Consider the following 111551-nt stretch of genomic DNA (forward strand, 5'->3'; position numbering starts at 1 on the left):
ATCTATTGGTTCCGGGAGAAGTCTTATTTAATAATACCAACAGCCAGGAGTTAGTTGGAAAAACAGTTTATTTCGACATTGATGGCGAATACTTTTGCTCTAACCATATCACCCGTATAAAAACCAACGAACGTTTGAGTGGCGAGTTTCTGACGCATCTTTTTAATCTATATCAGCGTCGGAAGGTATTTTTCAAAAGCTGTATTAACTGGAACAATCAATCAGGGATTAATACCGATATTCTTCGAGGAATTAGAATTCCTTTGCCTTCCATTAGCGTGCAAAAAACTATTGCGGAACATATAGATGATATTCGCCAGCAAGCGCAATCCCTCCGCCAACAGGCTGAACGCGATTTTGCCGAAGCAAAACAGGAAATTGAGCGGATGATTTTAGGCTAAATACTATTTGTTACAACAAATCTAATACTTGCATAGTTTTTGCATATATGTAACACATAACAGAGTATATAAACTTCGTTTATTGCTTATAAACAATGGGTTATCCACAAATAAATACGTAGCAATGTGGGTAACCCATTCGAAAAAGCAGTAAATTTGTAACAGATTTTCCCAACATCAACTTTACGATATGAACACCCAACACGAAACGGTCGGCCAGAATATCCGGCAGTTTCGCGAGCGGCTGGGCTTTACCCAAGCCAGCGTAGCGGATTATCTGGGCATTGCCCGCGAGCTAATCAGCTATTACGAAACTGGCGCCCGCTCCGTCTCGACCGACCACCTCCAGAAATTAGCCGATCTGTTCGGTATCGACGCTTATGATCTGCTCGAAGCAGATAGCGCTCAGCAACAAATTAACGTAGCGCTGGCTTTCCGGGCCGAAGATCTTACGGCTGAGGATTTAGCGAGTATTGCTCAATTCCGGCGCGTTGTCAGCAATTACTTAAAAATGCAACACGTTTTGGCCGATGAAACGTAAACACAACAGCACGCAGCTACTGCTTGAAAAACGAGCCAGTGAATTCCGGCAGATTCACGGCCTTAATGATCGTGAACCGATTCGTCTGAAAAGTCTGCTGCAGAAGCTGAACGTACAGACGTTGTTTAAACCGCTGGGTGATCAGTTTTGCGGCATGGCGATTAAGTCAGGTCAGCATCGGTTTATGCTGGTCAACAGCAATCAATCGCTGGGACGCCAACATTTCACCATTTGCCACGAACTGTACCATCTGTTTATTCAGGATGAATTTACCTTTCAGGTTTGCGTACCGGGGCAATTTGACTACAAAAATCCTGAAGAATATAAAGCCGATTGGTTTGCCGCGTATTTGCTCATTCCGCGCGACGGTGTACTGTCGCAGATCAACGATTTAGATCAACTTGATTTAAATCAAATCAAGTTGGAGACCATTCTGCAAATTGAGCAGTATTTTTCCTGTTCACGGCAAGCATTACTACGTCGGCTAGAAGATATGGACATGATTGAACGAGCTTATAGCGAATCATTCAAACAGGATGTGAAGCGCTCTGCTACGTTGTTCGGGTTCACAACTGAACTCTATGAACCGGGTAACGCCGGGCAACACATTGGCGATTATGGCGCGAAAGCCAAACAACTATTTGATTCAGAGAGAATCTCAGAAAGTCATTACTATGCCCTTTTAACAGACTTAGGTATTGACATGAATACCTTGCAAGTTTAATGTAATCCATAATGAGTAAGATTATACTGCTTGACGCTGACGTAGTATCTCACTTTATATACGCTGGTGAGATACTGTCCCTGCCCAAAATATTTCAACCCATACCAATTCGAATACTGGACAAAGTCTATGAAGAGCTAGAGCAGTGGCGAGAGAAGAAGATACAGGTAGATAACCTTGTCAATATGAAATTACTGGAAATAATGCCTTTCCCGGACAGCAATCCTGCTATTGTCCGGGAATTTTTGCATATTCAGAAAATGATGTTTAGAGGCAAAGGGGAAAGTGCCTGTATGGCCGTTGCCCAATATACGAAGGACATTTTAGCCAGCAGCAATCTGAAAGACATCAAACGCTATTGCGAGATGCATAAGATTATCTATCTCACTACTATGGATTTTTTATGTCACGCACAAGCAACAGGCTTGTTTGATGAAACCCGTTGCAATACGTTTATACAAGCCGTTCGAAGTAAAGGACAAAAATTGCCTGTCGAAAGAATGAATGCGTTCAATTGTCGTGATTTGTCCGGTATTGATAAATAGCTTTTAACTTACTCACTACGTAGCGATTTGACCGGATTGGTCAGGGCGGCTTTGATACTCTGAAAACTGACCGTAACAAAAGCGATCCCCAGTGCCAGTAAACCGGCTACGGCGAAAATCCACCACGATATGGTAATCTTATAGGCGAAATTCTGCAGCCACTTATTCATCGCATACCACGCAATAGGCGACGCGATCACAATGGCAATCACCACCAGGGTCAGGAAGTCTTTCGAGAGCAACAAAACAATGTTGGAAACCGACGCCCCCAATACTTTCCGAACGCCAATTTCTTTGGTACGTTGCTGTGCCGCAAAAGCTGCCAGACCAAACAAACCCAGACAGGAAATCAGGATCGAAATCGTAGTGAAATAGCTAACAATCCGCGATGTACGGGCTTCTGCTACGTAGTTCTTCTGAAAATCTTCGTTTAGGAACGTGTACGAAAACGGCTCGTCGGGGCGCAGGGCTTTCCACTTCTCTTCCAGAAAGCTCAGTACGTTTGCCATATTGTCGGTGTTGACATGGACAACGATATAGTTATAATCAGGACGGCTGTTGAGCAGGAATGCATACGGATTGATGGTCTGATGCAGCGTTTCAAAATGAAAGTCTTTCAGTACGCCCACAATTTCGTACTGGTTCGTGTTACCCTGCCAATCCATGTTCAGTTTATGCCCGATTGCTTTTGACAGCGGAATCTGAAACGCCCGTAATGTAGCTTCGTTGACAATCAGCCGCCCGTTGGTGTCGCCCGGAAACGCTTTCGTGAACAACCGACCCGCCAACAGTTTGAAACCCATCGTTTGCAGGTAATCGTAATCGACCCAGTCGGTTTCTACGCTCTTACCCGTGGTTGCGCCCAACTCAGGACTATACAGCAGAAAATCGGTAGCATTATTGATTCCCGGATAATACTGCGTACCCGCAGCACTCACAATCTGATTATTCTGAAGAATTTCATTCCGGTAAGCAGTGTAGATCCCATGTGCTTCCCTGCTGCTGAGTGGAATGGCAATCTGCTGGTCCTGCGTGAAACCCAGGGGCGTATTACGCAGAAAACGCATCTGTTCCTGAATAACGAACGTAGCCAGAACTAAGCCCACTGAAATCACAAACTGAAACACAACCAGACCACGACGTAGCGCCACCGCCGACAACGTATTGCTGAACTTTCCTTTCAGCACATGCGCCGGATTAAACAACGACAGGTAGAAAGCCGGGTAACTTCCGGCCAGTAAACCCGTCAGTAACGCCAGTCCAATAAATGTCAGCAGAATGATTGGCTCAAATAGCTCCGATATACGTAGCGCCTTGTCAGTCAACTGATTGAACACCGTTAAAAACAACGCCACCATCCCAACAGCAATCACCAGCGCCAGCAACGACAACACCATCGATTCACCCAGAAACTGCCCAATGAGCGAGCCTCGTTCGGCTCCCATCACTTTCCGAATGCCCACTTCGGCAGCCCGTTTTGCCGAACGCGCCGTCGACAGGTTCATAAAATTGATGCAGGCAATCACTAGTGTAAATAGCGCAATTGATGCCAGAATGTACAGATAGGTTTTGGTATTGGTAGGCGTAACCACCGTACCAATCTCATGAAATAGATGAATATCAGGAACAGAAACCAGAGATAACTTTTTGGCGAATCCTCTGGCCTTTAAATCCTTGCTGGCGTACTTTTCCATGAAGGCCGGAAATTTCTGCTGTAGCTTCGCAGGATCGGTATCGGCACGTAACTTCAGATACGTAACAAACATATTGTTACAGCAGAAATCCAGGGGACCTTCCCGCAGAAAACTCCCAACCCACCCCGCCGACAGAGGCAGAAAAAAGCGAGCGTCGATATGCGACCGGGCACTCTCGTCGCGATACACACCCGTTACCTTGAAATCCTCGCCATTGCCCGACGTACCGCTGATACGTATCAGTTTGTTCAGCGCGGGCGTATTGCCAAACAGTTTGCGGGCGATTTCTTCCGATAACACCACAGAGTGCTGATCGGTCAACGCATTACGTGGGTTCCCTTCCGTGAATTGATAGGTAAAGAGATCAAAAAACGTCGAATCGACCTGGTAGCCTTTTGTCTCATAGAACGATTTAACGGTTTTGCCGCCTTCCCGCACTTGTAGCAGCGATTTATCGTCGATCAGGTTAAGCCACAACCGCGACACCTGTTCTATTTCCGGGAACTCTGACTTGAGGGCCGAAGCGTAGGTTGCCGAAGCGGTCGAGTTCATATCCCGGCTGGCTCCTGCATCTTTATTACCCGTCCCGATGATGGTTTCCTGCGCCATTAGGAATAATCGGCTGGCGTTTTCATGATGCTTGTCAAATGACAGTTCGCTACGTATATAGAGCAGCAACAGCATGCAGCAGGTCATCCCGACCGACAGGCCAAAAATATTGATCGCCGAGAAAGACTTGCTTCTTAGCAGATTTCGGACAGCAATTTTAAGATAGTTGGTTAACATGAGGCCATTTCGTTCATTAGCTACCGCTATCCGGCGCAACTACTATGCCATGCCCTAAAAAAGGGTCTGTAGCTAATTCAGCGCCTATTCAGCCAACAACAGGTGTCCGAAACCGTACAGTGAATGTCCGCTTGCAGCGGTAGACAGGCCAGCCAAATACACACCCGATCAGGCATAAAAAACCGCCACAAAACACAAACGGCTCTATGGCGGGAACGGGTTAGACCGCGGAGAAATTAATGAAAAAACCAGCTGTCAGGTATAGGTTTTACCTCGCCACCGTCTTCGCTATAAGCGTTATTTATTGAGCATGTCGAAAAACTCCTTAGGCGCTATGATTTTCGTCCCTTTATAATTACTCATTGTAAAATCTCTTGTATTGCCAGTCACAATGTAATCGGCCTGGCAAGATTCTGCGAGTTCTAATAACCGATTATCAGCTTCGTCGCTAATTAGGTCTACAGTCATAGTCGGCTTAAATAGCAGCGAGCGGCTTTCGATATCGGCCAGTAGCAGTTGCGCTCTTATCTGAAAATCAGGAAATCGATTGAACTTATCCCGATTTAATACGTCGAGATATTCATTAAAAAGTTTTTCAGAAAGACAAATTTGCAGGCTTGTATCGACAAGAACCCGGTCGACAATGAAATACGGATAGCTTCGCTGAATCAGTGCCGAAACAATCACATTCGTATCAAGAATGAGCCGCATTATTTCGGACAGCATTTACTTCGGCAGAAATCTCATCCATCGACATACCCGATAGCCCGTATCGCTCAGCCAGTTCAATTGATTTTTGAAGATTTTGTCGACTTATTTCCCGGCTAACGATCTCCACAAAGTCGGAAAAAGAAAGCTGGTCATTCTTGATCCCAAACTTTTCATACTCAAGTTCCGATATTTCAATGTTCAATGTCCGCATATTCTCAATCGGTTAGCATTCCGAAGTTACGACTTTTTCGAGAAGTTATTTATTTCCCCTTAAACCGAACTACCGCTTATCTTGGCAACTTTACCAAAATCCATTACTCCATCAATCTCAACGCAAGACCCTATACTACTAATGGAAAAACCAGCTGTCAGGTACGGGTTTTACCTCGCCACCGTCTTCGCTGTAGGCAAGCTTGAGTGTGAAACCCCCACCCGCTTCAATGAAATCGACGGCAAACGGATGTAAACCCGCTTCCAGCGCAATCTGACCGCTTTTCTCAACAGGCGCATGCTGGCCATCGTTATCAACTACCAGTTGGTCGGCGATACGTAGAACACCGCCGTCATCGCAGGTGAAATAGAAATTATATCGGGCTTTTTTCGGCACCTTGATATAGCCATTAATTTTTGCCCCAAACGACGGCCATTTTAACGTATCGCTAAGCTGTACGTTCGATAAAACCTGCCGACGCACTACGTTGCCCGACATAGCTTTTGTGTTCCTGAAGGTCCCTGCATAAAATGCAGCATCCAGACCCGGCTTCGCGTCTGGCACATTAACCGCTTTTTTCCAGCCGCTTTCGGTAAACGTAACGGTATACAATTCACTTTTAGCCCCATTTCTGGCGATGGCTGCAAAACGCACATGTCCGGGCTTCGTAATGGGCAATGCACTGGTAAATACCGGGCTGGCTTGCGTAGGCAGCGTACCATCTACGGTATAATGGACCCGTGCCGTTGGCAACGGATTCTGCACCCGTAACGTAGCACGACCATCGACCAACACCTGCTGGTCAGCGAAACCACTCAAATCGGGCAGTCGATAACGTAGCGCCATTTTATCCCACAAGGCAAAATGATGAATCAATCGTTGCTGATACGTATCAAACAGCGACTTATTGGTCCAGACCCGTTCGGCCAGCGCGCTTAATCGGGGCAAAATCATAAACTCCAGCCGGGCAGCCGATGGGATCATTTCGGTCCAGACGTTAGCCTGTGCCCCTTTTACGTAGTGTGCCAGATCAGCCGGTATGTCGCTTGGCACAACCTGCAACTGATACGTACTGGCCAACGTGCTTTTATTAGGCAGGTAATCGAAATACAATGGATTGGTAGGCGTCATCACCAGATCATGGTGGCGCGTCACGGCTTTCAGGGGCGCATCTTTCACCCAGCCACGCCAGTACATCACACGCATGGTAGTATCGACCTTACCTTCCAGAATTTCGTCCCAGCCAATAGTAATTTTGCCTTTCTGCCGGATAAACGTATTCACCCGATTCACGAAATAACGCTGCAGATCATGCACATCAGAGAGCTTTTCGCGTTTCATCAACTCCTGACAAAGAGCCGATTTTTCCCAACTGCTTTTCTCCACTTCATCAGCACCAATATGTACAAACCGGCTGGGGAATAAGTCGATCACCTCACCTAATACACCTTCTACGAACTGGTAGACCTCTTCTTTACAAACACAGAGGGGCACCGAAAACTGCTTACCCCAACCAGCCGAACTACCGTCTAGCAGCTCGGGATACGCTTTTGTTGCCATCATCATATGCCCCGGCATATCAATTTCGGGCACTACGTCGATATGTCGTTCGGCAGCGTAGGCAATAATGTCGCGCATGTCGGCCTGGGTATAAAAACCGCCGTATTCCTGCTGACCGTTTTTAGTACGTAGATGTTCCGCGGGCAACGCGAAATCCGGGTTTTCTTTCGATTTGGCAATACAGGCGGAGTCCTGATTATTGAATAATCGCCAGGCACCCTCCTCGGTTAATTTGGGGTATTTTTTAATTTCCAGCCGCCACCCCTGATCGTCGGTGAGGTGCAAATGCAGGGTATTAAATTTGTAAAGCGCCAGCAGATCAATAAACTTAAACAGGTAGTTTTTCGAGAAAAAATGCCGCGCTACATCCAGTTCAACGCCCCGCCATTCGTAGGTCGGCGCATCCTGAATCGTTACGTAAGGCAACGCATTATCGCTCCCGGAAAACTCGATGAGTTGACGTAGTGTCTGCAAACCACTGAACATACCTTCTCCCGTTTTGGCTTCCAGTCTGACCCCGTTTTTGTTAATCTTCAGTCGATAAGCCGTATTGGCGAGTTGCTCATTTTTTAGCAATTGTAGCGTGGCCTGACTGGCAGTGGCTTCTTTCAATGACGAATTTTCCAGCAGATTTTTGTTTAGATACCGTAGTTCGTTGGCAAATACCTTCGGGTCGGAACAGTAATACGTAATCGACTGACCGGCAAAACGATACGCTCCAGGTTGGGCGTTTACTTGTTGCGGATAAGGAATCAGATTGAGTTGACCAAAGCCAGTACAGGCCGAAAAAAGAAGAAACGAAAAAAATAGAAGAAGTGCGTACCTTTTCATTAACGGATTGATAGCGAAGACGTACTGTTTGGTTGAGAAAATTGATAATCCATTCAGCGCGAATTCGGGATTAGAACGGCCACAAAGGTACGTAACGGAACAATTCCATGAATTCAGGACTCGGTTGTCCCAGACAGCATCTTGCTGTCTGGGTAAAAAAAGAGAGCCATGCGTTTCCTGCATGACTCTCTTGATTAAGGCTCGGTTATTTATTAAAACTGTACATCCTGAATCTCGGGCGTTACCGAAAAAACCTTCCTGGCGAATGGGCAAAGCGGCATAATTTTCACGTTCTGTTCACGGGCGAACTCAACGGCTTTCATCACCAATTGTTTGCCGATACCTTTACCGCCATAGGCCTCATCCACCTCCGTATGGTCGATGATAAACTTATCGGGCCCAGCCCAGGTATAGCTCATTTCTCCGGCCGTTTTATCACCATCTTTGGCTAGAAAAGTGCCCTTTTTCACATCGTTGTGCTGTACTATTTCCATCGTTTTAGTCTTCTAAATACCCAAATTTACCCTGATTGAAGTCATTGAATGCCTCGACCAATTCCTGGCGGGAGTTCATCACAAACGGGCCATGTGCGGCAATAGGCTCGTTAATTGGCTCGCCACTCAAGACCAGCACAACAGCGTCACTAGTGGCCTGAACGGTGAACGTATCACCATCGTTGGCCATCAAGGCCAGATGATCGGTCGGTACTTGCTCGGTATCATTTACCATAACACTTCCTTCCAGTACCAGCAGCAATGTATTATAATGAGCCGGAAATGAAAAATCGGCCTGAGCACCAGCTTTCAACCTAGCATTATACATGTGGATGGGCGTAAAGGTTGTGGCGGCTCCAAATACGCCTTTGTAGGAACCGGCAATAACCTCAATTTCACCCCCATTATCCGCTACGTAGTACCGACTGATGGTTTCATTTTTAATGGCCTGGTACTTGGGCGTGCTCATTTTATCCCGGGCGGGCAGGTTTACCCACAGCTGAACCATTTGAAATTCACCACCCTGCCTGCTCCACTCCTCTTCGTGATATTCTTTGTGAAGCACACCACTGGCGGCTGTCATCCATTGTACATCTCCTTCGCCGATTACGCCCCCTCCGCCACTGCTATCGTGGTGTGCTACCCGACCTTTATAAGCAATAGTTACCGTTTCAAAACCCCGGTGTGGGTGCACGCCCACGCCCTTGGGCGAACGGGCGGGCGGGAAATTATATTTGGAATTATAATCGAGCATCAGGAATGGGTCCATGCGCTGCATGTCCATCCGATAACCACTCGGAATAAAGTTATGAACCCGGAATCCGTCGCCCACAAAATGGGGTTCTCTCGGACTCGCTACTAATTCTACTGATTTCGTTGCCATAGTCGTCGTATCGATTTGGTGCTACAAACGTACTACAGCGGACTGCCTCCCGCATTGATGTATGATAAGAAGTTAGCGCCTGAAATTTTTCTGTGCCAACTCTTTCCGAACGCGGCTCAGGCTTTCGGGCGTGATGCCCAGATATGACGCAACCAGAATTTGCGGCACCCGAAGCAGCAGATCAGGATAGATCCGGATAAAATCAAGATAGCGCTCTTCTGCCGTAGCGCTCAGCAGTTGCGTAATTCGCTTCTGTAATTGCCGAATGTGGCTATGCAGCAGTTTATTATTAAAATCGAGAAAGGCCCGGTTGCTTTGCGCCAGCTCGTTAATAAACCGTTCGTCGACCAACAGGACCTCGGTGTTTTCCAGCGCCTGGATGAAATAAGACGAAGGCTGGTTGAAGAATAGGCTTTCGCGATCAGTCACAAACCAGTTTTCGGGCGCAAATTGTACGATATGTTCTTTCCCTTTCTTATCGATGGAATACTGACGTAGCAACCCCTGTTCAACAAAAAATGAGTGCGTACAAAATTCGCCCGCCCGTACCAGAAAATCGCCTTTGTTGACAAACCGCATCTGGCAGTGCCCCAGCAGTTCATCGAGCGTATTCTTATCGATATCGATATTGGACGTCAGAAACGTAGTAAAGCGAAAACGATGCATACTTGTAGCCTGAGCGGGCAAAGTTACTCACTACGTAACGATTTAACCGGGTTCATCCATACAGTACGTATCGTTTGTGACAAAATAGTTAGGGAGCCAACCAACAGTACCAGTCCGAAACCTATAGCTAAATTGGTAGGCCCCAGATCAACTGTGTTATACATTCGATCACGAAGAAGTTTACCGCAGAACCAACCCGCTGGCACGCCAAACAATCCAGCCCAGAACAGTAATTGCAGAAACGTCTTCGATACGATCCAGATAATTTCGGAATGACTCGCCCCCACGATTCGACGAAGACTGATTTCTCGGGTACGTACGTCAACCGCGTAGGCCGATATGCCCAAAATACCCAGACAAGCAACCAGCATAACCAGCATACAGAAAAAACGGAAGAAGGCATTGACTTGACCAAAGCCGCCCTGCATATCAGCGGTGATTTTCTGATCATAAATAGACACGTCGGGCAAACGGTCCTGTACGTTCTGTTGCCAGATACGACGGCAAGCATCCGCCACAACGCCCGCCTGGCCGGGCCGCGTTTGTATAGCCAACAATGTAGCTTTCTCGGGCAGGTATCGATATACAGTCGCCTGTGGAGGACCAAGTTGTTCTGCTGGATCGACCACTACACCCGCAATCCGTACCATCGTGGAATCAAGCGTAATGAGCTGACCTACGGCGGTTTCGGGTGTGTGCCCCGGAAGAAGCCGTGCTGTTGCCTCGTTGATCAGAATAAACTGCTCGTTCGTTGCCGACATATCAGACGGGAGGTTCCGGCCCGCCCGCATAGTCAGATTGAAAACAGGAACATAATTGGGATCAATACGTTTAGCGGAAAGGTTTTTTGGAGACGTAGTACCCGCCACTCGTAGGGTACATTGTTCCATAGCCTGATAAACAGGTACCTGATTCGTTAACGACACGTTTTTAACCTGACTCAGTTGTTCAATTTGATGTTTGAGTGTGGCAGCCGGCTCATCTCGTAACGACAGAAGCACTACGTCCGGCGGGATTATACGCTGCAGCCGGTTGCTGGTCTGGCTTTGGGTATCCTGAAGAATCACCACGAATACCATCAACATGGTTGTTACAGCAAACTGAATCACGATCAGGACTCGATAAAATCCAACGTGTCGAAACAACCGCATGGTTTGCAGATTACGTAGCACCTGCACAGGCTGAAAACGCGACAACAGACCCGCCGGTATGGCCCCCGCAACGATTCCCGTCAGCACTACGTATAACAGTAGCCAGCCTATCAGCTGCGCATTGAAGAACGTCGGTTTGCGGAAGGCTTGAGGAAGCCAGCCCGAATTGGCAACATTATACCAGACAATTAATGCTATCCCTAATGCCAGCAATGCAATCAGGGTTGACTCGGTCAGAAATTGCCCGAAAATCTGGTTACGCAAGGCCCCATTGGCTTTACGAATACCGACCTCTTTCGCTCGACTGAGCGATCTGGCCAGCGAAAGACTCGTGTAATTAAACGCAGCTAATACGGTCAGGGCCAGAATCAAAAACAGGTTTGTGTTAATCCCTGACCAGTTCATACCCGCATGAAAATCATTACGTATGGCTGGATTCCACGGCGTTATATCATCAATAGGCTGAGCCCAAAACGTTAACGACTGGCTGTGATTATTCGCTTGAACTTGGTGGTTGAACTTACTTAGAGATAGTCTGAATGAAGCGGCATCAGCAGTTGAACGCAACAGCGCATAGGTAGCGGTAGTTTTGTAATCACTCCACGTAGCAGACGTTACTGGCAGTGCACCCGTCTTTTCCAGACTCCGGGCAGTTTGCAGCGATAAAACGGCTTTAAGCGGTAAATGGGTACGTAGCGGAGGCTCCCGAATAATGCCCGCTACGGTAAAAACCCCCAATCCATCGAGCTGGATAGACCGATTCATTGGATCGTTCCCACCAAACAACTGAAACGCGGTGGATTGACTCAACAGGACAGTATTGGGCGAGCTAAGCGCAGCTTCCGCATTACCCGCCGACAATGTAAAGCCAAACACGTTAAAGAACGACGGCTCTGTAAACGTTACGTCGATGAGCTGCTCACCTTTTTCGCTCAGCACCCGAACCGGTCCGCCCTGTCGAACCTGTACCAGCTTTTCGACAGCGCTCATTTTACGAATGGCAGAAGCAATGGGTTCCGGCGTAGTAGCCCAGCTGGTCTGCCCTTCGGGCGTAGTCGCGTCGGTTATGATTCGATACGTACGGTCGAGGTAGGGATGAAAATGGTCCGTGTCAAAATTATCCTTAATTCCACTAACCAGACCAACGCCTACTGCCATACTAAGGGCCAATCCGGCAATGGTAACAACCGAAAACAATTTGTTACGCCAAAGGCTACGTAGCGTGATTTTGAGGTAGTTGCCGAGCATAGTATTTTCCAGTAAGTTTGTTCGAATCCGACGACACAGCTATGTATAACCCGATGTCAGCCAACGCACTGTTTGCCAACGAAGATATGAGCGTTTATGGGCCAAAAGCACATCAACGTATTATCTCTAAACTTAACTCAGGCCTGGGGCCACTTTATTACCATCAGCATAGCATCAGTTTGGAACCTTTACCTGAAACGATGCTGAATGAAGGCGAAGCGAGTCCAGTTCCTGATCTGATTTTATATGACAATGATAATCGGACGACACCAATTATTATTGAAGTCTGTCATACAGACGTGGCTTCGGCGCGATTTGCGTAAAGTGATTCGCCTGATTGACGAAGACGACTATGGCATCATTGAGGGCTTCGTTTACGATTATATTGCTAAAAAGTGGTTCCGTTACCGTAAAGGCGATGGCGCGCTCCCTATCGAATCGTCCTATTCTGATTTGCTAACCATCGACCTGAATCAGTTTCTGTAAGACATCAATACGTAACAAACGATATAGAAGCCCGATTCAGTAACGTTTCGATTACTCACTACGTAACGATTTAACCGGGTTCATCAACGCGGCTTTAATACTTTGGGAACTCACTGTGAGCAAGGCAATACTCATGGCAAGTGTACCCGCCAGAGCAAACATCCACCACTCGATCTCAATTTTGTAGGCAAACTTCTGAAGCCATTGATTCATAATATACCAGGCAATGGGCGAACTGATGATCAGTGCTATCAAAACCAGCTTTACGAAATCCATCGAAAACAGGCCGAAAATATGAGCCGTAGATGCGCCCAATACTTTACGAACGCCCACTTCTTTGGTCCGGGTTTCAGCCATAAAGGCCACTACGCCATAGAGGCCCAAACAACCGATAAACAGGGCAATGATGGCCAGCAATCGGAAAAGGGCATAGCTCTGCTCTTCCGATTTATAAAAACTGGCCAGCGTTTCATCCATAAATTCATAGCTAAACACGAATTCCGGGAACGTTTCTGTCCAGGCAGTTTGAACCTCGTTGACGATGCGATTGATCGCATCGGTTCCGCCCTGCTGAGTCGACAATTTAAGGCCCAGGGTGTGGTAATTGGAACGCATGGTTGTTAATACACTTGGTTCCACACGGTCACGCAGCGAGAATTGATTGAAATCCTTTACAACGCCCACAATTGGCTTTTTGACGTCGGAACCCGCAACTTCCATCATTTTGCCAATAATCTGCTCCGGCTTTTGGAAGCCCAGTCGTTTCATGAACGTTTCGTTGATGACCAGTTCGCGTATGGTATCGGCCGATTGATACATTCGTCCGGCCAGCAGTTTTATGTCATAAGTACGCGCGTACGACGTATCGCCAGGACGCATTAAAATACCAAAATCATAGGCATTTTCGTCGGTCCCGAACCGAAAACCGGTTGTCCAGTTAAGGGTCGACGACGGGGTTGTCATGCCAAAACTCATGGATTGAATGCCCGGTACGTTGCGAAGTTTTGCTCGTAAGTTTTCGAGTTGACCGGGTTCATTGCCGGGGAGTTTAACGGTTAAAACGGCATCGCTGCTAAAGCCCAGATCGACCGACCGGAAATAATTCATCTGGTAGTAGGCAATGATGGTACCGATAATCAGTAGTTGCGATATAGCAAATTGCCCAATAATCAAACCTCTACGTAGCGTCAGATAACGCCCCGACTGGCTGGCCTGGATTTTTGCTTTCAATGCCACAATAGGCTGATAGCCCGATAACACCAGCGCCGGATAAAATCCCGCCAACATCGTTGTTATCAACCCCAGGAAAAGTAAAAAAGCCAGCACGACCGGGCTAAAAAGCGTTACCGCATCTGGTATCACATTTAATAAACCACCCACATAAGGCAACGATACCTGAGCCAAAAACAACGCCAGCACCACGGCAATGGCCGTTAAAAAGCCCGTTTCGCCCATAAACTGACGTAGCAACTGACTTCTGGTACTGCCCAATACCTTCCGAACACCTACCTCTCTGGCCCGACGAATAGCCTGAGCCGTCGCCAGATTAATGAAGTTAACGCAGGCCGTTCCCAGAATAAACAGTCCAATCAGCACCATAGCCCAGATCATTTCGATGCTGATGCTACGTTGCGCATAATTCGACGTATTGGTTGCGAAATGAATGTCGGTCAGCGGCTGTAGAACGTAACGTAGCGTTTTGGCGGTTTCTGGCGTATGGTATTTCTTGACGAAATTGTCCAACCGATGCTCCATCTGAGCAGCTGGTGTTTCGGCTCCTGCCATAGTAGGGGGCAGCATCATATAAATTTGCGCCCCACCATAACTCGATCCCCAATCATCTACAGGCGACGTATTGCCAAAAGCCACGACAGACGCGTGCGTCAGGAATACACTAAAGGGCAGGCTGCTCGTGGCAGGCGGAGTCTGCACTACGCCCGTTACCACAAAATCCATCTGATTGTCAATCCGAATCACTTGACCCATCGGATTGGCATCGCCGAAGTATTTATGCGCCATTCGGTCGGTCAGCACTACTGTATTTGGATTCAGCAGTGCCGTTTTTGGATTGCCTTTTTCCCAGGTATAATCGAACAGGTTGAAATATTCCGGTTCGGCAAACGTAACAACCCCATCAGGCTCCTGAAACCGTTTCTTTTCCGTATTCCCCTGCCCTCCTACCGACACAACGGCCGAACGTACCCGACTCACCATAGTCAACTGGTGTTTCATATCGGGAAAATCATTTCGAAGAGCGGCCAGCGCCGGGAACGTAATACCCGTATTCGGTTTGCTATCGGGGCTGGTTGCACTAACGCCCAGCATACGATAAATACGGTTAGCATTCGTATTGTGCCGGTCGAAGCTCAATTCATAGCGAACGGCCACGAACAGGAGCAGACAGCACGCCAGCCCCAACGCAAGGCCAAGGATATTAATAACCGAATAACTCCAGTTACGCTTCAACGCGCGAAAAGCCGTAGTGATGTAATTTGTCAGCATAAGACAGGGTAACAAAAGTTATAGGCGGGAATGGGAAAAGTAGACTTTTGCGAATGGCATGAACTCGTTTACTTTTCATACCATTCGCAATTATCATTCAGATCGTAATGACTTGATTGGATTCACTAAAGCGGCTTTGATGCTCTGAAAACTAACCGTTAAGACAGCTACTACGATGGCAAACAATCCTGCCAGGGCAAACATCCACCAGGCTAGCTCGATTTTGTAGGCAAAATTATCGAGCCATTTGCCCATGATGTACCAGGCAATGGGTGAGGCTACTACTAAGGCGATCAATACCAGTTTTACAAAATCGATGGAGAACAAGCGGAAAATGCTACCCACCGATGCGCCCAGCACTTTCCGAATACCCACTTCTTTGGTCCGGGCTTCAGCCATATACGCTACAACGCCGAACAGTCCTAAACAACCAATGGCAACGGCAATACCCGCTAACAACTGAAAGAGCTTGAACATTCGTTCTTCACTGGCGTAGAACCGGGCAATCTCTTCATCGACGAACGTATATTTGAACAAATGATTAGGGAACGTAGTAGCCCAGTCGCGTTCAATACGGCTCATCAATGGGCTAATAGTACCTACCGTATTGGCCTGCTTCGACAATTTCAGATTAGCGATTTGATACGCATCGCTATGACTGCCCAGTATGCAGGCGGATGTTTGCCGATGCAACGAATACGTATTAAAATCCTTGACGACACCAACAATCGGAATACGGGTAGCGCTTCCGCCGAGTGAAATAAGCTGCCCAATAATCTGCTGAGGCTGCTGAAGGTTCATCTTTTTAACAAACGTTTCGTTCACCACCACTTCGCGCATGGTATCAGCCGGGTAATACATCCGACCAGCCAGCAGGGTCAGTCCATAGGTTTTCACATAAGCCGTATCTGCCGGGCGCATTACTGCGCTAAAATCAGCGTCTTTGTCAGCATTACCTATCCGTAAACTGGTGCTCCAGTTGCCATTTGCTGACGGCGAAGACATACTATAACTAAACGATTCAACTTCTGGATAAGCGGCCAGTTTCGCCTTCAGGCTGGCCAGTTGCCCAGGTTTCTTTTCTGGAATGGGAATCGTAACGATGGCATCTTTAGCAAAGCCCAGATCGGCCGAGCGGAAGCGCTCCATCTGATTATAGGCAACAATAGTTCCGATAATCAGTATCTGCGAAATAGCAAATTGAAGTACGATCAAGCCCTGACGTAACGAAAAAGACCTTGTACCACTCGCTTTTAATTTACCCTTCAACGCCAGAACCGGCTGATAACCCGACAGAATCAGCGCGGGATAAAAGCCCGATAGCAGCGTCGTAAACAACGTCAATGCCACCAGAAAACCGATAACCAGCGGATCGGAAAGCCGCAATGAGTCTAGCTTAATGTTCAGCAGATCGGTAATATACGGCATCGATACCTGAGCCAGCCCCAGCGCCAGCAGAACGGCGCAGGCGGTCAACAAAGCGGTTTCACCCAGAAACTGACGAACCAGTTGCCACCTTGAGCTACCCAGCACTTTCCGAACACCTACTTCCTTGGCCCGGCGAATGGCCTGGGCCGTAGCCAGATTGATAAAATTAACGCAGGCCGTAATCAGCAGAAACAAGCCAATCAACGACATGGCCCAGATCATTTCCCGGCCTACTGTCCGATGGCTATAGTTCATCATCCGGGTCGCGAAATGGACGTCCGACAGCGGTTGTAATTCGTAGGTTTCTTCCGCAGCGTCTTCGGGCGATTTGTATTTATTTTTAAAGGCAACCAGCTGCCGGGTAATATCGGCCGCCGAACGCGTAGCTGGTAAACGCATATAAACCTGCGTTCCGCTATAGGTTGAGTTCCAGTCTTCCCAATCCGTATTAGCCCCATATTGCTTCAGCGATGAAAATGAAATCATCAGCCCAAATGGGAAATCGGAGGTTATGGGCGGATCGGCAACCAGACCCGTTACCTGACAATCCATCCGGCTATCGAAACGGAGCGTTTTGCCGATTGGGTTAGCCGAACCGAAATATTTTCTGGCCGTCGATTCGGTCAGCACAACCGAGTTTGGATTCCGTAACGACGTAGTGGGACTTCCCTTGAGCCATTTGTAATCGAAAATAGAGAAGTAAGTAGGGTCAACGAAGGCAATAGCACTGCTGCCCTCCTGTATTCGCTGTTTCTCGCCCTTAACCGTCGACACAACCACATTACCAATGTCCTGTATCATGGTTGCGTTGTTTTTCAGCTCAGGAAAGTCGTTACGCAGAGCGGCAATAAGCGGCATGGGCATACCCATGTTGTAGCCATCCACCGTAGGCGTCTTGTAGTGGCTTATTAATCGAAAAACCCGCTCCGAATTCCGGTGATGCCGATCAAAACTTAATTCATACCGTACTGCCAAAAACAAGAGCAGACAACAAGCCAGACTGAACGTTAAACCGATAATATTCAGTAACGAATAATTCCAGTTACGCTTCAGTGCGCGAAAGGTCGTAATGAAATAGCTTTTTATCATGAGGACGGTTAAACTGGTTAAAGACGATAGAAAAAGCGTTTAGGCTGTTAGGATTGGATTCGACGGAATACATTCCCGAATCGTACGCAACCGTTTATTGATGGTCCGCACCTCTTTACGGTATTTTTCGTATTCGATTGGATCAGCGGCTTTCAAGGTCATATTGTTCAGATAATGCAGAACGACCGCATCGCGTCGGGCACACATCTGATGGTAAATTTCTTCCAGTGATTGGTTGAGCATAGTTGTATAGAGGATAAATGAACGTGGTAGATGAGCTACCGATTAGTTGATAACGACAGTACCGGATTCTCCCAATTTTACTGTAAAGGCCGACTGAATTTGTAAGACACCGTTCTGGTAATAGTTTAATGTATAATCGCCTGGCGTTAATGGGATTTGATACGGAAACAGGCGCTTATCCGTCCCCGCTTTAGCATCCCGTTCAATCGAATAATCGTCGAGTTTACCGACGATTTCCAGCTTTATTTTCCCGGAACAGGTTTCGCAGGTAAACGTGGTGACCACCTGCCCGGCCTCCGCCGATGGAGCAGGCTGTGCTGATGGGCGGGGGTTATTATTCGACGTAATTGTGGTCGACTTGATAACCTTCGCTGATCTTGCCGCCCCCTGCCCACGGCGGGCAATAGGTTCAGGATCAGGGGCCGTAGTTACTTTGCCTACTCCCAACGAATCCAGGACCCTCGTTTTCAGCTCGTCTTTCTCGGTACTGGTCAGGTTCGTTACGTCGAACGTCCGTTGGTAGTTAATCGTCTTGCCATTACGTTCGCCATCAACCTGAATAGACATCGTTTTATCGTCTTCGTTAATGACGGTATTAAGCGAAGACGACGATTGCGCCATCGTTATAAAGCTCGTAACGAGCAGCAAGAAAGTTAGAATAGGTTTCATGAAAGCCAGGCCGGACACTATGTTACGGTATTCAACAGCCGTGCCATGTACTAAAAAGGCCTTTTCTAAAACAGAATCGGCCCTTCTCAAACCAGCGTTGTCCGAAACTGGACACGGTTCGTCCGATTGTGAACGGGATTTTTCAGTCAAAATTGATTTTTCAATGCCAGCGTCGGATAAACCTGTATCTGATTGGCCGGGGTGTTAACATGATAGAACAGATTGATCCGTGAACCTGCCGAAAGAGTTTTATTGAGCTTAATCCAGCACTGCGGGTCGCCGAAAAACGCTATTTTTTTTCCATCCAGCTCTTTCGTAAACTCATTCCCCTGGTTCCGGTTCTCGCTCCACGCAACCAGACTACCAGCTACCATAATTCGGTAATTAAAAAAGCCGCGTCCGAAGTAAAACGTAACTTGTGGGTCATAACTCGGCTTCAAAAAAGCGCTATACCGATAAACCACACTTGTACTAAACCAGGCACCACGCCACTGAAACGGATACGCCACCCCGACTCCAAATGTGTTGTTGATCGAATACCCATAGGCAGGAGGAGCCACGCCCAGACCACCGCTGTAGGTAAGGGCCAGATAGGCTTTGGGTTTCCAGAAACGGATATTCTTCGACACTTGTAAAAAAAGCTGCCCGAGGTTATTATTTTCGCCGGAAAAGTCCGTTTGCATTTTCAGCAGAAATGAGCCGGTCGAGTCGTTGCTTTTGAAATATTCGAACGACAGGGAAGCAAAGTTTCTTCGGTTCAGAGCCGGATCAATTGAATGTCGGAAATCGTAATGAAGCTGAAGCTGTTGGGCCTGACCAGTCAGACAAAGAATAACAAATAATAGGGTTTTCATGGACGACGATTTTTGAACAAATCTTCGTCGGAAGCCAGAAAATAGGCAGAAATAGAACGGAAACGTGGCGGAATTGTCAATAGCGCCAGGAAATCAACAGAACTTTTGCACCATATGGACGAATTAGACCGGCAGTCGTTTATAAAGCTCTTGCATGCAATGGTCATGAAATGTTTCGGCCATCCGCTTGAGGGCCCATTGTCGGAGCCGGAAAGTAAACACCTGAGCCTTGACATTGAAGAGCGAACGGGGTTGGTTATTGGCTGGCGGAGTCTGAAAAATTACGTCGCATTCGCCCTGAATCCTTCATCGGATAAGCAGGAAAACCCATCGATGCCCACCCTCGATACGTTAGCACGCTACGTATTGGAGGCCCCCGCTACGTCGGAAGCGGAACGGAAGAAAACGGGCGAACAGGCTTCCTACTGGTTTCGCTATCGCGAACAGTTGTCTATTGCCCCAAAAGCCAACGTACCACAGGCTATACCGGCCCAAAAACAATCGATAGGATACGTAGTGGCTTTGGTACTGATTGCTTTTATTTTCGGTTTTTTACTGCTCCATCAGTCCAATCTGGAGCAATTCGAGGAAGACTTCAGCCATGTCGATGAGGCAGAACTGGCTCAAAAAGGATGGTTTGTCCAGGATATAAATGCTGCTTTCTGGAAACGAAGAACGGAGCAACCGGGACACCTGACTTTATTTACACTCAAAGGCGACAACTGGCCCAAAACGGGCGAAGCGCCCCGCGTTCAAAACCTGCTGCTCCGTGACATCAAAAACGACTGCTTTCGGACCGAACTTCATCTTAATGCGTTTATGCCGACTGGAAACTGGCAGCAGGCCGGGATTTTGTTACTGGAAGATACACTGTTTACCGGCAAAAGCATCCGGCTCTCACTCGCCTACAATGACTTCTTTGGTGGCCTGAAACACCCCGCCGAAATTCTGATTCAGGGAACTGCTTCTTATGGAAAAGGCGATCGCAACCTGGAAGAATTTATTCATCAACCTCTGTTTCAGCTTGGCTCCGACACCGCCCGACGTATTGCCAGCGCAAACATGAAGAACGTAGCCTTCCGAATTGAGAAACAAGGGCAAAAGTTCCGTTTTTTATATTCGGCCAGTCCCGTCGAGAACTCTTCGTTCAAAGAAATAACTACTTACGAATTCGGCATGAAACCGCGCTACGTTGGTCTGTTTGCCCTCAAAGGCTTTATGGATTCGACGGCCAATATGCCAGTTGCCCTACGCTACTTTCGACTGGAAGGACAGCGTTGTGAATAAATCAATGTTCTCCTTACGCTACCTGCATTCTGTTTGAATTTCATAACTTTATATAATGAAACAGACAGAAACCATTGACGAGTTTTATCAGCGCGTACCCCAGGCTAATGCAGCCGGGCTATCGCTGACGAATGCCGGAGCTGGCCATTTCAACGTTTTTTCCCGGAGTGCCTGCTTTCAGAAAACAGCCTACGTTCGGCGTGATTTCTATAAAGTTTCGCTGATTATTGGTACCGGAACCCTTTACTACGCCAACAAATGGATACAGATCGATAAACCGGCTTTACTGTTTTCGAACCCTGTGATTCCTTATTCCTGGGAGGTTGATTCTGAAAAACAGGAAGGCTGGTTCTGCCTGTTTACCGAAGCGTTTGTCCAGCATCACGAACGGACAGAGACCCTGGCTGAGTCACCCCTGTTTAAAATTGGCGGTAATCCCGTTTTCTTTATCAACGAGAGCCAATTGCAGGAAACGTCGGCTATTTTCCAGAAGATGATGGCCGAAATGGCTTCTGACTATACCTATAAATATGACCTGTTACGTAACTACCTGCATTTACTCATTCACGAGGCCATGAAAATGCGCCCGGCCGAACGCTTCGAAAAATACACGAATGCGTCAACTCGCATTACGTCCTTGTTCATGGAGCTGCTCGAACGCCAGTTCCCGATTGATACGCCCGAACATGCTCTTCGCTTAAAAACGGCGGCCGATTATGCCCAACGTTTATCGCTCCATGTCAACTCACTGAATCGATCCGTAAAAGAAGTTACCGGCAAAACGACAACGGACCATATTGCCGGACGAATCATCCGGGAAGCGAAGGCCCTCTTACAACATACAAACTGGACTATTGCCGACATAGCGTACGGCCTTGGCTTTGACGAACCGGCTTATTTCACCACTTTTTTCAGAAAACAGACAGGTCAATCGCCCCATTCACTACGCAATAGCTTAGTTTGACCGTTCTTTGCTTATCCAGCATAGGTGTATCATAAAATCATCATTCGCAATCACTAACCACCAAAAGAATGGCTAACGAACAGTCTGTTTTTAAATATCAGCTAGAAAAACAAACGCCCAGATTAGGCCCTGGCGGCATTACAAGAGGAGTATCGGTAAAGGAGTTTCCGGTATCGGCAAACATTGCGGGAGTCAGTATGCATCTGGAGCCAGGAGCCATGCGCGAGCTACACTGGCATGCCAATGCAGCCGAGTGGGCTTATGTTATAAAAGGCAATATGCGTACAACAGTAGTCGACCCGGAGGGGAATACAGCTATCGATCTGTTTTACCCCGGCGATGTCTGGTACTTTCCTCGCGGCTATGGCCATGTATTACAATGCGTTGGCGATGAGCCCTGCCATTTCATCCTTATTTTTGATAATGGCGACTTTTCCGAAGACCACACGTTCAGCATTACCGATTTTATCTCCTGCGTTCCACCCGCTATTGCCGCACAAAACCTCGGCATCAGTGTCGACGAAGTCAATAAACTACCCAAAGGCGAAGTGTACTTTGCCCAAAGCGAGGTACCATCCATTCGGTCAGGCATTGCATTACCGAGAAATGGTGTCAATCTCACCTCTACTCACCGTTACCCGTTATCAGCTCAGCAACCTAAACTTGTTCCTGGTGGCGGCACCCAGCGGGTGGTTACCCAGAAAGAGTTTCCTATTTCGACGACCATTACTGGCAGTATTTTTGAAATTGAACCCGGCGGACTGCGGGAAATGCACTGGCATCCTAACGCCGATGAATGGCAGTATTTTATTCAGGGACAGGCTGAAGTAGGCATCTTTTTAGCAGAGCATCATTTCGTAAAAGACGATTATGAAGCCGGTGATGTGGGCTATGTTCCTATGGGCGCGGGGCACTACATCAAAAATACGGGCGATACAAAGTTGATTGTCCTATTAGGTTTTAACAGCGGTCATTATCAGGCAATCGATCTCAGCGCCTGGATAAGCGGAAACCCCAAAGACATTTTGACCAGCAACTTCAGCGTAGATGAAACGATTGTCGATAAATTTCCCAAAGGCGATTCATTCATCATTAAGTAGTTCCTAAAAGCGCTGATTCCTCAACTCACATTGTTTGAATTTTATAACGACCTGTGTGAATTTTATAGCTTATCAACCAACCGACTACCCTACTTTTGCCCTATAAAACAACAGGATATGAACTACAGAAATCTGGGTAAAACAGGAGAAAAGTTATCAGCTATCGGGCTCGGCTGCATGGGTATGAGTTTTGCCTACGGACCTACCGACGACACGGAAAGCATTGCTACGTTACACAAGGCCCTTGACCTGGGTATTAATTTCTGGGATACGGCCGATGTATATGGCAATGGCCTGAACGAGGAGCTTATTTCTAACGTACTGGTTCCTAACCGGGACAAGATCTTTATTGCTACTAAGTTCGGTTTTCGGTTCAAAGAAGGAGCGGGTTCCAGCAATGCCGTTGGTACGTATTTCGACGGCTCACCAGCCTGGATGCGAATAGCCATCGAACAGAGTCTGAAACGGCTAAAAGTGGATACCATCGATCTATACTACGTTCATCGGGTCGATCAGAACGTACCGATCGAAGAAACCATCGGCGCAATGGCCGACCTGGTTAAAGAAGGCAAAGTTCGGTATCTGGGTTTAAGTGAAGCGTCGGCGGCTTCCATCCGCAAAGCGCATGCGGTTCACCCCATAGCGGCTCTCCAAAGCGAATATTCGTTACTAACGCGCGATGTTGAGGGCGAGATTCTGAGTACAGTTCGTGAACTGGGCATTTCGCTGGTCCCCTACTCGCCACTCGCCAGAGGATTAGTTACGAATACACTCGATGTTAGCCAACTGGCCGACAACGATTTTCGTCGGAGCCTCCCGCGTTATAGTGGCGAAAGCTGGGAGAATAACCAGTCGCTGGCAAGTGCCTTTGCTGCGCTGGCCCAGGAGAAGCAGGTTACCCCGGCTCAATTGGCACTTGCCTGGGTTTTGGCGCAGGGCGACGATATCATCCCGATTCCGGGTACCAAGAAGCGGAAATACCTGGAAGATAATGCCGGAGCGGTAGACGTAATACTATCAGCATCTGATCTGAAAGCAATCGACGAGTTAATGGCTCGCTATCCGAACACCGGCGAACGCTACAGCGAAGGAGCCATGAAGCTGGTTAACAAGTAGTTTTTTTGACAGGATTTACAGCCGGGCCGACGTTCGGATGAACAGGATTTTAAATTCAATTTTTACAAAAGAATCCTGTTCATCCGAACGTCGGCCCGGCTGTAAATCCTGTCAAAAAAACTTATTTGTATAGCAAATACTTCTTCCTCATCTGTTTGTATGCCGACAGGCCAGGCTCCCAGCTCTGGCGGATTTCTTTCTCTGATGTTCCCGCAATAATCTGTTTTCTCAAATCTTCCGTACCACTCCGAAAATCGAAATTACCGATCTGGTTGCTCTGACTGGTATCAAAAAAACGTGCCTTATCGGGGTATGCTTTATAGAGCTCCATCAACCACTGCAGATTGAGCTTCCTCGACTTACGGAGCAGATTAACATCGTATTTTCGTAAATCGAGCCCGTAGCAGTCTTTGTCCTGATGCAAAGGCGTTTCGCTCATGCCTTTGATACTGACCGGCCGAAACGAAAACGAATATTTACCTTTCAGCGCAGGCGCGCCTAACACCGTGAACGGCATGTAAGTGCCTCTCCCCTGGCTGATTATGGTTCCTTCAAACCAGCAAACGCTCGGATACAGCATGATCGATTGCTGCGTATTCAAATTGGGCGATGGCAATACCGGCAATGTATAGGCCATGTCGTGGTTGTAGTTAGCGACCTTAATAATCCGAAGCGTACACTTTTTGTTGGCTGGCAAGCCCCAGCCTTCGCCGTTAATCATCTGGGCAAACTCGCCAATGGTCATTCCGTGCGTAATCGGAATTGGGTGAATACCAATTCCTGAATACAAATGCTTCTTCAGAATCGGGCCGTCAACAATATAGCCATTCGGGTTCGGGCGATCCAGAATTAATAACTCCTTATCGTGTTCCGCACAGGCTTCCATGATGTAATTCAACGTATTGATATATGTATAGAAACGGCAGCCCACATCCTGAATATCAAAAATCATCAGATCAATTTGGGCCAACTGCTCCCTGGACGGTTTCTTGTTTTTGCCATACAGCGAAATAACCGGAATACCCGTTTTGGCATCGACGCTATCATCAACTTTCGCTCCGTTACTGGCGTTTCCCCGAAAACCGTGCTCCGGCCCAAAAATGGCAACGATGTTTACGCCTAAACTCTTCAGACTGTCGACACTCGGCTTAGTACCAATTATTGATGTCTGGTTAACGACCATTCCAATCCGTTTCCCTTTCAGGTATGGCAGATAGGCTGCCGTTTGATCGGCTCCTGTTATGATCGTTTTCGTATCAGGAACAGCAGTAATGGCTGGTTGATGGACTAGCTCAGTAGTCTTGATTGGAAAAAGAAAACCAACGAACAAAGGGAGTAGAAAGAGGGGAATGATTTTCATAAGCAGGCAGCTAATCAGCGAAAGTCAGCAAATTGCGGAGAAAAGTTTGCCCATACAAATCATCCCGGACAAGACGACGCTTTCGACCCTCCCTTATTTAGATAATTGCTCCAGCATCGCCTTGCCACCTTTATTGTTCGGATTGAGTTCAAGCGATTTTTTGTACATGGCAATAGCATCGTCTTTCCGGCCACTCCGAAACAACACTTCCCCATAGCTGTCATACACATTCCAGCTTTTCGGAAAAAGATAGACATTCAGTTTAAAGACCCCTAGCGCTTCGTTCAGTTGTCCGCGGCTCATCATCCGATAGGCCCAATCGTTCAGATCATCTTCCGATGCCTGGAACGTTGGGTCTTTCTGTTTTATGTCTTTAAAAACCTCAATAGATTGCTCAAACCCTCGCTGCCGTAATTGCATATGGAGTGTCGTAATCGGATCAGCCGCCGGTATCGCCGGGCTAACGTATCCGGCCAGCTCATCAATAAATTCTTCCGGGAATGCCCCTGCCAGATTCGTCAGTACCACAATCGACAGATCATCGTTGGGGTACACGAAAAAAGCGGACCGGCCACCACCCGTGGCAATAACAGCCGCATGGTTTGGGCGAGGCTTTGTCATCCACCCCAGCGCCCATTGCGTTGGCTGCCCGTTGTTGTAGGTTCCGGCCGTCCAGAGTTTCGCCAGAGCAGCCTTCGTTTTGAGCAGTTTACCTTGTTGCAGAGCAATAAGCCAGCGGGCAATATCATCGGCCGTACTGTTCAGACCCGACGATGTCCGCTTAAAAGCTGGAAACTCCTCATAGGCATTCGTCAGTTTATTATCGCCGACAGGCTTGCCGTCAATTTGATTGACGTAGCGATAGATCTGAACCATGTTCGGCACAACATCCCGCGAATCGCCAAAACTCGTTGCGGATAAGTTCGCCACCCTAAACTGACGCTCATCAAACACCTGAACAAATGGCTTCTCTCGAAATCGATCAATGATCTTCCCCAGCAACACGTAATTTGTCTGGTTATAACTGAACTGTTCACCGATGGGAAATTCCATGGGCAAAGCCATCACCTTGGCCCAGGCCGATTCTTCATTATCCCGCCCCACATAACCTCCAGACTTTGGATCGAGCACCTTCCGCAAAATATCGGGAAGACCCGATACGTGAGTTAATAATTGCCGAACTTTTACCGGCTGCCAGGCAACGGGCAGGTTTTCTACATAGCGGGAAACGGGAGCTTCCAGGTCTACTTTTCCTTCTTCAACCAATTGCATAATAGCCACTCCCGTAAACGCTTTTGTGCAGGAATTGATCGAAAAAACAGTCTGGTTTGTTACGGGAACGGCATGCTGAACATTGGCGACCCCGTACGATTTCAGCAATACAGTTTGTCCGTGCTGAACAACCGCTACCTGAAGTCCGGGAATACGTCGCTCTCGCATTTCTCGCCTAATCAGCGAATCTATCTGAGCCGCCTGCAACTGCGAAACTTGACCATTGGCAATAAAACTGACTAAAACACATACTGATACGATAACAGCCCGGTAGCGTGTCATGAGAACGAAAATCTTTCGGCCACAAACTCCCGCTTTAGAAAAAGGTTACAGACTTCAGCAATAACTTTACCAAACAAGCCGATTACTGCCCAGCCATATCAGCCATTTATTCGGAACGTAGCGATTTCACCGGGTTCATCAGTGCAGCTTTAAGGCTTTGAAAGCTGACGGTCAGTAACGTAACAACTAGCGCACCTATGCCCGAAGCGGCAAAGATCCACCACGACAGTTCGGTACGATATTGGTAATTACGAAGCCAGTCTGATAATACGTAGTACGTAATAGGCGCAGCAATACAGAAGGCAATCACAACCATAATGACAAACTCCGCAGACAACAGTTTCCATACGTTGAAAACCGATGCGCCCAATGCTTTCCGAATGCCAATTTCTTTCATACGTTGCTCAGCCATAAAGGACGCCAGGCCAAACAACCCCAGACAACTGATTAGAATGGCTAAGCTGGTAAATCCACCTGCCAAACGGCCAATCCGCTCTTCAGTGCCAAACTTTCTGGCGTACTGATCATCCACAAATTTGTAACTAAACGGCGAATCGGGGCTATAGCTTTTGAAAACGAGTTCTACTTTCGCCAGGGCTTCCTGAGTAGATAGCTGCGGGGAAAGGCGTAGATTAATCGTATTAACGTTCCGGTAGTTAACGGCAAAAAAGGAAGGATTTACGGGTTTAAACGGATCTTCTTTCACCATGTCCTTGATAACACCAATAACCTTGTATGGGCGACCACTCTGTCGAACGATTTCGCCAATCGGCTGATTGAAACCCATTAGCTTTACGGCGGCTTCGTTTAAAATCATCGACGAACTATCCGTCGTAAAATCCCGTGAAAAATCCCGCCCTTCTTTTACCTGCCAGCCAATGGTTTTGCCGTAGTCGTGCGTGATGTAATTCGACATTACCAATGGCTTACTGCCGGGCTGTTTACGCTTCCATGAAATATCGGTTGTCCCACCAGCCTGTTCGGTTATTGAATTCGATGATTCAGACATCCCGGCCACGGCTCCAGTATTGAGCAAATCCGTACGCAGGGCGGTGTAATGCCCGTACAGTTCAGGTGCGTTCATTCCTATTTCAATCAAGCCACTACGACTATACCCCACCGGACGTTCTTTGGCGTGTTTAATTTGCCGGAATACGATAACGGTGCTAATAATGAGCGTGACCGAAACCGTAAACTGAAAACCAACCAGAACCCTTCTCGGAACAGCGGCAAAACGGCTGGCCCGAAAGGTTCCTTTCAACACTTTCACCGGTTGGAACGAAGACAGATAGAAAGCAGGATAGCTCCCCGCAATGAATCCAGTCAGTAAGCTAAAACCCAGCCCCGCCATCCAGAACCAGGGATTTGACCACAGAATGTCAATTTTCTTTTCGGCTATCTGATTAAAAAATGGCAGAACAAGTTGTACCAACAGAATGGAAAAAAGAAATGCCAGCAGTACCATTAGCAGCGATTCGCAAAAAAACTGACCGATCAGCTGGCTACGTACCGAACCAACTGCCTTCCGAATACCAACCTCTTTGGACCGCTTTTCACTACGTGCCGTACTCAGATTCATGAAGTTGATACACGCCAGCAGCAGAACAATTATACCAATGATACCAAACAACCAGACAAACGTGATCATACCGCCGGTGTTAACACCATCTTTAAAATCAGCATAGAGGTGCCATTTAGTCATCGGATGCAGGAAAAATTCGGGTTTATAACCCGGCGGATTATCCCGCTTCATTCGAATATCCTTGATTTTAGCCGATACCTGATCGAAATCGGCACCCGGTTTGAGTTGGGCGAAAATCTGGTATGAATTGGAATCCCATTCGTTTCGGTCGCGTTTGGCACCGTCATCGTTAGCGGCAAAGAATTTCCAGGGCACCAGAAATGTTACGTCACTGAACGTAGTATTGACCGGAAAATCTTCGTAGACCCCCACCACCTTCACCGTCTGCTTATTGTCCAGCCGGATGAGCTTATTGAGCGTGTTTTCGGAGCCAAACATCGCATCGGCGAGTGATTCAGATAACAGAATCGAATTGACATCGTTGGCCCCAAACGGTGCACCCGACATGATGTTCAGCGACAACATCTTGATAAAGTCAGGCTCGACGTAATTGCCCGTTTTCATCAGTTTTTGCTCGCCAGACGCCAGAATCACACTACGTGTCACCGACAAACCAACCGACTCGAAATCAGCGTATCTAGTGCGCAGCTCATCCGCCAGCGGAATCGGCATCACATCGTAGGATGCCTTTTCGACATCGAATTTTACGAACTGCCAGAGTTTCGCCAGCCGATCGTAGTTGTTAAATTTCCGGTCGAATGACAGTTCATCGTGGATCCACAAGCCGATTAACATCGCAACAGTCATTCCAGCCGCTAATCCAGTGATGTTGATGAACGAATAGGCTTTCTGTTTGGCAAGGTTACGCCAGGCGATTTTGAGATAATTACGTAGCATAGCAGGGCTTAAGAAGAACGGTGTTGAATACGGTTGATGGTTTTCTGATTTGGCCAGAGGACGTAGCAGCTTCAGGGCATTAAGACTGTACTTCCAGTTAGCTTTACGCTCACCCAGAGTCTCGACCCAATATGGATAGAGCTCCAGTAAATCACCCTGCACTTCTTCCCGCCGATCAGGATGCGCGAAGGTTTTCAGCAGCCAGCTAGCCCAGCGAGGTGGCTTGGTTCGAGGAGTTGATCCCATAACAGAAATGACAGTAAGTGGTCGCTTAATTGCTGCTTTCTTCGCTATTCGGAACGTAGCGATTTCACCGGATTCATCAGTGCAGCTTTAATGCTTTGAAAGCTTACAGTGGCCAAAGCAATGCCGATAGCCAGCAATCCGGCCAGCGCAAAAACCCACCAGGAGAGATCTGTTTTATAGGCAAAATCCTGTAGCCACTCATGCATGCCGTACCAGGAAATAGGCGATGCGATCACAATGGCAATGCCGACCAGCTTCAGAAAATCTTTCGATAACAGAACGACTACACTGCCAACAGAGGCTCCCAGTACCTTGCGAACACCAATTTCTTTCGTGCGCTGATGAGTCGTCAACGCAGCCAGCCCAAACAAGCCCAGACAGGCAATGATCACGGCTAAACCAGCGAAGATTGCGACCAGTCGGCCAATCCGCTGTTCAGACTGATAAATGGTATTGAATCGCTCATTTAAGAACGAATACGAGAATGGGTTATCAGTCCGCGCCTTCCACTGCTGTTCAATGCTACGTAGCAGACCTGCTATATCGCCTGTTTGAATCCGTAGTGCCAATTGCCCGGTATCATGGCCATAGAACATGATCAGAGGAGCAATATGCTGGCGCATCGATTCAAAATGAAAATCATTTACCATCCCCACAATTGTGTAGGTACGTTTACTGCCTTCGGTACCATCGCCAGTTATGGCGATTTGTTTACCGATAGGATTCCTGAATCCATACGCCTGGGCAGCCGCTTCGTTGATCAGTACGTTGCTGTTTTCAGAAGGCGTAGCTTTCAAAAAGTTACGTCCCTGAACCAACTTGATGCCCAATGTGGGCAAATAGTCCTCATCGACGTAGTAGCTTTTTGTCCGGTGTGTACTCACCTCCGAACCGTTACGCACTACAACACCGTCAACACTCTGATTAGACGTTCCGGCGGGCAGGAAACCCGCGCGCGAGACCCGAACAACAGAAGCTAGCTTACCCAGCTCATCTTTGAAAGCATTTAGCTTGTCGCCTAATACGTGGGTATCCTGCAAGACCAATATCTGCTCTTTATCGAAGCCCACTTTTTTGTTCTGAATAAACCGCAATTGCTGATTGGCAACGATGGTAGCGATAATCATACTAATCGACACCACAAACTGAGTAATTACCAGCGTACTACGTAGCCAGCCGCTTCGTGAGCCAGACTGTACAGTCCCTTTGAGAACAAGTATGGGCCTGAACGAAGACAGCACAAAAGCAGGATAACTTCCAGCCAGTAAGCCAATCACCAGACAGGCTAGCCCAATTCCCGGCAGCATCCAGCCGCCAACAAGCGTGCGATACGTAAATTGTTTACCCGCCAACTCATTAAAGCTCGGTAACAAGAGTAGAACGAGTCCGAGAGCCAGCCCGAGGGCCAGAAAAGTTACCAGCACAGACTCCGCCAGAAACTGACTAACCAACTGCTGTCGGATAGAGCCAAGCACTTTGCGAATCCCAACCTCTTTTGAACGTCCTACCGATCCGGCCGTTGATAGATTCATGAAGTTAATACAGGCCAACAGCAGAATAAACAGTGCAATCGCGGAGAAAATGTAAAGATATTTGATGTCGCTGTTCGCTTCCAGCTCATCATCCAGATCAGAATGCAGATGAATGTCGGTTATGGGCTGAAAATGGAACGTAAACGTATTTCCTTTTTGCTGGAATTCCGAAAACGTGGTCCCGAAAAAATCCTTGATTTCCGGAGCGATGTATTTCCTGACCAGTGCAGGAACCGCGGCTTCTACCTGCCCAATCGAATACCCCTCCCGAAGTCGTATGTACGTATAAGCGCCACTTGCCAACCATTTTTTGCCCGTTTTGACCGAAGAAAGTGAGGCAAACATATCAGAATGAAAGTGCGTATTCGAAGGCACATTGGCACAGATACCTGTTATTCGAAACAAACCTAAATGCCCCATCTGAAGGGTTTTACCGATAGGGTCGGCCTTGCCGAAGTATTTCCGGGCCACTGTTTCTGTAAGCACCAGTGTATTCGGCTCGATGAGTGCAAGCGCCTTATGACCTTTCAGGAAAGGTATGGTGAGAACGGAGAAGAAGTTTGAATCGACAAAGGCAATCTGTTCTTCCCTGACGATATCCGTGCCGTTTTTTACCATTAAAGCCCCTTCCTTACGTAGCCGAGTAACAGCCTCAACACCCGGACTTTCCTGCTGCAACGCTTGCCCTGCTGGTCCGGCAGCGTAGGCCAGTCGAATATCTTTTTTATCCATTCGCCCATAGATGGTCATCCGGTAGATTCGGTCGGCATTGGCGTAATAACGGTCGTAGCTAAGCTCATCCAGAACAAAGAGTATAATGAGCAGACAGGTTACCAGACCAACGGCCAGGCCAATAACATTGATGGCCGTAAAGCCTTTGTGCAGGACGAGGTTACGCCAGGCGATTTTGAGATAATTACGTAGCATAGCAGGACTTAGAAAGAATGGAGGTTCGGCATTCTGAATCACGTTTTTCGATGTAGCCAGAGGACGTAGCAGCTTCAGGGCATTGAGGTTGTACTTCCAGTTGGCGTTCCGTTCGCCCACCGTTTCAACCCAATACGTATAGAGTTCCAGCAGATCGCCCTGAACTTCTTCACGCCGGTCAGGATGCGCGAAAGTTGCCAGTAACCAGGTAGCAAAGCGAGGTGGTTTCATCGTCACCCTCCTATGAGTTGCAAGGTTTGTGGTGGTAAGGCGCTCCAGAGGGTTTCTCGGATCTGCTTTACCTCCTGCAATGCTTTCCTACCAGCCGCCGTTACGTTGAAAAATCGTTTCCGGCGGCCTCCTCGCTCGGCTGTGGCTCCACCCATTCGCGACGATAGAAACCCTTTGTCCTCCAGCCGTTGCAGGGTGGTGTGAACCGTACTGAAACCGACAGATCGGCCGGTTTTCTGTTCGATTTCCTGAGTAACGCTCACTCCGTATGCGTCTTCGTCCAGAATGGCTACTGTCAGCAAAACCACTTCTTCAAACTCTCCCAAAAAGGCTCTTTTCATACTACCAGGCATTTGATACGATAATGCCGAACAAATCAAATGCCAATATAAAAACAAGCCCTTTCTGAGCAATTTAAGCCAATACTGCTACGTCGGTCAATCGTTGTCTGTCCGATTCTGGACAAGTTATGTCCGCAAAACGGACAATGAATCCACGCACGTTGAAAATAAGTATCTTTGGAAATGGAGTACCAACTCTACGCTATTGATCCGATATTACGGCCATTCATCAAGGTGATCTGCTCGGTAGACAATCGTTCACCGATCATCGTCCCGAATCAGCTACGGGTATTGCCCGATACGTGCGTAGAGCTGTTCATCAACCTCTGTCCCCCCCAGCAAATAGCGATCCCGGACGGTAATACGCCTAGTCTCAGCCGGAGTTTCGTTACGTCCCGGATGAACAGTTTTATGGATGTGTCTACACAGGACAACGTATCGTTCGTATCGGTGTGTTTTGCGAGTGGTCAGGCGTATCAATTCTTTCCGGTGTCGATGCACGACATCAGCAATCAGGTAATCAATCTCCGCGACTTATGGGGTGCCCGTGCCGACGATATGCAGGAATGTGTCGACAAGGCCGCTACGATGCAGGAGCGAATTTCTCTAGTTCAGCAGTATCTTATTCAGCAACTGTATAAATCAGTTGCCTTCGATGCATCTGTTGACTTCTGCCTACGACGAATGCAAGAGACGAACGGGATGCTTTTGCTGGATGAATTGGCCAATCAGGTGGGTATTAGCAATCGGCAGCTGGCGCGCCGTTTTAATCAGTACATTGGCCTATCACCCAAAGAATTTGCCCGGATCACTACGTTTACCAACAGCCTTGTCAATCTGAAAAAGTATCCATCGTTTACGTTGACCGAAATAGCTTACGAAAGTGGATACTACGATCAGGCACATTTTATACGCGCCTGTCGAACTTATTCGGGATTGACACCCAGCCAGTTGATTGGCAATGAACAGGTTTTATTTTGTTTTTAATCGCTGGCTTTTATCTGGGGCACATTACTGTTGAAGTACTTACTGGTTTCCTAAAATGTATTGAGGTCGAATCCCTATTGCAGATCAAGATAACTTGATTCATCCTTATTAGTCAACTCCTTATGGAGCACAAAGGTTACCACTTGGTAATATTGGATCAGACTTAGAAGGCTGGTAGCATAGAACGGTGCGGCATAATCGTCATCGCCAGGAGAAGCAGCGGAATCGCTGCCCTCGTCCAGGAGTTCAGATTCCGGGGTTAGAGGCCCATCCCTAAAGGCTGTGTAGATCTGATCACTCTCGTCGACTAATTCGGCATTCATTTGACGAGAAGGCAAAATTAACTGTACGCAATTTACGGATGGTTTTATGGCGTGGTCTATGCCTATAGAAGCTTGCATAATCTTAATCAATTAAATCTATTTGGAGCAATAGACGAACGCTTTAAAGAAAGGTAACACAAGCTGATTGTACCAAAAATTATGACGGGCGTAGAAGGAAATTCCATCAGCCTTCTAGCCTGCTCAGTCATAGGGTTGTCCTGTGAATGGAGAGTTATATAATTGCTAAATCACAGATTTAACACTGACCAGTCAAGGCCCTCTAAATGTCGAAAAACCTTCCGATTAGGAGAAGGGAACGGCAACATACGTTCTCCTCTCCTATTCGGAAGGTTTTTGCTATATACGCGTTCATCGCTGAACGTAGCAGAACCTACAATCCGTTTACGCAACCGTTACAGTCTGAGCGGGCTTGTTTGTTTCTGGGTTTTTAGGCAGCGTAACTTTCAGAATGCCGTCGGTATAGCTTGCCACGATGGCGTCGACCAGCACTTTGCCGTTCAATTGGAATGGACGTTCGAACGCACTAAGGCTATGTTCCTGATACGTGTACTGGCTTTGGCCAGCCGAGTCTGCCGATTTTTCATCGCCCGGATAGGCAATCGTCAATACGTCGTCTTTAACGGTTAACGTTACGTTCTCTTTAACGAGTCCGGCGGCAAATAACGAGATCACAAAGCTGTCGTCAGTTTCCTGAATATTGACTGGCGGCTGTCCAAATCCACCAGCCTGCCGACGCCAGAAGTTTGCAAATTTACCGCGACCAAAACGGCCCCGACCCATTGGTCCGCAATTATGATTATGTTCTGATTGAAATCCCTGATTGTAATACATGACTGTGTTTTTATGTTTTGTTTACTGTTTTCGTTTCTACTTATTCGGCTTAGCTGATCGGTACCACGCGGGTATATCCTTTCATACTCATCGGTACCCGATACGTTGGGTTGTCAATGGCGATAGCATGATTCGGTTGCCATCTGCCACGGCCCAGATTGCCCGAAAACCGACGGACCAACTGCCAGCCAATTACCCGTATCAACATAAAGGCCACTGCGGCTACCAATATTAATTTTAATAGAAGGGTTACCAGAAATAAGGCCAACCCGGCTGCCAGGGCGACCCCGGCGATTCTCCAAATATGCATGTCGTTAGTTCATTTAATGGTCTAGCGAGCAGCTAGAGCGTTGAGCTGGAGAAAAAATCGTACGCTTCTTTCAGGCTCACCATCGCTGCTACAAAAGGAGAGTCGCAACAAAAGAGCTTTATATTTTAAACCGGACTAACTTTTTTTTGATAACCCAGACAACAAACTGATTATCAGACAAAAAAAACACAGAAAAAAAAATCAGACAGACCTGATAACGTAACAGAACATATTATATTATGGGTTGCTGGGCTTCTACGGCTAGCAGATAAACCGTCATGGATTCACCCGCCGTTTCGATCCAATTGTCATAGTCTGCGATGGCCTGTAATCGCTCTGACTCGGTGATATAACCTGACTGTACCAACTGCGGACCGCGTAGTTCTGCCACCTCCGACCATAACCGACTGCTGGTTGCAAACGTTACGTCGGCCCGGTGTACAATCTCAAACTGATTCTCAACCTGAATAGTGGTAAAGCCGATACGTTTCATGATATCGCCCACATGATCCGCAATGGCATTATCAAAACCGGCATCCTGTCGCCATTGCAGAAAAGCATTATAGAATCGCTGCATCGACGCTGGTGGCGCCGGCTCCCAACTAATTTTCTCATGATTGTAATCCAGAATTGATAGATAACCACCGGGTTTAACCAATCGCTTCATTGTAACCAATGCGGCTTCGGGATCGGCCAGCCATTGCAACGTCCGTGCACAGGTCACCAGGTCGAAGCGCTCGTCGGTAGTGAACGTATAGGCGTCGCCCTGCTGAAAATCAAGCCAGGCTAAATCGCCTATATGCTGCCGGGCCTGCTCGATCAACGTAGCATTTGGGTCAATGCCCAACACCCGGCCACTTTTACCGATTTTTTCGGCAATACTCCGGGTTATAGCCCCCGACCCACAGCCTACATCCAGCACAGACAGGCCCGGACGTAGAAACTTCAGCAAATTTCTGTTCGCATTATCAACAGTTCTTCGCTCAATAACAGGATTAGGAGCAGCAGGCATTTCAGCCCGTTCAGTAGCAGTTTGATCGGCCATTCGTCTATAAAATTGGGCAGCAAATACGTAATTCTGACTGGCTACCCAAAACCAAGTATGGCTTTCGACCGAAATAAACGGTTATGTGCACCACTTCTGATGTCTCGATTATGCTGATTCAACCACCACAAATACCAATTCATCCATCCACCAATTGGGTCCGCGCTGCGAATCACCCATTTTTGATATGTCAAACCAACCGAACAGGTTATCGGGTTTAGTCAGTAAACAACAGACAACAATCAGCTATAGGCTGCGAACACATAAGCATACAGGGATCAGGAGTAGTACACAGATATCGGGCAACCTATGGTTGTCCGATATTTTTTGTGGTTGCTCACCGCTTCACCGGCTGTTTATTCCGGTCGATAGTTCCATTTAACCGCTTCGGGGATCTCGGCGTTTGTATCATGACTAAGAGCGGTGTTTTTTATTCGCTTGTACCTACTTTTGTTCGGTTACTACTGGTTGTGCTGAATGACTTACGAGACATGGGCTTTACTGTTTCAGGGAATGCTTACAGCCATGCTGCTATTCAACGTAGTGCAATGGGCCTGGTACCGCGAACGCGTGTATGCCCTTTACACCGCCTACATAGCCATATGGGTCGTTTATTTCCTGCTCAGGAACCCGTTTAATCCCGTCGATCTCCCCGACACTGTCTGGTATTTTTTCCGTACGCTGGGACCAATGGCGGCCTACTCTGTTTACTTCGAATTCACGACCGCTTTTCTGGAATTACGAACCCGGCAGCCGGCTTTAGTCCGTTTGTTTCGTTACGTTCAGGGTGGCTTGTTGGGATACCTGTTCGTTGAAACTATTTTTTGCTTTGCAACCAATCTGTGGGCCGAACCGATTCACGAAATCGTTCATACCATAGTCCGGATCACCCTGGCGATTTTCTCTCTCTACGTAGTGATTCAGGTTTATAAGCACCGGAGTACGGTTTCACGGTTATTCATCACCGGATCACTACTGCTTATTTTGGGAGCCGTTACGGCCCTGCTGCTCAGTTTATTCTACCTCGACTACACCAGTAACGAAAGCATCTCGTTTTTCAGAGCACCATTAACGTATCTGCACCTTGGCATTTTTCTCGAACTGATCTTTTTTTCGCTGGGACTCGCCTATCGGCATCGGCGCGAATCGATACGTAAAGCCCTGGTCGACAAAGAGCTTGCCCATGAGCGCGAACAGCGACTGCGCGAACTGGCAGAGTCGGAATTGGCGGTTCAACAATTGAAGCAGGAAATGACAGACATGCAGATGCGGGCTCTGCAAAGTCAGATCAGTCCGCATTTTCTGTTCAATAGCCTCAACACGCTTTCGTCGTTGATTGCCGAAGAGCCCGAACGCGCCGAACGCTTTGTGGATGAAATGTCGAACGTGTACCGATACTTGCTCCAGGCCAATGACCGAGAACTCACTACGTTAGATGTCGAAATGAGGTTTATTTACTCTTATTATCACATGCTTCGGACTCGCTACGGACAGGGTATACAATTAGAAGTAACGATTCCGCAGACGCATTATCCGTATTTATTACCCCCATTAACCCTGCAACTCCTGGTCGAAAATGCGGTTAAGCATAATGTTGTTTCCACCGATCGGCCCCTTACGATCCATGTTAGAACGGAAGGCCAAACATCGCTCTGTGTCTGGAACAATATTCAGCCCAAAGTAGGACCTCGTCATCCATCTACCCAAAAAGGTCTGCTGAACATTTCAGAAAAATATCGCTTACTCAATCTGCCACCGATTCAAATCACCGAAACTACCGAATCGTTCGAAGTGGTTATCCAGTTGGCTCCCCCCGCCTGAGGTTTTATCGACACGGAAAACCAACTAACGTATCGCCTGCTTTTGTTATTGATACCTGCCGGAAGCCGTTTTCAAACCGAATAACTACGCGTTTCATCCGTAACTTCAACCAATTCAGTGAATTAAATTTTGGATAACTAGCGGTTGTATTATCATTTTGCAATAGACTCTTTCCAGAATAACCTCAAGTGCGCGTTATGAATGTTTTTTTAGTCGAAGATGAAGAACTGGCGGTTCGTAAACTGTCCAGGCTTCTGCTGGATGTAGACCCAACTATTCAGATTGTTGGCACGGCCGCCAGCGTACGCTCGTCAGTAGAATGGCTCAACGAACATACGCCCGGAAAACCAAACGCGCCCGATCTGATTTTGATGGATATTGAGCTGGCCGATGGGCAAAGCTTTGAAATATTTGAGCAAACAACCGTTCGGGCACCAGTTATTTTCACGACCTCTTACGACGAATATGCGCTACGGGCGTTCAAGGTCAATAGTATCGATTATTTATTGAAACCCATCAAACGACACGAACTGGAAGCTAGCCTGACCAAGTATAGACGTACCGTAGGCCATACTGGCGACGTAGCAGAGCCCAAACTAAGCGACATAGGGATCATGGACATCGATGCGCTGGTTCAGCAACTACGTCAGCAAATTCAGCCCACCGACCATCGACGACGTTTTCTGGTCAAACATCGTCAGCAATGGGTACCGGTTGAGGTTAACGACATTGCTTATTTTTATTCGGAAGAAGGTTCGAGTCTGTTTCAAACGCATAGCAACCAAAAGTTTTCGCTGGATTATACACTGGATGAGTTGGAAAGAATGCTTGATCCAGCTCAGTTTTTCCGTGTTAACCGGCAGTATATTATCCAAATCAATACGGTCCAGCAGATTCACCCTTATTTCAATAACAAACTGAAGCTAGTACTCAAACCAGCCGTAAACGACGACGTACTGGTTAGTCGCGAACGAGCTACCGATTTCAAGAAATGGATGGGTAAATAACTGGCAATACCAGTACTTTATCGTACCAGAAAACCAGTTTTGCTCTGACTAGTCGAGGTATTGCTTATACGTAGATCTATAGCCAGCCAGATAAGCAAAGGGCGTCAGGATCGTAAACAGAATCCGCTGAACAATAAAAGGCGGCTTAGCTATTCTGAAAACGTTCGAGAACCGATTGACCATTAGTGCCGTTTGCAGCACCGGTGGCATTCCATTTTTGTTCACCTTGCCGTCGCTGGCCAACCCACTGGCTGTTTCCAGCAGATGTTCGGTGTTCATTGCTGGCCGAACCTGCCAGTTGACTACCGTTTTATCACCAGACGCATTCCACATGGCATGCACCACATTTCTGGGAATGTGAAGCGTATCGCCCGCCTTCAATACGTTTTGTTGACCATGTATCCGTACAGTCAGCTCACCCGCAAGCACGTCAAAATCTTCGGCCTGATGCGGGTGATAGTGCACGGCGGGTTCTTTAGAATACGGCTGAAACGTTGATTCCATTTCGAGAAGCTGCCCCGCTGTATCAATAGCTGTCTGCAAAAACCGGATCTCCTGCCCGGTTACGTTATTACGGATGAGTTTATTCTTAAAGGCCATTTTAGTACGTAGTGCGCCGGTAAAACTTCGTTTTGGAGCAGTAAGACGATCGATCGTATTATCGTCACTACGTCAAAGCTGGTAAGGAAGTAGCGGGTTATCAATCGGATAGTATCTGAATGCTCAGAAGTAACGGCTGAACTGGCAGTATTGGCAGACGAATACAAGAAACTGATCGACGTAACGTAGCCGAAAATCTCTCCATTTGTGAACGTTATCAATAGAGCCCGATGTTGGTACCGAAGAATGACTGCACAAACTCGAACAACCTCTCTATCAAGCACCTGGACTGTAACGCTGGCCTTTGCCGCCATTTATTTAATCTGGGGCTCAACGTACTTAGCCGCTCTGATTGGTCTGGAGAGTATTCCTCCTTTCCTGATGGCCTCAATGCGGTTTCTCGTTGCCGGAGCCTTATTAGCGAGCTGGTGTATCATTAGAGGAGAACGATTGAATTTAGGGTCAGTTCTTCCCCGTAATGCGCTGGCCGGAAGCCTCATGCTTGGTGGCGGAACGGGTTCCGTGATCTGGGCGGAACAGTACTTACCAACTGGCCTTGCCGCGATTCTGGTGACAACGCTTCCTCTTTGGTTTATCGTACTGGACAGGCCACAATGGTCGGCGTATCGAACGGCCAAGCTACGCCTGGCCGGAATCCTGCTCGGATTCGGTGGCATTCTGTTACTATTCAGCGAAGATCCAGCCGTGTTTGCATCGGGTGCCAAAGCAGCCATGTACTGGCCTAGTATTGCCGTTATTCTCACCGGAACCATCTCCTGGGCCTTAGGTTCGCTTTATTCGCGCTATCGACCAGCCTCCGGCTCAACCATTCTGAATGCAGCCATTCAGCTACTGGCAGCCAGTTTGTTCTGTGCGATTGTCAGTATCGGCTTAGGCGAGTGGCAGGGCTTCAGATTCGATGCCATCACCATTCGATCCTGGACGGCACTCGCTTATATGATTGTGTTTGGGTCAGTTATGACGTACCTGGCCTATTTATGGCTCCTGCAGGTCCGTCCCCCGGCCGTTGTTGGTACGTATGCCTATGTGAATCCAGTCGTGGCGGTCCTGCTGGGCTGGGCCCTGGCGCATGAGCCCGTTACTGGTCGCCAGATTGTATCCCTGGCCATTATCCTGATCGGCGTATTGATCGTTAACCGCCCCTCGTCGCACTAGTACGTTTGCTCCAACTACATAAGTATTTTGCGATAATAAATTAATTCCGAAAAGCGCTTCGTATATTTTCCGGTTAATTCGTTTTGGCTACCTATCAGGAAATACAAGTCTTTTTCTGTCGTTCAATAGGCAACCGGTACTGTTAAATCACTACACCAAACCCCATCAAATACAGACACACTCACGTATGACAGACACAATAAATACGTCTCTTAATCTGCTTCTTGTTGATGAACAGGACAGCGTGATTGGTACGGCCGAAAAATTACCAGCCCATGAAACCGGGGCGCTGCACCGAGCCTTTTCTGTCTTAATTTTTAATAATCAGGGCGACTATTTGCTGCAACAACGCGCTACTGAAAAATATCACTCAGGCGGTTTATGGTCCAATAGCTGCTGTGGCCATCCACACCAACCCGACAATACTGCTACTCAGGCCCAGCAACGTCTGTACGAAGAAATGGGCTTTCGTACGGAGCTAAACCCTTTGTTCAGCTTTCGATACCATGCTGAACTGCCCAACGGCTTAACGGAGCACGAAATTGATCATGTATTTACGGGCTACTATCAAGGCCAGATCCCCTTCAATCCAGCAGAAGTGAGCGCCGTACGCTGGGTTTCGCCGGATGCGCTGGCCGAAGAGATCGCCGAATCACCCGATGCCTTCACCGTCTGGTTTAAGATACTGTTTGATCGAATCCAGGGACAGCGGTTCAACAAGTAAGCGTAATAATACTTAGGCATTCGGAGGCAAAACAGCAGGGTTCAACACCTTAAAAAGGTCATTCGGCTATATTGGTTTTTCAGAATCAGCTACAACCGTCAATTTTAAAGCGAGCTTTTTGAGCGTCTATCGCTACGAGAACAATAAGTAGTCCTGAAAGTAGTTCTGCTTATGGGCCAGCAGATAAATTGTATGGCCTACGTTAGCTCCCATTATCCGTAGTTACCTGTATAAACCAATCAAATTTATGAAAACGCTTACCACATTTGCTGTTTGCCTTTTTGCATCCGGTGTTGCGCTTGCGCAAACCTGGTCAGTAGACAAGTCTCACTCTCGGGTTGGGTTTACCGTTACCCACAACCTGCTGGCAGAAGTAGACGGCAATTTTAAAACGTTCGACGCCAAAATAACCTCCGCTAAACCCGATTTATCGGATGCCGTTTTTGAGCTTACAGCCGATGTAAACAGCATTAACACCGACAACGAACGTCGTGACGGCCATTTGAAAAGCGATAGTTTTTTCGATGCTGCCAAATTTCCAACCTTAACCTTCAAAAGCACGTCGTTCAAGAAAGTAGACGGTAAAAAATATACGGCTACGGGCAACCTTACGATGCACGGCGTTACCAAACCGGTTACGTTAGACGTAACGATGGTCGGACCAGTGAAAATGAAAGGTCAGGGTGGCAAAGAACAAGAAAAGGTAGGTTTTAAAATTGGCACGACCGTGAAACGGTCTGACTTCGGCATTGGCACGATTCCAACGGCTGTTGTTAGCGACGAAGTAGAGGTGAAAGCGAATGGCGAATTCGTCAAGCAGGAAGCCAGTAACTAATCTTCGATATACGTTACTACTAGAAGGGGCGCGGACGAAATCCGCGCCCCTTCTGATTATAGAACCAACCTATGCTTAAGACGCTACGTATCGCCTGGTCACTGACCATAAAAAAATAAGCCATTCCCGTAAGCAATTAGCGAAAAGCGCGTATCATTACGTCATAAATACATAATAAAAATACTACTTTCTAATCCTTTACCCCTATGTATACAGTCCATAAACTAGCCCTGGTGCTACTTGTCAGCTATCAGGCAGTAGCTCAGATGCCGCAGCGTCAGCCAACACCCAACGACACGCTTAAATCGCCCAGAATCCTGGACGATAAACGGGCAGTTATTAGTGTATATGCACCAAAAGCATCGGAAGTTGTTGTGTCGGGCGACTTTCAAAAACAGTACAAACCGCTAAGCCTTACCAAAAATGACCAGGGAGTTTGGTCGGTCGTAACCGATCCGCTAAAGCCCGATTATTATACGTACACACTGACCGTTGATGGGGTCCGCACCATGGACCCGAAGAATCCTATCATCAAGCAGGGCATCAGTAGTCTGGAGAACGTAATGACGATTCCGGGACCAGAAACAGCTTTTGAAGACAATATAACTGTTCCGCACGGCGAGGTTCGGGAAGTATGGTATCAGTCCCAATCGCTAGGTATGATGCGTCGAATGCACGTATACACACCGCCTGGCTACGAGAAAGGAACGACGAAATACCCGGTTTTTTACCTGCTCCACGGTGCTGGCGACGACGATTCAGGCTGGAACTCAATTGGTCGGGCCGGGTTCATCCTCGACAATCTATTAGCGGCCAACAAAGCAAAACCCATGATTGTCGTGATGCCTAATGGAAGTATGCCCATGAATCTGACCCCAGGCAGCAATATGAATCAGGTCATGTCTGACATGCGAACCCGTTTCTCCAATGAACTCCTGAAAGACGTAATGCCCACCGTCGAAAAAACGTATCGTACGCTGACGAATCGCGAAAACAGAGCCATTGCGGGTCTGTCGATGGGCGGCTTCCAAACCCTTGACGTTACGTTAAGCCATCCCGAATTATTCAATTACGTGGGTGTATTCAGTTCTGGCTTCTTCGGCAACACGATCGACGAAGCCGACACTAAATACGCCAAAGCGCTACAAGACCCCTCGTTCAATAAAAACAAAAAGGTATTCTGGATTGAAATTGGCAAGGATGATTTTGTGATGGATGCTAATAAAAAAACCATTGCCCTCCTCGACAAACACAAGATCAAGTACCAATATAAAGAAACGGATGGCGGCCATACCTGGGTCAACTGGCGGCAGTATCTCCACGAATATGCGCCGTTACTATTCCAATAGAGCCACTGTTTGTACTTTTTGGAGGGTGGGTTTTTTACCGTTAAATAACTCACCCTCTAGGAATACTAGTTTTATAGGATCGATTTAGCCATCGGTAGAACTTCTCTGATTATGAGCCCGTAAATTTCGTTTCCAACTAACAACGGAATGGAATGATGAAATTATCTGCTATTCTGGTTGATGACGAACGGGCTAGCCTGGACGCATTACGCGTAAAAATTCAGAAAGTGGCTCCTAATGTGGAGGTTGTACAAACATTTCAGCATCCCCGAGAAGCCTTGCATGAGTTAGGCCGCTATCGGCCCGATGTCTTATTTCTCGACATCGACATGCCGGGAATGAATGGATTTTCGATGCTGCGGGAACTGGGAACACCCGACTTTGAAATCATCTTCTGCACCGCCTATGGGCAGTATGCCATTGATGCCCTACGGGTAAGTGCCCTGGATTTTCTGCTAAAACCAATTCATGAGCACGAACTTCGCCAGGCCATTGATCGATTAATCCAGAAACGGCAGCACCGCGAAACAATAGCTCAGTCGCCCCAGGCCGACTATCAGACAACGTCTTCGAATGCGCTGTTCAATAAAATTGCCGTATCGTCGCTACGGGGTCTGACGTTTGTACCCGTTCAGGATATTATACGGCTCGAAGCGGATAGCAATTATACTACGTTTTACCTGATCGACGGAAAAAAAATAGTAGCGACCAAAACCTTAAAGGACTTCGCCGACATACTCGAACCACTCAATTTTGTTCGCATTCATCGGTCATCACTAATCAATCTGAATCATCTGAGCGAATACATTCGGGGCGAAGGAGGTACGGTCATTATGTGTGATGGTAGCGAGGTAGAGGTATCGCGCCGGGAGAAGCAACATTTTTTCGAACGAATCGGATTAACCTGATTATGACTCGCTTAGCAGCCTAGTAGAGCTGTAGGGGTATTAAAACCGTAATTCGCTAAACCGAAACCGCCGTTTACGCAGAGGCTTTTGTCCAATGCCAAACGGCGGTTTATTTTTCTAGTGTTAACGCGCCCCCTATGCGACCACGCCTGCGACAGCAATTTATAGAATGGCTATACTTATTGGTGGCTGGAATGCTAGGACTATTACTGATTTTCCTCTAACTGCAACAACGTGACCCTAACCGCTTACTCCTCGTAGTTGCCTTACTCGTCAACAACCTCCCGAACAGCCTAAGCTCCTCTTACGACTATTGCCTGGACTGGGCAACGACCATCCGGGATTCTTATCGAAGAGCTGGCCAACATCAACGATCAGGTCTTTATCTGTGCCGATAACTTAAAAATACCTAATCTTGTGAAAGCACAAGTACAACTGTATATCCGCGAATTTGATACGTAGTATTTCTCCATTTTCTGTTCATGAAAACGCCCGGTGGTTGTCTGAAAATTCTGCTCGTTATTTTCCTGGTTACACTTGCAATAGGCTTTGGCAGTTTCTATGGCCGGAAGTTCATTGATCGCTACCAGCGCCCCTGGGCATATAGTACAACCGAACCGCTGCTGATCGGTCGCTGGCACGGTAATTTTCGCGATCCGGATGGCATTGCTAAACAGCTTACCATCGATCTTTTCGAACCAGAATCCGACGATGAGCGATGGAAAAGGGCTTTTCGAAGCGGCAAAAGACGGCGCAGGTCATCGGCCTCCCAACGATCATTTGACGGCAAAGCAACGGTTATTGGCCCGGCTGGCCGCGAAGAATATGAGGTTTGGGGACATGTTGATAAAGAGGACTACCACCGGGTAGAGCTTGACCTGATCGCCGATGAAAAAAAGATGCTGACCAGGCCTAATTTCTATGTAAATGATGTCACAAAAGGCCAATGGAACGCCAATAAAATGAGCTGCCTGCTGACATTTAGTTACCGCCGACCCGATGGCTCAAGCTTCTGGAACAGTGCAGACCCCAGGTACAGCAAAAAAATAAACCTTACCCTCGACCGCCTAAATCGCTAACGCTACGTTAGTCAAAAAATCGGGTAGATACTGCCATTTCTATGTAGTCAACGCCCGGTTGAACCATTCTCTCCCATTGAAAATGGCAGTCGTTATAGGCGTCAGTCCGGCTATAGTGCTTTTACAGAATGTCGGATTTTTACCACTAAAACCTCAGTCCTTGTTCTGAGCTTTGCTCCCTCACACGAACTAATACGTGATGGCCGGTTACGCGTGTCTGTGTAGTCAGGCCTAACCGTTCCCTCAACGCCCGTTTCGTCAATGAGTTCGATTGTCGACTAACGGACTGTCAACAGTAATCTCGTAAATCAGCTATGCCCATGAATACGTCTACCCACAACGAACGAAAAACAATTCGTCTTTACCACCGGCACCAACTCCTTTCACTAGTTATTACGACCTTTATCATCGCCTGTCTGATTGCCTGCAGCAAAGGAGAAGAAACCGATCCAGCCCCAACTACACCCTCCAATCCGACTGATCCAACCACTGTTGGCAACGTAACGCTGGGCAATGGGCAGCCGGGGGTAGTGGGAGTAGCCGGTATTGACGCCTGGGATAAGCTGACGGCCACGGAGAAAGGACGTATCAAAAACTGGAACACCCTTTTCCTCCATCAGTCGGTAGGGCAGGATCTGGAAGAAGGGGCCAAAGCCAACGGCGTTTCGTTCGAGTATTTTGGCGCGAACGATATTGTCGATAAAGGAACTGAAGGAAAAGGACTTCGGGGGGGCATTTTTGTCGATGTGGGCGGTATTCCAAATGGCAACCCGTATGAGAAAATACGGGTGTTTAAAGAAGCTGCGCTACGTAGTAAAAGCACATTGAAAATTGCCGTATTTAAATTCGGCTATGCCGACGTACTCGACAACAACCGCGAACAGGTCAAGAGTGCCTACAAGGCATTTGTGGATGACCTAAAAGCCCAGATTCCCGGCCTTCGATTCGTGCATATAACGCCCCCGCTGGTGTACTCCACCTCGGCCGAAGAAGGGAATGCGGCCAAAGCGAACGTAGGGCAGTGGATGAAAGATACATTCAAAAATACCGACGTGATTTTTGATTTACAGGCCGTAGAAACCAACGAAGGAAGCTGCCAGCAAAACAACGTACCACGTATCTGTCAGGAGAACCGCGCCAGTGCAACAGACCCGTCGGAAGTGAATGGCGTCGATAGTGATGGTCAAGGGCACCTCGGCAAAAAAGCCAGCCAACGTATCAGCAAGGCGCTTTTGTACGCCATTTACCAAGTTGGGAAATAAGTATGCTTTTGCATCTAGCCGCTCATTTTTCCCCCGTGTAAAGCCATGAAAACTTATTTCATACCGACAGTCATTACGGCATTCTTGCTGCTCTTTCCGATTCTTCCGCAATCGTGCAAACAAAAAGAAAGCGACCCCGGTGCTACGTCTGAAGGGCCAAAAGAAATTCGGTATCACCAGCTCATTATCGAATGCACCGAAGCGTCGACTCAGAACAAAGGGGTGGCCATTCTTGATTTCCGGTTTGATACGTATGCCAATGGGGGAATTGTTGGCTACGGAGCTGGTAAATACGTAGCGTTCGCCAACACGATTATTACACCCATCGACGCGGCTATTCGTCAGGCCAATACCGACATTGCGGCCAAAGCTGCTGACGTGAAAACGTTTCCGACCATGACCGATTTTGTAGTTAGTCGACTGACAAAAGTGGCGGGATACGTAGCCACAAAAGAACTGAAGAATGATGCAATCTGGGGTATTCTGGCAAACGAAGAAACTACGATCGCTAGACTGCATATGATTCGAAAAACGTTCGATATAGGTGATTTTCTGGCTGCGTTTGTAGCTACGTCTGCTCACGCTCAGAAAGTTGGACGTCACATTTACGGAGACGGTTCGATTGATTACCACAGTTCATATTTCTACAGTCCTTCACCTCAGCCAGGAAGCCCATTACCCGAATACAAAATGAATTTACCGGAAACGGTAACGGCTCCAATGCCCTCCAATGCGTCGCCCACGCAGCGCAACTCACAGGGCGAAACCGATGCCCAGCGAGCCGCCCGCGAAGAAGCAGCCCGGCAGGCGGCACAAGCCGGACGTACCAACCGGGGCCCGCGCGACATCGCCGATATTTTCAATGGTATTTACGACCGGCTGGGCGACGCCCTGGGTCGGGCGTCAGGCAATGGCGGTTCGTCGGGCGATCCGCATCTGCGCATGCATGACACGGGCGGTACGTACAGTTTCCAGGCTATCGGTGAATTTGTAGCTACAAAAGGAGAGAATCTGGAAGTACAGGCGCGGCAGGAAGACGCCTACAAAACCGGCCGTGCGGCCGTCAATACGGGCGTTGCGGCTAAACTGGGTAACGATGAAATTTGCTTTCTGGTCAATCCGGCAGACATCAAAGTACCCCGCCTTTTTGTTAATAAAAAAGAAACGGCTCTATCCTCACTGGCGCAGGTCGTGCTAAGCAGCGGTAACAAGCTTCAGTTGGCCAGCAGCGAAAAACTGGTTTTCAGCAATGCGCAGAACGAAGGCGTTATCATTTACTGGAACACCCCCTATCTGGATTATTCGGTTCTATTGAGCGATGCCCGGAAAAACAACGTAATAGGGTTGTTGGGGAATTATGACGGTGTGTATGGCAATGACCTCCTGCTACGTAACGGCACCGCTATTGAACCAACTTTTGCTGCTATTCATAGCTCGTTTGCCGACAGTTGGCGAGTCACAAACGCTACGTCGTTGTTTGTTTATGAGTCGGGAAAAAACACCGATTCGTACACCGATCGCTCATTCCCTAAAACGTTTCCCGTTATTGATCCCGATAAATTAGCCTGGGCCGAAGGTGTGTGTACGGCCGCCGGAGTAACGCGTCAGCCCGAACTAGGGCAATGTACGTTCGACGTCGGTATTACGGGCGACACGCGACTGGCCCAATCGGCCTTGTTGAGTCAAAAAGAAGTTCCGGCCAGTCCCGACGTAGCCATATTCAACAACCTGAAAGTCGACCTGAAAGAAGGTCAGTCGAATGACGGCCAGACAAAAAATTTACTCGATCTCGATAACGGTACGTTCTATTCATTCGCCAAAGGTGCATCGGTTGCTTACGATATCGACGTAGTATTCGATTATTACGCCGGGCCGTGGTTTGCCAGTCCGTGTGCGGTAAAAAACTGTGGTGTTTCGTGCGGGGCCTATACCATCTGGCCGCATATCGAGCAGCAGAAATGGCCCTATTTCCCGAATACATTCTTACGCTATACCGCTATTCCAGCCAATCAGTGGATTACATTTACGGGCGCGGCTGATTTACGTCGGGCCTGGACATTCGACGCATCGGCCGATGAAAAAACAGAATTAGTTACGTCCTTGGTCGATCTCAATACGTCGGCTCCGCTTACGCAGTATCTGTGGTCGTTCCGAACGCAGCAAGGCAAAAAAGGTCTGATTCGTTTCACGCAGGCACAGGTTACGACAGGCAGCGGCAACGCTACGTTCACATTCGATATCAAGATTGAACGGTGAGACTATGCCTGAGTGCATAGTCTTGTCTTTTTGTGCAAACTCCTCTTATCTGACGGATTTAAAAAACGATGTAATACGCATTTTTGAGCTCATCGACTCCTATCACCTCCTCGATAAAGCAGTACGTCGGGAATCGAGTTTCAGGAAAATAAAGAGCAGGATTGAAAACGACCAGAGCGATGATCCGCCGTAGCTAAAAAACGGTAAAGGAATACCGATCACGGGCATCAGGCCAATCGTCATGCCAACATTCACCATTACGTGGAAGAAGATAATACCAGCAACGCAGTAGCCATACACGCGGGCAAATTTGCTACGTTGTTTTTCGGCCAGAATCACAATTCGTGCCAGCAGCCCAACAAATAAAGCAAGAACAACAGCGCTACCAATGAAGCCGTGTTCTTCGCCAATTGTACAAAAAATAAAGTCGGTACTTTGCTCGGGTACAAAGTCAAACTTGGTCTGCGTTCCTTCCAGAAAGCCTTTGCCCTGAAGTCGTCCGGAACCAATCGCAATTTTAGCCTGCGTTACGTTCCAGCCTACCCCTAATGGATCAATGGTTGGATCGACAAGTACTTTAATACGATTCCGCTGGTGCTTTTGCAGTACGCTGTTGACAAAAAAATCGACGCCGGTTACGAAAATCATCATTCCGGCTACCAAAACGCCTAACGAGAGCAGATTATTCAGGTTCCGATTATAGCGGGGCATCAACGCAATAAATAGCACCAGCAGTAAAATGATGCCCGCAAAAATATACAGCTTAGGAAAGATTAGCGCCAGAACGAACAAAGCAGCCGCCGTAATACCAATCGCCGGAATCCAGCCGGGCAATCCTTCCCGGTACAGCATGATCGTGAAGGATGCGAATACCAGGGTAGAACCCGTCTCGTTTGATGCCAGAATCAGAATACAGGGTAGTACAATGATACCTGCGATATACATCAGATCCTTCTGCTTTGTCAGGCTAACCCCCGGATTGTCCAGATATTTGGCTAAGGCCAGGGCAGTAGCCATCTTCGCAAACTCGGCAGGCTGAATCTGAAATCCGCCAAACTTAAACCACGAATGCGACCCTTTGATGTTGGCTCCGGCAACCAGCACCAGCAACAACATCAGGATCATAAATGCATAAAACAAATATGCAAACGAGTCGAAAAATTTGTGATTGACAACCAGAATGCAGATAACCAGAATCGCCGTGGTGCCAATCCACATTAGCTGCTTTCCGGCATTCGTGCTCATATCGAATAAACTCGTGTGTTCCTCCGGGCTATATACAGCCGCATACACATTGAGCCATCCTAGAGTTATGCAGCCAAGGTAAAGAATCAGCGTTAACCAATCGATATCCTGAGTAAATGGGTCGTTACGACGGGCCAAGTTAGTTTGTTGTTTATAGGTCTATGATTATGGTTTTGCTACGTTGCGGCATCACAACTCGCGGCAAAACCATCTGTATGATTCACTTAATTCCCGCCCATCCCAACTGTGGCCGTAACTGCCTTGGGCTGGATAGCGGTCATGAGAGGCTTGGGCTGAACCGGCTTCGGATCTTTCTGCGTGGTATCTTTTTTAGCGGGCGAAGGCTTTTTAGGCGTCAACAATGAATTAGCCGGTGGAAGGTAGTTAGACGCCTTAACGATTTCGTCCAGTTTTTTGGCCTCGGTCTTACGCTTAAGGTAGCGTTCGGCCACAAGGGCAGCCACCGAAGCAGCAGCTTTTCCACCCCAGCCAGCGTTCTCGACAAATACGGCTACCGCAATTTTGGGATTATTCATTGGCGCAAACCCGATGAAAATAGAGTGGTCGAACTTGTGACCGTATTTAGCATTCTGCGACGTACCTGTTTTGCCACAGAGATCAATACCGGCAATGTTAGCCAGGGGAGTTACCGTACCATTTGCTACGGCTCCCCGCATACCGTCAATTACAGGCAGGTAATATTTATAGTCGATGCCTGTTTCGTGCCGCACTTTATACTCCTCAGGAACCCCAACGCCAACCTTGCCTAAACCTTTAATGTAATGCGGTGTGATATACCAGCCCCGGTTCGCAATGGTAGCGGCCAGATTGACCAGTTTCAACGGACTGATGAGCAATTCGCCTTCGCCGATACTCAACGAATAAACGTTGGAGAACTTCCAGCGTAACGCTCCCCGATAGGCCTTATCGTAATATTCAGGGGTAGGCAGATTACCTTTCAATTCGCTGGGTAAATCGACACCCAGTCTTGCTCCGATGCCAAATTTCTCCGCCATATCATGCCATTGTCTCAGACCGATGGCCGATGCTTTGAAGGTATTATGTTCGCCGTTGAAATAAAGAAATTTCCGAAATACGTAATAAAAATAAGGGTTGCAGGAGTTCTGCACGGCTCCGCGCAGGTTATTCCCCCCCCGACAGTGGCAACGCATCGGCGAACCCGCGTGTCCATATACGGTGCTGGGCAATAAGGAGCCTTGTTGCTGCGCAATCAGGGCCTGAATCAACTTGAACGTCGATCCGGGGCGGTAGCTGGCCATTACGGGCCGATTAATGAGCGGCTTGTATGGGTTTTTAATCAGAGCCCGGTAGTTCTTTGAAAAATAACGGCTCGACAGCAGATTTGGGTCGTAGGTAGGCGCCGATACCGACACCAGAATTTCGCCCGTCGCGGGTTCTATGGCCAGCACTGCCCCCACTTTATTCTTCATTAAGCTATCGGCATATTGCTGCACATCTACGTCAATGCCTGTAATCAGGTTATCGCCTGCTACGGCTAACGTATCAAATTCTCCGTTTTTCCAGGGCCCTTTGTTTACGCCACGCACATTCTGCATCACGAACTTTACGCCACGCTTACCACGCAATTGCTCTTCGTACTGTTCTTCCAGACCATTATGTCCAATGTAATCGCCTTGTCGATAGTAGGGTATATCCTGATTATCGAGCTGCTTCTTACTGATTTCACTGACATAGCCGAGTGCATTGGCCATGGTATGTGCAGGGTATGTCCGCATGGAACTGATCACCGGCTCAAAGCCCTGATAATCAACCAGCGCATCCTGAATACGAGCAAAATCCTCCTTCGACAGCTGCCGCATAAATAGCGATGGCTTAACCGCCGAGTAGTTTTGCGCCAGTCCCATAATACTGTCGAAATCCGACCGCGTAATATCCATCAGTCGGCAGAACGCAGTCGTATCCGAAATATTTACTTTCTTGGGCGTTACGTACAGGTCGTAAACAGGCGTGTTGTAAACGAGGAGCTGATTGTTCCGGTCATAGATTTGCCCCCGGTAGGGTATTTCAATAACTCGTTTAATGGAATTTTTCGACGCACCCAGTGAGTAGGTATCATCCAAAACCTGCAGATAAAATAAACGAGCCAGATATGTCAACGCCATCAGGCAAAACACACCGATGATGACATACTTACGATTCTCCAACATGAGAATAAAACCTTACTATCAAGCTACTAACTTTATACAAAGTTAGCTTATTAATGATGAATTATGAATGATAAACGACGAATGTTTCATACTATTCTACCAATCATTTATCATTCATAATCAATCCTCAAATCTCACCATCCTTTGGCCGTCGTTTTCAATCGGCAGAGATACATATCGGCCGTAATGTATAACGTAGTGCCATCATCGCCCCAGGCGCAGTTGGCCGTTGCCCCACCAATCCTGACGTGGCCTAAAAAATCGCCAGTGGGCGATAGAACCAATACGCCACCGGGACCAGTAACCCATAAATTACCATCCCGATCCACTTTCATTCCGTCAAAACCACCCTGTAAGTTCTGCTTTTTCAGACCATCAGCCCCAAAGACGACGCGTCCTTTGCCTACTGAGCCATCTGTCTGTACGGGATACGCCATCACCACCGGACGCTCTGGGTCCGACTGCGCTACGTAGAGCGTTTTTTCATCGGGCGATAAGGCAATCCCATTCGGGCGGGTCAGGTCAGGCACCACCAACGTAACGACGCCATTCTGCCCAATCCGATAGACACCAAAACCCTCTGTTTCGCGGGTTGGATCTTTTTCTTTTTTGGGCATACCATAAGGCGGGTCGGTGAAATAATAACTACCGCTCGAATGCGCTACTACGTCGTTAGGGCTGTTAAACCGTTTTCCGTTATAGTTATCGGCCAGAGTGCGCTTTCCACCAATCCCATTCAAAGGCATTGCCGTTACCCGTCGGTCGCCATGTTCACAGGCAATCAACTGTCCTTTCCGGTCAATAGTCAGTCCGTTTGATCCGGGTTCGTCACCATACGTACCGGTTCCGGTATAACCCGATGGTTTCAGGAACGTAGTAACGCCCTCTTTTTCGGTCCATTTAAAAATGGTGTTCTGTGGTACGTCGGAAAAAAGTAGAAAATTGCCATCCGGGTGATTTTTAACCCACACGGGGCCTTCTGTCCAGACGAACCCACTGGACAACACGTCGATTGTAGCCTCTTTTGGAATAAGTTTATCAAGACGGGGATCAAGACGTATGATCTGACCAATGGTTGGATAGGGTGTTGTCTGCGCATTACCTTGGCGGCATAGTCCTATAAGCAGGAAAGCCAGTACTACGTATGGATACCTCATAAAGCGGATTTAGGATTAGTGATCGTTCTTCATACGAATTACTATGCTTTTGGTGATGCAGTCAACTTTATCTGATTTTTTAAATAATTTAATAATCAAATGAAGACATAGGTTATTTTTACCGAACATTCATTGGTAACAGTGTACATTGCCACTAACAAAGGTGCAACTGTTTATCTGTTGTTGACCAGTACTATTTTGATTCCCTTACATATCCTCAATCTGCTTATACTATGACTAACGACAAACGGGCGACTTCATCGGAGAACAGCGAGAACAACTCTCGCCGGACCTTTCTGAAGACACTCGGCATTGCAGGGACAGCGGCAGCTACAGCACCTGCCGCCCTTGCGGAAGCAACCACTATTGCTACTCCGCAGTATTTGAACCTGGTTAAAAGCCATGCCAGTACGGTGGCCAATGAACGAATCCGTATTGCGCTCGTTGGTACGGGCGGAATGGGTATTGGCGATACGCAAACGGCCCTTATGGTCGATGGCATTGAGATGGTGGCGGCCTGCGATTTATACGATGGTCGTCTGCGTCGGGCCAAAGAACTCTGGGGTGATAAGTTACCCGTTACCCGCGATTACCGCGAAATTCTGGAACGTAGTGACGTAGACGCTATTATTAATGGCACTACCGACCACTGGCACGAGAAAATCTCTACGGACGCTATGCGCAAAGGCAAACACGTGTATTGCGAAAAGCCAATGGTGCAGAAATTTGAGGATGGACACAAACTGATTAAAGTGGCCAAAGAAACAGGCAAAGTGTTTCAGGTAGGTAGCCAGTTTGCCAGTTCATTGCTGATTGCCAAAGCCCGCGAACTGATGAAAGCCGGGGATATCGGCGAACTGGTTTTTGCCGAAGCGATCTATGACCGGCATAGTGCGATGGGCGCCTGGCAATATTCGATTCCACCCGATGCTTCCCCCCAAACGGTTGACTGGGATACGTATCTGGGTAGCGCGCCAAAACGCCCCTGGGACCCACTCCGTTTTTTCCGCTGGAGAAACTATACCGATTATGGTACCGGCATTGCTGGTGATCTGTATGTTCACTTATTAACCTCTCTGCATTGCATTACGGGTTCAAAAGGTCCTACGCGCGTATACTCGACGGGTGGCACACGATACTGGAAAGATGGACGTGACGTACCGGATATTCAGCTCAGTATCTACGATTATCCTAAAACAGCTGAACACCCAGAATTTAACCTGACAACCCGCTCTAACTTCGTTGATGGTGGTGGTGGTAATTATCTGGTCCGTATTGTTGGTACGGAAGGCGATCTTTCGCTTGGTTTCGACTCTTTAACGGTTCATCGTAATAAGTTTCCGAAAGCACCGGGCATGTCGATTGATAATTTCCCGAAAGACCAGAAAGAATTGTTCGTGGCTGAATACAATAAACTATATCCACAAACGCCCGAACTGGTTGGTCCGAAAGAGTTCAAATATACGTTCCCCAAAGAATATAAAGGCGACCGCTACGAGCACTTCGTTAATTTCTTCAATTCGATACGTACTGGCGCTCCTAACGTGGAAGACGCTACGTTTGGTTTGCGCACCTGCGGCCCAACTCAGTGCGGCAACATGAGCTATTATCAGAAAAAGATTGTGGGTTGGGATCCTATCAACATGAAGCTCATAGCCTAAGCCTACTCAATTATACTGACTATAGACGTAGCGTGGTGCTGAGCAAAACTCAGCACCACGTTTTTTAGCAGTGGTACATTCCTTCCATATTCAACCCCGAATTACTCTACTTACCATAACGTATTGATTACGTAATAGGCGCATACAATAGGATTCCATGCTACGTAGCGTCATGGCATGAACATTGCCCTTACTTTACTAGAAATCTATTACGCATGATTAGTCCCAATTCTAAAACGGCCTTAGTGGTTGGTGCAACCGGCCTCATCGGAAACCTGCTTGCGCGTCAATTAGTCGATTCTCCTGTCTATGAGAAAGTGAAAGTGCTCGTGCGAAAGTCACTAAACTGGCAACACCCTCGTTTGCAGCAGATTACTTTTGATTTTGACCATCCCAATGGCTTATTGGTACAGGCCGACGATATTTTCTGCTGTCTGGGAACAACCATGAAAAAAGCAGGCTCAAAAGAAGCATTTCGTAAGGTTGATTATCAATATCCACTCGATATTGCCCGACTTGGGCTAACGAATGGAGCCAAACAATTTGGAATTGTTACGGCCATGGGCGCCGATACAAACTCGCTATTTTTCTACAACCGGGTCAAAGGTGAAATTGAGCGGGATTTATCCGCGCTGAATTATCCAGCACTGCTCATCTTTCGCCCTTCGCTTCTACTTGGTAATCGTGGGGAAAATCGATTCGGGGAAAAATTTGCGGAAGGAGCCATGAAGCTGCTAAATCCGCTGATTCCAGCAAAGTATAAAGGAATTGAAGGGTCGAAAGTCGCCAACGCTATGGTAACAACCATGCAGCAGGGCCTGACGGGGAAACACGTCTTCGAGTCTGATCAACTACAAAACTTCTAGCTAAAACCTAGCGTACATCAGCTAAATCGGTCTGCAACAGCTTTTTCGCTAGTTCATTTAACTGTTTTTCCGATCCCTGAATATGAATCGTAGTATGCTGGTGATGCAACGTTGATCCGGGCTGCAAAGCGGCTGCTGGCGACGACGATTCCATTTCGTAAAATTTACCCATTTGGGGCTGACCGGGCTTCATCGGGCCATCGTTGTAAGCATTGATCACATCACCAGCAAACGGCTCTTTTTGCACTTCCCAGGCCGAGTTGACGTACTTTGTTGCCCTGGGATCAAAACTGAACGTAACAACCGTTAGTGTTTGGGTTGCCGGATCGTAGCTCCCAATCCATTTTGCGGCCCGAATGGGCGAAACACCGATCTTGCTACGGTAATGTGCATCGGCCTGAAAAAAAGCAGCCTGCTTACCAACGATCAATCGGTCGGCAGGTACCTTGCCAAAGTAATTATCATTGATAGGCTTTCCCGCACCCGGACGAAATGGAATAATGATCGTGCTGGATGATGATGCGTTCATCATCCCCAGAATCCAGATGGAAGGCATCCCCGTGTCAACCGTCCAGGCCTGCTCACCTTTGTTCCGAATGGTATTATCAGAACGAATGCCAACCATCTTGAGTGAGTCGGTACGTACACCGATCAGTTGATGAATAGCAGCTTCGGTCAAAAGTGAAACGCTACGTTCTATTCCGATGGAAAACGGATGTCCCGCATAATTTGTCAGCACTACGTCCCGGCTAAACATAGCGCTACGTTCTGTTTTTCTTACCACCGTAAACGGCTCCGAGTCGATAGCGGCCGGCGTTTGCCAATGCTCGCCATCGAATGGATCACCTTTTTTGAAAAACAACGCATATTGCCCACCTTCCGGTCCCAGCCAGAAGCGATCTTCACCACCAAATGCATTCATGTGCGGCAAAATCGTACCGGATTGAATCAGATCGTAGTTAATCCAGCCATAACTCGCCTTCCCATCGGCCGTACTGGTCATTACCCGCCCCTGATAAGCCGGACAAACTAACACGCGAACACTACCGCTCTTTAGCTCGATAAGATCGGGATGATATCGCTGTAAAAAAGCCTGGTCATACGCGTACGTGTTTCGGGCAACCTCTACGCTATCGGAATTCTTTTGTTCGGTTTCCATTCGCTCAGATTTACGGCCAGAGCAAGCCGTCAGGCCCCCGATTATCAGCAGTGCTACAATTTTGTTGGCAGATATGCCCGGTATATGAATGAATTTCGGCAAATTGACCATCAATACGTCTCCATTAATTATCCTGGTATTTTTACCAAAAACACGGTGAGCAGCAATCCTACTCCATATAGTGATGTTACGATAAGACCGGCCCGGTTGAATGATGGCGATAGTATTTATGGATTCCTTTGCGAACTGGAAGATGAGCTACTCGACTCAGCTTTATTTCAATCCATTTTCGAACGTAATCTACAAAATCCGCTTATTCACTACCTGGTTGCTGAAGTGGCTGGCCAGGCCGTCGGTTTTGTGAGTTGTCATGTTCAATATTTACTTCACCACGTCGGTAAAGTTGGCGAGATTCAGGAGCTCTTTGTGAAAACGGCCTATCGGAATCAACAGATTGGGCATAAGCTCATGGCCGCTATAGATATGCTGGCGGCTCATGAAGGCTTCATAAATCTGGAAGTCACCACCAATCAGAAACGTACTGCGACCGTCCGGTTTTACGAACGGGAAGCTTTTCATTGCACGCACTTTAAACTAGTCAAATCAATACAATCGTAATGCGTTTTTCAATTTTTCTCCTTCTTGTTTTCCAGAGTAGTTTACTCATCGCCCAGTCGCCCAAAGCACCTAAACGTATCAAATCCAAAGAAAACAAGCAGTCGCTCGACCAACAGTTGCAGACGGCTATAGCCGGATTCCAGGGCGATGTTGGCATTTATGTTCATAACCTACGTACCGACCAGCGGGTGGCGATCAACGCGGATACGATTTTTCCCACGGCCAGTACGGTTAAAATCCCCATTCAATGCGGGCTATTTGACAAAATCCACAAAGGGGAGCTGTCCTACAATCAGGAACTTGTTTATAAAGACTCTCTGCACTACGATGACGGCATTGTAGGCTCATTAAAAGATGGCGCTAAGATTCCACTCAGTCATGTTGTTATGCTAATGGAAACCATCAGCGACAATACAGGCAGCTTATGGTGCCAGGCACTGGCCGGGGGCGGAACAGCCATAAACAATTGGCTGGCGACCAATGGTTTCCAAGAAACGCGCGTCAACTCCCGAACCCCCGGCCGCGAAGCATATCGGAGTCGCTATGGATGGGGCCAGACAACACCCCGTGAACTGGCTCAGCTATTAACCTATATCCGCCAGGGACGCGCCGTAAGCCCCGATGCCAGCGAAGAAATGTACCGGAATCTGGGCCGTCAGTTCTGGGATCACAATGGCTTATCCCAGATTCCGTCTTCCGTAAAAGCCGTTACCAAAAATGGAGCTGTCAATCAGGCCCGGTCCGAAGTCGTGATGGTTCATGCCCCGCACGGCGACTACGTCTATTGTGTGATGACCAAAAACCAAAAAGATGAAAGCTGGGAACGGACTAACGAAGGGTCTACCCTATTACGAAACGTAGCTGCTATACTCTGGCATTATTTTGAACCTGAATCTACCTGGAAGCCAGTGGAAGGATATGAAAAATGGGCGAAATAAAAAAAGCCGCTTCTCAGATGAGGAGCGGCTTTTGTACTAATTATATGTTTGAACTAAGACTAGTTCAGGAATTGCAGGCGAATTTCGTTCAGTTGATTACGAACCGATCCATCAATTTGCTGATCACCAATACGTAGAATGTAGCCGCCTATCAGTTTCGGATCAATTTTCTCTTCCAGTTCAACCGATTTTCCGTTCGTTGTTTTCAGCACCATTGACTTAAACTTCTCCCGTAGCTCCTCCGTCAGCGGAATAGTAGTGACAATCGTAGCACGTTCAACACCTTTAAGCACATCATACTGATTGATGAACTCATCAGCAATAGCGTCCATGATTGCCTCGCGATGTTTCTTGATGATGATCTGTAAGAAAGACATTGTCAGCGGATTGAAGCGTTTTTCAAAAGCCGCCTTTATAATGGCACTTTTCTTTTCAGTCCGTACAATCGGGTTTTTCAGCAGCAGCAAGAGCGGACGGCTATCCGTAACGGTCTGCTTAAATAACTGCATATCTTTATAGAGAGCATCCGTCAGGTTTTTTTCCTGCGCCAGGTCGATAAGAGACTTAGCATATCGGGATGCAACGGTAACAACGGCCATAGTTATAGTTCTCGGGCGGTAGTTAGTTGTAAGCTTGGCTTACTTCTTTACTCCCTTAATTTAGTCTTGCGTTTGATACCAGATCACTAACCAGTTTTTCCTGAGCAGGTTTATCGCTAAGTTCTTTGCGCAGAACTTTTTCAGCAATGTCCAGCGACAGCGTAACGACTTCTTTTCTCATTTCCGTTACTAATACCTGACGCTCATTCTGCATGGCTTCGCGAGCCTGAGCCAGAATACGCTGTCCTTCAACGGCCGCTTTATCGCGTGCTTCAGCTACCATCTTGTCGGCAGTTTCTTTAGCACCCCGTAGAATTGCTTCCCGTTCAGAACGTGCCTGAGCCAGTAGTTTTTCGTTATCGGCTTTCAAAGCCGTCATTTCTACCCGTGTTTTTTCGGCCAGATCAAGAGCGCTCTGGATATTGTTCTCACGCTCATGCAGGCTGTCTGTAATGGGCTTCCAGGCAAACGAGCGAAGGATGAAAAACAGAATAAGGAAAACAAGTACCTGCCAGAATAGTAGACCAATATCAGGAGTAAGCAAATCCATGGTTTACGACCGCTTCAGCGGCTATTTATTTGGTATAAGTTATAGTTTCTTTTTAGCTACTGCCATCTTGCTACCTACGTAGCGATGTGTCAGTGGACAAATTCAATCTTTTGTTTGAAACCTCCTGCCTGTCGGCAACCCCAAACAGGCAGAAGGTTCCGTAATTTTGTGAGCAGCGGTGCCAGCACCTAATGTAACCAGCCTACTCAAACGCTGATGCTACTGATAGCGGGCTTTATTAAGCTGTTGCAACCAGTAGACAAATAACAGCTGCGAACAGCGCAACGGCCTCGATCAGAGCCGCGATGATCAGCATGGCAGTCTGGATACGACCAGCCGCTTCTGGCTGACGAGCGATACCTTCCATAGCGCTACCACCGATCCGACCAATACCCATACCTGCACCGATAGCAGCCAGACCTGCGCCGATAGCAGCACCAAATACCGCGATGCTACCTGTAGCTTCTAACAGCAGAGCAAACAACATTGTCAACATAACTTCAAACGTATTTATATAAGTAAAACAAAAGATTGCATTTTAACAGATACACGACTCCGAATAGTAAACTATCCGTCGTCCTGTACGTACCAGCTTAGTGAGCGTCGGCCCCTTCGTAGCCAATACCATGATCAGCTTCGTGGTGCTCTTCTACCGCACTTCCGATATACATCGCCGTCAACAGCGTGAAAATAAACGCCTGAAGGAATGCTACCAGCAATTCAATTAAATTCAGGAATATTGAAAAGAAGATAACAACCGGGCTGATTGCCAGGCTCGTTCCGGCTCCCGCCATAGAATTGGCCATAAACAGAAGACCTAACAAACTCAGGATAATAATGTGACCTGCCGTAATGTTGGCAAACAACCGGACCATCAGCGAGATTGGCTTCATGAATACACCCACAATCTCAACTGGTACCATGATCGGCAGCAGGGCCAGCGGAACACCCGTTGGCTTCAGAATGTGTAGCCAGTAATGTTTATTACCACTGAACGTAACAATCAGGAACGTAATGAAAGACAATACCAGCGTTACGGCTATATTACCCGTTACGTTAGCGGCTCCTGGCAACAATCCAAGCAGGTTGTTGACCAGAATAAAAAAGAATAACGTTAATAAATAGGGAAGATACTTTGTGTACTTAGGCCCAATGCTCGGCTTGGCAATTTCGTCGCGAACAAACAGAATAATTGGTTCAAGAAACGATTGGAGGCCCTTAGGCGCTTTGCCTTTATTTTCCAGATAACCTTTGCGGACAGACGAGAAAATAACCAACAGAATAATGGCGCTCAACAGCAGCGAAGCCACATTCTTTGTAATGGAAAAATCAATAAATTTAGCTTCGTGGTCATCAGCTCCGGCTTCGTTAACACGATGGATTTTACCGTGCTCCTGCTTGTAGCCATTATAGACTGCTTCGTTCGCTAAATGCGATGAGGAAAAAACCTCAAGACCACGCTCCTGCGAATAAATAATAACGGGAAGCGGCAACGTAACACCATGGGCAAATTCCCATCCGTGTTCATCTTTAATGTGGTGCATAATCATTTCACCCACATTGAAGCCTTCTTTTTCACCGTGCTTGCCTGGCACTTCGCCTTCATGCCCTTCTTCCTGAGCATTCACAAAGGCTAATGAACTCATAACAAGAGCTATAGCCAACAAAAACCTTTTAAACAAAGAACTCATCATATGATGCAATAGATCGTTTTTACGAATCGCGTCGCAAGTTACGAGTAAGCGTCCATATCTCAAAGCCTGTGTAAAATATATATAGTACAAGAAAGGTAAAAACAAAGGTCCTTCTCAATTCAATGTGTCGGAACAGGAAAAAACCGACAAAGACCAGACTAAGTATAAATCGTGCTACGGTTGCTCCCAAGTAAAGCGGAACGAATCGCTCGCGATTACCTTGTAAACCAGCGTCCATTAACCGATGAATTAAAAAAGATACACTCAAAAAAAAGAGCAGCAGAATTTTCCAGGAAGGATGAACCCAGGGGGAAACAAAATATTGTTCGGCTACGAAAAATACAATTGCAAGCAGGATGGTAACGATGAATGTCCGGAGCATATGTTATGGTACAGAACATTTGCTTTCTGTACCTGTCGTAAATGCAAAATTACTTTTTTGTCAATTGCCGAATAAACAAATATAATGATGCGCCAATGGCAGTTAACGATAGCACCACTGTCCAGAGAGGACGTTTATTATCCTGCCACTCATCGAGTTTTAATCCTGCCCATACACCCAGCCCAATGGTGCCGAGCATTTGAAAAGCAATACCGCTATACTGCACAAACGACCTTGTTTTTTCGGTTGTGTTCGTTATTTGATTACGTTCAGCGGATTTGTCCGGCTGATTTTCAGTGAATGATTCAGAGTCATTTTCCATAGAATTTAGGAACTATATATAAGGTAAACACCAAAATTCGTTAATTTGGGCTAACGTTCCATACGGCCAATGCAGGCCAGAGCGTTTGAGATACGACTGACTACGTATTATTCTCAAATGTCCCGCTATTATCGTAACTACCCATTTCTATCCTTGTTTACGGTCTTTATTCTGCTGACCGGCGGGTTAGTTTCGTGTTCGCAGTATAGTACAAAGCCAATCAGTAAGGGGTACCACAACCTAACTGCCCATTATAATGCGTATGTGATTGCCCGCGATGAAATCAAAGAAGCAGAATTAATACTGTTTAAAACACGACAGGAAAATTATACCCAGTTATTACCCATTCTGTTTCCGGTAGATTCTATGTTGTCTATGCCGGTAAAACCTCAATTAGACGATGCCATCAAAAAAGCATCGCTAATACCAGAACGGCATCAAAACAGTAAATGGCTGGATAATGCGTATAATTTAATTGGAAAAGCTCGACTATTAAAGCAGGATCTGCCCAATGCGATTGAAGTATTCAAGTACGTTAATACTAAGGGAACAAACGAGGACGATAAACACGAAGCGCTAGTCGGTTTAATGCGGGCTTATACGGAAGCCAGCGACTATACAAACGCGCTGAATGTGGCGGACTATTTACGGACTCAACCGCTCAATAAAAACAACACGCGCGACTTTTACCTGACCAAAGCCTACCTACACGAACGGAAAGGCGAGTATGCGACCGCAGCAGGCATTCTGGACGCTACGTTCCCTGTCTTGAAAAAAGGAGAATCGACCGCTCGTCTGCACCTGATTGCCGGGCAGTTATACGATTTAATCGGGCAGCCCAACAAAGCCATAGCCCATTACCGGAAAGTTCTGAAATCAAGTCCATCATACGACCAATCATTCTACGCCAATCTGTATGCAATTCAAAGTAATGGATTGACTGGCGATGCGAAGCGATTAGCTCAATCAGCAGAAACGTTTGATGATATGCTCAACGATCGCAAAAACGTTGATCTGAAAGATAAGATTTATTACACCATGGGGCTTCTGGAAGCCAGAAACGGTAAAATCGACAGAGCGATCAAATTCTACAGTCAGTCGATCCAGGCAGCCGGTTCGAACACGACGCAGGTACCTTACACCTATCTGGAAATTGGGAAACTTTATTTCGAGAAAAAAGCGGATTACCCTAAAGCCAAAGTCTATTACGATAGTGCGCTGGCTCTTATACCACAGCAGTCGCCTGCTTATGCGTCGATCAGCGCCCGGAAGAAAACACTCGATGAATTTGTTCAGTATCAAACGACAATACGTACTGACGACAGTTTATTGCATCTGGCCCAAATGAATCCGGCAGAGCTTGATAAACAATTAGATAAAATTATTAGCCAAAAAGAAAAAGAAGACAAAGCACAGGCCGCTCTGGCCCAGCAAATTGTTGAACGCGCATCGGGTGCAAATTTCAATTCGATTCCCGGAGCAACCAACTCAAACCTGCAACCAAACGAGCGATGGGTTCTGTATAACCCAATTGCATTGAGCCAGGGCAAACAGGAGTTTTCAACACGCTGGGGAAATAGGCCGCTGGAAGATGACTGGCGACGTAGCAACAAAGAGCCGTCTGATGCCATTGCCGGTGCCAACAGTCCTCTCAATGGCAACACGCCAGCCAATGACATAAACCCCAACCCTCCTCTGCAACAACAGGATGCCAGTAATGCTACCGGCACCAGTGCTTCTTCTCCACGAAAAGCGCAGAAAGATGCTATGTATGCAAAAATACCTTTCTCTAAAGAAGCTCAGGCCCAGGCGAATCAGCGCATCGAAAATGCACTTTATAAACTAGGAAAGCTTTACAAATTTCAGCTTGACCAACCAGCCGACGCAATTCCAACCTTTGAGCAGTTGCTAACCCGTTATCCTAACACGCTGCAAAAACCAGAAATTTATTATTTACTTCATCTGTCGAATGAGCAATTAGGGAAATCGTCTACCTGGAAAGAAAAGCTGTTAGCCGAGTTTCCGAATACGTCCTATGCCCGCTTAACAGGACGTACCGCCGTTCAATCGACAGACAGTGAAGCCAAAGCCCTGGCTACGTACAAGGAGATTTATGATTTATACAAAGCCAACAACGTAACGGAAGCCCTGGCTCGTGCCGACAATGCATTAGGCTCTATGGCTGGTACCCAATTGGAAGACAAGTTAGCGTTATTACGTATCGTTCTGATTGGTAAGGGACAAAACCTGGATGCCTATCGTCAGTCGCTTAATGAGTTTGTCCGCGATTATCCAGCCAGTCCTCTACTGCCGCACGTTAAGGAAATGCTTACTGCTGCCAATCAGCCAACTGCCAACAGAAAATAAGTTTATTAGTTGTGCTTTAACAAACCGCAAACGCCTACACACCCATAATGATCGAATTTGCACCCGGCCCCTACCGGAAAATTATTAAACGAGTCTGGCAATTCTCATTGACCGGCATACTCATGCTGGTATTTTACATACTAGCTGTTAGCTATAACTTTCTTTGGCTTTTTGGCGGCATGCCAAGTCTGAAAGCCCTCGAAAATCCCCAGAGTGACAGAGCTTCAGAAGTCTATACAGCCGATAATCAGCTCTTAGGAAAATACTACGTTGAAAACCGAACCCCCGTCGAAATTACGCAGGTTTCTCCTAACGTAGTATCGGCTTTGCTGGCAACCGAAGATGCCCGTTTCGTTAAGCACTCCGGCATTGATCCCCGATCCTTTTTCCGGGTTATTAAAGGCTTAGCAACCGGCAACAGTAGTTCGGGCGGAGGTAGTACGCTGACTCAACAGGTAGCTAAAAACCTATTCGATACACGCGGAGAAAAATTACGTGGTGCTCTGGGTAATATTCCGCTTATTAAAACAGTGATCGAAAAAACGAAGGAATGGATTCTTTCAGTACGGCTGGAGCGAAATTATACCAAGCAGGAGATCATGATGATGTACCTGAACACAGTGTCCTTCGGAAACAATACGTACGGGATTAAAACAGCCGCTAAAACCTATTTTAACAAAGAACCCTGGAACGTTAGTGTCGAAGAAGCAGCACTTCTAGTGGGCATGTTACAAAACCCATCGCGGTATAATCCCCGGATTTTTGAAGAACGGGCCCTGCAACGCCGGAACGTAGTGTTAAGCCAGATGAAACGCTACAAATTTCTTAACGACGAGCAGTTTTTTACGTATAAGAGCAAGCCCATTAAGCTCGACTTCAACGTTGAGAATCAGAATACGGGTATGGCTGCTTATTTCCGTTCGGTGATCAGAGACGACTTAAAAGCATTTATTGATCAGTATAACGAGGATAATCCCGATGCCGACCTGGATCTGTATACCAGCGGCCTACGCATTATCACAACCATTGACTCCCGGATGCAGGCATATGCCGAAGAAGCGGTAATGGCCAATATGCGTGATCAGCAAAAGAAATTCTATGAACACTGGCGCGGTAGAAATCCGTGGGTACAACAAGACAAGAAAACGAAGAAATACGTTGAAATGCCTGGTTTCATCGAGCGGGCAGCTCGCCTGACCTCACGCTATAAACAGCTGAAAGCCGAGCATGGAACTAACGAACAGGCCATCTGGAGCGAGATGCGTAAGCCTGTTAAAATGAAAGTCTTTGTGTATGGTGGCCGACGTAATGAAAAAGACACTACGTTGAGTCCGTTAGATTCAATACGGTATTACAAGCGGTTGCTGAACACAGGTTTCATGTCGATGGACCCACGTAACAGTCACGTCAAAGCCTGGGTTGGTGGTATCAATTTCAAGCACATGAAATTTGATCACGTTCGCCAGGGTCGTCGTCAGCCCGGATCGACATTCAAACCTTTTGTTTACCTGACAGCTATGGACCAGGGCTTTGTTACGCCTTGTACTCATCTGACTGATGAACCCACTACGTTTGCTCATGGAGAGGACAATAATGGTGGCCCTGCCTGGACGCCCAAGAACTCGACAGGCCGATATAGTTATCGGAGTTTATCATTACGTGAAGCTTTAGGACAGTCGATCAACACGGTTAGTGCTCAGTTAATTAAAAAAACCCGCGCTGAAGCCGTTGTCAAATATGCCCACGACATGGGTATCATGAGCAAAGACTTGCCCGAAAATCCGACCTTATGCCTGGGTACGGGTGATGTGTCTGTTTACGAAATGGTTGCCGCTTACTGCGCTTTTGCGAATGGAGGTATCCGCGTTCGTCCGATGATCATCATGCAGATATACGATAAAAATGGGAATCTGCTAAAAGCCTTTACGGCCGATGCCAACCAGGTAATCAGTTCTAACCGAGCTTATGAAATGCTTTATCTGATGCGGGGGGCTGTTGAAGATCCCAACGGAACAGCCCAGCGCCTTCGTACCCAATACAAACTGCTTGAAGGGGGAAATGAGATTGCGGCCAAAACCGGAACAACCTCAAACTACTCCGACGCCTGGTTTATGGGGATGACTCAGCACCTTGTTTCAGGTCTTTGGGTTGGTGGCGATGATCGGAGTATTCACTTCCGTACTATCGAGTATGGACAAGGCGGTCGAATGGCTATGCCTGCCTGGGGGATGTATATGCAGAAAATATATGCCGACCCAACACTTACCAAATACAGGCCGGAGCCATTTCGCAAACCCAACGACTTCAAAATCGATTGTGGAGGCTATCATATCGACTCATCCCAGCGCTACATTCCACCCAAAGTAGTACCGGAAGATGAAGATGAAATTCTTCAGTAAACGTATCAGGGTCAGCACTTGCTGGCCCTTTCGTTTTACTGAAAGCCGCGAGTCATAAAGCAACCTTTACCCATCAATCGTTGTTTTTGTATTGCCTTCCTGAGGCAACTGTATACTATGCCAGAATTCGACTATAAAAATGAATTGGCCAAGGTGCCACATGAACCAGGCGTATATCGCTACTTCGACGCTTCTGGTGAAGTGATTTATGTTGGTAAAGCCAAAGATTTAAAGAATCGTGTTACCAGCTATTTTACTAATTCCAGGCAGCATGACCGCAAAACGTTACGTCTGGTAAGCCAGATACGCAAAATCGAATTCACCATTGTTCACACGGAATTTGATGCCCTGCTGCTCGAAAATCAGCTCATTAAGCGTTATCAGCCAAAGTTTAACATTCTGCTACGTGACGACAAAACATATCCTTTCGTTTGCGTTACTAATGAGCACTTTCCACGCGTCATTACGACAAGACGTGTTGATCGCAAGCTTGGTACGTTTTATGGTCCGTTTGCTAATTTAAAACCGATGTATACCGTACTGGATATGTTTAGCCAGCTATTCACTATCCGTACGTGTAATTACAATCTGGCTCCTGAAAATATAAAAGCCAATAAATACAAGGTCTGTCTTGAATACCATATTGGCAACTGCAAAGGACCTTGCGAAGGCAAGCAGGAAGAAGGCGATTACAATAAAGATATAGAACAGGTTCATCATATCTTAAAAGGAAATTTAAAACCAGCGCAGGATTACTTTAAAGCCCGGATGGTTGAGTCGGCCAGCGAACTGGCTTTTGAACAGGCTCAGAAGTACAAAGAAAAGATGGAGGTTCTTCAGCGTTTTCAGAGTAAATCGACAGTGGTTAATCCTAAGATTGCAGACGCCGATGTGTTCTCCATTGCCTCTGACGAAACGGCCGCTTATGTCAATTTTATGAAGGTTGTCAATGGTACCATTGTTCAGGCCCATACTGTTGAAGTCAAAAAGAAACTCGACGAAACCGATCCAGATATCCTGGCTATGCTGATTATTGAGTTTCGGGAGCAATACGGCAGCCAATCCAAGGAAATTATTACAAATATTCCGCTGGACGTAGATTTACAGGCTGAGGTTACGATTCCTCAGATTGGCGACAAAAAGAAACTATTGGATATGTCGCTGAAAAATGTGCTGTATTTCCGTCGAGAGCGTCAGGACCGAGCTGCTGCCGAAGCCACTGCGAATGCCAGCAAAAAAGATCGTGTGCTCATTCGACTTAAGCAGGATTTACAATTAAAAACCTTACCTGTCCGGATTGAATGTTTTGATAACTCCAATATTCAGGGGACGAATCCTGTATCAGCCATGGTGTGTTTTATTGGTGGAAAACCGGCCAATAAAGAATACCGGCACTTTTCAATCAAAACCGTAGTCGGCCCTAACGACTTTGCGAGTATGTATGAAGTTGTTACCCGCCGATACACTCGCGTGCTCGAAGAACAGACTGGTTTACCTGATCTTATTGTTATTGATGGCGGCAAAGGTCAATTAAGTTCAGCCTGCGATGCGCTCAAAGCGTTGGATTTATATGGTAAAGTTCCCATAATTGGTATCGCTAAGCGCCTGGAAGAAATCTATTTCCCCGAAGACAATCTACCTTTATACATCGATAAAAAATCGGAGTCACTCAAATTGATTCAGCGTATTCGAGACGAAGCCCACCGATTTGCTATTACGTACCACCGCGACAAACGTAGTAGAAACAGTTTAATCAGCGAACTGGAAAACGTTGACGGTATTGGTAAGAAAACTGCGGCCAAGCTCCTTAAACATTTCAAAGGCGTGTCAAAAATCCGGGAAGCGTCTTTGGATGAGGTTGCGGAGGTTGTGGGTAAAGATCGAGCCCAGAAACTGAAGCAATATTTTGACACCATTGAGCAATAAAAAGAGGAGCCTAAGCTCCTCTCATACGTAGCAAAAAGGCGGGATATCCCGCCTTTTTTTATTAATATTCCCAAAGACCGTGTTCGGTTTCCATCAGCTCATATTCGGTCTGATACGACTTCATAAGCCCTTCACGATCTCCGTACATACCTACCAGATCCTGATCTCCTGGGTTTGCCACTTTTGTAATACGTCCATAAAACAGGCGTAGGTCAAAAGCATCAGCCAGGTTTTTATGCTGGGCCTGGTTTTGTGGGTTATACCAGATAAATTTCTTTGGATCACTACGAAACAGCTTATCCAGATCTTTGTATTTGAAAGATGCTATGGGCACTTCAAATCCAGCTGGGTTTTTATCGGCAGGAAGTAATAACGTTATTGTCTGAATGTCGTAGTACAAACGTGAACGCTTACGATCAAAAACCCAGTCTTCTTTGACTTCAAGGATATTCAGTTCCTTTGGGAAAAACTCATCTCCAGAAAAAGCGGGAGTTTTTGCCACAGCAACAGTATCCTTTTTAGGCTCTTCTACTGGCGGCTCAACCTTTGTTGTCTTGCCCTTTTTGCCTTTGGCATTTTTAGCCACAGATGATTTTTTCTTCGGCGCCCCCCAACCATCGTCGGCGGGTTGCGCAGCGGCCTTTTTAGGTGCTCCCCAACCATCGTCGGCTACCTTTTTATCATTTTTCTTCGGTGCTCCCCACGAATCATCAGCAGCCCCAGCTTTGCCTTCGTCACCAAAGCCTGCGGCTTTTTCTTCTTCCGACAAACCACCCCCAGTGTTAGGGATTAACAAGTTTTCATGAAATTTCTCGGCCGTAATTTTCGTCGTACACGAATCATTGGTGTACGCATCAATTAAGCCCGCCTTAACGGCTTCCATCAAATACTTGGAAATCTCATTATTCTTTGAGAACATCGACTGATTCTGTTTCTCTTTGAGGTCTATCCGACGCCAAAGAGTTTTCTTCATCATGATGTCGTTATCATTAATCGGACGAACCGACAGCGCATTTGTGCCGTTGCTCGCTTTTTCCTGAGCCAGTGCATCCCCCCCTGCCAACGCCAGCGAAGCAAATGCCAGCACTCCAGCGTATCGTATCGTTCTTATTTGTGTCATGGCTACTATTTGTTGTCAAGTAAACTAACGGACTAAAAGCTGCTTTAGTGCATTAATAAAGTGAAACCTGATAAACAGGATTCCCCATCGGAACCTCACTGATGTCGCCACGGAAATTCTGACGTTGTACACCGTCTACCTGAATTACTAAGCGATCGCCAGGCTGGGCTTCGCCAGCTATTGCTCCTATAGATCCACCAGTAGGTCCAATCGTTATAGCCTGTACCCGCTTCGTACCACGAACTAACGATACAGTAGCTCCCGTTGGCCGGAAACGAGCATCATTCGGTGCATAGGCAGCAAAACTTGGATCAGCTACAGCACGAATCTGAACACTACGTGCCGAAGAAACAGGAACACCACGAGGGTCTGTAGTACGTTGTCCACCCACTAAATATTCCAGGGTAGGACGTGGTACGAGGTTTACTTTGAACTGCTCAGTACCTAACAAACTACCACTATTGCTGATATTCAGCGCCACGCTCTTAGACGTAGGTACAATGGTTACCTTGCCTTTTTCACCTGATTGAATAACTGAAGCACCGTCAGCTGAGAACGTCGGATTCCATAAAGCACCTAATTGCGGACTTTGAATACTCAACTTGTTTTCACATCCCAGATATAACGGAGGCATCGTACCCGTTTCAATCTGATAAGAAGGCTTAGCGACAAAATACTCTGCCTGAAGGGGTACAGTTTTTAGTCCAGCAGGTGTTTGGTAAGCGATTGATCCGGTCAGCACGCGACGAGCAAGACCATTTTTATCGTAAGAACCACCCTGCGCCGTAAACTCAACAATACCCTGGCCATCCTGCATACGAACAGGTCCACCATTCAGGCTCATTTTAGGCTGAATTCCAGACGATGAAGCGGCCAGAAACATCTGACCTTTAAATTTGGTACCAGCCACGACAACTTTCGATTCCATGCTAAGCATAGCAATGATTTTATCGAACTTAACGTCCTGTGCACCTACTTTGCTGGCCAATACATCCAGTACTTCACCTTCAATACGGCGAACATCAGCTTGTTTCTGACTCAATACGGCCAATGCAGCCGGAACTGGTGTCTGAGCGAAGTTTAATTCAGCGAAGTCTTTCCGGCGCTGTTCTGGCGAACGACTGGCAATTGGATCGTCTTTACCATCCAGTGCCATTGGTGTATACTTCGTGCCAGAATATTTTGACAGCGTTTCTACGTAGTTGTTCAATTGATCTTTCAGTTTGAAAGCGGCACCATTACGGCTTGTACCAATCATCAACTGCGCAACTTTCTCTTCTTCGCTTAAGTTCTTGATGTTACCGGCTTCATCTCTGCCACCGCCAGCGTCAACAACTTCATCTTTCAGCTTATCAATTTCGCCGATTACATCAGATGTGAGTTTACGAACCTCATCTGCCTGTTTCACAATGGCCAGATCAGTAGCTCTGTTACCTGATTTTTCTACGGTTGCCCGGATACTTTCAAGAGTGGCCTGGTTTACCTTGCTAACAGCTACAGTGGATTGCTCAAGGCTATTATTTATTAATACGAACTTCTCCAGAATTGCCGAGGTGACTTGTAATGCCAGCATTGCGGTCAATACCAGATACATCATCCCGATCATCTTCTGACGGGGAGTCTCTTTTGAACCTGCCATAAAGTATGGTAGAAAACGGGGGATTAAATGTTAGTTACCACGCATAGCAGTCAACATGCTACCGTATACGTTGTTGAGAGAAGCCAGATTACCCGTCAGCTTAGCCATTTCATTTTTAAACTGCTGCGCATCACGACTCGCATCAGCCATATTTTCCATAGCTGTTGTCAGGTTGCCATAGAAAGCGTTCATCGCTTTCAGGTGTTTGTTCGTATCCTGAAGCTCAAGTTCGTATACCGCGTTCAGAGCGCCCATGTTCTTGGTTACTTTCTGGAATTGGTCGCGGTAATCTTTAGCGTCGGTAGTAGCATCGGCCATTGAATTCATAGCCGTAATAGCAACCCCATACGACTTATTCATTTCACCGATTGAGCTTGCTGCAGATTTTACGTTACGAGCGTAGTCGTTAGTGGCAACCGTAGCATCGGTTAAATCCGTTAATTTCGATACGGTATCATTTAAATTACGGAAGCCTGAACCAAGGCGCTCAAACACGTCAGGAGTAACTTTAGCTTGTGCCAGCATCTGATCCATATTGCCCGTCAGTCCATTGGCCTGGGGGGCTGGTTTACGAGCTTCACCTTTAAAATCATCCGCTAACTCAGGATATACTCTTTCCCAGGCGTAATCACTAGAAGCGGTTGTCGGCATTGTAAAACTTTGAACAGCATACAAGGCGAAAATAACAACCTCGGTCAGAAGACCAACTGTTAACATGAAACCGAACTGTTCATTATGTGTAATCTTTGCCCAGGCACCGAAAATAACGACGGCGGCACCCGCACTATAAATGGTTGGTACTAAACGATCCCAAAAGAAATTCGTGGATTTTTGTGCTGCCATGACAAGCGATTTGGTTGGAATAGGTAACGAAAATTTTGCGGTTAAGAACTCTGCCAGTTGTCAAACCTTACCTAATTAGTAGACAACCTGGTACTTTATTTAGATCAGAGGCTGAACGTAGATAACCTCCGTTCAGCCTCTAACTGGATAATTTTATTTTATGCCTTCGGCTTTTTGGGGCTTTTTGCTTTACCACTACTACGGCCACCACGGCCAGAAGCAGCACGTCCTTCCAGGTTATCCATTACGCAACGGAAACCAATGTACGAACGCTTTTGATCTTCGTACTCGTAATAACGAGTTCCAGTTTCCAGGTAATAAGCAATATCTTTCCAGGAACCACCCCGAACAACCTTACGTGGTTCATCGGCATTTTGATTATCAGGATTCATATCCCAAACAACGGCATTTGAGTTGTCGGCATAAGCATCACGGCACCATTCTGCTACGTTACCGGCCATATTATATAGACCATAATCATTGGGGCTATATGCATTTGCCGGAGCAGTGTACGGATAACCATCTGCATCGAAGTTACCACGCTGTGGTTTAAAGTTTGCCAGATAGCAACCTTTACCATTGGCCACGTATGGGTTACCCCAAGGGTATTTAGCTCCGTTTTTTCCACCACGAGCAGCCCATTCCCATTCAGCTTCTGATGGCAAACGGAAACCGAACGAACGATACCCACCGTCTTTTGTCCGGAAATCATCAAGCGTATTAGTACGCCACTGACAGAAATGCTTGGCGGCAATCCAGCTTACTCCTACTACTGGATACGTATCAAAAGCTGGGTGAGCGTAATAGTGTTCCAGCATTGGATCACCATTATGATACGTAAAATCGTTTTTCCAGACAGTTGTATCCGGGTAATACTTAGCCATGATTTCCTCTTCTCCTAAAACGGATACAGAGTCAGCCAGCAGCGCATTTACGTACTGACGGTACTCATGGTTGGATATTTCGGCATCATCCATATAGAATGAGCTGATGGTAACCTGGCGGTTCATGTTAATCTGGGTAGCAGCCACATCTTCATCTGCCTGACCCATAATAAATGAACCCGATGGAACCAGGACCATACCGTAAGGAGTAGGCTGTTTCCAACCTTTACGACCAGTGGCCGTAATTTCGCCGTTGGTCACACCAACTTCCCCTCCTTTACCGTCCTTACCACCAAATTTTGACTTAATAAAGCCGCAACCTTGCATCAGCAGAATCACCGCTGCGACCATTACCCCTCGGGTTGCGCTGGTTGTAAACCATTTGTACTTCATCATTATAGGACTTTTTACCTTCTTCTTGTGCGAGACCAGACTAAAAACGAAAATCCGTTTGGTTATTGTATATGGAAATTTCTTTACGTAGAAATTCTTAAAAACGTTGCTTAACTAGATAGGCTTAGTAGTGGGTATTAACGCTTTTTAACAGAATTCTAGTTTGTTCAAAAATACATTTCCATCTGCAATCTGCCTAACAAGAATACTGCCAAAATAAGAGTCTTTACTATTCAAGACCGAAAACTTCAAACAATCCTATTCAATACACGATTAATACCGAAACCTGGGCGTCCGTATAATAGGTTTCTTACGGGGATCGGGGGCAGGGAGCGCATAAGCCAGTAAAAGCTCAAAAGAAGTAGCACTTTTTACACTTGCTCCCGTCACCAGATCCAGTGCTCCGCCAACCCGTAAAGCGTTATCACGCATTAGATTAATACCTGCCGTTACCATTACAGCATCCTGATAACGATAGCCCAGCCCCGCCCAGATACGATTGTCATACGTTCCTACGACATTAAACGCAGCGGTTGAGTTCTGTATTCCGCCTACTGTAACGTATTGTATCAGTATAGAAGGTTGTATGTCGATATCATAACCCAGGCCCAGCCGATAGCCTGCCGTTAAGTAAGCACTAGGGGTGAGTGGGTTAGTCGAGCGGTCTGTACCAATAGTATACGATGCTTTGTTAATATGGTTAACGCTTACTCCAACCCAATAGTCAGTCGTATTATAATATAAGCCAGCGCCAATATCAGGTTTAGCTTGACCGATTCGTCCAGTTGGAATCAACGGGTCACCGGGTTCGCTGGGTCTGAGTTGACCATAATCGTACCCTTTATTGAAAAGTCCTGCCTGAACGCCAAACGATAAGGTACCTTCCTTAAGAGCTAATCGGTACGCATAGGATAGTTGCACAGACTGGTTATAATTAGGACCAACCTTATCGTTCAACAGATAAACCCCCACTCCGCTTTTTAGCCGGGCCAGCGGCATATTAAACGACAGAACCTGCGAGTTTTGAGCCCCCCCCGGATCGATATTGCCACTTGTCTGATAGCCCAGATACTGAGTTCTCTGCGTCAATTGTATACGCGATACCCCCTCGGACCCAGCTGCAGCTGGATTATAGTAAATCGGGTTATACATATACATACTTAGCTGAGGCTCCTGCTGAGCGTAAATGGATTGGGCCGTAAGGGTTAACGCCAGGAAAGCAAAAAAGTAAACTGTGCGAATCATACAAGCAAAGAAAAAATAACCAATGCCAATGGCTTTTGCCTTATTACGACACGTATCGGCAAGTTCGTTGCAACCACAGGGCGCAGTTTACAAATAAACGCCGAAACTGCTACTTTATTGAACCAGAAAAAGAAAGGTTGGTTGCCAAAACAGGTCATAAACAACCCATTTTTAACAACCAACCTTATCGTTAAGCGAAACGCTTATGAATTGTTCGCTTTTTTGATATATAAATCAAGTGCTCCCGTCATAGAGGGCGCATTAGGTAGCGGTGCTTCAATATCGAGAGTTAATCCAGCGTCAATAATAGCTTTAGCCGTTGTTGGTCCAAACGCAGCCAATCGGATACCGTTTTGCTGAAATTCAGGAAAATTTGTCTTCAGCGATGCCACTCCAGATGGGCTAAAGAAGGCAATGATATCGTATTGCTTAATATCCAGGTCCGACAGATCCGTAGCTACCGTTTCATACATAACGGCTTCAGTAAAATGCAGACTACTCGTGTCCATGAACTCCGGAATATCGTTTCTACGGATATTTGAGCAGGGAAACAGGAACTTCTCGTTCTTATGTTTTTTGATAAGATCGAATAATTCTGTAGCTGTTTTTGTGCCGCTGAAAATTTTTCTTTTCCGGATGACGATGTACTTCTGAAGGTAATTGGCCGTTTGCTCAGAAATACAGAAGTATTTCATATCAGCCGGCACCTCAACACGTCCCTCCTGACAGATACGGAAGAAATGATCGATAGCGTTCCGACTGGTAAAGATGATAGCCGTATGATCCAGAATATTTATTTTCTGGCGACGGAAATCTTTATACGATACGCCCTCTATCTGAATAAATGGCCGGAAATCAATCTGGATGTTATACTTACTGACTAAGTCAAAATAAGGGGATTTTTCGTCGGCAGGCCGGGATTGGCTCACTAGCAGCCGGTTAACCTTAGTTAGCCGGTCCTCCGTAGATTGCATGCTGGTCTCGTTCATTGAATCTCAACTCGTTTCACTAATCAGTTCTACGTCTACAGTCTGGTTTGTAGTTGACCAGGCAACCAACCATAACGTAGCAACTATAAATTATAAACCGCTCTCACAGCGCAAACCGAAGGCCGATGATGAGCGGAATCAATTCAACTATACAAAGGTACGAAAATAAATACAGATTCTTGATAGGCTCCTGGCTCCGGATAACGATATATAGGAAAGCCAGACGAGCAGCATAGAAAATAAGCAGAGGGATAATCAGGATATGTTCAGACCAGCTCATAGTGCCCGTATTATACGCTATGACTACAAGAAACAAGGTTAGTATTGTATAGAATAGCATTGAAGACTGTAGAACCTTGAAAAAATGTAGGTTTATACTACTTTGTAGCTTGTATAATCCTCCTATTACCTCCAAAGCAACATATTTGCCCATCAAAACGATAAAGGCAATAACGCCCAGAACAAAAAACTCTTGCAGAATATAAAGCAAACTTTGTTCATTGAATAGTCTGCGAGACACAACTACGTCGAGTTGGCGACTTTGAATGAAAATGATTAAATAAGCAACCACAAAACTTAGATTCAACACAAAAAGTACGTTGGTGCTGCTTAAAGGGCGGTTGATCAGGAAAGACTCTTCCTGGGCACGTAGTGAAAAAAAATCCCGTGGACTATAGAAACGGAGAAACGCCCGTCGATGAAAAGCAAACAGGAAAGCGTGGGTGGCTAGTAAAAAAAGTAAGCCCAGCCCCAAAAAGTTAGTGTACATGGAAACGGGGCGTGGCCGTACACTCAAATTATCATCCCGCAGGACAACTGGCCGCTGGGTAGCCGATTTAGGATAGCCAATAAATAAATTCTTATCTACCAGCCCCGGGGCTCCATACAGTGTCAGAAAGATTTCAGGCTGACGATAAACTCGAAAAAGGCTATCGATACTTAATACAGTCCACTGTCCAGCTCTTAGCTTACGTTTCAGAGCAGCATTGATAAATAAATACCCGTCTTTTCGCGTAGAAATCAGTAAGCTATAGTGCCGATTACTTTCCAGATCAATATACGTACTCAGCGCCGTCTGGTCGGCATGTTGCTCAACGATGTACGGTACGTATGCTTTTGTGGCTTCGTCGTAGACCTGAAAATCATCCTGAAAGTTATGAACAGGATAGTAGCTGTTGGCAGGCCCAATTCCTTCCGTTCTCGACTGAGCGAACGTAGTGCAAAAGAAAAAGAGCGAAAGAGCAAAGGAGCGAACGAGTGAAAGCAAAATAAAACTTTTGCATCTAGTATTCCACTCGTTCACTGCTCCGCTCTTTCGCTCTTTCACATTATATAAAAATTATTTGCCTAATGCTTTCAGCATCGTATCGCCAATCAGAGCAGGAGACTCCACTACGTGAATACCACACTCCCGCATGATGGCCATTTTGGCCGCTGCCGTATCATCAGCTCCGCCAACAATAGCACCTGCGTGACCCATACGACGGCCTTTAGGTGCCGTTTGGCCAGCAATAAAGCCAACAACAGGCTTCCGGTTGCCGTCAGCCTTGATCCAGCGAGCCGCTTCGGCTTCCATACCACCACCGATTTCACCAATCATGACAATCGCTTCAGTTTCTGGATCGTTCATGAGCAGTTCCACAGCCTGCTTTGTGGTTGTACCGATGATAGGGTCTCCTCCGATCCCGATAGCCGTACTTTGGCCAAGACCTGCTTTGGTCAGCTGGTCAACGGCTTCGTAGGTTAACGTTCCGGATTTAGAAACGATACCGACGGTTCCTTTTTTGAAGATAAAGCCAGGCATGATACCTACTTTACACTCCTCTGCCGTCATAACGCCAGGACAGTTAGGTCCAATCAACCGAACGTCTTTGTCAGTGAGGTAGTTTTTTACGGCCACCATATCTTCTGTCGGAATACCTTCCGTAATACAGATGATTACCTTAATACCAGCATCAGCGGCTTCCATGATGGCATCGGCTGCAAAAGCAGGTGGCACAAAAATAATGGATACGTTGGCACCGGCTTGTTCAACAGCCTGTTGAACAGTATTAAACACGGGCCGATCCAGATGGGTCTGACCACCTTTGCCGGGCGTTACGCCCCCGACAACATTGGTACCATACTCAATCATCTGCTGGGCATGAAAACTGCCCTCCGAGCCGGTGAAGCCCTGGACGATAACTTTGGAGTCCTTGTTGACTAAAACACTCATGACGGTTAGTAAATCGTTGGCAATGCGGTTGATTCAATGCAAAAGTAACAGACGGAAGAATAAAGGACCTTGAACCATACTCTTTATTCTTTCGTCTGTCAGCCTTGCTTCACTCAAAAAGTTGGGCAAAAGTAGGCGAATCTTCGTAAATTACGTGATGATTTTTTCACACATTCTCTCGGGCTCTATTCTGGCCGGGACAGGATTCGGAGTATTTTGGCATTTTTTCCAGCGTGTAAGCCTATTTAACCGACTCATATGGGGATTCTTTTTGCTTACTGTTTCACTGGCAGCGCTGATTAGTATTTTCCTTTTTGCTGGTATTCCATCTCTTGAGCCTCTGCATAGTTCCATGATTGTTCTGTCGGATAGCTTGGGCGTTGTGTGTGCAGTTGTTGGCGTTTGGGGGCTACTCAACCGACGCACTTATTCGCTAACAACCTTTATCTCAACTGTGCTTTTCGGGTTACTTCTGTTTATAGTGCTTCTCCTGCCGGAAGTACGTGTATTTACTCCTGTCATCCCATCGCTAGCCATACTAATTTTAATGTTATTGGCCGTTTTTTCACTCTTACAACGTAACAAACGGGGATTATGGGTTGTATTAGCTGCCATGATGATGGGATTGGCAACGAAAGCGCAGTTGATGACTTCGTTTATCCACCCTACCGATTTTAACCACTACACCAGCGCACTGGCGCTTTACTTTTTCGGAAAAGCTGCAGAACGATAAATGGCCGAGTAACGTATCAAAGCCACAGCCACAGCTGGCTTAAATGATAGTAAAAGCCGTCTGTTTTTAACCAATTCCTTCCGCAATCAGTTACCAATCCACTAAGCTCAACGAATGTGGATTTACTGGAATTAACACACGATCCTGCCAAGGCTGCCAAAGCAGCTCGACTGGTTTATATGAATGATGCCATGCCCGGTATAAGCCGTCGCAAAAAGGGTGATCATTTTATCTATATAACGCCAACCGGCGAACATATCGAAGACGATCAGACACTGACGCGCATACGTAGCATGGTTATCCCGCCAGCCTGGGAACAAGTCTGGATTAGCCCTAAATCGAATGGACACCTACAAGCTACAGGCATCGATACGAAAAATAGAAAGCAGTATCGCTATCACGTGAAATGGAATGCGATCCGTAGTGAAACAAAATTTTTTCGCATGGCCGCCTTTGGTAAAGTCCTCCCCCTGTTACGCGAACGGCTAAATAAAGATCTGAAACAAAGCACCTTAACCAGGGAAAAAGTAATTGCCATTGCCCTGAGTGTTATGGAACAGACGTTGATTCGGGTTGGCAATGCAGCTTATGAAAAAGAATATGGCTCTTATGGATTGACGACTCTGAAAGACCGCCACGTCAAGACCGAAGGACACAGTGTTCGTTTCAGTTTCAAGGGGAAAAAAGGGGTTTACCACGACATCACGTTACAGGATCGACGGTTAGCCCGGCTGGTAAAGGCTTGTCGGGATATTCCAGGCAAAGAACTATTTCAGTATTTTGATGATGAGGGTAATCGGCACCCCATCGACTCGGGTATGGTCAACGAGTATTTGCAGGAAACCATGGGTGACGATTTTTCGGCCAAAGATTTTCGGACATGGGCCGGAACGGTCAATGCTTTGCAGCTTCTTATTGAGCTAGAACCCTGTAAATCAGACAAAGAATTAAAAAGCAACGTTAACGCTGTTCTCGATCAAGTCTCTAAACAGCTTGGTAATACACGTACTGTCTGCCGCAAACACTACGTTCATCCCCAAGTGCTGGACGCTTATGAATGTCAGGACCTCAATCCGTATATTGAACAAAAAAATCGATTTCGGCAGACCAGTCCGTATGGCTTAGATGGCGTTGAAAAACTCTTGCTAAAGTTCCTAACCGATCAGGTTAAAAAAGTAACGACTACAGCAAAAAAACAGGGCATACGTAACGCTATTACTTAATGGCTTCTACCCATTTGGAATGACTACAGCGTTCACAGCAAGCGTTGTTGGTTACGTTCCTGAACCGCTGTACGTAACCACAGACACAACACGCATACGTACCTGGTTCTGAAATATGTTCTGTGTGTCTTTCTAGCGCTTTTGGTAAAATAGGCAACCCGGCAATGATTTCATTTTCTTTGTAGTTGAAGATACTGAGCTGCCCATTCGGTTCAAGGATGGCGATACGTATCTGACCCAGGTGCTCAATCCCTCCGACTCGTAGATCCGAAAATAGCTCGTCGAGTCCGAGATCTTCCTGACTAAAGTTTGGGGTTAAAATACATCCATTTTCAATTACGTAAACAGGTTTCCCTTCAATTACATCATGAACCGTTTCGTTACGGTCACTGATATAGGTAGCCAGTTTATAACACCCCATCATTACTATAAATACTACGATAGCCGATGAAAGAGGTACATCGTGATAAAACATTGGATCGCCAGCCGCCGACCCAAGCCCAATCAACAAAACAAGCTCATAGATAGATAGTTGCCGCACCTCGCGCTTACCAGAAACAGTCAGTGCGGCCAGAATCACCGCAAACATGATCACTGTTCGAAAGGCAACTTCCCCCAGATAGGTCCACGGAAAGTCGTGAATAAACATTCGCTCCCAGTCAAAGGGAGAAACAGGCTCTGACGTCATAGTGAATGAATGAAAAAGGGTAAACGATTCTTGACCGTTTACCCTTCTAAAATGGCTTATTTCTTATTTTCAGGAGCGGAGTTTTTCCGAATTTTGATTCCTCTGTTAGAAGCCCATTCTTCTGCTTTCGATGTGGCTATAGCAATCGCTCTCGCTTCGTCTGACCCATCTGCCAGTAAGGCATTGGCAATCTCGATAGCTTTGTTTCGAACCGGAGCCATAAAATTTTTCAGCGAGTCCGGATATTCGTTCTTTGTATAAAGCATAACAGTTGAGTAATCAGTACGTTGGTAGATAATCAGTCTAATAACGTACTGGCCCCAATACTGTTTACCTACAATCCTAATTCCTGTGAAATGGTGCTGCTCAATCGCAGCAATTCAATCTCGGCAGCCTTGGCGGTATACTCAGCTTCAATCAAACGTGTTTGCGCATTGATGGCGTTACGTTGCACGTCCCGAAATTCGACAAACGTTGAATTACCAATGCGATAGCGATCGTAGGCGATGTCGACGTTTTGATTGGCCAGTTGGTTATTCTGAACCTCCAGATTCAACAGCTTAAGGCTATTCTGATAGTTCTGGTATGTTTGCGACATGGCCGATTGGAGTTGCAGTCGTTGCGCGTTTTCCTGATCCTGGGCAATAATAGTACTTACCTTGGCATTCTGAATCTGACGCTTCAGATTATAGCCATTGAAAATAGGAATAGAAGCGACTATGTTATACGTCAACGCACGCGTACGGCCCGTTGCCACCCCGAAACCACCCTGGTTATCCTGCAACTGGTAATTGTAGCCCGTTTGAGCCGTAACGAGCGGAAGTTGTTGAGCCGAAGCAATTTGCTCATTCAAACTAACAAAACTCCGATTGAGAACGGCAGCAGCCAGTTGTGGGTTATTTTGCATAAGCGATTGCTGTAGCGGGTCGATTTCCAGATTAGAACGGGCAATGATCGTATCCCGTACCGCAAACTCCATCTGAGGTTCACGAATCAGTAACGTATTCAGAATGATCTTCGCATTACGTAATGCCTGCTCCTGCGATAGCAAAGCGGCACTATCTGTATTGTAATCGACCTGGGCACTCAAAAAGTCAACCTTCGAGCGTGTACCAACTTCGTAATTCGACCGCGCCAGTTCAAGTCGCTCTCGCGAAATATCGAGCGCCTGCGCAAAAGCAATCAGGCGTTGAAGCTGACGAACCACGTCGTAGTAGCTGGTGGCTACGTTCGCAATCGTAGCCTCTACGTTAGCGCGGGTATTGACCGTACTGATTTTGAATAACTGCTCCAACTGCGCGTAGAGCGTCCGACGGGCAAATCCGTTATAAATAGTATAGTTTAGTGTAAGGCCCAGATTTGATGATCGGTTGAAGATATTATTACCTTCCCGAGGAGCTGGCGTTCCCCCGATAAACGTTTGCCTGAAGGTTTGCAGCCCTCCGCTCGAATTACCGTTGAAGAGCAGAGAAGGCAGATAACCCGCATTGCCCTTTGCGAAGTTATTACGCGCAATTTCCTCCTGCGACCGGTTAATATGGATCTGATAGTTTTTTTCGATAGCCAGATCAATAGCCTGCCGTAATGATAGTAGTTCACCAGGCTGTGGTATGGTCGCTACGGTTAGGGTTCGTTGTTGTGCACGCTGGACAGGATTTTGGGTCTGTTGGGCAAGGGCTGGAAGAGAAAGTGAGGCAAACAAAAGCCAACTGCAGAGCTTCATTGTATGGGGATTGACTACGACAATTATGGCAAAAATACAAGAATCTGCGATTGGTAGGCTTATCTAGTTTCCATTAACTTGCATCTTTCCCAATCCTCGGTCATGAAACGTCCAATTTTTCTCATTTTACTTTTATTCACGCTCTTATCGGCTTGTTCGTCACGCAAGAAAGCGGATCTTCTCATCACAAACGCACGCATTTATACAGCAGACTCTACGTTCTCCGTGGCAGATGCTTTTGTTATTAAGGATGGGAAGTTCGTAGCCGTCGGTTCATCAAAAACGCTTACCGATCAATATGATGCCGATAGTACTGCCGACTTAGGTGGCCAACCCGTTTATCCGGGTTTTTACGATCCCCACTCCCATTTTTTGGGTCTCGGTCAGGTACTCGATCAGGCCGATCTGGGCGGTACTACGTCGTATGATGAAGTTATCGAACGACTGAAAGCCTTTTATCAGCAACATCCCGACGTATTATGGCTGAGAGGGCGTGGCTGGGACCAGAACGACTGGCCTGATAAAACATTTCCGACTAAGGAAAAACTGGACGCGGCTTTTCCAGACGTACCAGTTGCATTGATGCGCGTTGACGGCCACGCTTTACTGGTCAATTCAAAAACGTTACGTTTGGCTAAGATAACGGCAGGCTCTACGCTTCCAGGCGGTGAAGTGGTTGTAAAAAATGGGCAGCCAACTGGAGTTTTGGTCGACAATGCGATGCAATTCGTTAAACGGATTACTCCCCAACCCGATAATGCCGACAAAGCCAGAATGCTACGTGCCGCGGAGAAAGTCTGCGTTTCGCTGGGCCTGACTACTATTTCTGATGCAGGTATTAGTCCCGACGAAATCAATCTGATCGATAGTTTGCATAAAGCTGGCCAATTAAAGATCAGAGACTATGCCATGGTCAGTCTGGGTGAACCAAATCTAAACTACTTTCTAAAACGTGGACCTTTTCAAACGGATCGGCTAACAGTACGTTCTTTTAAACTCTATGCCGATGGAGCGCTTGGCTCTCGTGGCGCCTGTCTGCGTCGCCCCTACAGCGACCGACCCGAAACGGGCGGATTCCTCTTACTTAGCCCAGCCGAACTGGAACGTGTTACCAAACTGCTGCATGGCAGTGGCTTTCAGGCAAATACTCATTGCATTGGCGATTCGGCTAATCATCTGATGCTGGACTTGTACGGAAAGCTGTTAAAGGGTCATAACGATCGTCGCTGGCGTATTGAACATGCCCAGGTCGTATCGCCCGAAGACGTCCAGAAATTTGGCCTGTACTCGGTTATTCCCTCCGTGCAACCTACACATGCTACGTCCGACATGTACTGGGCAACTGACCGGCTGGGACCAGTCCGGGTAAAAGGAGCCTATGCATTCAAGGACTTAATGAAACAAAACCACGAAGCATCGGGTGGCCTGATTGCTTTCGGCAGTGATTTTCCTGTGGAAGCCGTTAATCCACTATTTGGCTTCCACGCGGCTGTTGCCCGGCAGGATGCCAAAAATTTTCCAGCCGGTGGCTACCAGATGGAAAATGCCGTCGACCGCAAATCAGCCTTGCTGGCCATGACTCGCTGGGCGGCTTATGCCTGTTTCGAGGATGAGTTGCGGGGCTCTATTGCACCCGGCAAACAGGCTGATTTCGTTATATTGGATCGAGATATAATGACCGCTCCCAACACCGAACTGCGACAAACGAAAGTAAAGCAAACCTGGATAGGTGGCGAACGCGTTTATTAGGCTAGTATACCCCTTTCACTTCGTACAGTAATTTATTGAACATAACCGTATCGCCAGCTTTCCGGCCAGCCAGTGCTACACCAATCGGCGAGCCCGGCGATACGGCAAATACATCTGTCTTATCAACCGTAAGTTTCCCAGCGCTGATACTGATAAAAAACCGCCCCCGGCTGGTCTGCACCAGACTGCCCGGCTGTACAGTTGTATACTCTTTTTCTACATTGATTCGACTCAGTTCCCGTTCCAGCGTTAAGGCCCCATCGAGTTGCTGGGCATGTCGATCCCGCTCTAGCTGAGCCATCGCCCGGCCCGTTTCATATTTATCGCCAGCGCTGCTTTTGGATTCAGAATTCGCTGATTCCTGGGCTTCTTCCATTGCCTTACGAGCGATATCAATACGTTGCTGAACGTATAGCCGGCATTGCTCCATTAATCTCCCTTTCAACTCTTTTGCTATAAAACTCTGGCTCACAGTATAATCTACGGTTATTAGCGTACTAATTCCAAAATCACATTAACTCTCACATACTCGTAGGATGATTAAATACCTTACAACATTGCGCGTACCCTAATCTACTATTTCCCTAGATTTCTCTAAACAACGGTTGTTGCTTTTGACTTATAAAATCGGGTATTATACAAGCAACGTTATGGAAACAAAAATTCCCCCTCAACATCAAAATACGCAGCCAGGCATTGAGGCCGAACTCGTTCCTCAGCCCAAAATAATTCGTGATACGTATAAAGGAGCTAATAAACTAAAGGGTAAAGTGGCTCTGATTACGGGTGGCGACTCTGGAATTGGGCGAGCTGTAGCTGTGCATTTCGCGCGGGAAGGTGCTGATGTCGCTATTTCTTATACTCCTCGCGAAGAAATAGATGCACAGAGAACGAAAGAACTGGTAGAAGCAGAGGGTAGGCAATGCCTGCTGCTGCCGGGCGATATTCGTCAGGAGACGTATTGCAGGCAAATCGTCGACGACACAATCCAGCAACTGGGTCAGTTGAACATTCTGGTCAACAATGCAGCTATCCAGCTACAGCATCAAACGCTGGAAGAAGAAAGCGATGAAGATCTGTTAGCAACCTATGAAACTAACATTTATTCGCTCTTTCGGGTAACGAAAGCGGCTGAACCCCACCTAAAAAAGGGCGATTCTATTATTAACACTACATCGGTTACTGCCTATCAGGGCCGCGCCGACTTGCTGGAATACTCATCGACAAAAGGAGCTATTATGGCGCTCACGAGAGCCTTATCCAGCAATCTAATTACCAAAGGTATCCGCGTGAATGCGGTAGCACCGGGGCCTATCTGGACGCCACTTAACCCAGCCTCTGTAAGCGCGGAGGAAGTCGCTGAATTCGGAAAAGACGTTCCTATGAAACGCCCTGGTCAGCCCTGTGAAGTAGCCCCCGCTTACGTATTTCTGGCATCGGACGATGCGTCATATATCACCGGTCAGGTATTGCATCCCAACGGCGGTACAATCGTTAACACCTAGTCAGTTTCTTGTTTATCGTCGGTAGTTCTGGCTGGCGGATATCACGATAAACCATACCTCAAAACTCAATTCGTTATGGAACAAATGGAAATGGAACCTAAGGCGCAGCGTCAATACGAGCAGCCGGGCCTGGAATATAAAATGGACCCACAACCGATTTACATTCGGGATAACTACCAGGGATCGGATAAGCTGAACGACAAAATTGCAGTTATTACCGGTGGTGATTCTGGAATTGGGCGGGCGGTAGCGATTCATTTTGCGCGGGAGGGTGCTGATTTGGCGATCCTCTACCATCCACGAGAAGATGAGGACGCACTGAAAACTAAGTCGCTCGTTGAGGCCGAAGGCCGACGTTGTTTGCTTATTGCTGGTGATTTAAAAGAAGTCGACTTTATAGAAAAAGCGGCCGAAAAAATCATTGCTACGTATGAGCGGGTAAATATTCTGGTCAACAACGCAGCGAACCACGTTGAACAGAAGGAATTTGGCGGCATTTCGGACCAGCAGATGCGCGAAACATTCGAGCTTAATATTCTGGCGATGTTCCGATTAACCAAACGCCTTTTGCCACATATGAACGCCAACGATTGTATTATTAATACTACGTCGGTAGTGTCGTATAGAGGCAGTAAAGCATTGATTGATTATGCTTCTACCAAAGGGGCCGTTACCGCATTTACCCGGTCGTTATCCCAAAATCTGGTAGAGCGCAATATCCGGGTTAATGCGGTAGCACCGGGCCCTATCTGGACCCCACTTATCGTAGCTACCAAGACGCTGGAAGAGGTAGGTAAATTTGGAACAGAAACTCCGATGGAACGTCCGGGCCAACCGGCGGAACTGGCGCCAGCTTACGTATTTCTCGCTTCGGACGATGCATCATATTTCACTGGTCAGGTTATTCACGTCAATGGCGGTGAACTAATTAATTCCTAACTCAATAGAAGGGGGCTCAAGATAAAGTCAGCCCCCTTCTATTGAGCCTCATACTACCAGGTAAGACGAAGAGTTGAGGATTGACGAGCAATTAGGGTAAAGTCATTTTTATAATAACTACAAATCAGAAGTAGCCATATATTTTCGTAGCTATTATTTTTCATGCTATAGACTATAAAATTCGAGAAATAAATCATTTATTCGGGAATAAATTATATTAGCTTCAAACTAGCACATTATACTAACATATACCTGGTAAGCCCTGACTTTGATCCTTAGCTAACCGGGGAGCACGTTCAGATTTATCTAGTTGACCACAACAAAAATAGAAAGCGGATTATGTAAGCTATGTTGCTGCTGAACGCAGAGCTTTGTGATAGTTTGTAAAAGCACAATCATCTAAATATCAACACCAAACACCCTTTTAACTGTTCAACCCTACCAATGAGCTTACTAACAAAACTTAAAAATGCCGCTAAGAAGGCTTTAAGTTCTACCAACAAACCAATTAGTGAATTTGAAACTGCTACGTTACCCTGGATTGATCGAACCGATGTGGATATTGACACCTTCGTTAAGCAGTATCAGCGTGGGCATGACTTCCCGTATGATTTAGGGGAAAAATTACGCTTCTGGCAACGTAACGGTTACGTCATCCTGGAACAGGCTATCCCATCTCAATGGGTTGATCAGTTCTGGGGCCAGGCCGAAGAGTTAATCAATCATCATGAACATTACCGAACGAATGTCAGGGTTGATCTACCTTCTTATGCAGCCCATCCAGTGATGGAAGCTAAAGATATTCCTGTTGACGTATTGAATGGTCCATATATTAAGATTATGGACTTTCACGACAACTCAGCATTGGGTAAACAAATCATGCTGCATGAACCTATTGTAACGTTCCTGGAAGCAGTGTTTGGCGATCGGGTAATTGCGATGCAAAGCCTGTTATTTAAATATGGAAGCCAACAGCCTACTCACCAGGATTTCGCCTACGTTGTCTCAGAAATTCCCAGTCATCTGGCGGCTGCCTGGATTGCCCTGGAAGATATTCATATTGACTCTGGCCCACTTTATTACTATCCGGGGTCGCATAAGCTTAAGAAGTTTGATTTCGGAAACACAGGCATTTTTTACAATGGGCAGTCGAAACAAAACCCGACTGATTTTGCTAACTACCTGGACGCCTTGTGTCAGCAGGTTGGTCTGAAGCGGGAAACTCTGCTGATTAAAAAGGGCGATGTTTTACTCTGGCATGCTTCGCTGGCCCACGGAGGAGACAGTATTCGGAACCCCGAGCTAACGCGTAAATCGTATGTTTGCCATTATTCGTCCGATAAGGCGTATCAACATCATCGCCAAAGCCCAAATACGGAACCCATTCGCCGATCTATAAACGGGGCTGATGTGTATGCCAACCCGTTAATGCCCGATCAGGAAGATATCTTTAAGTAAGGAAAAAACTGAATGAGTTTCTGAACAGGTAACGATTCAGAAACTAGCTAACATTCTTGAGGTCAAGTCTACCAATTATTTATCCGAGTGAGTAAACTTGACCTCATAGAGTTTGGGAAAGCTAAAAAGGTAGCCAAATTTGTCAATTGGAAGAAAACTCGTTCTCATAAATCAACATCGTTTTTGAGAAAATGATGTTGATTTATGAGATAACAATTTTAGATATTGATCCGTGATACTCTACATGATGAAACTTAAAATCAACTTCTAAACGAATTTTAAGGTGGGGTCTTTTCCCAACCAACTCAAGTAGTGCTCAAATAGAAATAACCGGGATTCAATGAACTTGCAAGCCCGACGAAGTAGGTCCAAGCCCTTTCCGAAAAACGAATGAGACTTATAACCGTTTGACCTTAAGCTAATTGGGTTGCGATTCTTATGTTAGTAGTAGCCAACTTTCCAACAGAAAACAAAGGTCAAACTTACGACAGCCATTAACTTTTTGAGCCGATCTGCCCCTTTTAAGTGCGTCTCTTCCAAGCGAAAACCCCGCTTTTTTAGGCTTTGGAAAAACGGCTCGATGCTCCAGCGATACCGGTAATGGGCAAACAGTTTTTTCACCGCCAAAGGCCCGCCTACCAATAACCAGTCACCATCCAGCTGCTTTAAAGCCATATTGAGCCGAACCCCGTCCACGATCACCTCCTTGAAGTAGCCTTCCTGATGCTGAGCCAGCAACGCATCCGCCCGCCAAACTTCGCCGTTTCGTAAGGTGAGCAAATGAGAAACAGGAAATCGCAGGGCGAAATCGATCTGATTGTCAATGAGCCATTTGAGCTATGTATTGCCGATAAATTCCAGGTCGCCTGTCAGCGATAAAATGCGTTCTTTACCAAAGAGAGTCACAAATTCGGCCAACAAATCAATGCGTTCTTGGCCGTTTGAATTCCCTTTTTTGTCGAGTATTGACCACAGAATCGGCAAGCCAACGCCCTGACTATAGACTGTTAAGGTCAGGATGTTGATGTTTTGCTGGCCGAACGTTCAATTCGTACGGTCGATACTGATGCGACACTTCTTAGTGGTCACAAAACTCATCAGCACACAGCCAATCACTCGATAGTCCAGCTCATAGTGAGCGAAGAAGGCTTGGATCCGTCGCAGATTTGATGGGTCTTTTACGGCTGCATTGAGCTTGGTAGCTAGTTCTGGAAATTGAACGCTTCGGGTCTCTATGATACTGAAAATGAGTGAGAAAATCATTTTTTGCCGGGCTAAGTGCCAGCGTGTTCCTACTTGTTGGGTGGCTGATTGGAAGATTTTTTCTACATTTGATGAGTAATGTTCAATCATTACGGGGCTGGTTTTTTGTTGCTTGGTCGCTACAAATTTCCAGCCTTTTTCTTGATTTTAAGTTTCATCATGTAGAGTACTTACAACTGTAAGATAGAAGCCAAATTTTGTCTTACATTTTGTATTATTTATATAAGATTGGTAGCTATTGCAAAATGTGATACAGTCGTGGAACTCCCCATTTCTAACCGCTACTTCACTTTTAAAGGCCGAACAGGTCAGGACACTTCCACAACTGTCTATTCTCAAGATCGACTGGATGTATCTTGGCTTTATCAACTCGGCACGTCACGTTAATAGTCTAACTACTAGCTAGACCTTAACCAAACGTTAAACTATAAAAATCACTATCAACAGTCCCATAATAATATTTTACCTATTGGTATGTAAAATATTATTATGGGACTGTTGATAATTATGTATACTTTTGACTGTTTATTACTTCTTTATAAAGGAACTTTGTCAGCTTGTGAAAAAACATAAAGTAAAGAAGTATCAAGCTCTAATATAAAGTGAAAAGTAAGCAAGGTGACTTCGAGTAGTTTGGCTTTTGTTTTTTCTACATACGTGCCTTCAGTCTCAGTTACTCTTACTATTCCATAGACATTTACTTAACATAAACTAGAAACCTACAACACAACTTTAAAAAACTGCTTTTTTTAAAGTTTAGACGACTTAGTGACTTAAATTGTCACCAAATCGTCTTATATGATCTATAATCAAACTCTTATGAAACAATTACTTTTACTACTTTGCCTATTCATCTCCATAGATATACATGCACAACCGCCCGTAGAATGGGCCGTCAAAGGTGGAGGTTCTGATCAAGATTATGGAACGGACGTTGCTACCGATGCATCAGGAAATGTCTATGTTACCGGCTATTTTCTATCGAATCAGATAACCTTTGGTAACGTAGTTTTAAATCGAGTTAGCCCTGCCGGTAAGGGAGATGTTTTTTTAGTTAAATATGATCCTTCCGGAAATGTCATCTGGGCCAGAAATGCAGGAAGAACGGATACGAACCATCCTAAGGTAGCGGTTGACCCAACTACTAACAGTGTCTATTGGGCAGGAGAATTTGCAGGACCGAGCATTACGTTCGGAACAATAACTCTGACCAATCCCAACTATTCGACGCAGAGCTTTCATGCCATCGAATCTACCTTTCTTGTAAAACTGGATGCCAATGGAAATACGATGTGGGCAAAAAGTGGAAACGGAAAAAGCTATGCCTATCCCAAAGGTATCACCGTCGATGCGTCTGGCAATGTATATATGGCGGGTGCATTTGGCGGAAACCAACTTACGTTTGACGGAGTTTCGTTAACCAGCACCGACGATTATGCTTCTATCGATGCCTATCTGGTTAAATATGATACGAATGGGAATGTGGTTTGGGGTAAAAGTTTTGGATCTGGCTACTCCCAGGAACAAACTACGGGCGTAGCGTCAGATGCTACCGGGAATGTGTATATAACCGGCTTATTTGAAAATCAAACGATAAGCTTCGGCAACATAACATTAACCAACAGTATGGATTTGGTTAATAGTGGAACCTATCGAAATAGTGAAGTTTTTATTGCTAAATTCGATGGTAATGGAAATACCATCTGGGCAAAAAAAGCAAGTGGAGTAGGGAACAAATACCCTACCTCTATAGCTGTAGATGCGACAGGGAAACTCTACATAACAGGGCAATTCATTAGCAATACGATACAATTTGATAACATAACCTTATCCGGCGGCAACCCACAACAATATGCCAATAACATATTTTTAGCTCAGTATGACCTGAACGGGAATGCCATTTGGGCGAAATCTGCCGGTGAAGCTCAAGTCAATAAAGTATTGACCGACGCTTCGGGATCTGTCTATACGACCGGCTTTTTTCGCAACAGCCTTAGTTTTGGTGCCATCACCCTAAGCTCTCCAAATAATAATTATAACGCTTTTATAAACAAATATGATGGGACTGGTAATGTGATTTGGGCCAAGAGCGAAGGAGGATCAGGATATGATGGGGGGTATTCGCTGGCTACCTATAACAACGCCCTTTATCTGACCGGTATATTTACAGGAACAATACCTGTGGGCACAACTTCCTTAACCAGTTCGGGAGAAGCGGATGTCTTGCAGGTGAAGTATGATTCGAAAGCTTTGCCAGTCAATCTGGTTTATTTTACGGCTCAACTAGTGAACAAACAAGCCCTGTTAACTTGGAAAACGGCCTATGAAAAGAATAACAAAGGATTTGAGGTGCAACGTAGTATCGACATGAAATCCTTTGAAACTATAGGGCTTGTGTCCGGCCGCGAGCAGGGGCCCGGTAGCTACTCATTTATCGATGAAATACCGAAAGCAGGTGTAAATTATTATCGTTTGAAACAGATCGACTGGGATGGTACTTATTCCTATTCTCCAGCAAGAGCTGTCGTTACCAGCAGCATGGTGACTCTATACCCGAACCCGGCAAGCGACTGGATTTTTGTTGAGTCGGAGGATACGAAAGGCGAGTTGATCATCACAGACATGACCGGAAAAATTGTTGTTTCAACAGCGGTAAATGGCCGAGGTCAGCAATTTTACATAGGCCATATTCCAGCGGGCAAGTATTTGTATCAACTGAATTCGACCCGGGGCGCCTTTATTAAAGAATAGAAGTGTAAGCTTAGAAACGGTTGGAGTTAGTGAGTTAGATTGGAAAGTTATGCCTTTGGAAGTACGATCAAGAAAATCATACAGCTAGTTGAACGAACTTCGTAACTGCAAATCTACTACTTTGCCGGGGCTTTGTCGGATGGAGGTTTATTCTATTCAGAAAAGTCTATTTTCCTTTACTTCGAGTCTATTTCTTAGAAAAGTTACTTAACACGAACTGTGTTAAGTAACTACCTCTTATACCTGAAGGCTAAATAACTCATCACCATAGGGTAGTAAGTACCATGGTTTATTCAATCAATAAGCACCGTTAGCCCCTAACCGTTGGCAACCATTTTTTACTGCTGATCAATGTTCAGGTTCGCTATACTATTGACCGACAGTTAAACTACGCCTGACTGTTCAATATCCTGAAGAATCTCTCTCTAGGAGGAAAATCTTAACTAAGCTATCCCACCATTCACCTGTGCCAAGGGTCTGATTTTAGATGTAATAGGCAAATACTGGCACTGGTTAGAAAGAGTCCTATGCTCTTTATAATCGTCCAGAAGCTATTTTCAAGGGGATTTGCTGGCTAATCATGAATAAGTGTACCAAAGATAATCCCTTTAGCTATTCTCACTAAACGCTCAATTCCTGCGATAGCTTTCACAAAGGCAGTCGTGAATTATTTACAGAAACGGCAACACAAACTTAAGTAACGCATTTGATGGTCCCGCGCCGGCGTACCGGCCACCGCGGTTCCTTTTTTAGCTTTACCCAGTAACAAATAGTCGAGTTTGGGCCATGGATTGCTGAACAAAAATCAGAGAAGTATAACTCAATGAAACTTATTCCAGTAGTGCAAACTCGGCCAGATAAACCAGCGCTCCAGCAATGTAGCCAATGAAAGCTAACCAACTGATTTTCCGCAAATACCAACCGAACTCCAGCTTTTCCAGGCCCATAACAGCCACCCCGGCTGCTGAGCCAATAACCAGAATACTTCCGCCCGTACCTGCACAATAAGCCAGAAACTCCCATAACTTGCTATCGGTCGGAAAGGTCTGCATATCATACATACCCATAGCAGCCGCCACAATCGGTACGTTGTCGACAACTGCTGAAGCAAGCCCAATCAGAAGAACAATACTATCCAGATTACCAATTGTCTGGTTCAACGATTCGGCCAAATTCCGCAATACACCCGTCGTTTCTAACGTACCAACAGCCAGCAGAATACCCAGAAAAAACAAAATACTAGGCGTATCGATACGGCTTAAGGCATAAGCGGGCGTAAATTTCTGTCGATCAGCTTCATCTTTGTCACTATGTAATACTTCGGATACAACCCAGATTATACCCAAAACCAGCATCATACCCATGTAAGGCGGTAAATGCGTAATTGTCTTGAAAACGGGTACGTAAAGCATTCCACCAAGCCCAACAGCCAGCATAATCCGTCGATCCCGGCGGGCAGTTGGCGTTACATAGGGGCGGCTAACACCTCTTTTTTCAGTTGTTACGACGCTTTCCTCACCGGGCTTAATCTGCAGCGTGAGAATAGACAACGGAATTAGTAGAGCAACCAGACTCGGCAACAATAACGAACTGATTATTTTGGCAGTGGTAATCTGTCCGCCAATCCAGAGCATGGTCGTTGTTACGTCTCCAATGGGCGACCATGCCCCACCGGCATTAGCCGCAACGATGATCATCCCCGCCATAAGCTGACGCTGTTCCGTGTTACGTATTAGTTTGCGGGATACCGATACCATCACGATCGATGAGGTCAGGTTGTCCAGCAGAGCCGACAAGACAAACGTTAACAGGCTGATTATCCAAAATAAAACTCGCGTATTACGACTGGCAATACGGTCGGTAATCAAGGTAAAACCATCATGCGCATCAATCAGCTCAACAACAGTCATGGCTCCCAGCAGGAAGAACAAAATCTCGGCAATGCCAGCCAGGTGTTCGCTCAGGTGGTGAACGACCGATTCAGCGTCTGAACTTATCAATGCATAAACCGCCCAGCAAACCACTCCCGTGATCAGTGCAGTAGCCGTTTTATTGATCTTGAGCGGGTGTTCGAGGGTAATCAGTAAATAACCGATAACAAAGAGGAAGATAAGAGTTACTATCATAACGGGAATTTCGTATCACTACGAATTGTTTTATCAGCAAATGCTGTAAGCTTACACAAACTACAAAAGCACCGTATTTATAAGTCGCCCCTGCATGTCAAAGTTCATTATTCGTGTTTCTTCGCTTGGTCCAGACGGCATGGCCTTGTTCCCATTTATTCTGGTTCGCAAGGCTGATCCAGGCAAGGTATTGATCAATCATGAGCGCATTCACCTACGTCAGCAAGCGGAGTTAGGCATTCTTTTGTTTTACGTATGGTACGTAGCAGAATACCTAATTCGGCGGTTCCAGTACCGCAAACACTACACTGCCTACCGCAATATCAGCTTCGAACGCGAAGCATTCGCCAATGAAGATAATCTGACCTACCTGCAGACGAGGCCATTCTGGGCGTTCTGTAAATACTTGTCTAGCGCTAACGTATGACGTTTTAGGTACGTAATATGTCATACTTCCTACGTAGCGTCTACTCCTCACTCACGGTTGGTTTTTGCCCCAAGCCTCCAGCCATCATTACTAGTAACGATAACACAATAACCAGGATAGGAATCCCGTCCCGAAAGCCAATAACCCGCATTTCGGCCGGAATATTCAGATAAAGCAGAATGGTAATCAAACCTCGGGGCGCAATCCAGAGCAGTGGTTTAACCGGCCCCTGATACGTCAGGCGGAGCGTAACCCAACGCCAGCCAATAATAACGGCCACAAAAATAGCACTAACAATTAACGCATCACGATCCAGTAACTCACTGGTAACAGCCGTATAGCCCAAAATCAAAAAGAAGAACGTTCGGACCACAAAGGCTCCCTCGGCTGTAAGATTTTTGAGCTGATCCAGCTCCCGTTCAAATAAGTCGTTTTTCAGGACTCGACTGAGCTGACCCCGAATAAAAAGCTCGGTATTGTTCAAAAACAGCCCAAAAATCAAAATCAGGATCAGCGATGAAAGGTGATTTATTTCGGCTACAGCATAGACCAGAAACAGTACCGAAATGATTGGCAGAAATTTAATGCGATGGTTGATCCGGCCAATCAGGTACAGCAGTAGCAAACAGCACACTAATGATAAAAGCGCCATAACCAGCATATCGCGGGCAAAGAACCATACGGCACTCAATACAGAATCACGGCTTAATATCAGGAAGTTAAATACCAATACCCCAATTATCCCCGCAAAAGCCGATTCATAAATAACAAATTCGCCCTGGCCAACGGATAGGTTGGAAACACTGGGTATGGCAACCGCGCTACTAATGATAGAAAAAGGTAAAGCGGCAATCAGGCAATGATAAAACGAGTCGTTCAGCAGTAAATACAGTACGCTGGCCAACAGAAACGTAATACCGGCAACCGACAGCAGTGAGGCCAGTAGCGTGCGCCGTATTACGTTTAACTTTTCGGTATGTAACTCCAGATCCAGCCCATTTTCAAGCACAATAAGAATCAGACCCAGGGTACCCAGTATCGGTAGAACGGTATTGACAACAGGGAGTTGAACGCCCAAATAATTAGTCGCCTGTCGGGTCAAGCCTCCCAGCAGCAACAGCAATAATACTGACGGCGTTTTAAATCGATTGCTTAATAGGTCAAAAGCATAGGAAATCAAAACCGACAGGCTAAGAACAATAATCAGAATCGAAGAATCCATATTCCGTTAACAAGTAGCAGTCAGCAGGGGTCCGGTAAAAGCCAGTTAATCCTGAGTCAACAAAAGTAGTAGCAAACAGGAAACCAAAAGCGGTTTTAATGAATTGCTTACCGTCTTTTGGTCCTGGTGGATTAGCTACGACTATGATACCTAGCTGCTATTGTTTTGCGTAGTAATATAGATTTACGGACGCGGCACTGGCGCGCTCGCTGATCGTAAAAAAGCCTTTCCCCTCCCGATCAAAACCAATTGCCTCTCCCTGAGGTTCTGCTTTGACCACCAACTGACGGGCGGTGTTCTTTTGCATCGCGTCGGCAACAGACTGGCCAGCATTACGTTTCCAGTGAAAAACCTGAAGGTAAGTACGTAATAAAATTTCCGAACCGTCGGGCGAAATACCTGCGCTTGTTACGTAAGTAAATGGCAGCTCACCGTAGGCTTCCAGCGTTGTTACCTGATTAATGTCCTGCGGATAGGGCAGTCGGTATAAACGTACTTTCGACTCCCGTTTGGAAATAATCCAGGTATCGTGGGTTTGCGGATCAACAATCATAGCTTCTGCATCGCGGGGGCCGTCAGGATATCTGAAATTGATACGTTCCACTTGCCCGATAGACTCCTGTAAGCTCGCTGGCTCCAAAAAACGATAGATCACACACGTTGGCCGTTGTGCGTTATTATCACCAAAATCACCAATGTAGAGGTAATTCCTACCATCCTGCGGCCCTGGTCCAATCGCCATATCTTCCCAATCGACATTAGTAGCATTCGGAATGTTGATTTTCCCTTTCAAACTACCATCATGCCCCAACAGGGCCAGCTCTGGCGGACTGCCACTATCCTGCTCAATCCAGATAGTACCAGGCATTGATCGGCTATCGGCTAAACCAGAGGCCTCGTCTACCTGACCGGGTGGAACAGGCGACACCGTTGGATTACTACTAAACTTGATATCATCTGGCGATACTCCAATGTTACAGGAGAAAACGCCCAGTGTACCAAGAACGAATATGATAATACGCATGAACATTTCAGGTTGATTCGATCGTCAAAGTAACGAAAAGCATGACGAAAATGATTTATCCTTTTCCGACAAACTATCGAATGTATAAAGCAGGCGGCATGGTGTAGGATGTATGAAGTATAATGTAGGATATATGCCAGGAGCCCCACACATCATAGATCCTACTTAACCTCCGGTAGAAGAATACGGAACGTAGCACCACTGCCTGGCTGGCCATGCGCAGTAATATATCCTTTATGATTCTCCACTACTTTCTGTACAATAGCCAACCCGATACCGGTTCCCTGGTAATCACTACGCCCGTGCAACCGCTGAAATACCTGAAAAATACGTTCGGCATGGTGTGGTTCGAAACCAATACCATTGTCTGATACGTCGATTAAATGAAACATACGATTAGCATCCGACGGTCTGACCGATATGGTAGCCTCGGCCCCACGAAGCAGGCGCGACGTAATGACAACAACTGGCTTACGATCCGTATGCGCAAATTTCAACGAGTTGCTGATCAGATTCTGAAACAACTGACGAAGTTGAGGAACATCGCCCTTAATGATTGGCAACGGATCAACTTTTATCGTAGCCTGCTTGCTATCGATTGCTGTTTCAACATCATTCAGCACATCGTCTACGATCCGATTGAGATCCACGGCAACACTTATTTCCTGCTTTCCCGAAACCCTTGAATAAGCCAGTACATCTTTAATCAATACCTGCATTCGGGCAGCCGCTGATTGCATACGCTGAATCATATCGGCACCCGACTCTCCAATTATTGGTGCATACTGTGTTTGAATGATATCGCCAAAGGCCTGGATTTTACGTAAAGGCTCCTGCAGATCGTGGCTGGCTACGTAGGCAAACTGCTCCAGATTCTGATTCGACTGCTGAAGTTCAGTAATCGACCCTTCCAGTTGCTGTTGAAGTTGTTTAAGCGGTGTATAGTCGCCGAACGTTACCAGCACTTCGTCGCCCATTTTGGTGGCCATAATATCCAGCCAGGCATCTATTCCGCCACCATCGTAATGAAAATCAAACCGTTGCGCCTTGCCAGTTCGATACGTCTGGTAGTAAAAATCGAATAAGCCATTCGTTTTGTAATCAGGAAACCACTTACTGCCTAACTCGCCGGTTACCGTTTCAGATTCCTGACCTACGTAGGATGCCAGCTGTTTATTGGCTAACCTAAAACGGAAATCAACCACTTCCGACCGCTCGTTACGTACTGGGCTAAACAGAAAAATACCGGTTTGCGACGTATCGATTACGGTTTTTAACTCGGCGCGCGATCGCTCTAATTCCTGCTGCGCCTGCTTAACTTCAGTGATGTATTGAAATACAGTCAGTACATCATCGCCTTGCCGAACAATAGTAATATCGGCCCACAAATCAACTTCATCATCGGAGAAATGATTTTCGTACCGCTGTGTCTCGCCCGTTTGCAGCGTTTTTACCAATCGATCGAAGAATCCTTTCTGGGCCGACACCGGAAACATAGAGAACAACGTATTCCCTTTCATGAAATCCAGCTCCCGCCCGGTTGCCTTCGCAGCAATTGGATTGACCAGTTTGTACCGGAAATCAATAACTTCGTCAGCATCATTCCGAATCGGTTCATACAGCACTAGCGCCGTAGGCGAATTATCGATTACGGTTTGCAGCAAATCGGCGGTTTGCTCAATTTGCTGTTGAATCCGGCGCGATTCCGTAACATCATTGTAGGTTACAACAAGTCCATCGCCTAATTTGCTGGTACTGACATGAACCAGCAGACTTATATTGTCGGCATCATAATAAAGCTCCTTTTGCCCTTCAATACCAGTTTCTATTGTTTCGACGTATAGATCGAACAGACCAGCCTCCTTAATTCCTGGGAAATCGACTAGTGCTAACCGCCCAATGAGCTGATCCAATGGTTTCCCGGCTACCCTGGCCCCAATTTCATTAGCCGCCGTAATGAGTAAGTCAATGAGTTCACCATGCTCATTCCGAATGGCTTCAAACGCCATAATACCATTCGAAATACCATTTAGAACACTGTGGAGAAGCCCTGATTGGTGTTTGTAATTTAACAGGTCCTTTTTTTGCTGCGTAATATCAACTCCGGTTACAACACAACCGTCGCCAATTTTTGAAATGGACGTATCATACCAGGCATCCACATCAGGGAAATAGTGCTGCGCCCATATCGTTTGCCCTGTTTCGACAACCTGACAGAACAGCGTAAACTGACCTGTTTCGCGCGAGTCTGGGCGGAACCCGAGGAGTGTGTAGTCAAGCGGATCTTTACCGTATCGCTTTATTACGTCCTGACGAGCAACGGGATTAGCCAGACGTACGTTGAAATCGACAATCTCTCCCGCTTCGTCCCGAATCGCTTCGTAGACAAAGATGTTGCTGATCGATGTATCCAGAATTGTTTGCAGCAGTCTGGTTTCTTCCTGGCCTTCGGCTCCATCGACCTTCAACCGTGTTACGTCGCGCGTAACCTGTAAAATACCATCCTTGAATTTAGATCGGGAAATAAGTTGCCAGGCATTGAGTGCCGTATCGAAACACGTTTGCTCTTGCGCCACCCCAGTCTCAAAAACTGTCCGCATAACGGTGTAGGCGACCAGTTGATGCTGATGTTCAGACGATGTCTCATTCAGCAACGTTGCTCCTATACGAGCCAGATTGCCATCTGGGGAACTTGTAACAGCTTTTTGATTGGCATACTCAACACGAAAATTGATTAGCTGATCATGCTCGTCACGGAGTGCCCGCATCCATATAACGGAATCGGGCAAGGCATCGAGCAATTGCGCAATTTCGAGATCGGCAGCCTGATTAGAGTACATTCTTCATTAACGTTGTTTAAGAGCCGCCCTACTATATGGCTATAGTTGATGCGCAGAATTTTCCTGATAATTAGGAGAACGAAGGTACATAATTTATGTACCCAAATCTATGAAGACGAATTGGCTCGCTTAAATGGCCCTTTTATAGCCTTTCCCATTCAATTTCAGCTTATATTTATTGCTTCCATTAACCAATGCTCAATTGTCTATGCTTCACAACCGAACTACTCTCCGAAAAAAGCTCCACCCTCTTCTCTGGCTACTGGCGCTCTCGCCCCTTGCTGGCCAGGCGCAGGACACCCAGGGTTACCAAACCCCTCCCAAAACGCTGGCCGATCTGGTAACGGCCCCGCTTACTCCTACCGTTCGCATGGCGTCCAAAAGCGACATGATGCTTATTCTGGAACAAGCCGCGGCTCCCAGTATTGCCGAATTGTCGCAACCCGAACTGAAACTAGCTGGTTTGCGGATGAACCCGGCCAACAATGGTCCTAGCCGTGTGCAATACATAACCGGCCTTAAGCTCAAAAAGCTGACCGATAAAGACAGCAAGGCCATAACCGGCCTCCCAGCCTCTCCGCTGATTAGCTTTGTTCAATGGTCGCCCGACGATTCGAAAGTGGCTTTTGCCAACTCTACCGACAATCGTATGGACCTCTACGTTGCTGATGTAGCCACGGCCAGTGCGCAAAAAGTGGGCTCCATCGCCCTGAACGGAACGCTGGGTATGCCGTATCGCTGGCTATCCGATAGCAAGGGCTTAATCGTAAAAGCGATCCCAGCGAACCGGGGAGCTGCCCCAGAAGTCAGCCGGGTTCCTTCCGGCCCGACCACTCAGCAAAACATCGGTGGACAACGTGGGCAGGCACCAACGTATCAGGATTTGCTCAAAAACCCATCCGACGAGCGCCAGTTCGCTTACTACACTACGTCGCAGGTGGTTCGGCTCGGGCTCGACGGATCAACGACGCCAATTGGTCAACCCGGCATTATCATCTCGGCTGACCCGTCTCCGGATGGACAGTACGTCATGGTTGAAACGGCTCATACCCCCTTCTCCTATCTGGTTCCGGTTTACCGTTTCCCGCTCAAAACAGATGTCTACGCCGTCACAGGCTCGCTGGTTAAGAGCCTTAATGATAGCCCTTTGCAGGAAAACGTTTCCTACAGCCGCGATGGTGTTGCTACTGGCCCCCGTGACTTCAACTGGCGGGCCGATGCTCCTGCTTCTGTTTATTATACTGTTGCTCAGGACAATGGCGATCCAAAAGTTAAAGCCGACATTCGCGACAAGGTTTATCTGGTAGATGCGCCATTTACGGCTCAGCCTAAAGAAATCTATGCATCCCAATTCCGCTTCGGTGGTTTTGATTGGGGCAATGAATCGACTGCTTTTGCCAGTGAACGCTGGTGGCAAAGTCGTAAAACGATCACCAAAATCGTTAACCCATCCAACTGGCAAACGTCAGTGCTTTTTGATCGTTCGTACGAAGATCGTTACTCCAACCCAGGTCAGCCCGATACGAAAACGAATCAGTATGGCCGCGAGGTGCTAAATCTGTTACCTTCCGGCGAGATCGTTATGGTGAACCCACAAGGCTCATCGCCCGAAGGTGACCGTCCGTTCGTGAGTCTGCTGAATCTGAAAACCAAGCAGAGCAAAGAATTATGGCGTTCGGTGGCTCCTTATTTCGAGCGTCCTATTGCCGTATTGGATGCAACCAAACAGGTTATCCTGACCACGCGCGAATCGCCCGACGAAAGCCCTAACTACTACGTTCGGAATCTGAAAGCGCGCATCGCTCCTATTCAGGCCACGTTCTTCCCACATCCTTATCCAAATCTAAAAGGCATCCAGAAGCAACAACTGCGCTACAAACGTAACGATGGTGTTGATCTGACCGCTACGTTGTATTTGCCGGTTGGCTACAAAAAAGAACAAGGCCCATTGCCTACCTTCCTGTGGGCGTATCCGGCTGAGTTTAAAAGCAAAGATGCTGCTGGCCAGGTTTCGGGTTCACCCTATCAGTTCAACCGGATTAGCTTCTGGGGAGCTGCTGCGTTTGTAACAATGGGTTACGCCATTCTCGACAATGCGAGTATCCCCATAGTAGGTGAAGGCGACAAAGAGCCCAATGATACGTATGTAGAGCAATTGGTAGCGAGTGCTAAAGCGGCTATCGACGAAGGCGTTCGGTTAGGCGTGGTCGATTCGAGTAAAGTAGGCGTAGGTGGGCACTCATACGGCGCTTTCATGACAGCGAACCTGTTGACGCACAGCCGTTACTTTAAAGCGGGGATTGCCCGTAGTGGTGCCTATAACCGTACCTTAACGCCGTTTGGCTTCCAGAACGAGCAACGTACCTACTGGCAGGCTCCTGAAGTCTATAGCAAAATGTCGCCATTCATGAATGCCGATAAAATGAAAACTCCGTTGATGCTGATTCACGGCGAGGCTGACAACAATACCGGTACGTTCCCGATTCAATCGGAACGCTATTACAATGCCCTGAAAGGTTTCGGCGCAACAACCCGACTGGTATTTCTACCCTACGAAAGCCACCACTATGATTCGAAGGAATCGCTCCTGCACATGTTGTGGGAAATGAACGGCTGGCTCGACAAATATGTCAAGAACCCATCTGCTACAGCCAGCACCAATGCCGCTGGTAAAGTGGGCGGTGGCAGCAAATAAGACGTAACTTAAAAGCCGTCCCGGCTTAGCGAAGAGAAATAGCTAAACCGGGACGGCTTTTTTATTGATGTAAGCTGTTAACCTCGTACGTTCAGGCAGGCTGAAGCTGGGTTGTAACAGCAATCCGATTCCAGGCATTGATGGTTACGATAGCCATAATTACCTGAGCCAGATAACTACTACCGAGTAACGCTTCGGCCCGTTGATACGTAGCGTCTGAAACCCGGCCGGTAATCAGCGTTACTTCTTCAGTTAAGGCTAAAATCGCCCGTTCTTCTTCCGTGAAAAACGGAGCTTCACGCCAGGCACTCAGAGCGTAGATCCGTTGTTCGGTTTCGCCAGCCTTCCGGGCATCTTTTGTGTGCATATCAATACAGAAGGCACAGCCGTTAATCTGCGACGCTCTGATTTTGATGAGTTCCTTGTGGGTTTTCGTCAAATCACTCGCACCCAAATATTTTTCCAGGCCCAGCATAGCATTATAGGCTTTAGCCTCCGTTTCCAGGATATTGATTCTCTTGCTCATTGTCTTTGCGATTAGTAAGTCGATTGTTTGATTTACGTTGCAAAGGTGGGCGTTGGCCTGCTCTGAAAAAATGAAACTAGTTTAAGAAATGATTCGCCACGCCCATAAATTTTTCGGGCTGATCAGTTGCGTTTAGCCCTGATTTTACTCAAAAACTGCGGTGTAAAACCCAGATACGAAGCCAGCATATACAACGGCACTCGCTGCGCAAAATCAGGAAACATGGCCGTGAACTGGTTGTATCGATCTTCGCCCGACAGATTGTTCATAAATTCAATACGTCGCTGAGAAGCCGTGTAGGCACGTAGCAAGACCAACCGAAAATAGCGTTCCAGCTTAGGAACTTTCGCCAGCAATTCGTCCTGCACACTGGCTTTTAGTTCGATAATTTCGGTATCCTCAACGGCCTGAATGTAATACTGGCTGGGCCGCTGACTCGTCAGGCTTCCGTAATCAGCAATCCACCAGTTCTCAAGCCCAAAGTGAGTAATCTGCTCCTGTTCGCTGGTGGTTATAAAAAACAGCCGCAAACACCCCGAACTGATAAAATAATTGGCCGCACAAACCTTCCCCGGCTCCAGCAAAAAGGTCTTTTTTGCTACGTGTCGATGACTGAGAAATGAACAGAGCACCTCAATTTCCGACGGCTCTAAATCAACGTAGCGCCGAATATGGTCTAGAAGAGACTGGTAGATCATCAGGCTTCCATTCATTTGATTGGGGGTTTATAGATGAAAGCAACCAGCACCAGGCAACTAACCAATATAATTTCGGTTAACGTATTGTCGTAAACCAATTGGCTGGCATCGAGTAGCCAAAAGTACGATACGTAGCCTGGCAAAGCACTGCCGATTTCCCTTTTGCTAAGAATTCACCTTGTTAATCAGACAAATAAATACACCTCACTTACTTTGTCGGCACTATGCGTCTGAAAGATAAACTACCCCTTAGCTATCTTTTATTTACGAGCCGAGGCCGAATTAACCGCTTAACCTATTGGACTGTATCTGCTTTTATCTGGAGCACATTCTACGTATTGCATACGCTTCTGAATGACTTTATTGGTGAAGGCGCTACGTATATTCTCTACCCTTTGCTGCTTGTCTCGCTGGTTGCTACAGCCACCAAACGACTCCACGATATCAACCGCTCCGGCTATTGGCTATTGATCGTGCTGATTCCGGTTCTTGGCGCGCTCTGGCTGATTTATTGGCTTGGTTTCAAAAAAGGCGACAACCGGGCAAATCGGTTCGGAACCATACCGAACGAAGCCGCCGATTACCTCAAAAATGACGACGGCTCGCTAATACCTCATCTTAAAACGCAGGAACGTATCATTAATGACGTAACGCATCTGAATCCGGTTGTGGTCGCCGACGTTTTCCGGCCTACATCAACCGAGGAGTTACAGGAAAAAGTACGCACCACAACCGGCCCCGTTTCGGTGGGTGGTGGCCGCTTCAGTATGGGTGGCCAAACAGCCAGTCCGCATAGCCTGCACATCGATATGCGCGGCTTAAATCAGGTTATTCATTTTTCGAAAGCGGAGCGGATTATCAAAGTACAAACCGGTATTCGCTGGTGCGACATTCAGCGATTTATTGACCCGCATGATCTGAGTATCAAAATTATGCAGACGTACGCCAATTTTACGGTTGGGGGCGCCCTGAGCGTTAATTGCCACGGTCGCTACATGGGTCATGGCCCACTCATCCTGTCCGTACGTTCCGTTGAAGTCCTGCTGGCCGATGGATCGTTGGTCTACGCCAGCCGAACCGAAAATCCGGACTTATTTTTTGGCACCATCGGCTGCTATAACGGTCTGGGCATCATCGTAACCGCCGAACTTGATCTCGAAGAAAATCTGGCTGTTCGCCGGGTATACAAGAAGCTTCCCTACACGGATTACAGTTCCTTTTTTATTGATACGATTCGCGATAATCCGGAAGCCGTTTTCCATAATGGCGATATGTATCCACCGGCGTTTACGAACATGCGAGCCGTTACGTGGGTCAAAACAACCGAAAAACCAACTGTTAAAACCCGGCTCATGCCACTGCGCGAATCCTACCCGCTGGAACGCTATTTCATGTGGGCTTTCACGGAAACGATGCTGGGCAAATGGCGTCGCGAACACGTGGTTGATCCGCTCCTATACCTCACTACGCCCATTCACTGGCGTAATTACGAAGCGGGTTATGACGTAGCCGAGCTGGAACCACGTTCCCGGACAAAGCGAACCTACGTATTGCAGGAGTATTTTGTTCCGGTTCGGCATTTCGAGGTTTTTGCCCGGAAAATGAGCGAGATTTTCAATCGGTATAACGTCAATGTGATTAACGTATCGGTTCGGCACGCGTTGCCCGATCAAGGTTCCTACCTGGCCTGGGCTCGCGAAGAAGTATTCGCGTTTGTGGTTTACTACAAACAGCGAACCAACGACGTAGCAAAAAACGCAGTCGCGATCTGGACGCGCGAACTCATCGATGCGGTTCTGTCGGTAGAAGGCGCTTATTATTTACCATATCAGGCACACGCTACAGCCGGGCAATTTCATCAGGCCTACCCGAATGCCCGAAAATTATTCGCGTTAAAAAAGAAACTCGACCCCGATTTCAGGTTTCATAATATACTCTGGGACACGTATTACCAACCCGATAACAACTGAAAACCATGATAACGACCACATCAGAATTTCATACGGTATTCGACAATACGAAACCACGCGATGCTTTTTATCGCTTTTTGCAGGTTGTTTTTCACCTCTATCCGGAAGATAAATTTCATCACCTGATCGGCGAAGTCACGAAAACAGAAACGTCGGACGAGCGAATCTATAAAACGATTCAGGATCGTCTGCCGACTATAAAACCATTTCTGTCGGAGCTGACCTATGCTCTGCCCGCGCTCAAGGTTCAGAAAAAAGAGATGACCCGGCAGATGCTGAGCTTACTTCCTACCGGGGCTAAACTGAACGGGTATGCCGAAATTGGATCAACGGGTCGTTATATCAGCGATCTGCGTAAACACGTGCCCGTCAGTGGACCAATTTACCTCATCAACGACGTAGCGCCGACCTATGGCCCGGCCGATATTATGGAGCGCGGCCAACTAACCAAGCTCGGTACGTTCATAGAATCGCACGATTTTGATCCCATCAGCGCTACTGAGATTCCCGATGAAAGCGTCGATTTAGTGACCTGCCTGATTGGTCTTCACCACACCCGCCCCGAAAAGCTGGCTGGTTTTCTACAATCCGTTCGGCGCATATTACGTCCTGGCGGCTGGTTTATCCTGCGTGATCACGACGTCAAAAATCCAGACATGGCTACGTTCGTCTCGCTCGTTCATACGGTGTTTAATCTGGGGCTAAACGTCAGTTGGGAAACCGATCAGCAGGATTATAAGGATTTTAAACCCATTGAGGAATGGAGTAAACTCGTGACGCAGGAAGGGTTTACTGACGCGGGCAAACGGCTCCTGCAGGCGAATGACCCTTCAGACAATACGATGGTAATTTTCACAAAGAACTAAGCCAGCCCATGCTTCGCCTTCCCATTCTGACAGTTGTTATGGTCTTACTGGCCGTGGTTCTATATCTGCGTAAAGGTCGCCAGACACTAACGATTCCGGCGGGTAAAGGCTGTGTTGTTCCGAATGATTGGTTCGCAGCGAATCCGCATCCCATGACACCAGCCGATCATGTCCGGCCAGCCGACCAAACGTTTCTGACGTATCCTGAATGGTTTCTGGTACACAGCCCGGCCGAAATTGCTGATTATGCCAAGAACCACACGACCACTACGTTCCCTTACATGAGTCACGTTCGGCAGCTCTGGCAGAGTTACGGTATCGTGTACGACCAGATAAAAGCGACTTTTCCGTTCAATACGGGCTACCACGTCATGATCTGGGTTATTGGCGTAAGCACAACCGTAGAGTATGCCATGAAGGCGCTTTACGAAACGGTTGTTGGCCGATTAACCAATCCCGCTCATGGCTGCGTAGTGACCGACGAAGATAAATTTAACGCGCAGTTTACGCAGGATTATGTCGATTTTATTCGGGAATTACCGTGGTATGAATTTGATTTTACATCCCGCATTTCCCGGCTCTTCTCCGAAACATCGTTATGGGGCCCGCATTTCATCCGAAAATGTGAGCGCAAGTACATGCTCCTCACCGAATTAGTAGTGAAAGCGGGTTACGGCTATCTTATTAAACTCGGCACTAAAGCCGCTTACGACGAAGCGTTGCTCACCACGGCGGTTGTTGTTGATAAAGCCCCCGCTACGTTACCATCCAAAACGAAACTACTGAAAACGTATCCTGACGAGTCAGCCCTATTGCTTCTTCCCCGCTACGAAGCGTTCAATCCGGCCGCATCGGCTCTGGCACAACACGGTGTTACGTTCCGCGAAATTGCGGGCAATAACTCAGCCCTTCTCCTGACCGTCTTGTCGCCCGAAAACTGGCACCCTGATCGACCGGATTTTCGGGTTGTTTTCACCCAGCCTGTTCTGACAAAACCTGGCCTGAAGCGAGTTGCCCTGGTAACAACGGTTGGCCGACTTAACAAAACCATCCGATACGTTCAGGAACAGCACGTAACGATTGAGCACGTGTATGATTATTGAGTGAATCTAGATGGCAAATACCCTTATTGAAATTTTTGCATCAATTGAAATAGCTAATAATTTAGCCAATTCAAATGTGCCTACAATCTTATAAGCAAATCACAAAAAGCTATTAGACTATCTTGTATCTGTCTCTTATGTTATAGGTGAAGTTTAGCTTCAATACAAATCATATTACTTGGCTATTCTTCTTCATCAAATTCAAACGTAAACGGATTTACTTCTTTCCAAGAGAATCTTTCTTTTGGTCTCTCTTTCTCCCGCTCTAAATATTTTTCGGTTGCATCATAAATTATTCTATCAAACTGAAGTTGATCATCTTTAAAATGCAGTATACCTGAGATGACGGTTTGGCTGAAATTTTCCTCACCCCCATGCGCCGAATGATAAATAGACTTTTGTCCAAGTACAGTCCAGAAGACGCGCAAACCTTGCTGATTTAGCATGTCCAGAAATTCTGCTTTACAGATTAATAGACATGAATCTCCCGCTTTAGCGACGCTGGGATCAAAGCAAACTATTTGACCATTTGAATTAGCGAAAGTTCCTTCTGTTTCGGTAAACTGTAGTTTCAGCTTATCAAATAGAAAACTATTTGGCACATAAAAACTGATCGATTCCTCTTTCGACATATCATATTGTTCTGACCATATATAATCCTCGATAGGCACCATAACCGGCTCTAAATTTTCAATACCAGCATTGCGGTGATGGTAGCCGACGGTTATTCTTCTCCAAGGGTGCTGAATACATTCATCCTTTTGTGTCTGATCTACAAGTGAATTATAGGGTGGAGACCAGTAAAGTTCACGGCTAAATAGATCACGTTGTTCCCTATGTTCAGGCATCCACTTACCAAAAAAATCCTGAGTCTTCCCCCATTCAATAAACTTGCTATAGGCTTTATCGGATACTATATAGGCTCGAAGTTGATACCAAAGATTTTTCTTTGGCGTATGGTATTCATCCTCATGAGCAAGCGTGGGTTCTTGCCAAGAAGGATGCGACTCAAGGGAAAGCCATTCTTTGCCGTCTTCAGGATTAACGAATTGGATAAATTGTATTGGCTCAGGAAAGTCATCATGCAAGGATATCCAATTAGCGTGCGGCATTTGCCAATCAAATTCCTGATTTGGATTCCACCAAGTAACGTTCCCCTTTTTAACAGAAGTTTTTCTGATCAATATAGTAGGATCAATATCGCGTACAGACGGCTCCCAAGGACCTTGGTATGGAACTTCCTTATCATCACGCCAACGATCTCTATGAGTGACGTTATCAGAAACACGCGCGAGTAATTCATGCATCGCAATCCATTGATATTTTTTCCCAATTCTTTCGCTTTGCACGTCATCCCGACCATTTTTGAAACGTCCTATATATGCTTCAAACTCACCTAGCTTTTCAACATCATAGCCATATTTCTCAAATATCCACTGGACTGCTAGATTGCTTAATTGGTTAACACTAATATCTTTAGCCCAACCACTGAAATTGCCTTCAAATACATATCGCCCGAAATCACCATACATTCTACCCCCAGAGTTGGTTATCATTGAACTTAGAATTTCATTCTGTGACCAATGATACTTTTTGAAATCAGCAGATTTGTAATCTAACTTATATTTTTCATTAATTTCCTTATTAGTCGGAAATCGCTTCGGTAGTTTGCTTTTGTAGGGAGGCCTGATTTTTTGCAAATCATTTTTTTCAGCTAGTCCTAAATAATCAGCATATTCAATTACTTGCCGTGCGTAATCCCGAAGTAAAATGTGTGGGTAAACTTCGTCTCGATTAAAAATAGTGTGGTAAGTATAGTCACTCAGTATTTTTATTTTTTCTGTAGATTTTGTTCTCAAGGCACATCCGTATGCCACTGCCCACAACCTCTCATATACATACGGGTCATTAATCTTTTCAAAGGTTTGAAGTGTCTGGATTAGAATCGGAATACGATTCTCAAACAGAGATACTAATGCCTTCGTGGTAGAGTCACGTAGAAGACGATTTGAACTGGTTAAGAACCAAGCCAAGGTCTGTCCTAATAAGCGAGCAGATTCGTCTTCGATATTTTCCTTAGAAGCTGGAGACCAAGCCCAATCTACAAGACGCTGTACAGCGGATACCTCTTCTGATTCTTCAGGCTCACGTGCGTATTTAAAATGGATATACTTTGACCACCAAGAATCACGTTCAACCATGCTTAAAGGCATTAACGATTGGTGTAAAAAATCACTGTTAAACGGGTGCTGTGGCGAAGCTGTAACCAACAACAAGTTTTGGGTTAGACGGTCAAACCAGTACTCTTCTTGATCAGTTTCCGCGATACGTTGAAGGTAACGTTTAGATTTCTCAGTATATGACGTCAACTTTCTCCATAGTAAACTTTCAATAAAAGCACCGGCCAACGAGCCTGTATTCGCAAATTGGGGAAGCACCTGATGTAGCTCAATACCCATCTTTTCAGGTAATTGAATAGCCATTGCCTCAACTAATCCTTCATTTTTGTGAATAGCTTTCTCCCCTGAAATTAGTAATTGTAGTTTAGTATCTTGCTTGAAAGAATATTCTGGCGAATTTTTATCAACATGATTATTGATCAGGTGAGTAACCATTAAATGATCACCAAAACGCTCATAAGTAAAATAGATAATTTCCTCACCTTTCATTTGCTGAGTATCCTGGTCCCAACGCTGTGTGAAGTTTTTACTGAGAATACCTTCGGCTATTAAATCTGCTATATACTGTCCCCGAGATGGCTCGGGTACGGCTTTAAGTCGAGGAAGATCAAGTAGCCAGTAAAACGCTTCGTCAAATGGCAAACTGCGTTCTGCTTTATCTAATAATTTCGCAGCTATTTCTTCAACTATTTTCTGCGTTAGACGTAACGAAACGGGGTAATGCCATTTCTCCGATAAAGCTTTATCTATAGCATCTAAAAGAAAGGTGATAATAGCTGTAATGCCCTCATAACCATCTGGTATCCTACGTAGGCCTTTCCTCTGCAATCCCTTACAGAATAAATGTAAAAACAATGGATTACTAAATTCGGGATGAAGTAGCGGTATACTTGGTAATGTCAGACCGTAAAAGAGAAAGAATTGTTTAGTCGCTTCGTATTCAAATGACCTAAATCCTTGATGGATAACCTTGATCAAGTTTGAATTTCTAACCGTATCTTCCGGTAGCAGTCGTTCCTCATAAGAACTACGTATGCTTATAACCAGACCTATC

93 protein-coding genes are annotated in these 111551 nt (G+C 46.6%); 40 read left to right on the forward strand and 53 right to left on the reverse strand.

Features of this window, described 5'->3' with window-relative positions:
* The 4 genes from GK108_RS28840 to GK108_RS28855 form a co-directional block, all read left to right on the forward strand.
* Positions 1-401, forward strand: a 401-nt coding sequence (locus GK108_RS28840; RefSeq protein WP_212592912.1) for a restriction endonuclease subunit S, incomplete at its 5' end; no start/stop codon positions are given.
* Between the two features lie 190 nt (positions 402-591).
* Positions 592-942 (forward strand): helix-turn-helix domain-containing protein, encoded by a 351-nt coding sequence (locus GK108_RS28845; protein ID WP_163955066.1) that lies wholly within the window; start codon positions 592-594, stop codon positions 940-942.
* Entirely contained in the window at positions 932-1666 is a 735-nt protein-coding gene (locus GK108_RS28850) for an ImmA/IrrE family metallo-endopeptidase (protein ID WP_163955067.1), read from the forward strand. The genes GK108_RS28845 and GK108_RS28850 overlap by 11 nt, the downstream gene beginning before the upstream one ends.
* An 11-nt stretch (positions 1667-1677) precedes the next feature.
* Positions 1678-2211, forward strand: coding sequence for a hypothetical protein (locus tag GK108_RS28855; protein WP_163955068.1), 534 nt, complete (start codon positions 1678-1680; stop codon positions 2209-2211).
* A gap of 8 nt (positions 2212-2219) precedes the next feature.
* On the opposite strand, the gene GK108_RS28860 is transcribed toward GK108_RS28855, so the two are convergent.
* The 8 genes from GK108_RS28860 to GK108_RS28895 all read right to left on the reverse strand — a co-directional run bounded on the left by GK108_RS28860 (position 2220) and on the right by GK108_RS28895 (position 12446).
* The gene (locus tag GK108_RS28860; RefSeq protein ID WP_163955069.1) at positions 2220-4691 is read right to left on the reverse strand and encodes an ABC transporter permease; all 2472 of its coding nucleotides are present in this window, start codon (positions 4689-4691) and stop codon (positions 2220-2222) included.
* 297 nt (positions 4692-4988) lie between these two features.
* Positions 4989-5402 (reverse strand): putative toxin-antitoxin system toxin component, PIN family, encoded by a 414-nt coding sequence (locus tag GK108_RS28865; RefSeq protein ID WP_163955070.1) that lies wholly within the window; start codon positions 5400-5402, stop codon positions 4989-4991.
* On the reverse strand, positions 5386-5613 hold the full coding sequence (locus tag GK108_RS28870; RefSeq protein ID WP_163955071.1) for a hypothetical protein: 228 nt from the start codon (positions 5611-5613) through the stop codon (positions 5386-5388). The genes GK108_RS28865 and GK108_RS28870 overlap by 17 nt, the downstream gene beginning before the upstream one ends.
* A gap of 138 nt (positions 5614-5751) precedes the next feature.
* Positions 5752-8187 carry a family 20 glycosylhydrolase gene (locus tag GK108_RS28875; RefSeq protein ID WP_212592913.1) on the reverse strand — a complete coding sequence of 812 codons (2436 nt, stop codon included), beginning with the start codon at positions 8185-8187 and terminating at the stop codon, positions 5752-5754.
* A gap of 29 nt (positions 8188-8216) precedes the next feature.
* The gene (locus tag GK108_RS28880) at positions 8217-8498 is read right to left on the reverse strand and encodes a GNAT family N-acetyltransferase (RefSeq protein WP_163955072.1); all 282 of its coding nucleotides are present in this window, start codon (positions 8496-8498) and stop codon (positions 8217-8219) included.
* A gap of 4 nt (positions 8499-8502) precedes the next feature.
* Entirely contained in the window at positions 8503-9381 is an 879-nt protein-coding gene (locus GK108_RS28885; RefSeq protein ID WP_163955073.1) for a pirin family protein, read from the reverse strand.
* Positions 9382-9453: 72 nt separating this feature from the next.
* Positions 9454-10047 carry a Crp/Fnr family transcriptional regulator gene (locus GK108_RS28890; protein WP_163955074.1) on the reverse strand — a complete coding sequence of 198 codons (594 nt, stop codon included), beginning with the start codon at positions 10045-10047 and terminating at the stop codon, positions 9454-9456.
* 23 nt (positions 10048-10070) lie between these two features.
* Positions 10071-12446: an ABC transporter permease gene (locus GK108_RS28895; protein ID WP_163955075.1), complete on the reverse strand. Its 2376-nt coding sequence runs from the start codon at positions 12444-12446 to the stop codon at positions 10071-10073.
* 53 nt (positions 12447-12499) lie between these two features.
* Here GK108_RS28895 and GK108_RS31500 point away from each other — a divergent pair, with 53 nt between their 5' ends.
* Both GK108_RS31500 and GK108_RS31505 read left to right on the forward strand, forming a co-directional pair.
* The gene (locus GK108_RS31500; RefSeq protein ID WP_317166593.1) at positions 12500-12769 is read left to right on the forward strand and encodes a hypothetical protein; all 270 of its coding nucleotides are present in this window, start codon (positions 12500-12502) and stop codon (positions 12767-12769) included.
* Positions 12762-12932 (forward strand): hypothetical protein, encoded by a 171-nt coding sequence (locus tag GK108_RS31505; RefSeq protein ID WP_317166594.1) that lies wholly within the window; start codon positions 12762-12764, stop codon positions 12930-12932. The genes GK108_RS31500 and GK108_RS31505 overlap by 8 nt, the downstream gene beginning before the upstream one ends.
* Positions 12933-12983: 51 nt before the next feature.
* Here GK108_RS31505 and GK108_RS28905 read toward each other — a convergent pair whose 3' ends face one another.
* From GK108_RS28905 to GK108_RS28925, 5 genes are all read right to left on the reverse strand, one after another.
* Positions 12984-15434: an ABC transporter permease gene (locus GK108_RS28905; protein WP_163955076.1), complete on the reverse strand. Its 2451-nt coding sequence runs from the start codon at positions 15432-15434 to the stop codon at positions 12984-12986.
* Positions 15435-15527: 93 nt separating this feature from the next.
* Positions 15528-17951, reverse strand: coding sequence for an ABC transporter permease (locus tag GK108_RS28910; RefSeq protein WP_163955077.1), 2424 nt, complete (start codon positions 17949-17951; stop codon positions 15528-15530).
* Positions 17952-17990: 39 nt separating this feature from the next.
* Complete coding sequence (locus GK108_RS28915; RefSeq protein WP_163955078.1) at positions 17991-18194, reverse strand: hypothetical protein; 204 nt, start codon at positions 18192-18194, stop codon at positions 17991-17993.
* Positions 18195-18236: 42 nt separating this feature from the next.
* Complete coding sequence (locus tag GK108_RS28920; protein ID WP_163955079.1) at positions 18237-18863, reverse strand: hypothetical protein; 627 nt, start codon at positions 18861-18863, stop codon at positions 18237-18239.
* A gap of 146 nt (positions 18864-19009) precedes the next feature.
* The gene (locus GK108_RS28925; protein WP_163955080.1) at positions 19010-19717 is read right to left on the reverse strand and encodes a DUF5020 family protein; all 708 of its coding nucleotides are present in this window, start codon (positions 19715-19717) and stop codon (positions 19010-19012) included.
* A 114-nt stretch (positions 19718-19831) separates the two neighbouring features.
* On the opposite strand from GK108_RS28925, the gene GK108_RS28930 reads away from it, so the two are divergent.
* The 4 genes from GK108_RS28930 (at position 19832) to GK108_RS28945 (ending at position 24184) form a co-directional block, all read left to right on the forward strand.
* Positions 19832-21004: a hypothetical protein gene (locus GK108_RS28930; protein WP_163955081.1), complete on the forward strand. Its 1173-nt coding sequence runs from the start codon at positions 19832-19834 to the stop codon at positions 21002-21004.
* A 55-nt stretch (positions 21005-21059) separates the two neighbouring features.
* Positions 21060-21968 (forward strand): helix-turn-helix domain-containing protein, encoded by a 909-nt coding sequence (locus tag GK108_RS28935; protein ID WP_163955082.1) that lies wholly within the window; start codon positions 21060-21062, stop codon positions 21966-21968.
* 68 nt (positions 21969-22036) lie between these two features.
* Positions 22037-23068, forward strand: coding sequence for a cupin domain-containing protein (locus tag GK108_RS28940; RefSeq protein WP_163955083.1), 1032 nt, complete (start codon positions 22037-22039; stop codon positions 23066-23068).
* A 117-nt stretch (positions 23069-23185) separates the two neighbouring features.
* A complete protein-coding gene (locus GK108_RS28945) occupies positions 23186-24184 on the forward strand; it encodes an aldo/keto reductase (RefSeq protein ID WP_163955084.1) in 999 nt (332 codons plus the stop codon).
* Positions 24185-24305: 121 nt separating this feature from the next.
* On the opposite strand, the gene GK108_RS28950 is transcribed toward GK108_RS28945, so the two are convergent.
* The 5 genes from GK108_RS28950 to GK108_RS28970 form a co-directional block, all read right to left on the reverse strand.
* Positions 24306-25544, reverse strand: coding sequence for an exo-beta-N-acetylmuramidase NamZ family protein (locus GK108_RS28950; protein WP_163955085.1), 1239 nt, complete (start codon positions 25542-25544; stop codon positions 24306-24308).
* A 93-nt stretch (positions 25545-25637) separates the two neighbouring features.
* Entirely contained in the window at positions 25638-27098 is a 1461-nt protein-coding gene (locus tag GK108_RS28955; protein WP_163955086.1) for a serine hydrolase, read from the reverse strand.
* A 106-nt stretch (positions 27099-27204) separates the two neighbouring features.
* Positions 27205-29823, reverse strand: a complete 2619-nt coding sequence (locus GK108_RS28960) for an ABC transporter permease (protein WP_163955087.1) — start codon at positions 29821-29823, stop codon at positions 27205-27207.
* Positions 29824-29867: 44 nt separating this feature from the next.
* The gene (locus GK108_RS28965) at positions 29868-32513 is read right to left on the reverse strand and encodes an ABC transporter permease (protein ID WP_163955088.1); all 2646 of its coding nucleotides are present in this window, start codon (positions 32511-32513) and stop codon (positions 29868-29870) included.
* A gap of 2 nt (positions 32514-32515) precedes the next feature.
* Complete coding sequence (locus tag GK108_RS28970; protein WP_163955089.1) at positions 32516-32854, reverse strand: PadR family transcriptional regulator; 339 nt, start codon at positions 32852-32854, stop codon at positions 32516-32518.
* Positions 32855-33037: 183 nt separating this feature from the next.
* Between GK108_RS28970 and GK108_RS28975 the strand changes: the two genes are divergently transcribed.
* A complete protein-coding gene (locus GK108_RS28975; protein ID WP_163955090.1) occupies positions 33038-33841 on the forward strand; it encodes a helix-turn-helix domain-containing protein in 804 nt (267 codons plus the stop codon).
* Positions 33842-33915: 74 nt separating this feature from the next.
* Here GK108_RS28975 and GK108_RS28980 read toward each other — a convergent pair whose 3' ends face one another.
* The 4 genes from GK108_RS28980 to GK108_RS28995 form a co-directional block, all read right to left on the reverse strand.
* On the reverse strand, positions 33916-34179 hold the full coding sequence (locus tag GK108_RS28980) for a hypothetical protein (RefSeq protein WP_163955091.1): 264 nt from the start codon (positions 34177-34179) through the stop codon (positions 33916-33918).
* 387 nt (positions 34180-34566) lie between these two features.
* Positions 34567-35016, reverse strand: coding sequence for an Hsp20/alpha crystallin family protein (locus GK108_RS28985; RefSeq protein WP_163955092.1), 450 nt, complete (start codon positions 35014-35016; stop codon positions 34567-34569).
* 49 nt (positions 35017-35065) lie between these two features.
* Positions 35066-35326, reverse strand: coding sequence for a hypothetical protein (locus tag GK108_RS28990; RefSeq protein WP_163955093.1), 261 nt, complete (start codon positions 35324-35326; stop codon positions 35066-35068).
* A gap of 232 nt (positions 35327-35558) precedes the next feature.
* Positions 35559-36371 carry a methyltransferase domain-containing protein gene (locus GK108_RS28995; protein ID WP_163955094.1) on the reverse strand — a complete coding sequence of 271 codons (813 nt, stop codon included), beginning with the start codon at positions 36369-36371 and terminating at the stop codon, positions 35559-35561.
* Between the two features lie 477 nt (positions 36372-36848).
* On the opposite strand from GK108_RS28995, the gene GK108_RS29000 reads away from it, so the two are divergent.
* Positions 36849-38192, forward strand: coding sequence for a histidine kinase (locus GK108_RS29000; protein WP_163955095.1), 1344 nt, complete (start codon positions 36849-36851; stop codon positions 38190-38192).
* Positions 38193-38389: 197 nt separating this feature from the next.
* Positions 38390-39199 (forward strand): LytR/AlgR family response regulator transcription factor, encoded by an 810-nt coding sequence (locus GK108_RS29005; RefSeq protein WP_163955096.1) that lies wholly within the window; start codon positions 38390-38392, stop codon positions 39197-39199.
* A 48-nt stretch (positions 39200-39247) separates the two neighbouring features.
* Here GK108_RS29005 and GK108_RS29010 read toward each other — a convergent pair whose 3' ends face one another.
* On the reverse strand, positions 39248-39799 hold the full coding sequence (locus GK108_RS29010; RefSeq protein ID WP_163955097.1) for a cupin domain-containing protein: 552 nt from the start codon (positions 39797-39799) through the stop codon (positions 39248-39250).
* Positions 39800-40045: 246 nt separating this feature from the next.
* Between GK108_RS29010 and GK108_RS29015 the strand changes: the two genes are divergently transcribed.
* From GK108_RS29015 to GK108_RS29050, 8 genes are all read left to right on the forward strand, one after another.
* Complete coding sequence (locus GK108_RS29015; protein ID WP_163955098.1) at positions 40046-40975, forward strand: EamA family transporter; 930 nt, start codon at positions 40046-40048, stop codon at positions 40973-40975.
* Between the two features lie 187 nt (positions 40976-41162).
* Positions 41163-41699 (forward strand): isopentenyl-diphosphate Delta-isomerase, encoded by a 537-nt coding sequence (gene idi / locus GK108_RS29020; RefSeq protein ID WP_163955099.1) that lies wholly within the window; start codon positions 41163-41165, stop codon positions 41697-41699.
* A 247-nt stretch (positions 41700-41946) separates the two neighbouring features.
* Complete coding sequence (locus GK108_RS29025) at positions 41947-42534, forward strand: YceI family protein (RefSeq protein WP_163955100.1); 588 nt, start codon at positions 41947-41949, stop codon at positions 42532-42534.
* Positions 42535-42740: 206 nt separating this feature from the next.
* Positions 42741-43883 (forward strand): esterase, encoded by a 1143-nt coding sequence (locus GK108_RS29030; RefSeq protein ID WP_163955101.1) that lies wholly within the window; start codon positions 42741-42743, stop codon positions 43881-43883.
* Positions 43884-44035: 152 nt separating this feature from the next.
* Entirely contained in the window at positions 44036-44791 is a 756-nt protein-coding gene (locus GK108_RS29035; RefSeq protein ID WP_163955102.1) for a LytR/AlgR family response regulator transcription factor, read from the forward strand.
* A 482-nt stretch (positions 44792-45273) separates the two neighbouring features.
* Positions 45274-45870, forward strand: coding sequence for a hypothetical protein (locus GK108_RS29040; protein WP_163955103.1), 597 nt, complete (start codon positions 45274-45276; stop codon positions 45868-45870).
* 320 nt (positions 45871-46190) lie between these two features.
* The gene (locus GK108_RS29045; protein WP_212592914.1) at positions 46191-47132 is read left to right on the forward strand and encodes a hypothetical protein; all 942 of its coding nucleotides are present in this window, start codon (positions 46191-46193) and stop codon (positions 47130-47132) included.
* A gap of 45 nt (positions 47133-47177) precedes the next feature.
* Positions 47178-49388: a VWD domain-containing protein gene (locus GK108_RS29050; protein WP_163955104.1), complete on the forward strand. Its 2211-nt coding sequence runs from the start codon at positions 47178-47180 to the stop codon at positions 49386-49388.
* A 102-nt stretch (positions 49389-49490) separates the two neighbouring features.
* Here the strand turns inward: GK108_RS29050 and rodA are convergent, their stop codons facing one another.
* The 3 genes from rodA to GK108_RS29065 all read right to left on the reverse strand — a co-directional run bounded on the left by rodA (position 49491) and on the right by GK108_RS29065 (position 53979).
* Positions 49491-50771 (reverse strand): rod shape-determining protein RodA, encoded by a 1281-nt coding sequence (gene rodA / locus GK108_RS29055; RefSeq protein WP_163955105.1) that lies wholly within the window; start codon positions 50769-50771, stop codon positions 49491-49493.
* Positions 50772-50857: 86 nt separating this feature from the next.
* Positions 50858-52822, reverse strand: a complete 1965-nt coding sequence (locus tag GK108_RS29060) for a penicillin-binding transpeptidase domain-containing protein (protein ID WP_163955106.1) — start codon at positions 52820-52822, stop codon at positions 50858-50860.
* A 134-nt stretch (positions 52823-52956) separates the two neighbouring features.
* Positions 52957-53979, reverse strand: a complete 1023-nt coding sequence (locus GK108_RS29065) for an SMP-30/gluconolactonase/LRE family protein (protein ID WP_163955107.1) — start codon at positions 53977-53979, stop codon at positions 52957-52959.
* 233 nt (positions 53980-54212) lie between these two features.
* Between GK108_RS29065 and GK108_RS29070 the strand changes: the two genes are divergently transcribed.
* Both GK108_RS29070 and GK108_RS29075 read left to right on the forward strand, forming a co-directional pair.
* Positions 54213-55640: a Gfo/Idh/MocA family protein gene (locus tag GK108_RS29070; RefSeq protein ID WP_163955108.1), complete on the forward strand. Its 1428-nt coding sequence runs from the start codon at positions 54213-54215 to the stop codon at positions 55638-55640.
* Positions 55641-55855: 215 nt separating this feature from the next.
* On the forward strand, positions 55856-56506 hold the full coding sequence (locus GK108_RS29075) for an oxidoreductase (RefSeq protein ID WP_163955109.1): 651 nt from the start codon (positions 55856-55858) through the stop codon (positions 56504-56506).
* A gap of 7 nt (positions 56507-56513) precedes the next feature.
* Here GK108_RS29075 and GK108_RS29080 read toward each other — a convergent pair whose 3' ends face one another.
* Positions 56514-57665 carry a DUF6786 family protein gene (locus GK108_RS29080; RefSeq protein ID WP_246225262.1) on the reverse strand — a complete coding sequence of 384 codons (1152 nt, stop codon included), beginning with the start codon at positions 57663-57665 and terminating at the stop codon, positions 56514-56516.
* An 84-nt stretch (positions 57666-57749) separates the two neighbouring features.
* Between GK108_RS29080 and GK108_RS29085 the strand changes: the two genes are divergently transcribed.
* Complete coding sequence (locus tag GK108_RS29085) at positions 57750-58283, forward strand: GNAT family N-acetyltransferase (protein ID WP_163955110.1); 534 nt, start codon at positions 57750-57752, stop codon at positions 58281-58283.
* The gene (locus tag GK108_RS29090; RefSeq protein ID WP_163955111.1) at positions 58283-59221 is read left to right on the forward strand and encodes a serine hydrolase; all 939 of its coding nucleotides are present in this window, start codon (positions 58283-58285) and stop codon (positions 59219-59221) included. The genes GK108_RS29085 and GK108_RS29090 overlap by 1 nt, the downstream gene beginning before the upstream one ends.
* Positions 59222-59280: 59 nt before the next feature.
* Here the strand turns inward: GK108_RS29090 and atpH are convergent, their stop codons facing one another.
* The 5 genes from atpH to GK108_RS29115 form a co-directional block, all read right to left on the reverse strand.
* On the reverse strand, positions 59281-59820 hold the full coding sequence (gene atpH / locus GK108_RS29095; RefSeq protein ID WP_163955112.1) for an ATP synthase F1 subunit delta: 540 nt from the start codon (positions 59818-59820) through the stop codon (positions 59281-59283).
* A gap of 55 nt (positions 59821-59875) precedes the next feature.
* The gene (atpF, locus tag GK108_RS29100) at positions 59876-60370 is read right to left on the reverse strand and encodes a F0F1 ATP synthase subunit B (protein ID WP_163955113.1); all 495 of its coding nucleotides are present in this window, start codon (positions 60368-60370) and stop codon (positions 59876-59878) included.
* Between the two features lie 238 nt (positions 60371-60608).
* A complete protein-coding gene (gene atpE, locus GK108_RS29105; RefSeq protein WP_170305428.1) occupies positions 60609-60857 on the reverse strand; it encodes an ATP synthase F0 subunit C in 249 nt (82 codons plus the stop codon).
* Between the two features lie 106 nt (positions 60858-60963).
* Positions 60964-62064 carry a F0F1 ATP synthase subunit A gene (atpB, locus tag GK108_RS29110; protein ID WP_212592915.1) on the reverse strand — a complete coding sequence of 367 codons (1101 nt, stop codon included), beginning with the start codon at positions 62062-62064 and terminating at the stop codon, positions 60964-60966.
* A gap of 431 nt (positions 62065-62495) precedes the next feature.
* Positions 62496-62768, reverse strand: a complete 273-nt coding sequence (locus tag GK108_RS29115) for an AtpZ/AtpI family protein (protein WP_163955115.1) — start codon at positions 62766-62768, stop codon at positions 62496-62498.
* 117 nt (positions 62769-62885) lie between these two features.
* On the opposite strand from GK108_RS29115, the gene porW reads away from it, so the two are divergent.
* The 3 genes from porW to uvrC all read left to right on the forward strand — a co-directional run bounded on the left by porW (position 62886) and on the right by uvrC (position 69460).
* A complete protein-coding gene (gene porW / locus GK108_RS29120) occupies positions 62886-65135 on the forward strand; it encodes a type IX secretion system periplasmic lipoprotein PorW/SprE (protein WP_163955116.1) in 2250 nt (749 codons plus the stop codon).
* Between the two features lie 47 nt (positions 65136-65182).
* Entirely contained in the window at positions 65183-67534 is a 2352-nt protein-coding gene (locus GK108_RS29125; RefSeq protein ID WP_163955117.1) for a penicillin-binding protein 1A, read from the forward strand.
* Positions 67535-67651: 117 nt separating this feature from the next.
* The gene (uvrC, locus tag GK108_RS29130) at positions 67652-69460 is read left to right on the forward strand and encodes an excinuclease ABC subunit UvrC (RefSeq protein ID WP_163955118.1); all 1809 of its coding nucleotides are present in this window, start codon (positions 67652-67654) and stop codon (positions 69458-69460) included.
* A 61-nt stretch (positions 69461-69521) separates the two neighbouring features.
* Here uvrC and porN read toward each other — a convergent pair whose 3' ends face one another.
* The 8 genes from porN to sucD form a co-directional block, all read right to left on the reverse strand.
* Entirely contained in the window at positions 69522-70580 is a 1059-nt protein-coding gene (gene porN, locus GK108_RS29135; protein ID WP_163955119.1) for a type IX secretion system ring subunit PorN/GldN, read from the reverse strand.
* Between the two features lie 52 nt (positions 70581-70632).
* Positions 70633-72219: a type IX secretion system motor protein PorM/GldM gene (porM, locus tag GK108_RS29140; protein ID WP_163955120.1), complete on the reverse strand. Its 1587-nt coding sequence runs from the start codon at positions 72217-72219 to the stop codon at positions 70633-70635.
* 30 nt (positions 72220-72249) lie between these two features.
* Complete coding sequence (gene porL / locus GK108_RS29145) at positions 72250-73062, reverse strand: type IX secretion system motor protein PorL/GldL (RefSeq protein WP_163955121.1); 813 nt, start codon at positions 73060-73062, stop codon at positions 72250-72252.
* A 158-nt stretch (positions 73063-73220) separates the two neighbouring features.
* A complete protein-coding gene (gene porK, locus GK108_RS29150; RefSeq protein WP_163955122.1) occupies positions 73221-74342 on the reverse strand; it encodes a T9SS ring complex lipoprotein PorK/GldK in 1122 nt (373 codons plus the stop codon).
* Between the two features lie 270 nt (positions 74343-74612).
* Positions 74613-75584 carry a PorP/SprF family type IX secretion system membrane protein gene (locus GK108_RS29155; protein WP_163955123.1) on the reverse strand — a complete coding sequence of 324 codons (972 nt, stop codon included), beginning with the start codon at positions 75582-75584 and terminating at the stop codon, positions 74613-74615.
* 203 nt (positions 75585-75787) lie between these two features.
* The gene (locus GK108_RS29160) at positions 75788-76573 is read right to left on the reverse strand and encodes a uroporphyrinogen-III synthase (protein ID WP_163955124.1); all 786 of its coding nucleotides are present in this window, start codon (positions 76571-76573) and stop codon (positions 75788-75790) included.
* Positions 76574-76676: 103 nt separating this feature from the next.
* Positions 76677-77840, reverse strand: coding sequence for a DUF4271 domain-containing protein (locus GK108_RS29165; RefSeq protein ID WP_212592916.1), 1164 nt, complete (start codon positions 77838-77840; stop codon positions 76677-76679).
* A 72-nt stretch (positions 77841-77912) separates the two neighbouring features.
* Positions 77913-78788 (reverse strand): succinate--CoA ligase subunit alpha, encoded by an 876-nt coding sequence (gene sucD, locus GK108_RS29170; protein WP_163955125.1) that lies wholly within the window; start codon positions 78786-78788, stop codon positions 77913-77915.
* Between the two features lie 157 nt (positions 78789-78945).
* Between sucD and GK108_RS29175 the strand changes: the two genes are divergently transcribed.
* Both GK108_RS29175 and GK108_RS29180 read left to right on the forward strand, forming a co-directional pair.
* Entirely contained in the window at positions 78946-79521 is a 576-nt protein-coding gene (locus GK108_RS29175) for a hypothetical protein (RefSeq protein ID WP_170305427.1), read from the forward strand.
* A 116-nt stretch (positions 79522-79637) separates the two neighbouring features.
* A complete protein-coding gene (locus tag GK108_RS29180) occupies positions 79638-80744 on the forward strand; it encodes a DNA topoisomerase IB (protein WP_163955126.1) in 1107 nt (368 codons plus the stop codon).
* Here the strand turns inward: GK108_RS29180 and GK108_RS29185 are convergent.
* From GK108_RS29185 to GK108_RS29195, 3 genes are all read right to left on the reverse strand, one after another.
* Positions 80737-81432: a DUF421 domain-containing protein gene (locus GK108_RS29185; protein WP_163955127.1), complete on the reverse strand. Its 696-nt coding sequence runs from the start codon at positions 81430-81432 to the stop codon at positions 80737-80739. The two genes, GK108_RS29180 and GK108_RS29185, sit on opposite strands and share 8 nt — an antisense overlap.
* A gap of 56 nt (positions 81433-81488) precedes the next feature.
* Entirely contained in the window at positions 81489-81698 is a 210-nt protein-coding gene (locus GK108_RS29190) for a DUF2188 domain-containing protein (RefSeq protein WP_163955128.1), read from the reverse strand.
* Positions 81699-81766: 68 nt separating this feature from the next.
* Positions 81767-83155 (reverse strand): TolC family protein, encoded by a 1389-nt coding sequence (locus GK108_RS29195; RefSeq protein ID WP_163955129.1) that lies wholly within the window; start codon positions 83153-83155, stop codon positions 81767-81769.
* A 102-nt stretch (positions 83156-83257) separates the two neighbouring features.
* Here GK108_RS29195 and GK108_RS29200 point away from each other — a divergent pair, with 102 nt between their 5' ends.
* Positions 83258-84904 (forward strand): amidohydrolase, encoded by a 1647-nt coding sequence (locus GK108_RS29200; RefSeq protein WP_163955130.1) that lies wholly within the window; start codon positions 83258-83260, stop codon positions 84902-84904.
* A gap of 1 nt (position 84905) precedes the next feature.
* On the opposite strand, the gene GK108_RS29205 is transcribed toward GK108_RS29200, so the two are convergent.
* The gene (locus GK108_RS29205; protein WP_394366290.1) at positions 84906-85376 is read right to left on the reverse strand and encodes a 3-oxoacyl-ACP synthase; all 471 of its coding nucleotides are present in this window, start codon (positions 85374-85376) and stop codon (positions 84906-84908) included.
* 178 nt (positions 85377-85554) lie between these two features.
* On the opposite strand from GK108_RS29205, the gene GK108_RS29210 reads away from it, so the two are divergent.
* The 3 genes from GK108_RS29210 to GK108_RS29220 all read left to right on the forward strand — a co-directional run bounded on the left by GK108_RS29210 (position 85555) and on the right by GK108_RS29220 (position 88806).
* Positions 85555-86409, forward strand: coding sequence for an SDR family oxidoreductase (locus GK108_RS29210; protein ID WP_163955131.1), 855 nt, complete (start codon positions 85555-85557; stop codon positions 86407-86409).
* Between the two features lie 75 nt (positions 86410-86484).
* Positions 86485-87348: an SDR family oxidoreductase gene (locus tag GK108_RS29215; RefSeq protein WP_163955132.1), complete on the forward strand. Its 864-nt coding sequence runs from the start codon at positions 86485-86487 to the stop codon at positions 87346-87348.
* 444 nt (positions 87349-87792) lie between these two features.
* A complete protein-coding gene (locus tag GK108_RS29220) occupies positions 87793-88806 on the forward strand; it encodes a phytanoyl-CoA dioxygenase family protein (protein WP_163955133.1) in 1014 nt (337 codons plus the stop codon).
* Positions 88807-89247: 441 nt separating this feature from the next.
* Here GK108_RS29220 and GK108_RS29225 read toward each other — a convergent pair whose 3' ends face one another.
* The gene (locus tag GK108_RS29225) at positions 89248-89586 is read right to left on the reverse strand and encodes a transposase (RefSeq protein ID WP_163955134.1); all 339 of its coding nucleotides are present in this window, start codon (positions 89584-89586) and stop codon (positions 89248-89250) included.
* A 264-nt stretch (positions 89587-89850) separates the two neighbouring features.
* Positions 89851-90159, reverse strand: coding sequence for a hypothetical protein (locus GK108_RS29230; protein ID WP_163955135.1), 309 nt, complete (start codon positions 90157-90159; stop codon positions 89851-89853).
* A gap of 729 nt (positions 90160-90888) precedes the next feature.
* Here GK108_RS29230 and GK108_RS29235 point away from each other — a divergent pair.
* Entirely contained in the window at positions 90889-92820 is a 1932-nt protein-coding gene (locus GK108_RS29235; RefSeq protein ID WP_163955136.1) for an SBBP repeat-containing protein, read from the forward strand.
* Positions 92821-93650: 830 nt separating this feature from the next.
* On the opposite strand, the gene nhaD is transcribed toward GK108_RS29235, so the two are convergent.
* Complete coding sequence (gene nhaD / locus GK108_RS29240; RefSeq protein ID WP_163955137.1) at positions 93651-94946, reverse strand: sodium:proton antiporter NhaD; 1296 nt, start codon at positions 94944-94946, stop codon at positions 93651-93653.
* 94 nt (positions 94947-95040) lie between these two features.
* On the opposite strand from nhaD, the gene GK108_RS29245 reads away from it, so the two are divergent.
* Positions 95041-95373: a hypothetical protein gene (locus tag GK108_RS29245; protein ID WP_163955138.1), complete on the forward strand. Its 333-nt coding sequence runs from the start codon at positions 95041-95043 to the stop codon at positions 95371-95373.
* 40 nt (positions 95374-95413) lie between these two features.
* On the opposite strand, the gene GK108_RS29250 is transcribed toward GK108_RS29245, so the two are convergent.
* From GK108_RS29250 to GK108_RS29260, 3 genes are all read right to left on the reverse strand, one after another.
* The gene (locus GK108_RS29250) at positions 95414-96595 is read right to left on the reverse strand and encodes a cation:proton antiporter (RefSeq protein ID WP_163955139.1); all 1182 of its coding nucleotides are present in this window, start codon (positions 96593-96595) and stop codon (positions 95414-95416) included.
* 157 nt (positions 96596-96752) lie between these two features.
* Positions 96753-97619, reverse strand: coding sequence for a PE-PGRS family protein (locus GK108_RS29255; protein WP_163955140.1), 867 nt, complete (start codon positions 97617-97619; stop codon positions 96753-96755).
* Between the two features lie 161 nt (positions 97620-97780).
* Positions 97781-100459 (reverse strand): PAS domain-containing sensor histidine kinase, encoded by a 2679-nt coding sequence (locus tag GK108_RS29260; RefSeq protein WP_163955141.1) that lies wholly within the window; start codon positions 100457-100459, stop codon positions 97781-97783.
* Between the two features lie 208 nt (positions 100460-100667).
* On the opposite strand from GK108_RS29260, the gene GK108_RS29265 reads away from it, so the two are divergent.
* Complete coding sequence (locus tag GK108_RS29265) at positions 100668-103154, forward strand: alpha/beta hydrolase family protein (protein ID WP_163955142.1); 2487 nt, start codon at positions 100668-100670, stop codon at positions 103152-103154.
* A gap of 91 nt (positions 103155-103245) precedes the next feature.
* On the opposite strand, the gene GK108_RS29270 is transcribed toward GK108_RS29265, so the two are convergent.
* Both GK108_RS29270 and GK108_RS29275 read right to left on the reverse strand, forming a co-directional pair.
* Positions 103246-103680: a carboxymuconolactone decarboxylase family protein gene (locus tag GK108_RS29270; RefSeq protein ID WP_163955143.1), complete on the reverse strand. Its 435-nt coding sequence runs from the start codon at positions 103678-103680 to the stop codon at positions 103246-103248.
* Between the two features lie 122 nt (positions 103681-103802).
* Positions 103803-104393 carry a Crp/Fnr family transcriptional regulator gene (locus tag GK108_RS29275; RefSeq protein ID WP_212592917.1) on the reverse strand — a complete coding sequence of 197 codons (591 nt, stop codon included), beginning with the start codon at positions 104391-104393 and terminating at the stop codon, positions 103803-103805.
* 209 nt (positions 104394-104602) lie between these two features.
* Between GK108_RS29275 and GK108_RS29280 the strand changes: the two genes are divergently transcribed.
* From GK108_RS29280 to GK108_RS29285, 3 genes are read left to right on the forward strand one after another with little or no spacing between them, the layout of a single operon-like run.
* Positions 104603-106348: an FAD-binding protein gene (locus tag GK108_RS29280; RefSeq protein ID WP_212592918.1), complete on the forward strand. Its 1746-nt coding sequence runs from the start codon at positions 104603-104605 to the stop codon at positions 106346-106348.
* Between the two features lie 5 nt (positions 106349-106353).
* Positions 106354-107214, forward strand: a complete 861-nt coding sequence (locus GK108_RS31195; RefSeq protein WP_212592919.1) for a class I SAM-dependent methyltransferase — start codon at positions 106354-106356, stop codon at positions 107212-107214.
* A gap of 8 nt (positions 107215-107222) precedes the next feature.
* Complete coding sequence (locus GK108_RS29285) at positions 107223-108317, forward strand: hypothetical protein (RefSeq protein ID WP_163955144.1); 1095 nt, start codon at positions 107223-107225, stop codon at positions 108315-108317.
* A gap of 182 nt (positions 108318-108499) precedes the next feature.
* Here the strand turns inward: GK108_RS29285 and GK108_RS29290 are convergent, their stop codons facing one another.
* The gene (locus GK108_RS29290) at positions 108500-111475 is read right to left on the reverse strand and encodes a hypothetical protein (protein ID WP_212592920.1); all 2976 of its coding nucleotides are present in this window, start codon (positions 111473-111475) and stop codon (positions 108500-108502) included.
* Positions 111476-111551 lie beyond the last annotated feature (76 nt).

Origin of the sequence: Spirosoma terrae, from assembly GCF_010435915.1 — a bacterium.
In the GTDB taxonomy this organism is placed as follows: Bacteria; Bacteroidota; Bacteroidia; order Cytophagales; family Spirosomataceae; genus Spirosoma; species Spirosoma terrae.

Coding starts and splice junctions, on each gene's coding strand:
- GK108_RS29065 (WP_163955107.1), bottom strand. CDS start 53,979: ATGAGGTATCCATACGTAGTACTGGCTTTCCTGCTTATAGGACTATGC.
- GK108_RS29060 (WP_163955106.1), bottom strand. CDS start 52,822: ATGTTGGAGAATCGTAAGTATGTCATCATCGGTGTGTTTTGCCTGATG.
- GK108_RS28945 (WP_163955084.1), top strand. CDS start 23,186: ATGAACTACAGAAATCTGGGTAAAACAGGAGAAAAGTTATCAGCTATC.
- GK108_RS29090 (WP_163955111.1), top strand. CDS start 58,283: ATGCGTTTTTCAATTTTTCTCCTTCTTGTTTTCCAGAGTAGTTTACTC.
- GK108_RS29195 (WP_163955129.1), bottom strand. CDS start 83,155: ATGAAGCTCTGCAGTTGGCTTTTGTTTGCCTCACTTTCTCTTCCAGCC.
- GK108_RS29075 (WP_163955109.1), top strand. CDS start 55,856: ATGATTAGTCCCAATTCTAAAACGGCCTTAGTGGTTGGTGCAACCGGC.
- GK108_RS28850 (WP_163955067.1), top strand. CDS start 932: ATGAAACGTAAACACAACAGCACGCAGCTACTGCTTGAAAAACGAGCC.
- GK108_RS29010 (WP_163955097.1), bottom strand. CDS start 39,799: ATGGCCTTTAAGAATAAACTCATCCGTAATAACGTAACCGGGCAGGAG.
- GK108_RS28875 (WP_212592913.1), bottom strand. CDS start 8,187: ATGCAGGAAACGCATGGCTCTCTTTTTTTACCCAGACAGCAAGATGCT.
- GK108_RS29085 (WP_163955110.1), top strand. CDS start 57,750: ATGAATGAATTTCGGCAAATTGACCATCAATACGTCTCCATTAATTAT.
- GK108_RS28910 (WP_163955077.1), bottom strand. CDS start 17,951: ATGATAAAAAGCTATTTCATTACGACCTTTCGCGCACTGAAGCGTAAC.
- GK108_RS29285 (WP_163955144.1), top strand. CDS start 107,223: ATGCTTCGCCTTCCCATTCTGACAGTTGTTATGGTCTTACTGGCCGTG.
- GK108_RS28940 (WP_163955083.1), top strand. CDS start 22,037: ATGGCTAACGAACAGTCTGTTTTTAAATATCAGCTAGAAAAACAAACG.
- GK108_RS28950 (WP_163955085.1), bottom strand. CDS start 25,544: ATGAAAATCATTCCCCTCTTTCTACTCCCTTTGTTCGTTGGTTTTCTT.
- GK108_RS29265 (WP_163955142.1), top strand. CDS start 100,668: ATGCTTCACAACCGAACTACTCTCCGAAAAAAGCTCCACCCTCTTCTC.
- GK108_RS28955 (WP_163955086.1), bottom strand. CDS start 27,098: ATGACACGCTACCGGGCTGTTATCGTATCAGTATGTGTTTTAGTCAGT.
- GK108_RS29040 (WP_163955103.1), top strand. CDS start 45,274: ATGAAAACGCCCGGTGGTTGTCTGAAAATTCTGCTCGTTATTTTCCTG.
- GK108_RS29175 (WP_170305427.1), top strand. CDS start 78,946: ATGATTTTTTCACACATTCTCTCGGGCTCTATTCTGGCCGGGACAGGA.
- GK108_RS29235 (WP_163955136.1), top strand. CDS start 90,889: ATGAAACAATTACTTTTACTACTTTGCCTATTCATCTCCATAGATATA.
- GK108_RS29045 (WP_212592914.1), top strand. CDS start 46,191: ATGAATACGTCTACCCACAACGAACGAAAAACAATTCGTCTTTACCAC.
- GK108_RS28865 (WP_163955070.1), bottom strand. CDS start 5,402: ATGCGGCTCATTCTTGATACGAATGTGATTGTTTCGGCACTGATTCAG.
- uvrC (WP_163955118.1), top strand. CDS start 67,652: ATGCCAGAATTCGACTATAAAAATGAATTGGCCAAGGTGCCACATGAA.
- GK108_RS29230 (WP_163955135.1), bottom strand. CDS start 90,159: ATGATTGAACATTACTCATCAAATGTAGAAAAAATCTTCCAATCAGCC.
- atpB (WP_212592915.1), bottom strand. CDS start 62,064: ATGATGAGTTCTTTGTTTAAAAGGTTTTTGTTGGCTATAGCTCTTGTT.
- GK108_RS29280 (WP_212592918.1), top strand. CDS start 104,603: ATGCGTCTGAAAGATAAACTACCCCTTAGCTATCTTTTATTTACGAGC.
- GK108_RS28905 (WP_163955076.1), bottom strand. CDS start 15,434: ATGCTGACAAATTACATCACTACGGCTTTTCGCGCGTTGAAGCGTAAC.
- GK108_RS29035 (WP_163955102.1), top strand. CDS start 44,036: ATGATGAAATTATCTGCTATTCTGGTTGATGACGAACGGGCTAGCCTG.
- GK108_RS29160 (WP_163955124.1), bottom strand. CDS start 76,573: ATGAACGAGACCAGCATGCAATCTACGGAGGACCGGCTAACTAAGGTT.
- GK108_RS28970 (WP_163955089.1), bottom strand. CDS start 32,854: ATGAAAAGAGCCTTTTTGGGAGAGTTTGAAGAAGTGGTTTTGCTGACA.
- idi (WP_163955099.1), top strand. CDS start 41,163: ATGACAGACACAATAAATACGTCTCTTAATCTGCTTCTTGTTGATGAA.
- GK108_RS29185 (WP_163955127.1), bottom strand. CDS start 81,432: ATGACGTCAGAGCCTGTTTCTCCCTTTGACTGGGAGCGAATGTTTATT.
- GK108_RS29005 (WP_163955096.1), top strand. CDS start 38,390: ATGAATGTTTTTTTAGTCGAAGATGAAGAACTGGCGGTTCGTAAACTG.
- GK108_RS29125 (WP_163955117.1), top strand. CDS start 65,183: ATGATCGAATTTGCACCCGGCCCCTACCGGAAAATTATTAAACGAGTC.
- GK108_RS29015 (WP_163955098.1), top strand. CDS start 40,046: ATGACTGCACAAACTCGAACAACCTCTCTATCAAGCACCTGGACTGTA.
- GK108_RS29215 (WP_163955132.1), top strand. CDS start 86,485: ATGGAACAAATGGAAATGGAACCTAAGGCGCAGCGTCAATACGAGCAG.
- porL (WP_163955121.1), bottom strand. CDS start 73,062: ATGGCAGCACAAAAATCCACGAATTTCTTTTGGGATCGTTTAGTACCA.
- GK108_RS29260 (WP_163955141.1), bottom strand. CDS start 100,459: ATGTACTCTAATCAGGCTGCCGATCTCGAAATTGCGCAATTGCTCGAT.
- GK108_RS28885 (WP_163955073.1), bottom strand. CDS start 9,381: ATGGCAACGAAATCAGTAGAATTAGTAGCGAGTCCGAGAGAACCCCAT.
- porM (WP_163955120.1), bottom strand. CDS start 72,219: ATGGCAGGTTCAAAAGAGACTCCCCGTCAGAAGATGATCGGGATGATG.
- GK108_RS29030 (WP_163955101.1), top strand. CDS start 42,741: ATGTATACAGTCCATAAACTAGCCCTGGTGCTACTTGTCAGCTATCAG.
- GK108_RS28860 (WP_163955069.1), bottom strand. CDS start 4,691: ATGTTAACCAACTATCTTAAAATTGCTGTCCGAAATCTGCTAAGAAGC.
- porK (WP_163955122.1), bottom strand. CDS start 74,342: ATGATGAAGTACAAATGGTTTACAACCAGCGCAACCCGAGGGGTAATG.
- GK108_RS28990 (WP_163955093.1), bottom strand. CDS start 35,326: ATGCATATTTGGAGAATCGCCGGGGTCGCCCTGGCAGCCGGGTTGGCC.
- GK108_RS29070 (WP_163955108.1), top strand. CDS start 54,213: ATGACTAACGACAAACGGGCGACTTCATCGGAGAACAGCGAGAACAAC.
- GK108_RS29245 (WP_163955138.1), top strand. CDS start 95,041: ATGTCAAAGTTCATTATTCGTGTTTCTTCGCTTGGTCCAGACGGCATG.
- atpE (WP_170305428.1), bottom strand. CDS start 60,857: ATGTTGTTTGCTCTGCTGTTAGAAGCTACAGGTAGCATCGCGGTATTT.
- GK108_RS29050 (WP_163955104.1), top strand. CDS start 47,178: ATGAAAACTTATTTCATACCGACAGTCATTACGGCATTCTTGCTGCTC.
- GK108_RS28975 (WP_163955090.1), top strand. CDS start 33,038: ATGGAGTACCAACTCTACGCTATTGATCCGATATTACGGCCATTCATC.
- GK108_RS29190 (WP_163955128.1), bottom strand. CDS start 81,698: ATGCTTTATACAAAGAACGAATATCCGGACTCGCTGAAAAATTTTATG.
- GK108_RS29200 (WP_163955130.1), top strand. CDS start 83,258: ATGAAACGTCCAATTTTTCTCATTTTACTTTTATTCACGCTCTTATCG.
- GK108_RS29000 (WP_163955095.1), top strand. CDS start 36,849: ATGACTTACGAGACATGGGCTTTACTGTTTCAGGGAATGCTTACAGCC.
- GK108_RS29270 (WP_163955143.1), bottom strand. CDS start 103,680: ATGAGCAAGAGAATCAATATCCTGGAAACGGAGGCTAAAGCCTATAAT.
- GK108_RS29080 (WP_246225262.1), bottom strand. CDS start 57,665: ATGGAAACCGAACAAAAGAATTCCGATAGCGTAGAGGTTGCCCGAAAC.
- porW (WP_163955116.1), top strand. CDS start 62,886: ATGTCCCGCTATTATCGTAACTACCCATTTCTATCCTTGTTTACGGTC.
- porN (WP_163955119.1), bottom strand. CDS start 70,580: ATGACACAAATAAGAACGATACGATACGCTGGAGTGCTGGCATTTGCT.
- GK108_RS28960 (WP_163955087.1), bottom strand. CDS start 29,823: ATGGGATCAACTCCTCGAACCAAGCCACCTCGCTGGGCTAGCTGGCTG.
- GK108_RS31500 (WP_317166593.1), top strand. CDS start 12,500: ATGTCAGCCAACGCACTGTTTGCCAACGAAGATATGAGCGTTTATGGG.
- GK108_RS29220 (WP_163955133.1), top strand. CDS start 87,793: ATGAGCTTACTAACAAAACTTAAAAATGCCGCTAAGAAGGCTTTAAGT.
- GK108_RS28995 (WP_163955094.1), bottom strand. CDS start 36,371: ATGGCCGATCAAACTGCTACTGAACGGGCTGAAATGCCTGCTGCTCCT.
- GK108_RS29115 (WP_163955115.1), bottom strand. CDS start 62,768: ATGGAAAATGACTCTGAATCATTCACTGAAAATCAGCCGGACAAATCC.
- GK108_RS28915 (WP_163955078.1), bottom strand. CDS start 18,194: ATGCTCAACCAATCACTGGAAGAAATTTACCATCAGATGTGTGCCCGA.
- GK108_RS29275 (WP_212592917.1), bottom strand. CDS start 104,393: ATGAATGGAAGCCTGATGATCTACCAGTCTCTTCTAGACCATATTCGG.
- GK108_RS28890 (WP_163955074.1), bottom strand. CDS start 10,047: ATGCATCGTTTTCGCTTTACTACGTTTCTGACGTCCAATATCGATATC.
- atpF (WP_163955113.1), bottom strand. CDS start 60,370: ATGGATTTGCTTACTCCTGATATTGGTCTACTATTCTGGCAGGTACTT.
- GK108_RS28845 (WP_163955066.1), top strand. CDS start 592: ATGAACACCCAACACGAAACGGTCGGCCAGAATATCCGGCAGTTTCGC.
- GK108_RS29210 (WP_163955131.1), top strand. CDS start 85,555: ATGGAAACAAAAATTCCCCCTCAACATCAAAATACGCAGCCAGGCATT.
- nhaD (WP_163955137.1), bottom strand. CDS start 94,946: ATGATAGTAACTCTTATCTTCCTCTTTGTTATCGGTTATTTACTGATT.
- GK108_RS28930 (WP_163955081.1), top strand. CDS start 19,832: ATGGACGAATTAGACCGGCAGTCGTTTATAAAGCTCTTGCATGCAATG.
- GK108_RS28965 (WP_163955088.1), bottom strand. CDS start 32,513: ATGAAACCACCTCGCTTTGCTACCTGGTTACTGGCAACTTTCGCGCAT.
- sucD (WP_163955125.1), bottom strand. CDS start 78,788: ATGAGTGTTTTAGTCAACAAGGACTCCAAAGTTATCGTCCAGGGCTTC.
- GK108_RS29250 (WP_163955139.1), bottom strand. CDS start 96,595: ATGGATTCTTCGATTCTGATTATTGTTCTTAGCCTGTCGGTTTTGATT.
- GK108_RS28870 (WP_163955071.1), bottom strand. CDS start 5,613: ATGCGGACATTGAACATTGAAATATCGGAACTTGAGTATGAAAAGTTT.
- GK108_RS28895 (WP_163955075.1), bottom strand. CDS start 12,446: ATGCTCGGCAACTACCTCAAAATCACGCTACGTAGCCTTTGGCGTAAC.
- GK108_RS29155 (WP_163955123.1), bottom strand. CDS start 75,584: ATGATTCGCACAGTTTACTTTTTTGCTTTCCTGGCGTTAACCCTTACG.
- atpH (WP_163955112.1), bottom strand. CDS start 59,820: ATGGCCGTTGTTACCGTTGCATCCCGATATGCTAAGTCTCTTATCGAC.
- GK108_RS28985 (WP_163955092.1), bottom strand. CDS start 35,016: ATGTATTACAATCAGGGATTTCAATCAGAACATAATCATAATTGCGGA.
- GK108_RS28935 (WP_163955082.1), top strand. CDS start 21,060: ATGAAACAGACAGAAACCATTGACGAGTTTTATCAGCGCGTACCCCAG.
- GK108_RS29255 (WP_163955140.1), bottom strand. CDS start 97,619: ATGCGTATTATCATATTCGTTCTTGGTACACTGGGCGTTTTCTCCTGT.
- GK108_RS28920 (WP_163955079.1), bottom strand. CDS start 18,863: ATGAAACCTATTCTAACTTTCTTGCTGCTCGTTACGAGCTTTATAACG.
- GK108_RS28855 (WP_163955068.1), top strand. CDS start 1,678: ATGAGTAAGATTATACTGCTTGACGCTGACGTAGTATCTCACTTTATA.
- GK108_RS31195 (WP_212592919.1), top strand. CDS start 106,354: ATGATAACGACCACATCAGAATTTCATACGGTATTCGACAATACGAAA.
- GK108_RS28880 (WP_163955072.1), bottom strand. CDS start 8,498: ATGGAAATAGTACAGCACAACGATGTGAAAAAGGGCACTTTTCTAGCC.
- GK108_RS29025 (WP_163955100.1), top strand. CDS start 41,947: ATGAAAACGCTTACCACATTTGCTGTTTGCCTTTTTGCATCCGGTGTT.
- GK108_RS28925 (WP_163955080.1), bottom strand. CDS start 19,717: ATGAAAACCCTATTATTTGTTATTCTTTGTCTGACTGGTCAGGCCCAA.